This window comes from Pelosinus sp. IPA-1 (assembly GCF_030269905.1).
Classification (GTDB): Bacteria; Bacillota; Negativicutes; order DSM-13327; family DSM-13327; genus Pelosinus.
This window is the reverse complement of sequence record NZ_BSVC01000002.1, coordinates 1-115,343: the sequence shown is the minus strand read 5'-3', so window position 1 is coordinate 115,343 and position 115,343 is coordinate 1. Positions and strand designations below refer to the sequence as shown.

At 38.6% G+C, this 115,343-nt stretch carries 103 protein-coding genes, 2 riboswitches and 2 other annotated features (1 of these 107 running past the window's edge); of the genes, 24 read left to right on the top strand and 79 right to left on the bottom strand.

What is annotated here, in order from left to right:
- On the bottom strand, window positions 1-214 hold the 5' portion of the coding sequence (locus QSJ81_RS04190) for a YhdH/YhfP family quinone oxidoreductase (RefSeq protein WP_285716163.1). The gene continues 788 nt to the left of window position 1, outside the view; 214 of the gene's 1,002 nt are visible here — the first part of the coding sequence; it begins with the start codon at window positions 212-214; its stop codon lies off the left edge, out of view.
- Window positions 215-389: 175 nt separating this feature from the next.
- Between QSJ81_RS04190 and QSJ81_RS04185 the strand changes: the two genes are divergently transcribed.
- On the top strand, window positions 390-818 hold the full coding sequence (locus tag QSJ81_RS04185; protein WP_285716162.1) for a MarR family winged helix-turn-helix transcriptional regulator: 429 nt from the start codon (window positions 390-392) through the stop codon (window positions 816-818).
- Window positions 819-993: 175 nt separating this feature from the next.
- Here QSJ81_RS04185 and QSJ81_RS04180 read toward each other — a convergent pair whose 3' ends face one another.
- Both QSJ81_RS04180 and QSJ81_RS04175 read right to left on the bottom strand, forming a co-directional pair.
- The gene (locus QSJ81_RS04180) at window positions 994-1,515 is read right to left on the bottom strand and encodes a hypothetical protein (protein WP_285716161.1); all 522 of its coding nucleotides are present in this window, start codon (window positions 1,513-1,515) and stop codon (window positions 994-996) included.
- 151 nt (window positions 1,516-1,666) lie between these two features.
- A complete protein-coding gene (locus tag QSJ81_RS04175) occupies window positions 1,667-2,161 on the bottom strand; it encodes a GNAT family N-acetyltransferase (protein ID WP_285716160.1) in 495 nt (164 codons plus the stop codon).
- A gap of 139 nt (window positions 2,162-2,300) precedes the next feature.
- Here QSJ81_RS04175 and QSJ81_RS04170 point away from each other — a divergent pair, with 139 nt between their 5' ends.
- The gene (locus QSJ81_RS04170; protein WP_285716159.1) at window positions 2,301-3,179 is read left to right on the top strand and encodes a damage-control phosphatase ARMT1 family protein; all 879 of its coding nucleotides are present in this window, start codon (window positions 2,301-2,303) and stop codon (window positions 3,177-3,179) included.
- Between the two features lie 68 nt (window positions 3,180-3,247).
- Here the strand turns inward: QSJ81_RS04170 and QSJ81_RS04165 are convergent, their stop codons facing one another.
- The 15 genes from QSJ81_RS04165 to QSJ81_RS04095 all read right to left on the bottom strand — a co-directional run bounded on the left by QSJ81_RS04165 (window position 3,248) and on the right by QSJ81_RS04095 (window position 24,463).
- Window positions 3,248-3,931 (bottom strand): response regulator transcription factor, encoded by a 684-nt coding sequence (locus QSJ81_RS04165; protein WP_285716158.1) that lies wholly within the window; start codon window positions 3,929-3,931, stop codon window positions 3,248-3,250.
- The gene (locus tag QSJ81_RS04160; RefSeq protein ID WP_285716157.1) at window positions 3,928-5,097 is read right to left on the bottom strand and encodes a HAMP domain-containing sensor histidine kinase; all 1,170 of its coding nucleotides are present in this window, start codon (window positions 5,095-5,097) and stop codon (window positions 3,928-3,930) included. The genes QSJ81_RS04165 and QSJ81_RS04160 overlap by 4 nt, the downstream gene beginning before the upstream one ends.
- A gap of 102 nt (window positions 5,098-5,199) precedes the next feature.
- On the bottom strand, window positions 5,200-5,865 hold the full coding sequence (locus tag QSJ81_RS04155; protein ID WP_285716156.1) for a hypothetical protein: 666 nt from the start codon (window positions 5,863-5,865) through the stop codon (window positions 5,200-5,202).
- A 207-nt stretch (window positions 5,866-6,072) separates the two neighbouring features.
- Window positions 6,073-7,398 (bottom strand): 6-phospho-alpha-glucosidase, encoded by a 1,326-nt coding sequence (locus tag QSJ81_RS04150; protein ID WP_285716155.1) that lies wholly within the window; start codon window positions 7,396-7,398, stop codon window positions 6,073-6,075.
- 25 nt (window positions 7,399-7,423) lie between these two features.
- On the bottom strand, window positions 7,424-10,570 hold the full coding sequence (locus QSJ81_RS04145; protein WP_285716154.1) for a pullulanase X25 domain-containing protein: 3,147 nt from the start codon (window positions 10,568-10,570) through the stop codon (window positions 7,424-7,426).
- Between the two features lie 41 nt (window positions 10,571-10,611).
- Window positions 10,612-12,003, bottom strand: coding sequence for an S-layer homology domain-containing protein (locus QSJ81_RS04140; RefSeq protein ID WP_285716153.1), 1,392 nt, complete (start codon window positions 12,001-12,003; stop codon window positions 10,612-10,614).
- Window positions 12,004-12,059: 56 nt separating this feature from the next.
- The gene (locus QSJ81_RS04135; RefSeq protein ID WP_285716152.1) at window positions 12,060-12,833 is read right to left on the bottom strand and encodes an HAD-IIB family hydrolase; all 774 of its coding nucleotides are present in this window, start codon (window positions 12,831-12,833) and stop codon (window positions 12,060-12,062) included.
- Window positions 12,814-14,508: a glycoside hydrolase family 13 protein gene (locus tag QSJ81_RS04130; protein ID WP_285716151.1), complete on the bottom strand. Its 1,695-nt coding sequence runs from the start codon at window positions 14,506-14,508 to the stop codon at window positions 12,814-12,816. The genes QSJ81_RS04135 and QSJ81_RS04130 overlap by 20 nt, the downstream gene beginning before the upstream one ends.
- Window positions 14,509-14,524: 16 nt before the next feature.
- A complete protein-coding gene (locus QSJ81_RS04125; RefSeq protein WP_285716655.1) occupies window positions 14,525-16,609 on the bottom strand; it encodes an alpha-glucoside-specific PTS transporter subunit IIBC in 2,085 nt (694 codons plus the stop codon).
- A gap of 322 nt (window positions 16,610-16,931) precedes the next feature.
- Complete coding sequence (locus QSJ81_RS04120) at window positions 16,932-17,702, bottom strand: MurR/RpiR family transcriptional regulator (RefSeq protein ID WP_285716150.1); 771 nt, start codon at window positions 17,700-17,702, stop codon at window positions 16,932-16,934.
- A 633-nt stretch (window positions 17,703-18,335) separates the two neighbouring features.
- A complete protein-coding gene (locus QSJ81_RS04115; protein WP_285716149.1) occupies window positions 18,336-20,303 on the bottom strand; it encodes a methyl-accepting chemotaxis protein in 1,968 nt (655 codons plus the stop codon).
- A 92-nt stretch (window positions 20,304-20,395) separates the two neighbouring features.
- The gene (locus QSJ81_RS04110; protein WP_285716148.1) at window positions 20,396-21,562 is read right to left on the bottom strand and encodes a MalY/PatB family protein; all 1,167 of its coding nucleotides are present in this window, start codon (window positions 21,560-21,562) and stop codon (window positions 20,396-20,398) included.
- Between the two features lie 26 nt (window positions 21,563-21,588).
- Entirely contained in the window at window positions 21,589-22,182 is a 594-nt protein-coding gene (locus QSJ81_RS04105) for a DUF1847 domain-containing protein (RefSeq protein WP_285716147.1), read from the bottom strand.
- Between the two features lie 18 nt (window positions 22,183-22,200).
- Entirely contained in the window at window positions 22,201-23,556 is a 1,356-nt protein-coding gene (dcuC, locus tag QSJ81_RS04100; RefSeq protein ID WP_285716146.1) for a C4-dicarboxylate transporter DcuC, read from the bottom strand.
- Between the two features lie 175 nt (window positions 23,557-23,731).
- Window positions 23,732-24,463, bottom strand: a complete 732-nt coding sequence (locus QSJ81_RS04095) for a FadR/GntR family transcriptional regulator (protein WP_285716145.1) — start codon at window positions 24,461-24,463, stop codon at window positions 23,732-23,734.
- Between the two features lie 494 nt (window positions 24,464-24,957).
- Between QSJ81_RS04095 and dcuC (QSJ81_RS04090) the strand changes: the two genes are divergently transcribed.
- Window positions 24,958-26,331, top strand: coding sequence for a C4-dicarboxylate transporter DcuC (gene dcuC, locus QSJ81_RS04090; RefSeq protein WP_285716144.1), 1,374 nt, complete (start codon window positions 24,958-24,960; stop codon window positions 26,329-26,331).
- Between the two features lie 63 nt (window positions 26,332-26,394).
- Window positions 26,395-27,642, top strand: a complete 1,248-nt coding sequence (gene pepT, locus QSJ81_RS04085) for a peptidase T (protein ID WP_285716143.1) — start codon at window positions 26,395-26,397, stop codon at window positions 27,640-27,642.
- A 108-nt stretch (window positions 27,643-27,750) separates the two neighbouring features.
- Here pepT and serS read toward each other — a convergent pair whose 3' ends face one another.
- From serS to QSJ81_RS04060, 5 genes are all read right to left on the bottom strand, one after another.
- Window positions 27,751-29,025, bottom strand: a complete 1,275-nt coding sequence (gene serS / locus QSJ81_RS04080; protein WP_285716142.1) for a serine--tRNA ligase — start codon at window positions 29,023-29,025, stop codon at window positions 27,751-27,753.
- 62 nt (window positions 29,026-29,087) lie between these two features.
- Window positions 29,088-29,291 (bottom strand) — a binding site (T-box leader).
- A gap of 96 nt (window positions 29,292-29,387) precedes the next feature.
- Window positions 29,388-30,212 (bottom strand): TIGR00266 family protein, encoded by an 825-nt coding sequence (locus tag QSJ81_RS04075; protein WP_285716141.1) that lies wholly within the window; start codon window positions 30,210-30,212, stop codon window positions 29,388-29,390.
- Between the two features lie 67 nt (window positions 30,213-30,279).
- The gene (locus QSJ81_RS04070; protein WP_285716140.1) at window positions 30,280-30,792 is read right to left on the bottom strand and encodes a DUF6622 family protein; all 513 of its coding nucleotides are present in this window, start codon (window positions 30,790-30,792) and stop codon (window positions 30,280-30,282) included.
- Window positions 30,793-30,970: 178 nt separating this feature from the next.
- A complete protein-coding gene (locus QSJ81_RS04065) occupies window positions 30,971-32,503 on the bottom strand; it encodes an AbgT family transporter (RefSeq protein WP_285716139.1) in 1,533 nt (510 codons plus the stop codon).
- Window positions 32,504-32,645: 142 nt separating this feature from the next.
- The gene (locus tag QSJ81_RS04060; protein ID WP_285716138.1) at window positions 32,646-33,875 is read right to left on the bottom strand and encodes a M20 metallopeptidase family protein; all 1,230 of its coding nucleotides are present in this window, start codon (window positions 33,873-33,875) and stop codon (window positions 32,646-32,648) included.
- A 346-nt stretch (window positions 33,876-34,221) separates the two neighbouring features.
- Window positions 34,222-34,477 (top strand) — a binding site (T-box leader).
- Between the two features lie 115 nt (window positions 34,478-34,592).
- Here QSJ81_RS04060 and QSJ81_RS04055 point away from each other — a divergent pair.
- The gene (locus QSJ81_RS04055; protein WP_285716137.1) at window positions 34,593-35,564 is read left to right on the top strand and encodes a bile acid:sodium symporter family protein; all 972 of its coding nucleotides are present in this window, start codon (window positions 34,593-34,595) and stop codon (window positions 35,562-35,564) included.
- Between the two features lie 39 nt (window positions 35,565-35,603).
- Window positions 35,604-36,893 (top strand): lactate racemase domain-containing protein, encoded by a 1,290-nt coding sequence (locus QSJ81_RS04050; RefSeq protein WP_285716136.1) that lies wholly within the window; start codon window positions 35,604-35,606, stop codon window positions 36,891-36,893.
- Window positions 36,894-36,990: 97 nt separating this feature from the next.
- Here QSJ81_RS04050 and QSJ81_RS04045 read toward each other — a convergent pair whose 3' ends face one another.
- The 3 genes from QSJ81_RS04045 to QSJ81_RS04035 all read right to left on the bottom strand — a co-directional run bounded on the left by QSJ81_RS04045 (window position 36,991) and on the right by QSJ81_RS04035 (window position 39,782).
- Entirely contained in the window at window positions 36,991-37,590 is a 600-nt protein-coding gene (locus QSJ81_RS04045) for a hypothetical protein (RefSeq protein ID WP_285716135.1), read from the bottom strand.
- A 243-nt stretch (window positions 37,591-37,833) separates the two neighbouring features.
- Window positions 37,834-39,105, bottom strand: coding sequence for a sensor histidine kinase (locus QSJ81_RS04040; protein WP_285716134.1), 1,272 nt, complete (start codon window positions 39,103-39,105; stop codon window positions 37,834-37,836).
- Window positions 39,106-39,107: 2 nt separating this feature from the next.
- On the bottom strand, window positions 39,108-39,782 hold the full coding sequence (locus QSJ81_RS04035) for a response regulator transcription factor (RefSeq protein ID WP_285716133.1): 675 nt from the start codon (window positions 39,780-39,782) through the stop codon (window positions 39,108-39,110).
- Window positions 39,783-40,008: 226 nt separating this feature from the next.
- Between QSJ81_RS04035 and QSJ81_RS04030 the strand changes: the two genes are divergently transcribed.
- The gene (locus tag QSJ81_RS04030; RefSeq protein WP_285716132.1) at window positions 40,009-41,046 is read left to right on the top strand and encodes a CAP domain-containing protein; all 1,038 of its coding nucleotides are present in this window, start codon (window positions 40,009-40,011) and stop codon (window positions 41,044-41,046) included.
- A gap of 239 nt (window positions 41,047-41,285) precedes the next feature.
- On the opposite strand, the gene QSJ81_RS04025 is transcribed toward QSJ81_RS04030, so the two are convergent.
- From QSJ81_RS04025 to QSJ81_RS03970, 12 genes are all read right to left on the bottom strand, one after another.
- Window positions 41,286-41,990, bottom strand: coding sequence for a histidine phosphatase family protein (locus QSJ81_RS04025; RefSeq protein WP_285716131.1), 705 nt, complete (start codon window positions 41,988-41,990; stop codon window positions 41,286-41,288).
- A 34-nt stretch (window positions 41,991-42,024) separates the two neighbouring features.
- Window positions 42,025-43,224 carry an MFS transporter gene (locus QSJ81_RS04020; protein WP_285716130.1) on the bottom strand — a complete coding sequence of 400 codons (1,200 nt, stop codon included), beginning with the start codon at window positions 43,222-43,224 and terminating at the stop codon, window positions 42,025-42,027.
- Window positions 43,225-43,489: 265 nt separating this feature from the next.
- Window positions 43,490-45,463 carry a glycosyltransferase family 39 protein gene (locus QSJ81_RS04015; protein ID WP_285716129.1) on the bottom strand — a complete coding sequence of 658 codons (1,974 nt, stop codon included), beginning with the start codon at window positions 45,461-45,463 and terminating at the stop codon, window positions 43,490-43,492.
- Window positions 45,464-45,688: 225 nt separating this feature from the next.
- On the bottom strand, window positions 45,689-46,585 hold the full coding sequence (locus tag QSJ81_RS04010; protein WP_285716128.1) for a C1 family peptidase: 897 nt from the start codon (window positions 46,583-46,585) through the stop codon (window positions 45,689-45,691).
- 213 nt (window positions 46,586-46,798) lie between these two features.
- The gene (locus QSJ81_RS04005) at window positions 46,799-47,188 is read right to left on the bottom strand and encodes a VOC family protein (protein ID WP_285716127.1); all 390 of its coding nucleotides are present in this window, start codon (window positions 47,186-47,188) and stop codon (window positions 46,799-46,801) included.
- Window positions 47,189-47,260: 72 nt separating this feature from the next.
- Window positions 47,261-48,445, bottom strand: coding sequence for an MFS transporter (locus QSJ81_RS04000; RefSeq protein ID WP_285716126.1), 1,185 nt, complete (start codon window positions 48,443-48,445; stop codon window positions 47,261-47,263).
- Between the two features lie 59 nt (window positions 48,446-48,504).
- Window positions 48,505-49,536 carry an ROK family protein gene (locus tag QSJ81_RS03995; RefSeq protein WP_285716125.1) on the bottom strand — a complete coding sequence of 344 codons (1,032 nt, stop codon included), beginning with the start codon at window positions 49,534-49,536 and terminating at the stop codon, window positions 48,505-48,507.
- Between the two features lie 378 nt (window positions 49,537-49,914).
- On the bottom strand, window positions 49,915-50,220 hold the full coding sequence (locus tag QSJ81_RS03990) for a hypothetical protein (protein WP_285716124.1): 306 nt from the start codon (window positions 50,218-50,220) through the stop codon (window positions 49,915-49,917).
- Window positions 50,221-50,473: 253 nt separating this feature from the next.
- Window positions 50,474-51,055, bottom strand: a complete 582-nt coding sequence (locus QSJ81_RS03985; RefSeq protein ID WP_285716123.1) for a hypothetical protein — start codon at window positions 51,053-51,055, stop codon at window positions 50,474-50,476.
- Window positions 51,056-51,187: 132 nt separating this feature from the next.
- On the bottom strand, window positions 51,188-51,991 hold the full coding sequence (locus tag QSJ81_RS03980; RefSeq protein WP_285716122.1) for a hypothetical protein: 804 nt from the start codon (window positions 51,989-51,991) through the stop codon (window positions 51,188-51,190).
- A gap of 195 nt (window positions 51,992-52,186) precedes the next feature.
- Window positions 52,187-52,825: a CBO0543 family protein gene (locus QSJ81_RS03975; RefSeq protein WP_285716121.1), complete on the bottom strand. Its 639-nt coding sequence runs from the start codon at window positions 52,823-52,825 to the stop codon at window positions 52,187-52,189.
- Window positions 52,826-52,988: 163 nt separating this feature from the next.
- Window positions 52,989-53,453, bottom strand: a complete 465-nt coding sequence (locus tag QSJ81_RS03970; RefSeq protein ID WP_285716120.1) for a GNAT family N-acetyltransferase — start codon at window positions 53,451-53,453, stop codon at window positions 52,989-52,991.
- A 190-nt stretch (window positions 53,454-53,643) separates the two neighbouring features.
- Window positions 53,644-53,744, top strand: a riboswitch (purine riboswitch).
- Window positions 53,745-53,947: 203 nt separating this feature from the next.
- On the opposite strand from QSJ81_RS03970, the gene QSJ81_RS03965 reads away from it, so the two are divergent.
- Both QSJ81_RS03965 and QSJ81_RS03960 read left to right on the top strand, forming a co-directional pair.
- Complete coding sequence (locus tag QSJ81_RS03965) at window positions 53,948-54,517, top strand: xanthine phosphoribosyltransferase (RefSeq protein ID WP_285716119.1); 570 nt, start codon at window positions 53,948-53,950, stop codon at window positions 54,515-54,517.
- A 24-nt stretch (window positions 54,518-54,541) separates the two neighbouring features.
- Window positions 54,542-55,825: a nucleobase:cation symporter-2 family protein gene (locus tag QSJ81_RS03960; RefSeq protein ID WP_285716118.1), complete on the top strand. Its 1,284-nt coding sequence runs from the start codon at window positions 54,542-54,544 to the stop codon at window positions 55,823-55,825.
- 541 nt (window positions 55,826-56,366) lie between these two features.
- Here the strand turns inward: QSJ81_RS03960 and QSJ81_RS03955 are convergent.
- Window positions 56,367-56,618 carry a hypothetical protein gene (locus QSJ81_RS03955; RefSeq protein WP_285716117.1) on the bottom strand — a complete coding sequence of 84 codons (252 nt, stop codon included), beginning with the start codon at window positions 56,616-56,618 and terminating at the stop codon, window positions 56,367-56,369.
- A gap of 47 nt (window positions 56,619-56,665) precedes the next feature.
- The gene (locus QSJ81_RS03950) at window positions 56,666-57,427 is read right to left on the bottom strand and encodes a YoaP domain-containing protein (RefSeq protein WP_285716116.1); all 762 of its coding nucleotides are present in this window, start codon (window positions 57,425-57,427) and stop codon (window positions 56,666-56,668) included.
- 211 nt (window positions 57,428-57,638) lie between these two features.
- Between QSJ81_RS03950 and QSJ81_RS03945 the strand changes: the two genes are divergently transcribed.
- The 6 genes from QSJ81_RS03945 to thiM all read left to right on the top strand — a co-directional run bounded on the left by QSJ81_RS03945 (window position 57,639) and on the right by thiM (window position 63,865).
- Entirely contained in the window at window positions 57,639-58,013 is a 375-nt protein-coding gene (locus tag QSJ81_RS03945; RefSeq protein ID WP_038673164.1) for a BlaI/MecI/CopY family transcriptional regulator, read from the top strand.
- A gap of 13 nt (window positions 58,014-58,026) precedes the next feature.
- Window positions 58,027-59,814: a BlaR1 family beta-lactam sensor/signal transducer gene (locus QSJ81_RS03940; RefSeq protein WP_285716115.1), complete on the top strand. Its 1,788-nt coding sequence runs from the start codon at window positions 58,027-58,029 to the stop codon at window positions 59,812-59,814.
- A 251-nt stretch (window positions 59,815-60,065) separates the two neighbouring features.
- The gene (locus QSJ81_RS03935; protein WP_285716114.1) at window positions 60,066-60,884 is read left to right on the top strand and encodes a penicillin-binding transpeptidase domain-containing protein; all 819 of its coding nucleotides are present in this window, start codon (window positions 60,066-60,068) and stop codon (window positions 60,882-60,884) included.
- A gap of 144 nt (window positions 60,885-61,028) precedes the next feature.
- Window positions 61,029-61,832 carry a MerR family transcriptional regulator gene (locus QSJ81_RS03930; protein ID WP_285716113.1) on the top strand — a complete coding sequence of 268 codons (804 nt, stop codon included), beginning with the start codon at window positions 61,029-61,031 and terminating at the stop codon, window positions 61,830-61,832.
- Between the two features lie 251 nt (window positions 61,833-62,083).
- Window positions 62,084-62,190: riboswitch (TPP riboswitch) on the top strand.
- Window positions 62,191-62,520: 330 nt separating this feature from the next.
- Window positions 62,521-63,054 carry an energy coupling factor transporter S component ThiW gene (gene thiW / locus QSJ81_RS03925; protein WP_285716112.1) on the top strand — a complete coding sequence of 178 codons (534 nt, stop codon included), beginning with the start codon at window positions 62,521-62,523 and terminating at the stop codon, window positions 63,052-63,054.
- Complete coding sequence (gene thiM, locus QSJ81_RS03920; protein WP_285716111.1) at window positions 63,035-63,865, top strand: hydroxyethylthiazole kinase; 831 nt, start codon at window positions 63,035-63,037, stop codon at window positions 63,863-63,865. The genes thiW and thiM overlap by 20 nt, the downstream gene beginning before the upstream one ends.
- 95 nt (window positions 63,866-63,960) lie before the next feature.
- Here the strand turns inward: thiM and QSJ81_RS03915 are convergent, their stop codons facing one another.
- The 13 genes from QSJ81_RS03915 to QSJ81_RS03855 all read right to left on the bottom strand — a co-directional run bounded on the left by QSJ81_RS03915 (window position 63,961) and on the right by QSJ81_RS03855 (window position 75,629).
- Window positions 63,961-64,398 carry a DUF350 domain-containing protein gene (locus QSJ81_RS03915; RefSeq protein ID WP_285716110.1) on the bottom strand — a complete coding sequence of 146 codons (438 nt, stop codon included), beginning with the start codon at window positions 64,396-64,398 and terminating at the stop codon, window positions 63,961-63,963.
- A 31-nt stretch (window positions 64,399-64,429) separates the two neighbouring features.
- A complete protein-coding gene (locus QSJ81_RS03910; RefSeq protein ID WP_285716109.1) occupies window positions 64,430-65,662 on the bottom strand; it encodes a glutathionylspermidine synthase family protein in 1,233 nt (410 codons plus the stop codon).
- Window positions 65,663-65,665: 3 nt separating this feature from the next.
- Window positions 65,666-65,974: a hypothetical protein gene (locus tag QSJ81_RS03905; protein WP_285716108.1), complete on the bottom strand. Its 309-nt coding sequence runs from the start codon at window positions 65,972-65,974 to the stop codon at window positions 65,666-65,668.
- Window positions 65,946-66,440, bottom strand: a complete 495-nt coding sequence (locus QSJ81_RS03900) for a hypothetical protein (RefSeq protein ID WP_285716107.1) — start codon at window positions 66,438-66,440, stop codon at window positions 65,946-65,948. The genes QSJ81_RS03905 and QSJ81_RS03900 overlap by 29 nt, the downstream gene beginning before the upstream one ends.
- A 373-nt stretch (window positions 66,441-66,813) precedes the next feature.
- Window positions 66,814-67,308: a peptide deformylase gene (locus QSJ81_RS03895; RefSeq protein ID WP_285716106.1), complete on the bottom strand. Its 495-nt coding sequence runs from the start codon at window positions 67,306-67,308 to the stop codon at window positions 66,814-66,816.
- 208 nt (window positions 67,309-67,516) lie between these two features.
- Window positions 67,517-68,329: a CoA-transferase subunit beta gene (locus QSJ81_RS03890; protein WP_285716105.1), complete on the bottom strand. Its 813-nt coding sequence runs from the start codon at window positions 68,327-68,329 to the stop codon at window positions 67,517-67,519.
- Window positions 68,330-69,307: a CoA transferase subunit A gene (locus tag QSJ81_RS03885; protein WP_285716104.1), complete on the bottom strand. Its 978-nt coding sequence runs from the start codon at window positions 69,305-69,307 to the stop codon at window positions 68,330-68,332.
- Window positions 69,308-69,337: 30 nt separating this feature from the next.
- A complete protein-coding gene (locus tag QSJ81_RS03880) occupies window positions 69,338-70,525 on the bottom strand; it encodes a M24 family metallopeptidase (RefSeq protein WP_285716103.1) in 1,188 nt (395 codons plus the stop codon).
- Window positions 70,526-70,576: 51 nt separating this feature from the next.
- On the bottom strand, window positions 70,577-71,551 hold the full coding sequence (meaB, locus tag QSJ81_RS03875; protein WP_285716102.1) for a methylmalonyl Co-A mutase-associated GTPase MeaB: 975 nt from the start codon (window positions 71,549-71,551) through the stop codon (window positions 70,577-70,579).
- Between the two features lie 5 nt (window positions 71,552-71,556).
- Entirely contained in the window at window positions 71,557-71,961 is a 405-nt protein-coding gene (locus QSJ81_RS03870; protein WP_285716101.1) for a cobalamin B12-binding domain-containing protein, read from the bottom strand.
- A gap of 27 nt (window positions 71,962-71,988) precedes the next feature.
- Entirely contained in the window at window positions 71,989-73,671 is a 1,683-nt protein-coding gene (locus tag QSJ81_RS03865; RefSeq protein WP_285716100.1) for a methylmalonyl-CoA mutase family protein, read from the bottom strand.
- A 76-nt stretch (window positions 73,672-73,747) separates the two neighbouring features.
- Window positions 73,748-74,242, bottom strand: coding sequence for a GbsR/MarR family transcriptional regulator (locus QSJ81_RS03860; RefSeq protein WP_285716099.1), 495 nt, complete (start codon window positions 74,240-74,242; stop codon window positions 73,748-73,750).
- Window positions 74,243-74,483: 241 nt separating this feature from the next.
- Window positions 74,484-75,629, bottom strand: coding sequence for an aldo/keto reductase (locus tag QSJ81_RS03855; RefSeq protein ID WP_352230869.1), 1,146 nt, complete (start codon window positions 75,627-75,629; stop codon window positions 74,484-74,486).
- A gap of 377 nt (window positions 75,630-76,006) precedes the next feature.
- Between QSJ81_RS03855 and QSJ81_RS03850 the strand changes: the two genes are divergently transcribed.
- Window positions 76,007-77,206, top strand: coding sequence for an ArsB/NhaD family transporter (locus QSJ81_RS03850; RefSeq protein ID WP_285716098.1), 1,200 nt, complete (start codon window positions 76,007-76,009; stop codon window positions 77,204-77,206).
- 45 nt (window positions 77,207-77,251) lie between these two features.
- Here QSJ81_RS03850 and QSJ81_RS03845 read toward each other — a convergent pair whose 3' ends face one another.
- Entirely contained in the window at window positions 77,252-77,710 is a 459-nt protein-coding gene (locus QSJ81_RS03845) for a hypothetical protein (RefSeq protein ID WP_285716097.1), read from the bottom strand.
- Between the two features lie 254 nt (window positions 77,711-77,964).
- Between QSJ81_RS03845 and fosX the strand changes: the two genes are divergently transcribed.
- A complete protein-coding gene (gene fosX / locus QSJ81_RS03840; RefSeq protein WP_285716096.1) occupies window positions 77,965-78,366 on the top strand; it encodes a FosX/FosE/FosI family fosfomycin resistance hydrolase in 402 nt (133 codons plus the stop codon).
- Window positions 78,367-78,459: 93 nt separating this feature from the next.
- On the opposite strand, the gene QSJ81_RS03835 is transcribed toward fosX, so the two are convergent.
- The 8 genes from QSJ81_RS03835 to QSJ81_RS03800 all read right to left on the bottom strand — a co-directional run bounded on the left by QSJ81_RS03835 (window position 78,460) and on the right by QSJ81_RS03800 (window position 85,510).
- Complete coding sequence (locus tag QSJ81_RS03835; RefSeq protein WP_285716095.1) at window positions 78,460-79,653, bottom strand: Ger(x)C family spore germination protein; 1,194 nt, start codon at window positions 79,651-79,653, stop codon at window positions 78,460-78,462.
- An 8-nt stretch (window positions 79,654-79,661) separates the two neighbouring features.
- Complete coding sequence (locus tag QSJ81_RS03830; protein WP_285716094.1) at window positions 79,662-81,194, bottom strand: spore germination protein; 1,533 nt, start codon at window positions 81,192-81,194, stop codon at window positions 79,662-79,664.
- Window positions 81,184-81,363, bottom strand: a complete 180-nt coding sequence (locus tag QSJ81_RS03825) for a hypothetical protein (RefSeq protein WP_285716093.1) — start codon at window positions 81,361-81,363, stop codon at window positions 81,184-81,186. The genes QSJ81_RS03830 and QSJ81_RS03825 overlap by 11 nt, the downstream gene beginning before the upstream one ends.
- A gap of 33 nt (window positions 81,364-81,396) precedes the next feature.
- Window positions 81,397-82,521 carry a GerAB/ArcD/ProY family transporter gene (locus QSJ81_RS03820; RefSeq protein WP_285716092.1) on the bottom strand — a complete coding sequence of 375 codons (1,125 nt, stop codon included), beginning with the start codon at window positions 82,519-82,521 and terminating at the stop codon, window positions 81,397-81,399.
- A gap of 315 nt (window positions 82,522-82,836) precedes the next feature.
- Window positions 82,837-83,076, bottom strand: a complete 240-nt coding sequence (locus QSJ81_RS03815) for a zinc ribbon domain-containing protein (RefSeq protein ID WP_285716091.1) — start codon at window positions 83,074-83,076, stop codon at window positions 82,837-82,839.
- Between the two features lie 20 nt (window positions 83,077-83,096).
- On the bottom strand, window positions 83,097-83,693 hold the full coding sequence (locus tag QSJ81_RS03810; RefSeq protein WP_285716090.1) for a TetR/AcrR family transcriptional regulator: 597 nt from the start codon (window positions 83,691-83,693) through the stop codon (window positions 83,097-83,099).
- A 152-nt stretch (window positions 83,694-83,845) separates the two neighbouring features.
- A complete protein-coding gene (locus tag QSJ81_RS03805; RefSeq protein WP_285716089.1) occupies window positions 83,846-84,550 on the bottom strand; it encodes a 4Fe-4S double cluster binding domain-containing protein in 705 nt (234 codons plus the stop codon).
- A 90-nt stretch (window positions 84,551-84,640) separates the two neighbouring features.
- On the bottom strand, window positions 84,641-85,510 hold the full coding sequence (locus QSJ81_RS03800; protein ID WP_285716088.1) for a LysR family transcriptional regulator: 870 nt from the start codon (window positions 85,508-85,510) through the stop codon (window positions 84,641-84,643).
- Between the two features lie 261 nt (window positions 85,511-85,771).
- Between QSJ81_RS03800 and QSJ81_RS03795 the strand changes: the two genes are divergently transcribed.
- Window positions 85,772-87,439: an ATP-binding protein gene (locus tag QSJ81_RS03795; RefSeq protein WP_285716087.1), complete on the top strand. Its 1,668-nt coding sequence runs from the start codon at window positions 85,772-85,774 to the stop codon at window positions 87,437-87,439.
- A 231-nt stretch (window positions 87,440-87,670) separates the two neighbouring features.
- Window positions 87,671-88,831, top strand: a complete 1,161-nt coding sequence (locus QSJ81_RS03790) for a GNAT family N-acyltransferase (RefSeq protein ID WP_285716086.1) — start codon at window positions 87,671-87,673, stop codon at window positions 88,829-88,831.
- Between the two features lie 194 nt (window positions 88,832-89,025).
- Here the strand turns inward: QSJ81_RS03790 and QSJ81_RS03785 are convergent, their stop codons facing one another.
- The 5 genes from QSJ81_RS03785 to udp all read right to left on the bottom strand — a co-directional run bounded on the left by QSJ81_RS03785 (window position 89,026) and on the right by udp (window position 94,831).
- Window positions 89,026-89,970: an ABC transporter permease gene (locus QSJ81_RS03785; RefSeq protein WP_285716085.1), complete on the bottom strand. Its 945-nt coding sequence runs from the start codon at window positions 89,968-89,970 to the stop codon at window positions 89,026-89,028.
- 2 nt (window positions 89,971-89,972) lie between these two features.
- Complete coding sequence (locus tag QSJ81_RS03780; RefSeq protein ID WP_285716084.1) at window positions 89,973-91,043, bottom strand: ABC transporter permease; 1,071 nt, start codon at window positions 91,041-91,043, stop codon at window positions 89,973-89,975.
- A complete protein-coding gene (locus QSJ81_RS03775; protein WP_285716083.1) occupies window positions 91,030-92,565 on the bottom strand; it encodes an ABC transporter ATP-binding protein in 1,536 nt (511 codons plus the stop codon). Before QSJ81_RS03775 ends, QSJ81_RS03780 begins: the two co-directional genes overlap by 14 nt.
- Window positions 92,566-92,682: 117 nt before the next feature.
- The gene (locus QSJ81_RS03770) at window positions 92,683-93,783 is read right to left on the bottom strand and encodes a BMP family lipoprotein (RefSeq protein WP_285716082.1); all 1,101 of its coding nucleotides are present in this window, start codon (window positions 93,781-93,783) and stop codon (window positions 92,683-92,685) included.
- A 277-nt stretch (window positions 93,784-94,060) separates the two neighbouring features.
- Complete coding sequence (gene udp, locus QSJ81_RS03765) at window positions 94,061-94,831, bottom strand: uridine phosphorylase (protein WP_285716081.1); 771 nt, start codon at window positions 94,829-94,831, stop codon at window positions 94,061-94,063.
- A gap of 213 nt (window positions 94,832-95,044) precedes the next feature.
- Between udp and QSJ81_RS03760 the strand changes: the two genes are divergently transcribed.
- Window positions 95,045-95,752: a Crp/Fnr family transcriptional regulator gene (locus QSJ81_RS03760; protein ID WP_285716080.1), complete on the top strand. Its 708-nt coding sequence runs from the start codon at window positions 95,045-95,047 to the stop codon at window positions 95,750-95,752.
- A 170-nt stretch (window positions 95,753-95,922) separates the two neighbouring features.
- On the opposite strand, the gene QSJ81_RS03755 is transcribed toward QSJ81_RS03760, so the two are convergent.
- From QSJ81_RS03755 to QSJ81_RS03720, 8 genes are all read right to left on the bottom strand, one after another.
- A complete protein-coding gene (locus QSJ81_RS03755) occupies window positions 95,923-96,750 on the bottom strand; it encodes a DUF2935 domain-containing protein (RefSeq protein ID WP_285716079.1) in 828 nt (275 codons plus the stop codon).
- 128 nt (window positions 96,751-96,878) lie between these two features.
- Window positions 96,879-97,523, bottom strand: coding sequence for a lactate utilization protein (locus QSJ81_RS03750; RefSeq protein WP_285716078.1), 645 nt, complete (start codon window positions 97,521-97,523; stop codon window positions 96,879-96,881).
- 243 nt (window positions 97,524-97,766) lie between these two features.
- Window positions 97,767-98,489, bottom strand: coding sequence for a CTP synthase C-terminal region-related (seleno)protein (locus tag QSJ81_RS03745; protein WP_285716077.1), 723 nt, complete (start codon window positions 98,487-98,489; stop codon window positions 97,767-97,769).
- A 59-nt stretch (window positions 98,490-98,548) separates the two neighbouring features.
- Entirely contained in the window at window positions 98,549-99,385 is an 837-nt protein-coding gene (locus tag QSJ81_RS03740; RefSeq protein WP_285716076.1) for an MBL fold metallo-hydrolase, read from the bottom strand.
- A 166-nt stretch (window positions 99,386-99,551) separates the two neighbouring features.
- Complete coding sequence (locus QSJ81_RS03735; protein ID WP_285716075.1) at window positions 99,552-100,421, bottom strand: class I SAM-dependent methyltransferase; 870 nt, start codon at window positions 100,419-100,421, stop codon at window positions 99,552-99,554.
- A gap of 200 nt (window positions 100,422-100,621) precedes the next feature.
- Window positions 100,622-101,239 (bottom strand): TetR/AcrR family transcriptional regulator, encoded by a 618-nt coding sequence (locus QSJ81_RS03730; protein WP_285716074.1) that lies wholly within the window; start codon window positions 101,237-101,239, stop codon window positions 100,622-100,624.
- A 75-nt stretch (window positions 101,240-101,314) separates the two neighbouring features.
- Window positions 101,315-101,920: a DNA-3-methyladenine glycosylase family protein gene (locus tag QSJ81_RS03725; RefSeq protein ID WP_285716073.1), complete on the bottom strand. Its 606-nt coding sequence runs from the start codon at window positions 101,918-101,920 to the stop codon at window positions 101,315-101,317.
- Window positions 101,921-101,930: 10 nt separating this feature from the next.
- On the bottom strand, window positions 101,931-102,764 hold the full coding sequence (locus QSJ81_RS03720; protein WP_285716072.1) for a deoxyribonuclease IV: 834 nt from the start codon (window positions 102,762-102,764) through the stop codon (window positions 101,931-101,933).
- Window positions 102,765-103,073: 309 nt separating this feature from the next.
- Between QSJ81_RS03720 and QSJ81_RS03715 the strand changes: the two genes are divergently transcribed.
- The 4 genes from QSJ81_RS03715 to QSJ81_RS03700 all read left to right on the top strand — a co-directional run bounded on the left by QSJ81_RS03715 (window position 103,074) and on the right by QSJ81_RS03700 (window position 106,713).
- Window positions 103,074-103,583, top strand: a complete 510-nt coding sequence (locus tag QSJ81_RS03715; protein ID WP_285716071.1) for a flavin reductase family protein — start codon at window positions 103,074-103,076, stop codon at window positions 103,581-103,583.
- 486 nt (window positions 103,584-104,069) lie between these two features.
- The gene (locus QSJ81_RS03710; RefSeq protein WP_285716070.1) at window positions 104,070-104,222 is read left to right on the top strand and encodes a hypothetical protein; all 153 of its coding nucleotides are present in this window, start codon (window positions 104,070-104,072) and stop codon (window positions 104,220-104,222) included.
- A 24-nt stretch (window positions 104,223-104,246) separates the two neighbouring features.
- The gene (locus QSJ81_RS03705) at window positions 104,247-106,124 is read left to right on the top strand and encodes a glycoside hydrolase family 9 protein (protein WP_285716069.1); all 1,878 of its coding nucleotides are present in this window, start codon (window positions 104,247-104,249) and stop codon (window positions 106,122-106,124) included.
- Window positions 106,125-106,155: 31 nt separating this feature from the next.
- The gene (locus tag QSJ81_RS03700; protein WP_285716068.1) at window positions 106,156-106,713 is read left to right on the top strand and encodes a carbohydrate binding domain-containing protein; all 558 of its coding nucleotides are present in this window, start codon (window positions 106,156-106,158) and stop codon (window positions 106,711-106,713) included.
- Between the two features lie 63 nt (window positions 106,714-106,776).
- Here the strand turns inward: QSJ81_RS03700 and QSJ81_RS03695 are convergent, their stop codons facing one another.
- The 4 genes from QSJ81_RS03695 to QSJ81_RS03680 all read right to left on the bottom strand — a co-directional run bounded on the left by QSJ81_RS03695 (window position 106,777) and on the right by QSJ81_RS03680 (window position 115,103).
- Complete coding sequence (locus QSJ81_RS03695) at window positions 106,777-107,718, bottom strand: methyltransferase (protein ID WP_285716067.1); 942 nt, start codon at window positions 107,716-107,718, stop codon at window positions 106,777-106,779.
- Between the two features lie 215 nt (window positions 107,719-107,933).
- Window positions 107,934-109,418, bottom strand: coding sequence for a glutamate synthase subunit beta (locus QSJ81_RS03690; protein WP_285716066.1), 1,485 nt, complete (start codon window positions 109,416-109,418; stop codon window positions 107,934-107,936).
- A gap of 15 nt (window positions 109,419-109,433) precedes the next feature.
- On the bottom strand, window positions 109,434-114,029 hold the full coding sequence (gene gltB, locus QSJ81_RS03685; RefSeq protein WP_285716065.1) for a glutamate synthase large subunit: 4,596 nt from the start codon (window positions 114,027-114,029) through the stop codon (window positions 109,434-109,436).
- 426 nt (window positions 114,030-114,455) lie between these two features.
- The gene (locus QSJ81_RS03680; RefSeq protein WP_285716064.1) at window positions 114,456-115,103 is read right to left on the bottom strand and encodes a DUF3298 and DUF4163 domain-containing protein; all 648 of its coding nucleotides are present in this window, start codon (window positions 115,101-115,103) and stop codon (window positions 114,456-114,458) included.
- Window positions 115,104-115,343 lie beyond the last annotated feature (240 nt).

The following is a 115,343-nucleotide window of genomic DNA, read 5'->3' as shown; positions in this document are numbered from 1 at the left end:
CAGCATCTATACCTGGAGTATGAGGATATTTCCGCGTTACTCCTTTATTGCCGGAAGAAGAAAGAGCATCCTTATAATTTAAAGAAGAATACTTTACATTGATTAGAACATCACCCTCAGGAAGAGTGCTGACGTCTCTATTGACAATCTTCCTTGAGAATTGATTGTCATCCCCCTCTGTGACTACTAGCGCTTTAAATTGAGTTATAGACATACATCCACATTCCTTTCGACATATAGTTTGACACAAAACTATTATACCATAGGATAGTTTTGCGTCAAACTATATTGGTTTTTTAAAATTTATTGTATTGACATGAAGTTTTACGTAAAATTATAATTAACTAGTTATTAAATATAGGCTTACGAGTCATGATGAGGTTGCTAAGATGAAGGATAAATACATAATCTACTTCATGAGTAGAACGAAGAACAAAATGTTACATTTTATTGAGGAACAATTACAGGAAAATCAATTGGATGATTTAATTCCTTCTCATGGAAATATTCTTACAGCACTTTATGAGAATCATGGCAAACTAACCATGAAACAAATTGCCCAAATAATCGGCAAGGATAAATCAACAATAACACCGCTAGTCAATAAACTATTAGATTTGGGTTATATCATAAAAGAGAAAAATGAAATAGATAAAAGAGTCACTTATATTATACTTACTGAAAGAGGAAAGCAAATAGAAGCAAAATTTAATGCTATTTCAAGAGAGGTATCTGTGACGGCTTATAAAGGTTTTTCGGCAGAGGAAAAGGAAGTTTTTCTGCGATTATTAAAGAAATTAAATAACAATTTTGATTAGAATTAGAGGGTGTTAAATCATGGTAATTGTAATAGAAAAAATAATGGTGAACAATATCCTATAGGTTCTATTCCGTTTATTAAAGTACAAAACTCCTGCAAGGCTAGGTGCTTTGCAGGAGTTTGTTGTATATATTGTTTTTTGATCATCCTTTTTTATTCGATGGATAGTTCGATTAAGGAATACTAGCCAATATTCTTTGCATGATGGGGCGCCAATACTGCGTGTCACTATCCGCGCACATATAACCGAACATTTTAAGTCCATCGGCTCCCGGGATTATTGTCATATCCATATTCGCTACAATGCCAGCACTAGGTATGCCTAACTTCACTGTAGTTGTGGCACCCTCTCTTCCTCCGATCATCACTCGTCTGGCTTTTTCAGTGGACAAAACATCATTGTTTTTGCTGATCTTTTCCTCAATAACTCGATTCAGAAGCACATCCGTTTTTATCATATCTCCAAACTCATTAGAGGACATATTACTAATCGGCATTAGTATAGCACCCCGCCATACTGCACCGTCCTTAGCCCTAAAGCTATAATTTATTTGCCCCTTCTTATCATGACTTTCTGTCATCACAACATCTTGTCCAAGTTCCACCTGACCGACACCTAAGATTACTACCGGATTGGCTGCAACAGGCCCACAAGTCAGTAACATCAGACAAATTACTAGTATTATCTTTCGCATCGTATCACCTCCCGCATAGTTATGGAGTATCACATTAAAATTCATTAGATGGCTAATTTTACCACCTCAGGACACCAATAAGCAACAAGAAAATCACCTATATACTTTATCGACAAAAGGCGCGCCTCTAAAGCGAACTAGTAATAATTTTTCAGCTAATTATTTTTTGATAAGCAACAACATCAAGTAGTTGCCCGAATTTTTGTCCTACTTCTTTGTAGTGGGCGCATTTTATATAGCCATTTTTTTCAAAAAGTCTGATGCTTTTTTCATTTTCCCCGCATATTGTGGCTACCAGCACATGCACTTTATATTTTCTAGCGTAGTCTTCAACATGTTTTATTGCCATACTGCCAATACCTTTCCCTATAAAATCTGGTTTTAAATAAATTGTAACTTCGGCAGTATCGTCATAAGCTTCTCTTTTTTTGTGCTGGGTGATAAGAACATAACCACAAATTTCATTTTCTTCAAATATTACAAATGTCTTATATTTCTCGTTATTAAAGAAAACTATTTCCCGCATTTCTTCCCGCGTCAACAGACGCGAATGAAACGTCGCCGTAGTATTGAGGATATAGTGAGTATAAATTTGTAATACCTCATCAAGATATTCTTCTTTCATTTCATAAAGATATTTTCCCATCTCAAACCTCCTCCTTTGATTCTTACATAGTTATTGTGGTGACTTTGATCTGTTCCCTACTTGATAACATGCAGGATATATCGTATTATTTTCGAAAGTTATAAGTAAGTATATGGCTAAAATAAGGAGAATAGTAATTATGAATTTAAATCTTAATTGTATACTCTGCAATCTAAAACAAGTTTTAACAGTAACAGATTTGGTTAATTTAGACTCAGATTGCAAAGAAGTAATTATGCGTGACGTTCTTGGGTATTTACAAAATACTAATTATAAAAGATCTAACCCTGAGATTATCAAGGGTACTTGGGATATTATTACTAAACACATTGCTAATACAAATCCTTATAGAGAAATCAAAAATCACTACAATAGTGAAGTTATGAAAATTGCCGATAAGATACGAAACTTAATCAATCAATCGGAAGATAAGTTTAATACTGCGTTAAAAATTGCTATCACTGCGAACCTGATCGACTTTGCGGCTAACCATACTTTTGATGAAAAAATGCTGCTCGAAAAAATAAATATTATTAATGAGCAATTTATGCCCATTGATGATAGTAAAAAGCTATACGAAAAATTACAAGCAGCAAAAACACTTCTCTACTTAGGTGATAACTGTGGCGAAATAGTAATTGATAAGATTTTTATTGAATATTTAAATGCAATCTTTCCAAACATAAAAGTTTATTACGCTGTTAGAGGAGAGGCAATTGTCAATGACGTTACAGTAGAGGATGCAGATATGGTAAAAATGCAAGAGGTGGCCGAAGTGATTAGTAATGGTGATGGATCCCTCGGTACCGTGATTGCAAAAACTAGTGCAGTTTTTAGACATGTTTTTTATAAAGCGGATGTGATCATTGCTAAAGGTCAAGGGAATTATGAAAGCTTGAGTGAAATCGATCGCAATCATATCTTCTTTCTTTTTATGGCCAAATGTGATGCTGTAGCAAGTTCCTTACACGTAGCCAATCTATCCATTCTTTGTTCTGAATATCAGTATAAAGGATAAGTCAATATATGTACTATTAAAATACAAAAACTCCTGCAAAGCTACTCCTTGCAGGAGTTTTACGTACATTAGGGATTAAAACGATAGCCCGTTCCCCAGAGTGTTTCAATAAATTCTGGGTTGGATGGGTCTTTCTCAATTTTCTTGCGGATTTTTTGAATATGAACAGCAACAGTTGCGTTATCGCCAAAGCACTCATCTCCCCATATTGTATCAAAAATATGTGCTTTGGTAAAAACGATATTCGGATTGGAAGCCAAGAATAATAACAGATCATATTCCTTAGTTGTTAATTGGATTGGCATGCCATTCACTGCAACTTTATGGGATGCTATGTTGATTTCCAAACCCTTATGTTGAATTATTTCAGAAGGAGTATGCCCTTTTAAACGTTCATAGCGTTTGATATGAGATTTAATTCTAGCAATTAGCTCTGCAGGGCTAAAGGGTTTTGTCAAATAATCATCTGCTCCAAAGTCGAGTCCTCTAATTTTATCAATGTCATCATTGCGAGCTGAGACGACAATAATAGGTATCTCTAGTTTTTTTCGGATCTCTTTTATAATCTCAAATCCATCTTTTTGGGGCAACATCAAATCAACGACAATAACATCATATATACCCGTCATTGCCTTTTTTAGGCCTAACACTCCATCTTGAACAATCTCAGCTTTATAGCCATTAAATTGCAGATAGTCCCGTTCCAGCTCAGCAATGTCCATGTCGTCTTCAATAATTAATACACGTTTCATGTTGTGCTCTCATCCTTATACTTTTGAAAAATTGGAAGCTTAATCGTAAAACAAGTGCCTTCCTTCTCTTTACTCGAAACAGTAATTTTCCCACAGTGAGCCTCGATTAGTTCCCTCGCGATTGCTAGACCAAGTCCAGTACACATATATTCTTTTTTGCGTTCTATATCAATACGATAAAAACGTTCAAAAATATGTGGCAACTTATCTGCAGCAATTCCATATCCATTGTCTTCAATCGCAAGACAAATATAATTTTTTTCTAGATACATCCTAATTCTGATAGATAAATCATTTTCCGGACCATGCTGGACAGCGTTACTTATAATATTGTTGAAAGCTTGGTGAAATCTTTTGCCATCAAGGTTTACGCGATATTCTTGTTTAAGATCTGCAGTATATTGGAACCGGATATTTTTTTCTTCCAGATCAAATTTATATTCTTCCATAAAATCATCCATAAAAGTACCGATTTCTACACTCTCAAAAGCGAAATCTAATTTTTGCATATCCAATTTTGAAAAAAGGAATAGATCATCAATCAATTTATTGATATAAACCGTATTATGATGGATGGTTTCTAGATACTTGTCCTTGTCACCCTGAAATGTAATATTCTTATCCAGCAAGGCTTCAATATAGCCCTGAATAGCCGTTATTGGTGTTTTTAAATCATGAGAAATATTAGCGACCAGGTTTTTTCGATTTTCTTCATACTCGTTTTGTATTCTTTCACTCTCATATAATTTTTGTGCCATTTCGTTAAACGAATAAATCAATAAACCCAGATCATTGGGGACATCACACTCAACTTTTACATTATAGTTTCCCTTAGAAATTTCATCTACACCTAGCTTAAGCTTTTCAATTGGTGTAAATATTCGTTTTTCTAAACGCAGCATAAAAATAAAATGGACTATTTCTTTTATAATAATGACGACTGCGAAAAAAATGCCAATTCCTTTAAAGCCTACCCAATTAAATAATAGGTACAAAATAAGGATATTAATCAATACAAAAGCTGGTCTAAAGTAGCGGAAATATTGATGATATTTATGAAATTCCCGATGATGATGTAAATGAATTCTTTGGAAGTTTGAGAAACATTTATCGTCACATTGATTGTGCCTTTTAGAATTAAAATGACGTCTACTGGGCCTAAACATCAAAATCACCTGCTCTTTACGTATTGCCTTATTATATTATAAATAATGAAAAGGGCGCAAACCATTCTTTCAGCTTGCACCCAGTAATATAGTAACCTAGAATTATTGATTAAGTTGCAATTCAGCGACTATGTCCAGCAAATGCTGCTCATTTTCTTCATTGCGTTGTGCGCCGTCAAAAGCGATCACGATTTTCTCAATGTCATAATTTTTATTGACGGTCATAGCGAATGAAAATTTACCTTTCTCTATGCAGCAAAACTCTCTCATAAAGCAGCAATGTCCCCGACCGTGGTCACTCTCAGCATGACTCATTCGTTCCTGGAGTAGTGTTTTGATATCTTCAGGTAGTTCCGCTACCTCCAATGTAACCAGAATTGTTTTATCTTCCTGTTCTTCTACTTTGATGCTGTTTAAGAGGCCTAAAACAAAGGAGAGTTTTGTAAGTTTGTCCTTTATGCTCCCACATCTGCCACCAGCATGATTCATATGTCTAAATAGTCCGTGACGCATACCATGCATTCCATTTCCTGGGCAATGCTTCGTAAACTCGGTAGTGCTCTGATGTTTGACTTGCTTTCCTTCATAATTTACTTCGGAAGTTATGCTTGCCTTAGTCTGCATTGTCACAAGATTTTTTTGAAATTCATTCTTTACATAAAAAACCTTTGTTTGGTCTTTTTTCACTTCCGCTGTTGCCACACCATTGATAACCTCTTTATCCCGTAACGTTTGAACCACATCATACAAAAATTTAAGCTTGTTCATCTTATTAATAAGCCTCCTTAATTTGTTATGAGCTTATTATAAGAAAAGATTTTAAACTGCCTATAAAGCAATTATAAAATTTTTATAAAGTTTTATAAATTAATCGTAAAAATAAATCTTGTCTAACATTATGCATTTACCCAAAATCGTTTTCTACAAAAAAAAGCCACTAACATTTAGGTGTTAGCGGCCTTCTTTCAGTGATCGTTATTTGAGTTCCGGCCAGTATTCTTTGTTGGCTTTAATGAGATCATCAAGAATAAGCTTTGCAACCTTGGCACTTGGTACTGTCTTGGACATTGTCAGTGCCTGCCAGAGTTTTAGGTATGAGCCTTCTACCCACGCTTCAACAACAAGCTTTTCTACTGATACCTGCTGCTGCATAAGCCCCTTCTGAAACTGTGGAATCTTGCCCACAGTCAAAGGTTCTGGTCCTTTGCAGCCTACGATGCAAGGAATTTCCACCATAGCTGTCGGATCAAAGTTAGAAATAGCACCGTTGTTTTCAACAATCAGAAGCATTCTTTCCTTTGTGTTATAGGCAATAGCTCTTGCAAGATCTACGATGTAAGAAGCATGTTCATCCACTTCAAAGTCACATTCCTTGGCCGTGCCTGCTGATGCAATGCGGCGACATTCGCCGAATACGGTCTTTTCACGGCCATCCATGACTTCGTTGGCTCTTGTATATTCGCGGTTGGAATGTTCCACAACTTCGTCCTGGCAGAGATAATATTTGAGGTATGTGTTCGGCAGTGTACTTGGATCAAGTTGATAAAACTCTTTGACTGTGTCGTAAGTAACCGTCCAGCTAGTATCTGCCTTGAATTCCGGTATTTCAAGATTGTAGCCTTTTTTGCCAACATATTCACGAATTTTCGGCATAAGGTCGTTGCCATGATGATCCATGATACTGGTCCACCAGCCGAAATGATTCAGACCATAATATCTGATTTCCATTTCCTTACGGGATTTGAGTCCAGCAATGGCTGCCATGCGGCGTTCAATGCCAATCGGCATATCGCAGATATTCAGAATCTTAGCATTTGGCCTGAGTTTACGGGTTGCTTCGGCGACAATCGCTGCTGGATTGGAGTAGTTAAGCATCCATGCATTTGGCGAATATTTTTCCATATAATCAATAATTTCAATGATCCCGCCGATAGAACGCATACCATAGGAAATTCCTCCAGGACCGCAGGTTTCCTGACCAAGTACATTGTATTTAAGCGGAATCTTTTCATCAAGTTCACGCATTGCATATTTCCCGACACGGATATGTGCCATGATGAAATCGATATCTGTGAAGGCTTCCTTCGGATCTGTGGTAGCTTCAAATTCAATATCCGGTGCCTTTTCACGCAAAATTATTTCACAAGCCTTCGCTACAACCTCCTGACGCTTTGCATCATTATCATAGAATTTCAATTTGCGAATTGGAAACCTATCCAAATTAGCCAAAAGCATCATTACAATTCCCGGCGTAAATGTACTGCCGCCACCTGCTACTACTACTGAAAAATTTTTACTCATAATAGATTCCTCCCCCAAATCTCTTTCAATCTATATTCTCATTTATCATCATTCTTGCTTTGCACTTTTCTAACTTTATCGTTATCTTACTATTTTCCACGGAAGCCTTATAGCTGTCGTCTAAAGCATCGGTAAATACCGTGCCATCGGCGTATTGCGGTACATCAAGTGTTATTTCTGTCACATTTCCCCTATTAATGGCAACTATAGCATTTTCACCATCGCACGAACGACTGTATACATACAGATCCCCCTCAGCTTTCAGCGTAGATACATCACCATAAGCAAAAAGCTTTTTGTTATCATTTCTTACCTTGATCACCTTCTTATAATACTTGAGCAAATCTTGGTCTTCATGTCCCCACGGATACGCTCTGCGGCAGTCAGGGTCCGCACTACCATACAGGCCGACTTCGTCGCCATAATAGATTGTTGGCATTCCAGGATACCCCATCAAAAAGGTCACTGCCAGCTTGAGTTTTGCCTTACCTTCATCATAATTGAAATCTTTCAAAGAAGCCTGAGCCACACTATCCTTTCCACCGCCAAATTTGAAAATAGCCCGGACTACATCATGTGAATCCACAATATTCATCAAATCATACAGCGCTTCTTTCGGATAGTTCTGTTGCAAAGTCTTGAGTTCAACATCAGCTGCCGCAGCATCACCTTTATTCAAGAAAAGATCACCTAAAGCAAAGCTGAGCTTATAATTCATGACCGAATCAAACTGGTCGCCGGTAAGGAACTGCGAGCCATCCTGCCAGATTTCACCAAGCAATAATGGTTCATCACCTTGCCTGGTCTTTAGTGTCTTCACCTTATCCCGCACAGCTGCCCAAAATTCTGCCGGAACTTCTTTTGCCACATCAATCCGCCAGCCGGATAAACCTTTTTTGAACCAGCTTGTGATTACGGCATTATCATCATAGATAAGATAGTTATCAAGATCGATATTATTTAGCTGACTTGGCGCATCTTTAACCGGTGAAGTAGCCGTTGGCGGGAAATCCTTAAACGGTACGAGGTTCGAATAGCCTTGCCAAGAATGGTAGTTATATTTGCTTCCCATTTCATCAACCGCTTTTTCATTATGGATATCAAACCAATTTTGCCAATTATATGGACTAAAAACTTGGCCTTCTGCGATGAGCGTTTTTTTTGCAGCCGCTTCAGCTTTCTCTTGCTTCATATGTTTGGTATTCATCAAATCGTAAACACGCGACCAGTATTCATAAGCACCAACTGTTTTATATTTGCTATAACGGTCAAAATAGATTGAATCATCACCGACATGATTGAATACTCCATCCATAATCAGATGCATACCGCGTTTATCCATTTCCTTCACTAACGTATCAAAATCTTTTTGTGTGCCGAGAAATGGATCAATATTTTCATAGTTTACAGCATCATAACGATGGTTGGATGCTGCTTCCATAATCGGATTCACATAGATAGCTGTAATCCCAAGATCCTGTAAATAATCAAGTTTTTTTGTAATCCCGTCGAGATCTCCACCAAAGAAGTCATTACTTTCATATTGATCGCTGTCAAGCTGTGGTGTCCTCGCATGATTGGTCGGCAGCTGATTCCAGCTCTTATGCTGAATTGGCTGCAAGCCACGCGCTGTTGATTTCGCGTTGTCATTGCTTGTATCACCGTTTAAAAAACGATCTGGAAAAATCTGATAGGTAACGGCCTCTTTCGCCCAATTTGGCGTCTTATAATCGGCTCGATAAACGGTCAACTGAAATGGTTTAGCATCCCGCAAGGTTACCATGCCCGTTTGCCCTGGTTTTGCATCATCGCCGTATTCTTTTATTCCATTGATAATAAATTTATAGCCATAAATACCATTTTCATTGATCTGAATTTTTTTTGACCAAACATCTTTGTCATCCTTATTGCCAGCAAATTCAAGATCATAAACCGTTGTTGTACCAGCACTGTAGTCGATATTGTATTCATCGCCACCTTTTGCTACAATTTTTGACTTGAGCAAAACGAGCTGTGTGTTTTTGATATCGCCTTTTTGACCGCTGATCGAAAGATTCACGCTGTCGCCGGCTTTGATGGCTTCAAACGGCTGGCGACTCGAAAGCTCCCATGTATTATGATAAAGCTTATCTTCATGGATACTGCCATCATCAACGATCAACTTATCAGCCTTACTGTCAAAATAGAGCGCTACCTTACCATCTTTGTTTAAAGTAATTGACTGAGCCGCAATCTGCTTACCTTTTTGCATGATTGCTATATTATAAGTACCGGCTTTAGCATCAATACTTGTTGCATAAAATCCATCAAGTATTGTATCACGCATGATGAGGCCACCTTTTGCAGTTTTCGCAAAATCACCACTAACCGTTGGCAGTTCCTTATCTGACAGCAATTTATAACTACTGCTGTCTTTGATTTTATGGGTTGTATCATTATAATAGAATGTCACCTCTTGCGGTTTCACCAATGTTAACTGCAAATTAGCCCCGTCGGCATTGCCACCTAAACCATAGTTTTCATTCCAACTTCCATTGACAGCAATTTTGTAACTATAAGACCCCGCTGGCAGATTGGCCGTATAGCTATAGAATCCATGGCCTAGATCTGTCATTTGCGTTTTCATATCCGATGGATCCCAATCTTTCATTGCGCCGAGTTGACGCTGCAGATTACCAGCAATCATTATTTTGCGTTGTTGCACAGCTTCTTTTATCGCTGCTTCCTGCTCTACTGCCATCCCCTCATAAGTATACGTAGTAAGATGGGTAGCCGCATCATAATCAAACGTTACTTCATGCGCAGCTTTGAGATGCATGGTGATATTTGCTCCATTCGGCTGACCTTTATCGCCGTAATTTTCATTCCAACTGCCGCCAACTGCAATTTTAAACTCATAATTTCCTGCAGGGAGCTTACCTTTGAGCTGATATTTCCCGTTGCCAAGATCTTTCATCATCGTTTTGTGGTCACTGGGATCCCACTCCTTACTACCACCTAACTCGTCTTGCAAACTGCCAGCAAGGATAACCACTTGCCCCACTGCCTGCGCTGCTTCCGCTCTTGCTATAAAGGTCGTTGCCGTTGGAGACGGTGCCAGCAGCGGAGCCGCAAACATACCAAATGAACCTGCTAATACAACAGCACGCACTAGATTTTTTTTATGTAACATGGATGGTTTCCTCCTCTACATGTTGATAAAAATCTACGTAATTAGAAATGATAATCAAGCTGCGTACGAATGATTTTTCTGTCTGATTCGCCATCGGCTGCTGCTACACTTGTACCTTCTTTTACTTTAGCATACATCGTTGACCATTCTACATTCTGCCAAGGAACATAATTGATGCCTACATACCAGCCTTTATTACCATTCGAGTATGAAGGTCCACGTGTTGTCCATTCATCATCATGACCAAAGTCACCAGTTGCACCCATATCGACATATTTTGCATACATACCGAAGGAACCCACATTACTAGTATTCGTTCCCTTATAATCCAAGCGATAAGCAAAGTCACGGTCAAGATCGCTTTTATCTTTCCAGTAGCCGCCGCCTTGATCTGCATTGGTTTTTACATAGGAAGCTGTTGCTGTCAAAGTTGGCGTCAAATGTGCACGGAGGTCTATCGAATACGCCATATCCGCCCCTGTCCAGTAATCTTCTTTATTATTTACGATTTTAGCATAAGCCACATTAGTATCCACAGTCTTCGTCAATTTACCGAATATGTTTCCAGCAGCCATGGTGTACTTGGCGCCATCCCAAGTTGGTGACCAAACGAGTCCACTAATCATCCAATCTTTGCTTACTGGATGATAGAACGCTGCACCATCGGCTGGATTCCCCCATAACAGATTCTGATAACCAATTCCATTCCACTTTCTACCAGCATTGACATACCAATTGCCTGCAATCGTACCTTCTACCCACACATTGGAAACGGATCCGTTGTGATCCTGGTCATTAGCTGAGTTATCCTTCCCAGCATGTGTATGCGGAACTTTTGACCATTTTCCACCAGTTGCAGTTCCATCTGACACCCATTTATTTTCATAAATAGGTTCACTTGATTTATACTGCGCATTTTTTTCAATAGTAAATCTGGCCCGCCACATATCAGATACTTTCATTTCACCTTCCAAATCCATGTAAAAACGGTTATTATAGTTCATGTTTTTTCCGTCATCACTGCCTGCTTGCACCCTTGTTAAACCAGATATTTTAAACTTATCGACAAGCGCATTTGTCGCATTGATCTTTTTATCTAAAGCATCAACTTTCTTATTGAGTGCTTCAAGTTCACTGCCATATTCTTTTTCTAGCTTTTCCACTAGTGCTTGATCGCCGAGTGAGCCCGATTTTACTTTATCCATTGCTTTAGCAACAATGGCCGCCATTTCATAACGACTCATCATACGGTTTCCCTCGAACTTACTATTTCCATAACCTTCAATAATACCGTCTTTAGCTAATTCATCAAGTGCTGCATAACTCCAGTGATTCTTCGGTACATCGGAAAAGCTGTCTGCAGATGCCGCAAACGCTGTTGTCGATGCTCCTAATGCCAAAGTAATTGCCAATGTAGTTAAACTCTTTTTCATTTTATGTCAACTTCCTTTACTTTTTTTAGATATCATTTTTCAATATTACAAATATTCTATAAATTATTTTGTAGCATACTGCCAACCGAAGGAAAACTCTGTTTCGCATCTTTTCTTATAGCTTCTCTTGCTGATTCTACCGCATAGCCATCAAACCTATGTATCATTGGTAAATCATTGATTTCGTCACCAATAACGTACACCTCTGCATCCTGCCATGCTTTTAGTTCTAATAACTTCTCAATTCCTTTACTTTTGTCGATGCCAATTGGAGTAATATCTACGCTACCACGGTTCTGACAAGCATACACTGTATCACCAAATAGTTGGTTGATTTGCCGGGCAGCTTCCGCTGCCCCATCCAGACTAGCAAACCCCAATGCAATCTGATGTACCCGACTAAGTTCATTGATTTCAGCAGCTTCTATTATCTTTAATAAAAATTGCCATTGTTTTGCCTCACGGACCATCCAAGATCCTTTTCTTTCGCGATAAATATAACTACTCTCGGCCTGAGAAAATGCAACATGCAGGCTATCTGCCACGCAGGGATGTGTTGCTACTACATAGAGAGCTTGCTCTGGAATCTCAGCTTGATAAAGCACTTTACCATTTTCACCGAAAATGATCGCACCATTATTGCATATTGCAAAATCATAACCTATGCCAAAATATTCTAGCTGTGGAACTAACATACCGTAATCGCGTCCTGTGACTACGCCAAACTTATTACCAGCTGCCCGCCATAGACGAACCCCCTCTACATTTTCTGGACAAATTCTATTATCGATAAACAACGTTCCATCATAATCACTGGCTGCAACCTTCAAAGGGATTCCTCCCTTCGCAGAGATATATCCTAGCTTCATAGGCACGCAGAACCAGATTTGGCGCATCTTTATAATTGCTGATCAACAGTTTTCCATTGTCTTCAATTTCAGTCAAGTTGCACGCCTTTTCTTGTTCAGAAAAATTACAAAGAATGATCATTTTGTTTTTATCCAACACACGCCTATAAGCAAAAATTTGTTCGTCTGTTTCCAACAGTTCTTCATAACTGCCAATGAGCAAGATATCATATTCTTGACGTAGCTTTGCCAGGCGGTGATAATACCGCAATACAGAACCTTCATCCTGTAACTCTTGCTTGGCATTTAAATCACCATAATTTTCATTAACCGGTAGCCATGGCTCACCGCTCGTAAAACCAGCATGTTTATCACTAGTCCACTGCATAGGCGTTCGCGCATTATCTCTGCTGTAATACCAGACAAATTCAAGTGCTTGTCGCTTGGAAAATCCCTCCTGTAAAGCAATTTCATATTGTCCTTTAGACGCGATATCGTCATAACATTCAATGGAAGACAACTTAATATTTGTCATGCCGAGTTCTTCGCCTTCATAGATAAACGGTGTTCCTTTCAAGGTAAATAACACAGTGGCCAATACTTTTGCCACTAGCTTTTGATCTGCATGATTTGGGAAAAATTTATTCACTGAGCGCGGCTGGTCATGATTCTCAAAAAATGCTGGATACCAACCGTTTTCTGATGTTGCCTGCTGGCTATTACTGAGTGCCTTTTTGAGCTTTGTTAACTTCCAGCCAACTGGATGACACCAAAGACTGGATGCTTCCATATCTAGGTCCATGTGACTAAACTCAAGCAGCATATCAAAGGCACCATTTCTGCCTACCCATTTGGGTAGCTCTTCAGTTGTTACGCCATTTGCTTCTGCTACCGTAAATATATCTTTTCCTGCAGAAACCTCCCGCTTAAACTCATGTAAAAATTCCAATATACCGGGCTGATTCGCTGTTGCAACATGCACATTGCTCATACCATCCGGACCATCGGCTGGTAGATCCTTGAATTCTTCCGGCTTCTTGATATAGGTAATCGCATCAATACGGAAACCACCTACACCTTTATCCAGCCAGAAATTTGCTATCTCATACAACACTTTGCGTACTTCAGGATTTTCCCAGTTTAAATCTGGCTGTTCCTTCGCAAAGGTATGTAAATAATACTGTTTAGTAGCTTCATCAAAAGTCCAAGCCGAGCCACCGAAGATACCTCGCCAGTTTGTCGGTGGCGCTCCATTTGGTTTGGCATCACGCCATATATACCAGTCACGTTTACAGTTTCTGTGATCTACTCGTGATTCCTTGAACCAGCTGTGCTGATCTGATGTATGATTGAACACCAAGTCCATGACAATGCGAATACCACGCTTCTTTGCTTCGCCAATGAGCTTCTCCATATCTGCCATTGTGCCATACTCTGGTGCAATGTTCCGATAGTCGGCAATATCATAGCCATTATCTACCATTGGCGATACATACACTGGTGTTAACCAGATTGCGCCTACTCCTAAATCACGAATATAATCCAGTTTTTCCGTTATACCATTTAAATCCCCGCTGCCATCGCCGTTACTATCACAAAAACTCTTAGGATAAATCTGATATACCAGTGTCTTTTGCCACCATTTTAAATTGTCCATTTTGACTGTCCCCTTCTTAGAATGTTGCAATTACTGTTTCATCTGCTTTTGCTGTCATGCCAGAATGTAGCTTCATCAGCGGGTATTCTGATGAATTTGTAACAGCTAATATAACAATTGGAGAATAACCTTCCCTCTCAATCAATTTCTTATCAAACTTCACAAGCGTTTCGCCTGCTTTTACTTTCTGTCCTTGTTTTACAAATACATTGAAACCGCGACCTTCCATTTTTACCGTATCAATACCGATATGGATAAGGATTTCGACGCCGCTTGACAAACGCATACCGACCGCGTGACCAGATCCGTCCATTACCATAGTGATTTCACAATCTGCTGGTGCTGTCACTATTTCATTTTCCGGATAGACAGCGATACCGTCACCCATCATTTTTTGTGAAAACATTTCATCTTTAACCTTCGTAATCGGAATGACTTCACCACTGATAAACGCCTTCAATGCTGTAGATTTATCTGTGCCAGATGCAGTTTCTGCATCTGATGTATCTTGCAGTAATGCTTCAAAACGCTCTCTTACCTGTGGTACGGATAATCCAACAATCACCTGTACCGCATGCCCATTTTTTACAAGTCCATGCGCGCCAGCTTTTACAAATGTGCTTACTCCTTTTATCAGCGAATCATCTACGACTGTTACGCGAAGACGCGTAGCACAATTTGTTACATCCTTTATATTTTCCTTGCCACCAAGAGCTCCAAGAAATACCGCTGCCTTAATATCGCGTTCATCGACATTAATCATTCCTTCCATCGCTATCTTGGCTTTATACTCAGCTTTGGAATAAAGTTTATCTTCTGCATCATTTTCGGTACGGCCTGGAGTTTTATAATCATTCTTCACAATCAGGTAACGGAACACGAAGAAGTAAATCGCTGTAAAACAAAGACCAACTACGATTTGCATAATATAAGTTGCGGAATGAAATTTAAATAATGGAATCCAGTTCTGTACGATGGCATCAATAAGTCCTGCACCAAAAGAACCAACTACACCGAATAAAAAAAGTGTTGCAGCAAGTGTTGCAGCAAGTACTGCATGCACTACAAACAGTACAGGAGCGACGAATAGGAATGTAAATTCAAGCGGTTCTGTAATCCCACAGATCACTGCCGTAATCGTTGCTGGAATCAACAACCCGGCAACAGCTTTCTTTTTCGCTGGTTTCGCCGTGGCATAAATAGCAAGTGCAATTCCTGGAACACCAAATATTTTGGAAGAACCATGTAAAGAGAAACCAGCCCCTGGGAACATTTCTTTCAACGATTGGGCTGAAGTCGCAAAATCTTGCAAATGTTTCAACCAATACTGTTGAATTCCACCATCAACAATTGCTGGTCCAAAAATAAATGGCGTGTAAATGAAATGATGGAGCCCCGTAGGAATTAAAATTCTTTCGCAGAAAGTATACATCCATACGCCAAGCGCATCACTCGCTTTCAAAAATTCCTGAAAAGTTCCAATTGTGTGCTGCACGGATGGCCATACCAAACAGAAAAAATACGCAACTGGCAACATAAAGAAGAATCCGGCTGCTACTACGAGAGACGAGCCTTTGAATATGCCAAGATAATCGGGAAGATCTACATCAAAGAGACGATTATGTAGCCATACCGTAATTGCTGAAATTAAGATAGCTCCAAGCATACCAATGTCAAGCGTTTTGATATTCGCAATCATTGCAAGGCCTGTGCCGCCACCTGCTTTGAGACTATAATCTACACCGAATGAAGGACCTGCTAGTGTAAGAATCCCTGAAACAAAATAATTGAATACGACATAGATTATAAATGATTCCATACAGGCCCTTGCTTGATTTTTCTTCGCCAGACCAATTGGCAGAGAAATTGCAAATAAAAGCGGCATTTGCGCAAAGACTGTCCAAGATCCCTGTTCAATAACATACCAAATGTTGTACCAGAATGTACCCTTTGTCGCTATACTACCGACAATATCCTGGTTCTTGAAAATAATGGATAATGATACCATAATACCAAAGAAGGAGAACAGTATAACTGGCGTAAACATTGCTCCGCCGAACCGCTGTACACTTTGCATGACAATGTCCTTGTTGATCGACATAACCCCACCTCCATCAAATAGTGTTCCTTCACTCGTAAACAGTTCCTTAATTTTGAATTTTGCAAATTTTCTTTGCAGATACATAAAATTATTTCTCCCCGTGTAAGAATCGTGCATAGTTTTTTTGTCATGACAACTCTTTATTGCTTTATAAGATATCTTGTGTTTTATCATAGCCCCTTATCACCATACATTCAATAGATTCAGGGCATTACGGCCCTATGACACAAATGCGTACCAAAGTACATTTTGTGTACTTTGGTACATGTATATAAAAATACAAAAACTGTCCTAAACATTCGTCGAAGACAGTCTCATTTTTCTACCTTATTTTATTCTTGCGGTACAATTTATACTTTACATACCATATCTCAATTAGCAGAAAATACGGCAGCATTGACTGATAAGGCATCTTATCCTCATCTGCCTCATAGAGCTGAAACGTTGCCGGTGTAACATATAGATTCTCTGTACTCAGGCCCGCCAGTGTATTATCATGTAACCGCGTAATCGATATAAGCGGTACATCCTTAAGCTGCAGTTTCTGCGCAAACTCCACCGCCATCGGCGTCTCACCGCTCAACGAAACAATAATAACCAGATCATCCGGCGTCATCATCTTGGCCAAAGAATGAAACTCCTCCTGCCCTCGCACCTCGTAGATCAATACATCATCGAAAAAGAAAAGTCTCTTTATCTCCTGTACAACATTGCTCTGTACGTACCCTGAGGCATAAGCAAATACTCGCTTGGCACCGTACATGAGCCTGCTGGCACCGTCGAAATTGCGCTTAACGATTTCCTTCCAGCTATGCTGATAAAAGCTTGTTATAGCCTCCAGCACATCCTGCTCGTCACCAATGTTTCGTTCCTCTTCCATCTTAAGTACAGCCTTCAGGTCGCCGAATCCGTCAAACGAAAGTTTCTTGGCAAACCGCACCACGGTCGTACTCGATACGCAGCATTCCTTGGCTAAATCATGGATCGACATATGCCGGCATTTCTGCTTATGATTAAAAATATACTTCCATATCCCCATATCAGTCTGGTTCAAAGACGCTTTACGCTTATTAATCATTTCTTCTAATTTCATCTTCAAGCTCCTATTTTGCAATGAATTGCATTAGTCTGGCAGGAATGACTTTTCATATACACTGCATATTTTTCCGTAAGAATCGAGACTGTATTGTAATCTATAACCACATAACTCCGCTTAATAATTGAAAACAAATCTTTATGCGATATTTGCGAATAAAGTAAACTTTCCTTGAATAGATTTGTACAATTGTTCAAGGCTCGAAATTGTTTAATTATGTTTATATTCCCGTATTACTAGATTATTCCTCCTAAAAGATTTATAAACACTTTTCTTGACAAAAGTAGCAGATAACTAGCCTCATAAATAATGGGATTACATGAGCCTTGTCTATTCCTAAATAAACTCGAAGAATATTGCTAGAAGAGAATCCATAAATTTAATAATGCTACCTCAAGAAAAGAGGTAGCATTATCTTGTACTTATTAAAATCTGACAAGGCATCAACTAGATTGCGAAAAAGCAGAAATAATCATCCCTAATCTTCTATACCAGATACTCTATAAAGATTCGGTAAGGACAGCTTGATAGTGCATTCAGTGTGAAGTAATCAATCTGTCCGTGAGAGCGTGGATGGGCTTGAAAGATCTAGAAGAAAAATGTTTTGTTTCGCAATGACTTATATTTATTTTACAGTTTAAATTTTGCAACAGTATTTTGTAATGTTTCAGCCATCTTAACCAAAGATTGGCTAGATTCTGCAATTTCTTGCACAGATGCTGCATGCTCTTCAGTCGTAGCTGATACCGTCTGAGTATGCCCGGCTGCCTCTCTGCTTATTTTATCAATATCATATACTGCTCCTACAATCTGCTGACTTTCATCAGACATCTGCTGCATGGCTGATAAAATAGATTTGAATTGTCCTGAAACTCCTTCAACTAGTTCTACAATTTCTTGAAAGGCTTGTCCTGCAGTGTTAACCACTTCGCCACCTATTTTAACTTCCCGCGTGCCATCATTCATAGCTACTACGGCTTTATTCGTCTCTGTCTGAACTTCGATAATCAATTCGCCAATTTGTTTAGTTGCTTCCTGGGATTGTTCCGCCAACTTCCGTACTTCCTCCGCTACCACGGCAAATCCCCGCCCCTGTTCGCCAGCTCTAGCTGCTTCAATCGCTGCATTTAGTGCTAACAGATTCGTCTGCCCAGCAATGCTGGAAATTGTTTCGACAATCTGGCCAATTTTTAGTGACCGTTCTCCCAGCTTCGTTACCACCTCTGCCGAATTGACAACGGTTCGCTCTATTATATCCATCTGCTGCATAACAGCTTTAACTGATTTTCCGCCACGCTGCGCCGCAGTTGCTGCTTGCTCGGATATGATATTCACAGAACTAGCATTTGTTGATACTTCCTGAATACCCGCTGACATTTTTTGCACCACCGAAGAGGTAGTATTAATGGTGCCAACTTGTTGATCAGCCCCTTGTGCTAATTGACAGATAGTATTTGCTACTAATTGAGTAGCCTGTGCTGACTGATCAGCACTCGCTGTAAGCTGCTCGGAAGCGGCTGAAACTTGTTCAGCAGAAGACATAATATCAAGGATAATGTTGTGTAAATCTTCCCGCATTTTATCTAAAGATACCGCCAATCTGTTAACTTCTGCCACGCCCCGCACTTGCACCTTTTTACTTAAATTACCACTGGCAATTTCATCTGCTACCTGTACCAGTTCATTAAGAGGCTTAGCCATTCCTTTGGCGACATAAATTGCAGTTCCTGCTGCGATGAGCACAGCCAGTAAAATCAAAACTGACATCACTAGAAGACTATGCTCAATTTGATCAAGAATTTCTTTCTTAGGCAAGTAGGTAATTATACCCCAGTTGTAACTTTTGACAGGCGCAAATACAATCAAGGACTCTACTCCGGCTGACGATACAGCTTCCATATTACCAGCCTGGCCAGCGATAACATTTTGAACATATTTTGCTTGCCCAATATTTTCTTGTTTTGTTACTTTTTCTGGGTTTATGCTGGCCAGCAATGTACCCTTATTATCTACTACATCCACATAACCCGAATTACCAACTGAAGTACGAGACGCAATTTCTCCAATTGTTTTTAAACTTACATCTCCAGCCAGTACTCCAACAATAGTACCCCTCGAATCTTTTATCGGTGTTGAAATAGTAATGGTTGGCGCATTGGTCAACTGTGAGATATAGGACTCTGTAAGAAAAGTATTTCCTTGTATGGCATTTTTAAAGTAGTCTTTATCCGCTTTATTGTTTAGTGCTGAATTGGTAGTTTTTGCAATCTGCATACCAACTGCATTCATAACATAGATTGTTTCAAATTCTGGGTTCTTTTTTTGGGCAGTAATAATCATTTCCCGAAACTTGGCCGCATCCATGGAATATGCAGTAGGCGATAAAGCCAATACCTCTAATAAATTTGTATCATCATTCATAAATTGTTCAATTTCATGGGCAGTTTGATTTGCTATTGTTTGGTTATTCCTCGTTATTTCCCCCCTGGCGCTATTAACATTCATGTAAGAACTGACACCACCAATTACCGCTGCCGATAAGAAAGAAAATAGTACCAATAATAGAATCAACCGCATCTGCAATGTATTTTTTTTCATCTTCAGTTCCCCCCTCTATTTAATACGCTTCGATCATCCCAAAAGCTATGCTGTATAAACTTAATTGTTGAAACCTTCAGGTATTTATAACCTTATATTTTATTTATTGCTGCTTCTATTCTTTTCAGCGCCTCTACCAATCGGGAACGAGGACAAGCAATATTCATCCGCATAAAACCTGCACCGCCAGGTCCAAAGGTAGACCCTTCGTTCATCGCAACTTTTACTTCTTCTAAGAAAAATTTATGTAACTCCTTGGGTGCCATATTCAGTTCCTTGCAGTTTAGCCAAATAAGGTAAGTCGCTTGCGTTTTGGTAACTTTGATTTTAGGAATTCTTGTTGAGACGAAATTTTCAAGGTATGCAAGGTTCCCCTCTAAATACTCTAGCAATTGGTCTGCATAGTAATCACACTCGTTATAGGAAACTTCAATCGGCAATGTACCAAATACAGTTCTGCCATATGCTTTATTATTTTCAAGTGGAGCATAGAAAAGATCATGATTATGCCGGTTCGGAATAATTACAGCCCCAGTCCTCACTCCAGCAATATTAAAGGTTTTGCTAGGGTTAACACAAACCACACAGTTATCTGCGGCTTCTTCTGAAAGACTGCCAAATGGAATGTGTTTGCTCCCTCTGTAAACAATATCAGAGTGAATTTCATCGGAAACAACAAACACATTATGTTTTAAACAGAGTTCAGAAATTCTTGTTAATTCTTCTCTCGTAAAACACTTGCCGACAGGGTTATGGGGACTGCATAGCAAAAACATGGTTGTCCTCTTTTTACTAAGCAATTCCTCCAAATTTTCATAATCAACTTCATAGCTGCCATCTTCTTTTAAAATTAGATTGTTTCCAAGAATGTGTCTACCGTTATTTGGAATGATATCATGGAAAGGGTGGTACGCTGGCATCTGAATTACAACATTATCACCTGGATTCGTGAAGGCCCGCATTGCATATACGATAGCAGGCACTACTGCTGGTGTATACTCTACCCAGTCAACGTCAACATCCCAGCCGAATCTTTTTTTCTGCCAGTTAATTATTGATTGCTCAAAAGTTTTACAATTTACAGGATAACCGTAGATACCGTGTTCTGCTCTTTTAACCATAGCATCAATTACAGGCTGTGGACATTTGAAATCGGTATCAGCGATCCACATAGGTATAACATCTTCTGCATAAGTATCCCATTTTTTACATTCGGTTCCCTTACGGTTAACAAGCTCGTCAAAATCATGTTTCAACACTGCAATCCCACCTTCACAATTTATACTTACACTTGATCACTAGGATTAATCCCTAACTTTCTGCGCCAGTAGCGAGAATACACAGCTCCTAATGGATTATGGGCGAGTACTCTGTCTTTGGCAACCAGACAAGATGTGGGCACAGTACTAGCACCTGTAAACAATGCATCATGTCCTACGCATAAGCCGATGGTAACACAAAAATCAACTTCTTTATCCTTAAGTACTTTAGCTTGCATAATAGGATTGCACATGGTTTCACGCACACCCTCTTTAATTTGTTCCAAATCAAGATTCTCCTTGGCAATGCCGCAGACCTTACAGCAAACCGAATAGACTTCAAAAAATTTAGAGAAATATTCTTCAATTAATTTTGCTTCTTGGTTTAGGCCGATACAAAACGCCATGCCAATTTTTTTATATCCCATCAGTTTACAAAATTCAACAGTTTCTTCTAAACGAGTAAGGTTGTTATAAAAACGTCCTTCTGTACAAGCAGCAGCCTTCATAATATCCAGTTGCTCGCCCACATAGGCTTCTTTAACATCCGCAAGACCAATTTTAGTGCAATTTTGACCTTCTAAATAACATTTTCTATGAGTGCATTTTGCACATTTCAAAATAGAACAGCTCCTTTATTATTTCATTACTATAAATACCACATTTACAAGTACAGCCACTGCCATAGGTATGGCAGTTCTTTTTACCACTTGAACAGGTGATACACCTGCTACACCGGCTATAGCAACAATTGCTGCAGTAATTGGTGACACAACACGCCCAAAACTTGTCATAATTTGCATTGGCAGCAAAAGAGTAACAACATCAATTTTTAATGATGCCGCAATCTTAGGAGCCAGGGCAGCGAAGGAAAAGAACGCCGCGTTGCCTGACCCCATTAAGAATGCGCAGCAAGCAATGACCAGACAGAAAAGAATGATTAAGGCATGAACGCCCAAACCAAGATTTTGAGCACTGGAAGTCATCACATCTACAGCACCAATCTTCATTAATCCGGCAGCAAATACCTCGCCTGCGACTATTAAACTTACTACAGTTGCAAAACTATTTCCCATTCCTTCATATAAATATTTTAGACTCTGCAAAGTACCTCGAAAATCTTTAGTTCTTGCATACTCAAACATCATACTGATGAAAGTGCTCAAAAACATTGCAGTAACAACATCCATCTGAATTTTACTTTTGAAAATAGGACTGAAACCCAAAATGAATAGCATCGGAATAATTGGAAGAATCGCATAGATCAAAGGAGGACGTCCTTCGTCTTCTTTAATCAGATCAGACGAATCATTGTAACCAACAAAACCCTCTTTTTTGTCCCACCATTTTTGCGAATAGTAATGTACAACACCAAGAATCAAAGTTGTTGTAATAAATATTGATAATTGATAATCAACAAAATAAACTGCCGGGTCTACCTTACAGATAGTAGCTGCAAGAATCGCATTGCCGGAACCAGGACCAACATCCATGTATTGCGCGCACCCAATTACGCCGAGGGCAGATAATTTGCTAACGCCCGTTCTTATGAGAATTGGATACAGCATGACCATGAGTAACAAAGCCAACCCAGCATGACTTGGAATAAACAACACTAAAAATTGGCTCATATAAAAACTAAGAACTAGAAGAATATAAGGAGATTTAATATGTTTAAGAGGAGAAGCAACCACAGCAAATAAAGATTTACTTGCCCCAATATACTCCATATATTTTGCGAAGCCTGCGATTGACATGATCGTAAGACCAAGACCGGCAACACGGGAACTAAGCAATGTCTTAATTGTATGGAAAATATCTAGCAAAGCGGAGCCGGAAGATTCTTTTGCAGCAAGTATCGGATTGCTGCCGATAAAATAGGTAGCAAGAAGCAATATAATGCCTGCAATCAAAAGAACAGCTTGTGGATAGTATTTTTTTATAATCATATAAATCACCCAAGCAACCACTAAGATCGTAATGATAATCCCCATGTACATCCCTCCATTTTTAAAAATTAATATGACGTTTGGCTTCTCCTTTCATCTTATTCATACCGCTTAACTCATCTATTTTAATTAGCGATGTCAAAATTCGCCAAATATTTTATTCGGTATCCTGGTATACCAGTAAAAATAAAAGATCATCTAGCCTGTACATAAAAAAATTTTACTCAGACTGAATCATTTTTTGCACCGCAACCTTCGCATCGTCTAAATGTTCTTGCATAACACAAACTGCCGCTTGTACATTTCTTTCAATAATATGCTGTAAAATTAGTTGATGATACTGTAGAGAAACTGTATGTCTGCTAGCATCACTTAAAGACTTTCGCCGTGAATAAGTCAACAGATCAGATAAAAATTCATTGATCTCGCTAATAATTTCATTATGAGCAGCCGCAATAACAGCCGTATGAAATTTCGTTGACACATCGTGGACTGGTTTCCCAGCGAAGATTAGAAATTCCATTTCCAGCAAAATCCTTCGCATCGCTTCAATGTCAGCCTCTGTCCTTCGCTCTGCAGCTAATCGAACGGCTTGAATTTCAAAAGCTTCGCGCGCTTCAAACAAGTTTATCAACTGATCCGCTGGATCAGTCATAAAAAAATCAAGAGCATGCAAAATACGTTTCATTTTAATTTTTTTTACAAACACACCTTCTCCGCGCCTGTGCTGAATAGCTCCCAAAAACTCCAGTACTTTTAAAGCTTCTCTTACTGGCACACGACTGACATTAAACATTTCAGCCAATTCCCTCTCAGAAGGTAATTTATCACCTTGTTTCAAATGGCCTTCGCGCATAAGCTGTTGAATGCGACTTACAATTTGCATATATAGAGCATCAGACGAATCCTCAGCGAATTTTTTTAATGGTGTTTCTACAAAGAATTTTTTCATTCCATATCCCCTAATATTTTTCCTTTTATTCTAAAATCGCACCTTGTGCGATACTACTTCAAAGCATCTATTAACAATATGGAATACTGGTATACCTTTAAAATTCTACAAAGACACAATTTTTGTCATATAAAGGCATTTTTTGAATTCTATATTGTCTAAATAGATTATATTTTTTTTAGAAAAACTTGTCAAATAATATTTAGAATATTTATGCATTTTTATTTAAGTTAAATGATACAATTTATTTTACCATTTTAAATTTATTTGTAAGTAAGCGTAAAATTAAGTTCCTCTTGGAGTGTACATAATCTAGTATTTTACGAAAACTCTTATTTGAGCAGATTTTTTACTTCCCCATAAAACACATCATTTATATTACATTCACCAATGAACGAATATTCTAAAGATATAAAATTGTCTATCCTAGAAAAACATGGAAATGTCTGTTAGAATAGTCTTGTAGTCTACAAAAAATAAAGGAGGACGGCAGTATGTTAGGATTAATTATTGCATCTGTTATTGTAGTTATTGTGGCCCGGTATGTGCTGAAAAAATACCCGCCTCAGCCGGTTCTGTTCGTTGGAGGACTTGCCATGATGTTTATTGCTGTTGCCCTTAACATGGGAAATATTTTACCGGCAAAGCAAAGCACTGGATTAATATGGCTAGATACTTTTGAATTTATAAAACAAACCTTTAGCACTCGGGCAGCCAACCTTGGATTGGTTATTATGGTAGTAGGAGGTTTCTCCAAGTACATGGACACAATTGGTGCCAGTACAGCCCTAGTGAAAGTAGCTGTTAAGCCCCTACATAAGATTGGACTCCCCTATTTAGTATTGGCTTTAACCTCTGTTTTAGAAAATTTTCTAGCTATGTTCATTGGCAGTGCCTCCGGTTTTGGACTTTTACTTATGGTCACTATGTTTCCCGTCTTGGTAAACCTTGGCGTCAGTCGTTTGGCAGCAGCTGCAGTAATCGCTACCGCATCGGCTCCAGGTTGGGGACCCGCGGCATCGGATAATATCTTTGCGGCAGAGTTAGCAGGTATGGATATTATCCCTTATTTTTTTGATTACCAAGTACCAGTAGGTTTGTGTACGGTAGCGGCAATCGCTATTGGTCATTTCTTTGTACAGCAATGGTTTGATAAACGGGATAATCATAATGTAGAGAATGCCAAAGTAAATATTGATCAAACTAAGCTAAAAGAGGAAATACCTGTGCCTGGCTTTTACGCATTGCTGCCAACAATTCCTTTATGTTTAATTCTGTTTTTTGGATTAGTTGTGAAATCCGTAAATATGGATATTACATTAGCAACTTTTCTTGGGGTGGCATTTACAATGCTTGTTGAATACATTCGTAACAGAGATGGATTAAAAATATTTAATGATTTAAAAAGCTTCTGGGATGGAATGGGACTTCAAATGGCAGCGGTAGTCACATTGGTGGTGGCTGGTGAGACTTTTGCTAAAGGCTTAATGTCTCTAGGAGCTATTGATACTATGATTACTGCCGCACAAGGTGCTGGTTTTGGCGGTATCGGCATGATGTTCGTGGTTGTGGGAATTATTATTGCTTCTACTTTAGTTATGGGATCAGGAAATGCTCCCTTCTTTGCTTTTGCCCCTTTAGCCCCCAAAATAGCAGCACTTTCTAATATTCATCCTGTATTGTTGCTATTACCTATGAACTTTGTATCTAATTTAGCTCGCTCCTTGTCGCCGATTGCAGCGGTTATGATGGTAGTCAGCGGTGCCGCTTGTGTATCGCCAGTAGAATTAGCAAAGCGTACTTGCATACCCGTAGCCATAGGCATTGTAGTTAATATTGCTGTTACACTGATACTTTTTTATAAGTAAACACAATAATTATATATTAGTGTCTATTATAAAAAGAATATTAAAGTGAAGGAGAACAATTACATGGAAATAAAGAGAGAAAAACTAGTAGAACGATTTATGCGGTATACTACCTTTGATACGCAATCAGATGGTGGAAATAGTCAGTGTCCTAGTACTCCAGGGCAGATGGTTTTAGCTAAGCATGTTGCAGAGGAACTGAGGCAGATCGGTTTGGATGAGGTCCATGTAGATAAACATGGCTATATAACTGCTACTTTACCATCTAATAGCTGTCAGCAAGTTCCTGTTATCGGATTCATTTCTCATTTAGATACAAGCCCGGATATGGCTGGCACTCCAGTTAAGCCTCGCTTAGTAAAGGATTATGATGGCCAGGATATCATATTGAATGCTGAATCCGGCATTGTACTTTCCCCTAGTGATTTTCCAGAACTAAAAACATATATTGGACAAGAGTTATTGGTTACTGATGGTCTAACTTTGTTAGGAGCTGATGATAAGGCAGGCGTATGCGCTATTGTCAGTGCTATGGAATATTTAGTAGCACATTCTGAAATTCCTCATGGTAAGGTGCGCATTGGTTTTACTCCTGATGAAGAAATTGGGCGTAGTGCTGAACTTTTTGATGTAGCAGCTTTTGGCGCTGAGTTCGCTTATACTGTAGACGGGGGAGAGCTTGGGGCTATTGAGTATGAAAACTTTAATGCCGCTAATGTTAATGTGAAAATTCAAGGGCGAATTGTTCATCCTGGAACCGCTAAAGGTAAAATGGTGAATGCACTTAACATTGCTGCTGAGTGGCAAAATATGTTGCCTGCTGGTCAGCGCCCTGAATATACAGAAGGCTATGAAGGTTTTTTCCATGTAAATAAATTGAGTGGTAATGTAGACTCTGCAGTAATGAGCCTCTTGATTCGGGATCATGATCGTCAATCTTTTGAAAAGCGTAAAGCTTTACTGGAATCAATGGCACAAACTTTTAATATGAAATATGGTTCAGGAACTATTGAACTTGAAATTAAAGATTTGTATTACAATATGCAAGAAAAAATCCAGCCAGTAATGCATATTATTGACTTAGCCTGTGACGCGATGGGAGCTGTTGGGATAACGCCTAAGACGAAACCCATTCGCGGCGGTACAGATGGTGCTCGGCTATCGTTTATGGGTTTACCTTGTCCAAATTTGTTTACTGGTGGACATAACTTTCATGGAAAGTACGAATTTTTGCCAGTGCCTTCTTTAATAAAGTCGGCTCAAACTGTAGTTGAAATTATTCGTCGTGTCAAAGCGAATAGCGGTAAATGACTTACAACTGTGATATCGAATAGTTTACCCTCCATAAAAGTACCAGGATGTTTCTACTGACAAACACCTGCAAGGCTAGGCTGCTTTGCAGGTGTTTGTCGTATTGATTTATTTCTTTGGAACAATCTTTTCAAGATTATTCATATAGGGTCTAAGTACTTTTGGTATGTTTACACTGCCGTCCTCATTCTGGTTCACCTCTAATAGAGGTATCAGAATCCTTGGCGAAGCAATACCAGTATTATTTAGTGTGTAAACAAATCGAAGTGTACCGTCTTTATCCCGATACTTTATATTTGAACGTCTTGCCTGAAAATCATTCAGTGTCGAACAAGAGTGAGTTTCACAATAGTTATTTCTACTGGGCATCCACGTTTCGACTTCATGCTTTCTCACTTGGCCGATTCCGATTTCACCCGTACAAGCCAAAGCCACCCGATAAGGAAGATCAAGTGCTTGGAGTATCTCTTCCGTATTGTTTAATATTTCGTAATGAAGACTTTCCGCTTGCTCATCATCAGCCCTACAGAAGATAACCTGCTCGACTTTTTGAAACTGATGCACCCTGTATAAACCTCTCGTATCTTTGCCATAAGCTCCCGCCTCACGTCTAAAACAGGTTGAATATCCAGCATACTTTTTTGGCAGCTCATCATAGTTTAAGATTTCATTTTGGTGATAAGAAACAAGAGCTACCTCAGATGTACCAATAAGAAACAATTCATCTTCCTGGATCTTATACGCCTGTTCGTAACCAATGGGAAAATATCCCGTTCCGCGCATTGCACTTTCTTTAACCATCAAAGGTACTGTCATGGGGGTGAACCCTTTTGCCACAAGCCGATCTATCACAAACCGGCATATAGCCATTTCCAACAATACACCTTCATTCTTTAGGAAATACGCCCTGCTGCCAGCAAACTTAACCGCTCTGGGTACATCCACCAGGTTTAGAATTTCTGTCAATTGGATATGATCTCTTGGGGAAAAATCAAACTTAGGTATTTCCCCCCACGTTCTAATTTCAACATTATCTACCTCATCTTTACCAATAGGTACATCCATTGCTGGAACGCTAGGAACATTAAGCATAATTTCGTCAAACTCTTTTTTCATTACAGAAAGATTGCCTTCTAGAACCAATAATCTTTCCTTGACCTCCCTGACCTTTTCAACTATAGCTTGCCCTTCTTTCTCCGTTACGTCGCGAATTTGTTTTGACAAAAAGTTTCGTTCCGCCCGTAAAGAATCCACCAAAGTGGCTGACTCTCTAATTTGAATGTCCAACTCCAAAATCCGGTCAATGTTCGTGTTCATTAATTTATGGATTACAGCCTTTTTAACAATATCTGAATGATTCCTAATATAGTTAATATCCAACATAATTAACACTCCCCTTATTTAATGTCTTTTTCAAATAAAAAAACCTTTCATCCTTGAAAACAATCAAGGACGAAAGGTAATCTTCCGTGGTACCACCTAGTTTAGTTAGAGTACTCTAACTCACTTTATGCATGATAACCGGTGCTACGGTTTAGTTCTTCACTAACGTCTCAAGGGTGGATTTCATAATATACTCTAGTTGATTTGCACCAAACACCAACTCTCTTATGCAGAGTACCTATTACTCTCCCTATCATTGACTTATTATGTTAAATTTCCCAAATTCTCTTTGATCTATCTTATACTATTCTGTAGAATAATTCAAGAATATATTCACTAAAATTTTAATTTTGTGTATACAATTACTCATCGTCGTCGCCAAGGAAACTACCCAGGCCACCAAGTAGAGTGCCGCCTAGAACCCCCTTGCCAAGTACACTGCCTTCTTCTCTACTTCCGCCCCTCTGTGGCGCTGCTGCCAACATCCGTCCTGCCAATCGAGAAAAGGGGAGTGATTGCAGCCAAATTTTCCCTGGTCCTTGTAAAACTGCAAAAAACCATCCTTCCCCTCCAAATAAAGCACTCTTGATGTTTCCTGCTTGTTGAATATCGAACTGGACACTAGGCTCAAAAGCTACAACACATCCAGTATCAACGTGTAATACTTCACCTGGCTTAAGTTGACGCTCGACGATGGTACCACCAGCATGCATAAATGCAAGACCATCACCTTCAAGTTTCTGCATGATAAATCCTTCACCGCCGAACAATCCTGTCATGATTTTACGTTGAAAATAAATTCCTACTGAAACACCTTTTGCTGCACATAAGAAACTGTCTTTCTGGCAGATTATAGTACCACCATATTGGGCTAGATGCATTGGTATGATGTTACCAGGATAGGGTGCACCAAAAGCGACTTTTGCTTTGCCAGAACCACGGTGACTAAAAACAGTCATAAATAGACTCTCACCTGTCAACAATCGTTTTCCGGCACCCACTAGCTTATCAAACAAACCTCCTTGGCTGCTTTTAGCCGACCCATCACCAAAAATAGTATTCATTTCCACTGTACTATCTTTGTACATCATGGCCCCAGCTTCCGCTACTACACTTTCACCAGGATCAAGTTCTACTTCAACAAACTGCATCTCGGCACCAAATATCTTGTAATCCACTTCATCCATTTTTTATTCCTCCTACTCACCCTATTATTATTTAACACAAATTAGCTATATAATCTCTATAAATATATCAAATAAGGTCGACCTCTTTACCATCCTTATAATTTCCCAAATAACAAAATAATCTTCCTAAAAACAAACCAGTACACACTCCAGATGATACTAACATGCTGACTTTGAATTTCAATTGTGCCACTAACGCTGGATTTGTAGCTTGTTCATATCCAACGTAATATTTTGCAGTAAAAACAATAAGCATAACCAGCAATGCATCCCATGAACCAGGTATCTGAATAAGTGAACGCTTTTTATCTATTTTTATATCTAAACGTTTTACTTGCCACCAACCTACTATACTTCCAACTAGCATACCAACTATCCAACTAACTATACTTGAGTATTCTATTTCAACGGTCATTAAAGTTTGTATGGAGATGAATAAGAAAATGGTCGGAAGAACGAAAACTTTCCAGAATGGAATAATACGCACTTTTGATGATTTTATACCTACGGCAATAAGGTAACTCAACAATAAATAAACCCACCAAGGAGTATGTATTAATGTTTGCCAAATCGCTTCCATATCTTATCCTCCCCTTTACTACCAATTGCAATTGATTATCCTACACAATCCGTATCTTATATTTATATTTATATTTACTATTAAAATATAAATCTCCTGCAAGGCTAGGCTATCTTGCAGGAGATTTGTCTATTTAAAAATTCAATCGACTGAGCAATTACTGCTCAATTGAGCATCCTCACCATAAACGCTGAGGTGCCCCTGGTCCAACTGGCCATCCAGTCAGATACCAGAAGATAAACAATAGATACCACATGATTAAAAAAGAAATTGCGTATGGCACCATTAGCGATAAGTATGTCCCTATCCCGGTATCCGATTTATACTTACCCAGTCCTTCCAAAAATAGAGGCAGGAAGGGATTTACGATCCCAATTGTATTCAGTGAGCCATCACCTGCTCGGAATGCCATCTGAATAAAAGCTGGGTGATACCCCAATAGCATGAACATTGGGACAAACACTGGAGATAAAAGTGCCCACACAGCAGAGCCACTGGCAGTGAACAAACCTAAAAACTGACCAAATAGCATAAAGCATAACAATGCAGGTAGACCCGTCATATTGATGCTTTGCAAAAATTCTGCTCCACTCGTCGCCACTAAGGTAGCAATATTAGTCCAGCCAAAAGCAGCAATAAACTGCGCGATGGCGAATGCCATGACAAGAAATCCAGACAATCCTTTAAAGGATTCACTCATCATGCTAATTACGTTATCAGCATTACGAATTGAACCAGATTTTATTCCATAGGTAAGACCCAGGGTGAGTAAAAACAGAAAGAGTAAAGGTACAATCCCTTTCATAAATGGCGAACCGGCAATGGCTCCCGTTTCAGGATTTCTTAGTATAGCTCCTTCAGGAACCAGCATCACCAGTAGTATTACGATAAAGATCAAGGCTGCAATGCCAGTGGTGCGCAGCGCATTGATTTGCTGAAGGCTAGGCTTTTCAAGCGTCACTTCTTTAATTCCTTTATAGACACCAAGACGTGGTTCAACAAATTTCTCAGTAATAATAGTTGTCAGTACGGAAAGGTAAAAAACCGAGAAGCTCATAAAATACCAATTATCAATGGGTGTCACTACTGCATTAGGGTCCACAATTTTGGCAGCCTGGGTCGTAATTCCAGAAAGCAGTACATCTGTTGTAACAATTAAAAGATTTGCTGTGAATCCAGAATAAATAGCAGCAAGGGAGGCAGCAAATCCAGCAAATGGATGTCTACCCAAAGAATAGAATAACATAGCCGCAATCGGTGGAACAACGACAATCGCAGCATCTGATGCTAAATGACTCATAAAACTGATAAACACAATGGCAAAAGTGACATATTTTTTCGGTATGGAATGAATAGAAGCTTTAATTGCAACATCCATCATGCCAACTTTTTCTGCAAGGCCGATTCCCAAAGTCAAAACCATAATCATACCCAGCGGAGGAAAGTTAATATAATTCCTAATCATTTCTGTTAGTATCCAATGCAAACCTTCTTGGCTCAATAGGCTTTTTATTAATATCGGCTTATGGGTCATCGGATGAACAGCTGTTACATTAAGTGATGACAAAATGGCTGAAATAACTGCAAGAATTGCGATGAGTATAAGAAACAGTATTGCTGGATTGGGTAGCTTATTTCCCATGATTTCAAGCTTTTTCAAAAAACCACCATTCGATATTTTCTCTTCTGGGCTAGTTACCATTCCGCTCATAGATACAGTCCTCCCTTAATATTGGTATTTTCTTTTAAACTAAATTACCAACCTTTACATACTCCCTCCAAAGAATTTGACACACTGAATAAAATAGGTCCATTAAGAGACATTTCCCTAATTTGATTAAGCTTAGCTCTCTTTAGTAAGCTGCTATTTGAGTTACAACTTCACGCTCTTCCAACTCTTCTTTTTTATTATATTTCGTCAACGCAGCACGGCCTATTTGATACATAATTTGCGCCCCAACCAGTAAGGCATCTTCGTTAATATCAAAATTAGGACTATGTAAACTATGATGTACCTCGCCATCCTTCGCACAACCTAACCAAAAATATGCACCTGGTATGTTAGTAAGGTATCTCCCGAAATCCTCCGAAGCCAGTACAGGTTTCACATTGTCGTGTATAACTCCTGTCCCTGCAATTTTCTTTGCAGCATCAATGACCATTTCAGTTGGTTCTGCCCAATTATTTAAAACAGGATACCCATATTGGTAGTCTAACGTATATTCCCCTCCCTGGGAGGCACACATTCCATCCAATAATCTTTTCATCTTGGATGGGATTTCTTTTCGCACATTTTCACCGAGAGTACGAACGGTCCCATCAATTACAACTTTCCTGGCGATAACATTGTACCGTTCTCCTCCTTGAATGGTTCCGATTGACATGGTAGCTGTTTCTAAAGGATCAATCTGACGACTCATGATATGCCCAAGCCCTTGAATTACGTCGGACGCAATTGTAATTGAATCTACCCCATTTTGTGGCTGTCCGGCATGTGCCCCCTGCCCCAATATCTTGATCGTAAACCGATCGGATGCAGCCATTAAAGGACCTGGCCGAACTCCGATGTGCCCACAGGGTAAATCGGGCCATAGATGCAGTCCAAAGATGACGTCGGCATCATCAAGCACTCCTTCTTTTATCATTGCTGCAGCACCACCAGAAGGAGCAGCCTCTTCGGCCGGTTGAAATACAATCTTTATTGTTCCTACGAGTTTTTTACGACAGGAAGAAAATAACTTTGCTATCCCTAGTGCAATTGCCATATGTCCATCATGACCGCAAGCATGCATCACGCCTTCATTACGTGAACGATAAGATACATCATTCGCCTCGGTGATAGGTAATGCATCCATATCTGTTCTGAATACAACAACTGGTCCGGGATTTTTCCCACGAATAATACCACAAATTCCAAAATGATTAGGGAATGTCTGCACTTCCACTCCCATATCGCGCAGAGCATCGACAATAACCTCTGATGTTCGTTTTTCTTCCCAACTCACTTCTGGATTGCTATGAAAGTTTCGTCGCCAGGATACCAACTGTTGTGCAAGATCTGAGTTATTCCTTTGATCCCACATTCTAAAACCACCTTCTACAATTTAGTAACTTCCTATTTCTATCATATCACATCCTTTAGGTTCTTTTATAGACATTTCCTTAAATAATTTTAATCTTTCTTTTTAAGATAAAAAGAAATGTCACCTTTGCAAAAAGACAAAAAGCTCCCGCACTTATTGCGGGAGCTTCGTTGCTCATATCTGCTATGATTTTTAATGATAACAAATAGTCTTAAACCTGTCAAGACAATCATTTCGTATTTTTCCCGATGTTTACTCAGATTCCACTTGACAGACACAAAAGGAAGAGTATAATGGTATTTAATTAACAAACATCAGTAAAAAATGTTTTTATTTTAATATTTTTGTAAATGTAATGAGGGAGAACGTTGCAATCCTAAGATCGTTTCAGAGAACCGGTGGTTGGTGCGAACCGGTAACGAAGGGAATGCAAAAATCACTCCTGAACAGCAAAGCTGAAATGTAAAAGTAAGCTGCGCCGGCTTCAGCTCCTAAATGGAGTGCAACCGTTATCTTGCTAGGGTTGTTAGACCTGATGAGATGTAGACCGATTGGTCTATGAAAAAGGGTGGTATCGCGAGAAATTTTCTCTTGCCCCTTTGAGTCAATTATGACTCGAAGGGCAAGAGTTTTTTTATTGTAAGGGTTACTACCACATGTTTCATAGTATTGCTTTATTTAACTTGTTATTTCAAAAAAATTTTAGGAGGTTATTACATGGTTACGTATTTAGAGAAGTTAGCAGCATTGATTTGCAGGTATATGACAATCTGGGTGATAGTTGCCTCAACCATCGCTTTTGTTAATCCTGCGCCCTTTAAACTCGTTGGTCCTTATATATCCTATCTGCTAGGTGTTATTATGCTGGGGATGGGACTCACCATGTCCTTGAAAGATTTTCGCCTAGTTTTGACTAGGCCCAAGGATGTTTTTTATGGGGTGACTTTTCGTTATTTGATTATGCCGTTAGCAGGTTTTTGGGTAGCAAAATTATTGGGATTACCGCCAGCCTTAGCAGCAGGAATGGTGTTACTAGGGGCTGCTCCCAGCGGTACTGGTTCAAATGTTATGACCTATATTGCCAAGGGTGACACAGCCCTTTCTATCACCGTTTCCAGTGTGAATACAATTTTGGCACCAGTTTTGACTCCTTATATTTTTCTACTTTTGGCTGGATCGATGATTCCCATTGATGTTACTGTACTCCTAGTTGACATTGTCAAGATTGTATTAATCCCTGTCACGGTTGGTGTTGCCCTTCATATGGCTGCTCCTAAGCTGGTGGAAAAGATAATCAAGATTGTTCCCGCTGTGTCAGTCGTGTTTATTATTACGATTTTATCTTCCGTCGTGGCGCTCAATGCGGCAAAAATGGCAACAGTAGCTGTAGTTTTATGCCTTGCCGTTATACTGCAAAACATCTTAGGTTTAACCCTTGGTTATTACTCTTCGAAGACGGTAGGAATGTCTCCCAAAAAATCACGAGCAATTACATTTGAAATCGGGATGGAAAATTCAGGTCTTGCCGTTGCTCTTGCCTTAGCTCATCTTGATCCAATGGCAGCTTTACCTGCCGCTGTTGGTGCTGTTTGGCAATATATCAGTGGCAGTATACTAGCCAGTTACTGGTCAAATCGATCACCAGAGGAAGAAGAAGGCAAAACCGAAGAAGTTTTACTGGCAGAATAAAATAAAACGTACTGACTCTAAGGAAAGAAGGTATACACTGTGGAAAAAAAGATCGCATTAAAGTATGGTAACGAAGAAATGATATTGAATATTACTGAGAAAAATATTTTGCAAATGATTGAGAGCAATCCAGTTATTTTTGATAAAACAGAAACCGAAATCATCCGAGAAGCGCTAGAATCTCCGATTGGTAGTGCGCGACTTGCTGATCTAGTACAACAAGGAGAACGGGTTTGTGTAGTCATCCCAGATATTACCCGCGCTTGGCAGAGAACAGACTTATACCTACCCTTCGTGGTTGAAGAACTCAATCGAGGTGGAATCAGGGATGAAGATATTCTTTTTATTTGCGCGCTGGGGACTCACCGCCCACAGACTGTGGAGGAACATAAGTTATTACTCGGGCCAAAATTGGCTGATCGGTTTCAGGTCATCGATCATGACTGCCAAGATCAGGAGAATCTAACCTATTGTGGTACGACTTCTTTCGGTACCCCCATATGGCTTAATAAGAAAGCCATGGAATGTGACCACCTGGTGTTAACTGGTGGCATTGTTTATCATTTTCTAGCTGGGTGGTCAGGTGGAAAGAAATATGTATTGCCTGGTATTTCCTCCTATGAAACAGTTATGAAAAATCATGCTTTATCACTCAATCCGACTAGAGGGCTAGGTCCCCACCCCGATGTACGTTCTGGTAATGATAATACCAACCTGATTCATCTGGATATGTTGGAAGCGGCCAGCTTTGCGAAGCCGACATTTCTCTTTAATGTAGTAACTGCTGAGGGGAGAATTGCAGGTGCTGTAGCAGGACATTATCAAGCCGCTCACGACAAAGGACGGGAATTGGTCGATGAGATTGATGGTGTAACCATCCAGGAAAAAGCAGACCTAGTGATTGCTTCAGCAGGCGGTAGCCCAAAAGACGTTAATCTCTATCAATCCATTAAAACACTGATTAATGCTCGTGAGGCAACAAAACCTGGTGGTACGATGATTATTTTGACCGAAAGTCCTGAGGGACTTGGTGGAAATGCAGAAGTACAGGACATGATTTTGGGCTATCAAACCGTTTTGGAGCGAGAAGATGCGCTGAGAGCTGATTATAGCATCTCAAAATATGTTGGCTACTATTTCTGCGAGTCGGCAGAAAAGTTTGACCTACTGTTGGTTTCATCTTTAGATCCTGATCTCTTAAAGAAAGCAAACATTAAGATTGTCAAAACATTGGATGAAGCCCTAGAACTGGTTTATACAAAACGTGGAACAGACTTGAAAACTCATATCATGCCACATGGGGCAAACACTTTGCCTAGACTTATATAAACAAAATTATACCTTATGGTCTACTTATCTAAATGTTGTATTGAAAAGATACATTGCTGAATAAAAAAAACTGGTCACAAGACCAGTTTTTTTCGTATTACTTGTTATTCCCCTTGCCTTTGCCATTATTAGGCTTATCGTCATGCTTGCTTTCTTTCTTATGGTTGCTCTTATCTTCTCGGTCATTATCTCGGCCCCGATGATCATCGCCATGACGGTCGTAATCTCTATCATCGTCACCAATGTCTATGTAAGTAACATCAACACCGCGTAATCGGGCGGCATTAACAACATCCTCATTACTTTTTTTGAGATCTTTTACTTTGACACCGTACATTTTGGCAATCTCGCCCCAGCCCATATTTTCATGACGATAGCGACTAATCTCATCTACAGGTCTACCGGAATAAACGGCTGCTGCATAGATAAGCGATATCTCACCAAGACCGAAATCAAAATCAGTTCTTAACCTAATTACTTCCACCGGGGAAACGGTGCGGTTATAGTTGGATGATAAAACTTGCGCGAATCTGATATTACCACCAGACGCTTCCGTTTTTGAGGACGATATACTAACGTCGCCAATTGAAGCAGTAACAGTTGAAGTAGTAACTGAGGCAGCGTCCACGCCCACCGGAGTAGTAAATGCTAGCGTTGCTGATAGAACTACGCCCGCAGTATAATGTTTTAATTTCATAGCAAAATCCCCTCTTACGTTTAATCATTTTCATTATAACACCACGACTAATTGGTCAACTAGAGACAAAAGTCCTGTATTGGGACTAAACGCTCATGCCACATTTTACCACTAAGGTATAAAATTCCTGCAAAGAATTTTTCGCTATATATTCATTTTGCTTAGTTCTTCTATTAGGAGTCTAAAGTGGCTCATTAAGTATGCTTTTGAGCCTATACAAGTGCTCCTTTATAGTGAAGATCTTTAGCTTTCTTTGCTCTTGGTAACAGGGATAGAAACTATAAATTTTGTCCCCTTTCCTAATTTGCTTTCAACTCTTATTTGTCCCCTGTGCTTTTCTATAATCCACTTAGCAATTGCCAAACCTAGTCCTATGCCTCCGCTTTCACGAGAGCGTGCTTTATCCTCACGGAAAAATCGATCAAAGATATGTGACAAATTCTCAGGTGATATACCACAGCCTGTATCTTGTACTGTAATTACCACGTTCTTCTCAGACTGAGAGCTGCAGACATGAACTTGTCCACCTGCATGGGTATATTTAAAAGCATTATCAATTAAGATAACCATCAATTGATGCAGACGTTCTTTATCAGCTATCAGTTCTAAGTTAGGTTGAATATTCCATGTCAGGTTAACCCTGTATACTTCTTCCATTACCTCAAACCCTTGAACTACAGTATGAATAACCTCACTTATGTTTACTGGCGCCAGTTGAAGCTCTGCTTTGTTAGCATCAGATCTGGCTAACGTAAGAAGACTGGATATCAGTTTGGTCATTCGCTTTGACTCTTTCATTATAGTATTAATCCTGTGACCTTCTTCCTCAATGGTATGCTTGGGATGTCTTAACATCAATTCCGCATTATTATATATTCCCGTGATGGGTGAACGAAGTTCATGGGATGCCTCGGAAACAAACTGTTGCTGCTTTTCCCACGCTGCCCGAATCGGAACCATAGCGCGTCCTGCGAGAAAATATCCAGCTAGAATTATACTGATAACACTTATTATTCCGCCTCCAACAGTAATCCACAGCAGGTTATTAAGTAATTCAATTTCAGAATCCACAATACTTACAGCAATTACTTCCTGAACAAGAAACCCACCATCTCCATTATACAAATTGTTTTCATATTGATACGGCACACTGATCATCCGATAAACATGGTTTTGATATTCTTTAGTCTGAATTTCTCCAGTCGTTGCCAAGGCGGCGATTTTTGCGATGTCTTCAGTCTCATCAATTCTAAAAGGGGTTGGATTGATGATCCGTCCATCAGAGCTCCGTAACAACATAAATATTCGCGGATCAAAAGGGGGAGGGGGAGCGGCTAACGCGAAGCGCCCTTGGGGCAAGTTAAATAAATTGGCCTGTGACTGCATAGCATTGTCAACTTTGTCAAATAAACGGAGAGCTAAATATCCATAAAGTATTGAGGTAAATGCTACAAAAATTAAAAGGAACACAAGGGAGTTCAAAATTGTCAATCTGCGAGATGTACTTTTAAACATTACTATTTCTCCCTTAGTATAAAACCAGCCCCGCGCACTGTTTGTATTAACATATCGAAGCCGTAGGGAGCAAGCTTTTTCCTTAAATAATGGATATATAAATCAACGACGCTAATAGCAGCTTCGGAATCGTATCCCCAAATTCGATCAAAGATTTGGTCTCTAGTAAGGATTTGTTCTTTATTTAAAATGAGAAATTCCAAAATATCATATTCTTTGCTACCTAGTCCAAAAGGTTGATTTCCGGCGAAGCCATCACGAACTTTGCTACTTAACGAAATGCCCCCATAACTTAAATCGCCTTCTGTTACTAGGTTCCCCTTACGCCGCATAAGCGCCTTTATTCTTGCCAATAGTTCCCTTATCGCAAAAGGCTTCACCAGATAATCATCTGCTCCCGCATCTAAGCCAATGACACGATCATCTACACTATCTCGTGCCGTGAGAAGCAATATTGGCACAGGACAGCCTTTTGCCCTTAATGTTCTAACTATTTCAAGCCCATTTACTTCCGGCAACATGATATCTAGCACTAATAGGTCATGTATACACTGTTCAGCTACATACAAACCATGGTCACCCGTAGATGCCTCATCAACAACATAGTTTTCTTCTAATAATAGCGCGACAACGGCTTCCCTTAGAACATTGTCGTCTTCAATGACAAGAATCTTCATTCCAATTCTCCTTATCTAGCAAGAAAATGACTCCATTCTTATATTGCTTATTTTTTTACATAATATCCTGCATAATTTCATCCTCAATCTTATCCATTCAGGCGATTCCAACAATTGCATAACAAGGACAAAAAAAACTCAAAAATTTGTAGTGTATTATAAATAATATACCAATTATGTAAACACTATTTAATTCGCTTTTTAAAAAATAAGGAGGAAATGCAAAATGAAGAAATCGATTCATAGCGCTCTACTAGGAGTACTAGGTACATCCATAGGAATGTACATGATGGTTGTGCCACTTACAACCGTTTATGCAAGTGAACAGCAAGTACCTTTTACGTTTAACAGTACTGAAAAAAATGACCTTCAAAGCTTGTTAAAGCAAATCAATCCTAATTTTACGTATAACAGTACAGGAAAAAATGATCTTCAAAGCCTGTTAAACAAAATCAACCCTAATACAAAAATTAAAAATGAAATTCAAGATCCAGTAGCAGTAGTTAAGGCATCAGCTGATAAACTAGGATTCAATGCAAAGGTCGATAGTTTTAACTTAGCAAGTAAAACGGAAACATCAGCTATTGTTAAAGTTATCCATAATAGCACTAATTACAATGTTACCCTTAAAAACTCACTTCAAGATCATAGTCAATGGATTATTACTTCAGTTAATAAACTGAATGATACAAGCAAAACTACTCCAACCAAAGATTCCGGCACTGTAAATAATGGAAGTTCCTCTGCAGGATCTACTCCTACTCCTGCTCCTGCTCCTGCTCCTGTTCCTGTTCCTGTTCCTACTCCCACTCCTGTTCCTACTCCTACTACGCCTACCGCCCCTACTACCACTCCTACTACTAGCGCCGGTTCAAGTAATACGGCAAATGCCGAACAACAAGCTGTTGATTTACTAAATGCGGACCGTCGTGCTAATGGTCTATCTAATTTACAGGTAGATGCTCGTTTAACCGCTATTGCCTTAAATCACGCACAGGATATGATTAATCGTAATTTTTTCTCTCATAACAATCCGGATGGAGAGTCTCCTTTTGACCGGATGAAGAAGGCTGGAATTTCTTATAGTACCGCCGGTGAGAACATTGCAAAAAACCAAAGTGTTCAAGCTGCTGAAGTAGCTTTTATGAACAGTTCCGGGCATCGCGCTAATATTTTAAATTCAAGTTATAATACTGTAGGAATTGGTGTCGCTTATGACAAAACTGGTAATGTTTACGTAGTGCAAGATTTTATTAAATCGTAATCCTCTGTACTGGCCTTAGCGCTAACGTACACGCATCTCATAAATATTTTTTAGCAGAGTCGAGATAATTTCCTCGACTCTGCTTGTTTTTTGATAAATTAAGCACTTCGCAATCACGAGGATGGTTTCAACAATTCAGAAGCTTTACTATAAAAATCCGCTTCGATAATTCTTACTTACTAAAATACGAACTCCTGCAAGGCTAACCGCTTTGCAGGAGTTTGTGTTCTGATCTCTTATTAGTAATAATTAGCCTTAATTCCCCGTGGTTTTATTTCCAGCCCGGCTTCATACAAATGGGAAGTATCAGCTAGCCCAATGCATCGCGGTAGTGCCCATTGATCTGACCGCTGGTCAAACAAAATAGTGGTAACCGAACTAGGCGGTAGCCAAAAGCCAGCCCACATTACGCTTAGTGGGATACGTAACAGATGGGCCAGCCAGGTGAGGGCAAATCCATTATGGCAGAAGACAGCAACTTTCTCTTCACTGGACTTAAGGCAGCGGTATTTAAAGCCCTGCCGCTCGTAACCCTGTTCTTTCAAAAAGGCATCGGATTCATTAACCAATTGCGCAAATGGTTCCTCCAACTTCAGTTTCTGGTAATCAGGCAAGGTGTGCCAGTTGGAATACGTTGGCCCGGGCTCTTTGTCAAATATTACTTCGCCAGGCACATCCCAAGCTACCATCCCTTCCCATGGTGCCTCGGTACAACGCCATTTTTCCAACTCCTGCGTCCAAGGCAAAACAGTTGCTTCCTTTTTTAATAAATCAGCAGTATATTGCATTGTATGTAGCGCACGTCCCATCGGTGAACTGTATAACTTATCTAGTTTGTAAGATGCTAGTCGCTTGCCTAGTGCCTTGGCTTCCAAATGCCCATCTGCTGTAATTGTACCGTTTGGATAGTCTGGATCAGCGTGTCGAATAATATATAATCTCATTATTTTCCCCCCACATATAAAAGATACTATAATTTCACTGTGAATTACTAGTATCCACCCCAGTTTTCGTAACTTCTAAGTGATGCTGAGGTTCCCTTATAAACATCGTAAGAATAAAACCGATTATCGGCAGTAAAACCAGTATATCGAAAACTAAAGTAATACCCCAATGATCTGCAGCCCATCCCAGCCCCAAAACCCCCATAGTGCCTAGTCCAACGCTAAATCCAAGGGTAAAACCGGATGCCAACCCAACATTTTGGGGCATCATTCTTTGCGTCAGCACTAAACTACTGGTCGCAGTTGCCGACAACAAAATCCCTATAAGAGCTAAAATAACAAAAACCAATATGCCGCTAGCCGATAAAAACCAGTACATTAATAACGCAATGGGCAGAATGGAATACAGCATAACCAACTTACTGCCATATCTGTCACTCAATATACCTCCGAACATAGTCCCTACCGCACCTGCTGCTAAATACACAGTAAGAAGAGAACTTGCATAGATCTCACTTCCTCCCAAATGGGAAACATAGTATAAAGGTACAAATGTACTAATCCCTGATGTAACAGTAGCACGGGTGAGAATCATCCCCAGTAAAGCGAATAGGGGCCAGTTAACACAATCTTTAAGTGTTCCCAAACTTCCCTTCCCTTTGGCTTCTGGACATGGAATTTTATTAATTTCATAAAATAAGGCAACACCAATTAAAATGCTCGGCAGCGTATAAATAAGAATTAAAGGACTTTGCCCTCCTATAAGTAACACCGCCAGAAGCATAGATCCCAATGCCACACCTGCATAACCGCCTAAGGAAAAAATGCTAACTGCTTTGCCTTTTTCGCGCCCACCAATAAAATTTACTGTTTTCGCAGCTTCGGGATGAAAAGCTGAATTTCCTAAACCACTGATCGCTGTACACACCATAACTAAAGGGTAATTAGGAACTAATAAAGACGCAGCCATAAATATCCCCGTAATCATACAGCCTATAGGCATCAGCCAAAGACGGTGCTTTTGATCGCTTATATACCCAAACAAGGGTTGACTGACCGAAGATGCTAAATTTTGCGTCAATACAATAGCACTTACTTCGGCATAAGACAAACCAAATTTGGCTTTCAAAAAGGGTAGTGCTACATAAAGTGCTCCGGGCGATAAGTCTGCAACTAAATGACCAAATGCGATAAGCCAAATTGTTTTGGGAACATTCTTAAATAAGTTAAACAATTGTATCACTCCACTAATACCTAAAAATAATTTGACAATCCATTTTCTTATCATTTTACCAATCTATAACATTAAACTACTTGAAATAAGGTATTCTTATTCCTTTTATTTACCATTAAAATACAAAACTCCTGCAAAGGACACTGTGCTTTGCAGGAGCTGTTAGAAGATTTATTCACCCACCTAGAATATGAACTGTTACTCAGTAATATAGTCCTGATATGCGGCTACCCAAAAATCAAAATCCATTACACGTTTATCAGTTTTAAATATGACACTCGTATAGCCGCATGGGCATCCTTTGCATTGAATTTTGCCCCCCATACTGTGCAATATTTTCATGTTCCTCCGGCTTTGTCTGCCATTCTACATCCGGTACAAGCATACCATGGGCACTTACCCACGCTTCAATGTCTGGTTGCTGACCATTTGTTGAACCTATTAAAATATAACGAACCTGTCCACTAGCAACCAGCTCTTCTAATTTTTCCGCATTCAATATCTTTTCTGAACCCATAAATCCACCGTAAGTGATTATGGGTTGCCCCATATCAAGTATGATTGGTGATGCAATATGCGCATTCGGCACAGCCACAACATATTTTTCTCCTCTTCTATGTGAAGCAAGGAAATTCTCTAACTTACCCGTGTCAACGGTAAATCTGCCTGATAAATTGAGCATGTTTCCCGGTACATTCGATTGACTCAACTGAGTATTTAGATCGGGGCCTGCATAGGGAAAAGCAGCATTTCCTGAACCATATAAAACTGGTGTGAGAGACCAGGCAAATGGCGCAATTAACAAGCTAACAACTCCAGCAATAACAAACGTGTGATGATACTTGTTTTGGTGTTCCCCACCTCTTCTGTCCTGCCAGCCCCATAGTAAAATCGTCAAAAATCCTGCTCCTATAACCAATGGCAGCATCCAGGAACGCCATTCATTATATCCCGCAATAATCGCTACTTGAACTCCGATAGTCATAATCAATGTAACTGGTAAAAGATAACGTCTTTTTCCTTCACTTGCTGACCAATCCACCAGCGTTATATAACTAATACCGACTAAAGCAGCAATCGCAGGTGCCATCATAACCAAATAATATCGATGTGCTCCTTGGGCAATACTGAAGAAGATCATTTCGGGTATAAGCCAACAGCCCCAAAAGAGCAGTTTTATTCTACTTTTTTCTGATAATGCTTGTCGTCGAAATTGGTAGAGTGCAATGACTATCCCCATTAGCGCGAATGGTAATAACCAGCTGATCTGGCCACCCAATTGATGATTAAAAAGTCTGAACGGACCGGGTAAGCCGGTTTCACCACCTAGCTGCCTCGCATTACCTGCGGAAAATCCGGAACCAGAAGCAGGCGTTATGTTGGGCACATTAACTCCTGAAGGCGAACTATCTTGTGACCGTGGGCTGACTGGATTGCGTGTCTGCCCTTGTCTTCCTGGTATCTTAATTCCATATCCTAGAAAATGTCCAAGACCATTATACCCAGTTGCAAGTTCAAGCTCCGAGTTGGTTTCGCTACTACCAACATAAGGGCGATCCTCCGGAGGAATACGATCCACTGCCACAAACCATAGCAAGGAACTAGCTATCAAAATTAATGTAGCAGTCAGAAGGTGGAACACTTTCGTTTTAAATCTCCTATTTGGGGCAAGTAAATATGTAATATAGAAAGTTGGCAAAATCATAAATGCTTCAAGACTTTTTATATTAAAACCAACCCCAATCAGAAAAAAAGCGAGTAATAATTTTTTAAAACTCAATTCTTCAGCCGCTTTTAAAAAAACGAGCACTGCGAATAATAGTGTCATAACCAACAGTACATCAATCGTATTATTGCGACTTGCAGCAACAAAAATTGGCGTAAGAGCTAATACAATTGCCGCTATTAGGCCCGCTCCTTCTCCATGGTATCGCTTGACAAGAACATAGATTAAATATACAGATATTACGCCGCCCAATGCTTGCGGAAGGATTATACTCCATCCATGAAACCCAAAAATTTTCGCACTCAGCGTCTGTAGCCAAAATCCAAGAGGTGGTTTATCGATAGTAATAAATCCACCTGGGTCAAAAGAAACAAAGAAAAAATTATGCCAACTCATCATCATGCTTTTGACCCCTGCAGCATAATAAAGATTGGCCATCCCTTCTTGTCCCAAATTAACAAAATGCAAAAGAAGCGATAATACTAATACGAGTACTATTCCTATTCGTTGCAAGACTCTAACCTCCATAAATTAAATACTAAGATTATATCTTTCTCGGCGTTGCTCCTGCTCTTTGATTTTTATTATACATTTACTTGCAAAGAAAATCCCTAGTGAATTAAAAGCTCAGTAATTATATTGACCCAAAATAAATTTAATTATTAAAAATATAGGAAAAACTCCTGCTGTTTGTTTGCAGGAGTTTTTTGTTATATATGACTTATGGTCAAGTCTTCTTTAAATACCAAATTGATCGGTGTCAATCCACTCCATGCTTAGAAGAGACCAAAAATCACTTGCAAGTTTATTCAAAACATAATCATATGGAAGCCAACCGTAACCTTGATCACCCCAATTCATTCCCCAAGAATTACGTATAAGTAAAGCTCCAGTCGTTTCTTGATTATATTTTGTATTTTTGATTTTTTTAGTATCATCATAACCTACTGCAACAATTGCGTGTCCCCACTGTGCCTGTTCACCCAAACCTGGATAAGGAATTCCACCGGGAATATCCGACTGTGTAAATGAGGAAAATCCATAAAAACCAAACATCGCTGGAATACCAGCTACAAGGTATTTTTTTACGCTATTTAATACTTCAGCAGATGGTTGATTCATGCCTAACGAATCATGGCAAAAATATTGCAATGCCTCATAATTATCTGCTACTGCATATATAAACGAGGACGGTTCCCTATCAAAATCCGGATCTTTATCAGTATATTCCCAGTAACTTTCCGCTGGTACACCACAGGTTACTAGTGCAGCCATAGTATCCCGTAAATAGGCACCTTGATCACCTGTTACTTTTCTTAAATTACGTGCATTTTTATAAATAAAAAGGCGAGAAGCGCCGATTTCTTTGGAAAAAGATCTACGCTCAAAATATTCAATGATTCCCGCAGCTGCATGGGCAGTACATGAACCTAATTTTCCTTGGTCTTGTATTTTAGAACACCATTGTCTTAAGTCCATCTTAGTTGGCAGCACAGAACTATCCGATTGTTTTAACTTTTGTATTACTGTCTCAATCTTAGGATGAATCTCTGTATAATCCCGCAAATCAGGTAATGGCGGTAGCCATCCCGTACCCACCAACCGATTGTCAGAAAGTATTACTTGACGGTTCATATTGAAACCTCCTAATTATAATTATTAAATAACCTATAATTAGGTTTCTCTTTACATTCTGATAACTCCTTCTATTTTTTACCATTTTGTTATAATATTATATAATAAACATTTCCTCCTTCCCCTTGGTTAACGGTTGATAACATTTATAACGTCAACGCACTATAAAAGGCCATGTTATCTTTGATAACATGGCCTTTCTTATACTCAATATTACTCGGTAATTTCTACCCGATTCCCATCCGGGTCTAATATACAGCTTTCATAACAACCATCACCTGTTGTCCGTGGTTCACTAACAACTTGGAAGCCTTTATTCCGCAACTGTTCTGTCACTCTATCCACTTTCTCTTTGCTTCCCACTGAAAAAGCAATATGTGCATAGCCAGGATTTTGTCCATCACTATCACTATTCCCCATTAAAAGTGATGGTTTTTTCATTATTTCAAGTTTTGCGCCAGATTCAAAGGCGATAAAATAAGACTCAAAATGTGTCTTAGGATTTACATATTTACTGCCTACTTTTCCATCAAAAAGCTCTTCATAAAATTTTTTCATATTTTCTAAATTACTTGTCCACAAAGCTACATGTTCTATTTTCACAGTACAGTACCTCCATTTATTATGATCCGACCTCAATCTATCCACGAGGAATTCTTCAAACTACTTCTATGATTACTCAATTGCGACACGCGAACTGGCTGCCACTATTAAGAGCATTGCGGCAACACCCAAAAAGGCGAAGGAGAGGCTCGTTGTATGAGCTACCAAACCTATGAGTGCTGGCCCCGCCAGAATGCCTGAATATCCAAGGGTAGTGACAGCTGAAACTGCCAAGTTTGCTGGCATGACTTTTTGTCGTCCTAGTACGGAATACAGTACCGGCACAATATTGGAAGCACCCAACCCGACTAGTCCAAAGCCAACGAGAGAGGCAATCCAATTTGGAATAAATATAGCAACGATAACCCCTGAAGCCGCGCATATCCCCCCGAAGATAAGTATGTTTTTTCCGCCAAATGCCTGAACAACACGATCACCACTTAACCTACCTACCGTCATCGCAACTGAAAATAAGGAGTAACCAAGTCCTGCATGAGAAAAATCAACCCCTCTTTGCGAAGTCAAAAATACGGCGCTCCAGTCTAGCATCGATCCTTCCGCAAGAAAAACAATGAAGCATAAAAATCCAATGAAAAGAACAACTCCTTTAGGAAGCACAAACAAGGTTGCGCTCTTTTCTTCACTCCCATAGGGAAGCAAGTGCTTTCCGAAAGCTAATAAAAGCCCTACAATCACGATTATTACATTTAGCACTGCGACCAGTGGTGATACGCCCGCCTCGAGAAAACCGCTAACGACACCTGCCCCAACGAAGCCTCCAACACTCCATAACCCGTGGAACCCAGACATCATTGTTCTACCACTGGCCTTCTCAACAATGACGGCCTGAATATTGACTACCACATCCACCGTACCTATAGCTGCACCGAAAATCAGCAGTGCAAAGATGAGTGCTGGAACGCTTGTAGATGTGGCAAGCAATGGTAAAGAAACGCATATAAGTAAACTAGCAGCCCAAATAACTAGACGGCAACCAAAACGTGCTGCAAGTGCACCAGCTAGGGGCATGGTAATAATAGACCCTGTACCCAGACACAGCAAAAGAAGTCCCAATACACCTTCATCAATACTAAGACGCTCCTTCGCATAAGGTACAAGAGGTGCCCACGCTGAGATCCCAAACCCAGCAATAAAAAATGCTACCCGTGTAGAAATTTGTTCTAAAGATGACTGTAATTTGGACTTGTTTTTATTCAACATATGTTGACCTGAAATGATTTCATTCCTTTTATCCATCTAACTACCTACCTATTATCTGAATTAAAATACCTAAGTCTCATACCGTTACAATTCCTTTACATTCTTCTTTCTATCAGTTGAATATCACAATTCAGGCTCTCTAATGTAATAGAAACCAAGCCATTTATATAATCTTCCTGCATATCCTCTTGTATAATTATCTGTGGCATATGCTCAGGGGGTATTGTTTTTCCGCATGCAACAGAGAAATCCTCCTGCATATTCGATCGGATTAGGCCTCCTGTTATTACGATTGTTTCAGGATTAATAACTGCTATGATTGATCCAATTGTTTTTGCCATTAAAGGAAAACAAACAACTGCACTATTTGTCTGTTTTATTTGTTCCTCTCGTGACTTATCAAACGGCAAATAGGACACTTCGCCTGCAAAGTTAGTATTGCCTCTAATAATATGCCCCTCTACAATTATACCTGCGCCAGAGCCATTATCCTTAGGAAAATTTACAACTGCAATCGTTTTATCGTCATCATAATTCTGCTTTTTATAGAAGCCGTATGCAATGAGGTTCACATCATTCTCAACTATAACTTTCAGGTTATATTTATCTTTTAACCGAGTAGCCAATGGCAAATCTGCTAGTTCTTCAATATCAACGGCACCGATTATGCCTCTATGGATAATCCCTGGTATACCAATGCCGATAGCCTTGATATTCTCATAATTATAAATCAGCTTTTCAATTAGATTATCTATGACTTCAAAATTGATGATTTCTACTCCAGCCGCATTTTTCTCAATAATCTCACCTGTTAAATTTGTAACTACATGAGTAGTTTTATAGACTCCGCCATCATTACTCACATAGATACAAGCAATATAAGAATAATTTGCATTATACATAAAACGCCGTGCCGGACGTCCACCATTAGATTGCTCTAAATCAGCTTCTATAGCCTCTCCACGTTCTGATAGTTCATTTAAAATGTTACCACAAGTTGCTACACTTAACCCTGTAGCATTCGCTATAGTTAATTTTGTTCCAATTGTTAAAGCCTTCAAAGCAGTTTTGACAAGCTCTACATTAACCTGCTTAACTCTAATCGCATTGTTCACGATTGGAAGCATACAATCCCCCCCTAGCACTTTCCTTAATGCTTATTAAAAGTATTTTCTTTACTATAAAGATAACACTTCTTTTTCTTTTTCTCAAGAGTTATTTTAAAAATTATCCATTTTTTGTTAATTCATAGGCTGGACAAAATGACTCGAAATCAGCTCTACCTTTTTCAGTAAGTTACTGAATGCAGCAACAAAGAAAATTTATAACGTAAAAAAGCGATCTGGTTTATGATCAGATCGTTTTCTATCCTATTTGCCATTAAAATACAAAACTCCTGCAAGGCTGAGTGCCTTACAAGAGTTTGTCATTGTCCAAACCATTCACTACTTGGAATACGACTTGTTACTAATAATATAGCTTCTCTAAAAAAAATGTCTCTTATCTCATTCGTTGGTCACTTTCTTTTTGCTGTCTTCTATCAAGCATGTGGGATCGCCTAGTATAGCATCCTTAATTTGCTTCTTTTTATCCATGTGGTGGCCACTCGATATATCAATCGAGGTGCTTCCATTTTCCCTAAAATGAAAATCTACATAAAAGTGGGAACCATCAGCTTCTATTTCTACTCTATTTCGGTATCCCCCTTTATGAATCAGATCTGATACAGTAAATTCTTTATAATTTACCGAACAGAATTCTTTAATAGTAGAAACAATTTTTTCTCGATTTAGCATTTTTTCTCTACTCATAGTATTACTCCTATCATTCATATGTACATGATTTTAAATTATTTGTTCACACGGCATTCATAATATACTGATCAATTAGCAACGTCAATACCTAGATTCTCATTTTATTCATCATCTCAATTTTAAAAATAAGATCCTACTAGGGCCTATTTTATTACCATAAGAATGCAAAATTCCTGCAAGGCTAAGCTGCTTTGCAGGAATTTGAGATTATATGTTTTTTCGTCAGCTCTTCTTATTCTTACTATCTTTCTTAAATTAATGAACCAATAGTACTTTGAATTTCTTTCACGCATTTTTCAAAGGCTCCGCGTTTGGCTCGTAATTCACTTGTATCTGAGTCATCTTCCTTAGTTACATCCGCCGCTTTTATTATTGATGAATCATTGGCTAAAAACGTTTTCACGCTAATAGAGGCTCTTGTCCGCTCTGCCTGAACCCATCCACCCCAACCACCGCGTCCTTGCTTTGTCTTTTCCACAACGGGACTATTTACAATCAAAAACAAAACTTTGTTATAGCCACTATATTTGACGAAATCATTTAAATCTTGTTTAGTTAGTTTCTGCTCCTCTAAATAGCCTTTGTCAAGCCAATACGTTTGATACATACTCTGTATTTCTGTACCGGAAATCACTTTTTTATTTTTCCCTTCGGTATTGAATGTCTCGTCTACATATTTAAAAAAGTCCGGAGTCTTAACGGCTGCATCTCCTACAATGACAACACAAACATCTTTTGGTGTTGGATTCGAAAGATTTATTTCGGCGAACGCAGGTGTCATGGGTAACAGTAAAAAAGCAATTGCCATTAAAGAACAAATAATTTTCCTCATAGTTTCATCTCCTCATTTACCTTTTTAAGTTACATATTGCATATTCGAGTATTACTAATTAATCCCTGCTACTAATTTTGGTAATTATGGAGAATATCACGAATTACAGGTGCGCTTCTACTCAATCCCCATTTAATTCATTTCAATGAATTTGCAGTCGTAACCGCCATCAGTGTTAATTATGTAACTATGAAAAACCAACCGCAAATTATCTTCTACCATCGTCCCCTTGTAATCAATATTACCTTTAGGAAAAGTTAACGAGAATGTGACTTCTCCATTTTGTACTGAATATTTTCCTTTGCCTGACGGTGCTAATGCCAGCGATTTATACACATCTGGCAAACGATCATCTAGCGAACTAAAGTAACTACTTACTGTCCCATCAGGAAAAAACCTATAATAATAGTAATAATAATGACCCTGACCATGATAGGAAACAGCTTGGTATAGTCCATTAAATTTTATTTTCCCTGCATCTACAGCTGGCAGTGCAGGCTGGGAGCCACGCGCCGCAACTGTAGTGTTCTTTTGAGCACCAAGTTTCTTGATAAATGTATCTAACAGTTCGGTATCTACAAGCGCCTTAATTTTAACTTTTATCTCCATACCATTGCCTATCTGTGTCCGTTTGGTATCTAAAATGTTTACTTTAATAGCTCCGGCAGATAAGGCAACTAATTTGTCATCTGTTACTTGAAAATTTTCAACACTGGTAAAGCTTGCAATATACGTTCCAGCCTGTTCGATGGCATTTCTTTTGGCCTTTAGCAAAGCTCTGTCCTCAGCTATTGATGGTGTGTCATTATCTCCCATTTGATAAACACCTTCTGCAAAGACTTCTACTGATTGAGCAAACGCAGTTGGTGTTAATGCCAAAAACACTAATACTACCAAGGTCATTATCCATATCTGACTACAATGAATATTTCTCATAAAACACCGCCTTAATAAATTTAATGATGTCATTTCTATATAATTCTCGCGAACAGTTCTCTCGAATCATTCCCAGTTTTCGTGTACCGCTATTGACAATTACAAGTTCTTCCTAAAAAACACAATGTTCCTATTCTATTTACCTTTAAAATACAAAACTCCTGCAAGGCTAGGCTTCTTTGCAGGAGTGATATTTTAGTTTTCCCTATCATCTTTATTACCTTCTTCAGGCAGCCGTTTAGCTGCTGGTTGGGGAATAGGGGTAAAATTTTTAGAGGATGAAAAATTAGTCGAGTTTTCTTGGACAGTTTTTTCTACTAATTGAATAGTTAATCTAGATGTAACAGACACAATCATCATAAGAAAGAAAAAATAACTAAAGCTCCAGTTATAGTAAGCTTTTATATCAAAAAACTGAAATGCTGGTGATATACCAAAACTAAATAAGATGGATCCTAATGCCGACCATATAAGATATTTTGACCAGGAAGAGCCATATTGCTGGGCAAACATGAGAAGAATAGGAACGACTGTAAAGTCTATGGGAAAAACTCCTGGAACAATTGGCAATAACCGTATGTTGTGTTGCCAAAGTCCCATAGAATAACCTGCGATATCTATAAAAACTGCCTGCACAGCTACGAAGGAACCAAAAAGAACAATTTCAAAGGTTCTAGCTTTATCCAATAATTTTAGCCAGATAACATATAAGATAAATAAAAAGATAAGCGTTCCCCACCACCGAGATGAAAAAAGCTCCTGCGTAATATAGCGATTCCATGTTATATTCCAAATTTGAAGTTGAAGTTGATGAAACAGTTCATTAGGATTCATAATACACCTCCAGAAAATAGTTTGTGTAAATAATGCATTAAGCATACGCTGAGCGTATAAATATAAAAGCCTCTAGCATCGCTTAAAAAGCAAAGCCGTAAACCCTCGTCTTAGATGAGTTTACGGCTTTAGAAAACAAGTCTTATATTTCTACTATATTTACTTACTTTATCCTTATCAACCTCGAGCCACATATGTGAACATAGCGCAAATATCCCCTTCGGTTTGTAACCAAACTCATTGTTATATAACTCTTACCATCACGATCAAAGATTCTCCCTTCTTCATTCATGCCAAATTTCTTATAGAACGATATCTTTTCTGTTCTGGCATGACACCATATACGCTCGATACCTAGATTTACAGCCTCCGTTATCACATATTGCAATAACTTCGTTCCATATCCCCCTTTCTGCCTTTTGGTATCCGTAGCAAACTTTCGAATTTGAGCCTCTTTATCGTTAAAAAATAGTGAAATAACAGAAACAAGTTCATTTTCTATATACAATCCATAGTGAATTCCCTTATGATCATCTTTTAATTTTATATAGTCAATATCCTTATCCGGCCACATGACTTTTTGCCTTAATTTCCATGTTCGCTGCGCATCTATCCTTTTAATCTCCATCAATTCACCCATCCCAATAATACGTTACTAAAATCCATTTTCTATTCTATTTACTATTTAAATACAAATTCCTGCAAGATTAGTTATTTAGAAGCTGTTCCTCGTTATATATTTGATTTCCGTTCAGTATTCTTTGTTCGACAAAATAAGCTTCTATCCTTATTGACAATGCTATTTGAGACTGCTAAAATAAACCTCATGTTAATAGTCTCGTATAATTTTGGGGATATGGCCCAGAAGTTTCTACCGGCAGCCGTAAATTGCCTGTCTACGAGTGAAAGTGTATCTAGGGTTCTACACCATTAGAATTTACTTTAAACTTGTTTATTGGTAATTTTAGTGGAGTCATGACCAAGGTGGTACAAGTAGTAATACACTACACCCGCAGGGATAAAAGCCTTGACGGGGAATTTTCGCTCATTTTCTAGAAAGCGAGGTTCCCTGTCAGGGCTTTTTTTATTTTTTCCTATAAACGAAAAAACGAAGGAGGCTTTATGGATTTATTAAAAAAAAGAATTCAGTCAGACGGCCAAGTTTTAAATGACTCATTACTCAAAGTTGACTCCTTTTTAAACCAGCAGATGGACCCCCAACTTATGCTAAAAATGGGAGAGGAATTCGCTAACCGTTTTCAAGGGGAATCGATTACGAAAATATTGACTATTGAATCCTCCGGCATCGCAGTATCCATAATGACAGGCTTGTTCCTTAATGTACCAGTCGTATTTGCCAGAAAGAAAAAGTCGGTGGTTTCTAATGAGGCCTTATACTGTACCAAAGTCTATTCTTTTACTAAACGCGAAAGCAATGACATTATTGTCTCCAAGAACTTTCTTCAAGAGGACGATAAAGTGCTTATTATCGATGATTTTTTAGCCAACGGGGAAGCTGCCACTGGCTTAGCGACGATTGTTGAGCAGGCAAATGCAAAGGTAATCGGCATCGGCATTGTGATAGAAAAAGCTTTCCAGCCCGGTGCTCAAAAATTAATGCAAGCTGGATATCGTGTAGAATCTTTAGCTCGAATCGGTTCGTTCTCAAATGGACAAGTTAATTTTTTATAATCATTATTAATAGGAGGTCTATTTATGAAAAACTCCATGGGCAAAACATGTCTGCTTGGCACTCAGCATGTGCTTGCAATGTACGCTGGTGCGATTATCGTCCCCCTTATTGTTGGTGGCGCGCTTAAATTAAACTTTGAACAAATGGGTTATATTATTGCCGCTGATTTATTAACTTCTGGATTGGCTACTTTACTTCAAGCATGGAAAAATCCATTCTGTGGGATTGGCTTGCCGGTTGTACTTGGATGTACTTTCACAGCAGTTTTTCCAATGATTAGTATTGGAAGCCAGTATGGCATGACAGCAATGTATGGATCTATTATATGCTCCGGTCTTTTCGTAGTACTCATCGCAAATTATTTTTCAAAACTGATTCGTTTCTTCCCACCTGTTGTGACAGGTTCAGTCGTTACGATTATTGGTATCACATTGGTCCCAGTAGCTATTAATAATATGGCTGGCGGTATGGGCAGTCCAGACTTTGGTTCCTTAGCTAATTTTGCTCTAGCCTTTGGCGTGCTATTATTTATTATATTATTAAATCGTTTTACTACAGGATTTATCCGCTCCATCTCCGTTTTGCTAGGCTTAGTGGCTGGAACGATTGCTTCCGCCTTAATGGGTAACGTTTCTTTCAGCAGTGTTTCCCAGGCATCCTGGTTTAATATGGTGACTCCTTTTTATTTTGGAATGCCCACTTTTGAGGCAAGTGCAGTTCTTACTATGATTGTTGTTGCTATTGTCAGTATGATTGAATCAACGGGAGTTTTCATGGCACTAGGTGAAATTTGTGGAGAAAATATAAGGGAAACCGATTTAACTCGTGGGTATCGAGCCGAAGGCATTGCCGTAATCCTAGGTGGTATTTTTAACTCTTTCCCTTATACAACCTTTTCCCAGAATGTCGGTCTTGTACAACTTTCTCATTCAAAGACTAGCAATATAACGATTGTTGCTGGTTTCATGTTAATCTTCTTAGGACTCATTCCTAAATTTGCGGCGTTAGCTATGATTATTCCAACTTCTGTATTAGGTGGAGCAATGATTGCTATGTTTGGAATCGTTGTCGCCTCGGGAATTAAAATGCTCAGCAAGGTTGATTTCTCCAGCAATGAAAATTTACTGATTATCGCTTGCTCTGTTGCTCTAGGTTTAGGAGTAACTGTCGTTCCTAATCTCTTTGTTAAATTTCCACCATTACTAAAAATGTTTTTTGAGAATGGAATTGTAACAGGTGCACTAACGGCCGTAATTTTAAATATTATCCTGAACATGGGACAAAAAAAAGATCAGCCTACTTCTTAAATTAGTTTTTTAAAATAAATCATCCTTGAAGATGCCCGGAAGTTTTCTTTCTGAGAAAACTCCCGGGCTATTTTACTATATATACGCACATCTTTTCTATAGGATCCATAATGAATCCCTTCAACAATTCTGTGAATAACTTGCTAACGTTCTAAAAATCATCTTTTACTAATTATTATAAGAATTTAGTTATCAACAAATGGTTATAACTTGTTGATAACTATGTGGATAACAATCATAAGCTACAAAACATGCTATTTTTGCAATCCCCTTCTCCTAGGAGAGTCTGCATTGTCTGTATAAGAAAAGACTTGGCTTGTGCCAAGTCCTCGGACACAGGCAGAAGCCTTAGTCGTTCTTACTTGGAATCAAGAAAGTGTTATACTTTCTGATTCCACAAAAAAAACCGCTAAATTAGCGGTTCATAAATGAAACTTCTCTTTTAAAACAGTTTTTATCATGCTCTGTGAGTTTAGCCTAAAGGCTCAAAAGCATCCCCCCCTTTCTGCCTGTGACATCTACCATTTTATTCATTAATTTATCATCCTTTATTCGTACTAGTCTCAGAGAATGATTGATTTCTAATTCCTGCAATAATCTCTAAGATTACTTCTTTATAATTTTCCGGCGCATAGACGGATCCCCATCCTTTCGTTTTTTGGAATAAACCATCATAAGCAATATCATAGTACGACTTTAAGTAATACACTATACCTTGTTCATCCAAAATAGACTGAAGTAACTGTGCCTCAAACTCATTTTCTACAACAGCAATTTTAAAATACCCACTCATAAACCTCACACCTCTTAATTCGTAATACTGTTTATCTAATGATAAAATTAGACATTTTTTATTTTTTCCCACAACTTACTAAACTTTACTTTGGAAAGTATTTCGTGAGTCAAAAATTTACCATTATAAAAAGCACTATAGGTTGTAAACACAGCCGAGGATTTCTGAGCCTGTTCCCTACTTTCCAGCTTAATGCGGTGTATAGGAATATCAAATTCCTCACCGATCATATCCAGTTCTCTTTGAACATAGTAATCAACGAAAGGACATTGGTCGGTGTACTGCACGGTTAACCCTAGATTATGATTAAAGGCTGAACTATTTACGGTATCTTTAAACTTAGGCATTATAGGGTCATTTTGTAGCCGCTTGACTAATAACTCGAAGTAGGGAGCAGATGTATCGGCGACTTCAAACCCCTTTTTCAATAGATAAGCCTTGTCTGAAAGATATGGCCTCTTTTTTGCACTTGAAATAATAACAATCCCTTTTTTTCCTGCCGAATCAAGTAAACACGAATTCAATAGTTCAGCGCCATATCCTTGGTGCTGATAACGTCCTGCTACCCAAAAACAATTGATGAACATATACCCATCCGCATCAATGGGGCACCAGGCATTTTCAGCAGGTAAATATTCAATAAATACCTTGCCCCGAACATCAGCTTTCCGGAAAACCAATCCATCCTGAAATCGATTGGTAAGCCACTCTTTTTTTCTTGCTATACCTACTGCGTTTTTTTTATCTGCAATGGCACAGCAAATATGTTCTTGTGCTAAATTTTCCTTAGTTAAAGTTAACAAATTCATTGAGCAACCTCCAATTCTTAATAAAGATAAAGGTTCATCTTTTCAAGGGAATAGATCAAGATGTAGCATTTGACATATTCCCTATACTAAGACAGGCATCCTGCCAAATTATAAAATTTGCAGGTTGTTGATAAATATTATTTTGACAGCGCAATAAGAAAAAGTTAATATAATTATAAAACTACACTTGTAATCCTGAGAGGTGAAATCAATGAAAAATTTGCCACAGATCTCCGACATGGAATGGCAAGTCATGAAGATCTTATGGACCTCTGCACCACTTACTGCTAATGAAGTCATTAACAAATTTGATGGTATTAAGTCCTGGAAGCCTAAGACAATTAAAACACTACTTGGGAGATTGGTAAAGAAAAAAGCAATTGCTTTTAATAAGGATGGCCGCGCATACCTTTATTACCCTCTGGTCGCAGAGGATGAATGTGTAAAAGCAGAAAGCAAGTCTTTTTTAGAAAAGGTATTCTCTGGCGCCTTTAACGTTATGTTTGCCAATTTTTTAGAAGAACAAGAATTATCAAAAGAAGATATAGCCGAACTAAAACGTATCTTAGATCAAAAGACAAAATAAAGGAGGACTCTTTGTGGGACTGAATTCCTTTATTACTTGGCTACTAGATTCTTCACTTATGGGAAGCATTTTGATAGGATTCATCATGATGCTTCGATTCGTCTTTAAGAATAAATTAGGCGCTAGTTGGCAGTACCTTGTATGGTTTTTTCTGATCTTGAAGTTATTAATTCCTTATGCACCTGAAAGCTCCTTAAGCGTTTTCAACGTCTTTAATCAGGCCTTAGTAGGCAATTACTTTGAGATCCAAGATAATAAGCAGACAAACCGTAATGCCAATAACAATTCGCCGCTAATAGGAACCATCAGTGAAGATTATTCCCTATCGGTAAACAGGACTTTCCTCAATTCTAGGGATACAATTTTATTTCTGGTCTGGTTGATTGGAGTACTAAGCCTAACCGCTTATACCATTAGCATTACCACTAAGCTGAAACGTATGATAAAACACAGCCTCAAAGTAAATGATAGCTGTGTTTTAAAATTGCTTGAGGAATGTAAGCAGACAATAAATATCAAGGTCAATCCAGTGTTAGTTGAATCACCAGTAATCCGAAGCCCGATGGTCGTGGGAGCAACTAGGCCGTATATTATACTACCGACTGGCACCATAGATAATGTAAGCAAAACTGAGTTACGATTCATTCTGTTACATGAATTAGCCCACCTACAACGCAGAGATCTTTACATAAATTGGATTACATCCTTTCTGCAAATTATCCATTGGTTTAACCCACTAATCTGGTATGCCTTTTATCAAATGCGGCAGGATCGAGAATTAGCTTGCGATGCTTATGTACTTTCCACTCTAAAGCCTGATGAATACAAAAGTTATGGCGCCGCAATTATATCTTTTCTCGAAAGATACTCCTATTCAGCTTACGATTACACGATAGCCGGGTTGGCAAGTGGTAAAAACCATATTAGAAAAAGAGTGGCCATGATCGCTTCGTATAAAAAAGGAACTGTAAGCGGGGTTATCTGGAAAATGCTTCTGTTTTTACTGATTGGATGTTTTATCTTAACTAATGCAAAGGAAACATCTAGTGCAGATTCTACAGGAAGTTTGCAGCTAAATCAAAGCATTTCTTCTGAAGATTTGAGCAATTATTTTCAAGGTTATGACGGATCCTTTGTATTACTTGACATGGAAAAGAACCACTATCAAATTTTTAATTACGACGATAGCAAGAAGCGTATATCTCCAGATTCAACGTATAAGATTGTCAGTTCTTTAGTCGGACTTGAGACTGGAGTTCTAATGAATGAAAATACTCCATTGGAGTGGGATGGGACCATGTATTCCTTCGAACGTTGGAACAAAGATCAGACACTGGCATCAGCAATTGCATTTTCTGTGAACTGGTACTTCCAGAAGGTTGACTCAATGGTGGGTAAAACTCAAATTGAGGACTATTTAAAACAAATTAGATACGGGAACTATGATCTTTCTGGTGACATTAGTGATTTCTGGGTTGAATCTTCATTAAAAATCTCCCCTCTAGAACAGGTGGAGATGCTTAAAAAGCTATGTACCTATGACATGCCTTTTTCTCGAAAAAACATCGATGTCGTCAAGAAAATCATCAAAATTTCGGAGCAGGACAAAGTAATTTTATATGGGAAAACTGGTACCGGAACCGTAAATGGTAATAGTATCAACGGGTGGTTTGTAGGGTATGTAGAAAATAACGGTAAGACTTATATCTTTGCAACAAATATTCAAGGAAAAGAGAAAACTGAAGGAATTAATGCCAAAAATATAACGTTATCGATTCTTAAAGATAAAAATATTTTATAAAGATTAAAAAGCGTGGGGGTAATTTATAATATAACCCCACGCTTTTTTCCTATAATGTAGTCTACTCCCCTCCTCTTCTTATAGTTTTAAAGGCTTGACTATTCGAACCACTTTTTATAGAAATATCTAGCTTGACACTCTATGATTACAAGTGTAATATTTAGATATCGACTACAATTGTAATCCATTAAATTTTAAAAGAGCTGCTGCAAACTAAGGTACCTATTCAATAAAAATAACAAAACGAAAGGATGTTTAAAGTGAAAAAATGGTTTTTAGTATTACTTACTGTTATTCTTGTTAATTCAGGCTTAATGACTAACGCAAATGCGGCGACTGTAACGACAAGAGAAGACTTTGGAAAGTACTTTGAAGGATTTACCACTGGAACGTTTGTTATGTATGATGAGGCTAATGATCAGTACATAGTCTTCAACGAACCGCAAAGTGTAAAACAATTGTCACCCTGTTCCACCTTTAAAATTTATAATTCACTCGCTGGATTGGAAACCGGCGTCTTAGATCAAGAAGACGTATACACTTTATTTAAATGGAATGGAACCCAATATACATTTCCGAGCTGGAACCATGATCAAACCTTGGCGTCTGCTACGAGGGATTCCGTAGTCTGGTACTTTCAAGAACTTGCCACACGAATTGGAACTGAAAGAATGCAGACATTTATTGATAAGATAGAATACGGGAACCGCAACACTTCTGGCGGTTTGACCACATTTTGGTTAAGATCTTCATTGCAGATTTCAGCCCGGGAACAAGTGGATTTATTACACAGACTATATGCGAATCAATTACCGGTTTCCCCCCAAAATGTAGCTATTGTGAAAAAGAACATAACTTTGCTAGAAAATGACGATGTGCGGTTAATGGGTAAAACCGGTTCGGGATTACAAGATGATAAATGGATATTAGGTTGGTTTGTCGGCTGTGTCGAAAAACAAGGAAATCGATATTTCTTCGCTACTAATATTCAAGCCTCAGATGGCGCTATCGGCGGAAAGGCCAGAGAGATTACGAAATCAATTTTAAGAGACCTTCAAGTTTTACAGTAGAGACTTTTCGAGTTACTGTATTCTTTAGAAAGTTGTTTAACCTTTCAATAAACTGCTAAATAACTATTGACTTTAACGTAACGTAAAGTACTATACTAAAAAACAAGAGATAGCTATCAATAATAAAAAAAATTGAGGTGTAAAGTGCTTTCTATCGGAGAATTCTCTAAAATCTGTGGTGTCACAACAAGAACATTGCGACACTATGACACAATTGGTTTGATCAAACCAACCCATATAAATCCAGACACTGGTTATCGTTTTTATGAGGTATCCCAAATTCGCCAACTGTTACTAATTAACCGACTAAAAGGATATCATTTTTCCCTTGAAGAAATAGCTGCAATGGTTTCCATGTACGATAATCATTATATTCTCAATCAGATAACAAGCAAGAAAAATGAAATCCAATTAAAAATTGAACACTACAAACTACTGGAAAATCAATTAAAGTTTGATATTTTAAATTTAGAAAGAGGTGTTGATATTATGTCATTTATTGATGATATTGAAGTAACGTTAGTTGAAACCAAACCTCAGCATATTCTGTACAGTAGGCAACTTATGAGCGTTGATGATTATTGTAAATACATTGGTAAACTATTTGAACTAGCCCATTCAAGCGGAATGCAGTTTGCCGGGGCACCAATGTCAATTTATCATGATAAAGAGTTTGATCCAGCTAATAATGATACTGAAGTCGCTCTTCCTGTTGAGGTACAGAATCAACATACTAGACTACTGGCAGGAGGACTTTGTGCAACGGCTACATGTAAAGGTGCTTACTCCAACCTTCCAAATAGTTATGCTAAACTCACTGAGTGGATAAATGAAAATGGTTATGATGTTACCTCAGCTCCTTATGAACAATATCTAAAAGGACCAATGGAATCACAATCTGCAGATGATTATATTACTCAAATTTTTTTTCCTGTAAAGAAACGCTAAATCCCTTTCATAGAAAAAGAACAGGCCGGTAATGTCTGTTCTTTTTCTATGAAGACATATAGGAATAGCCAAAAAATTGCATTATAAGACCCAATTATCCAGAGTACCAACCAAACCATACCAAACTAAAGCTCCCCAACTGGCTATCTCCAACACGCTAAGCGCAACATTAGGATATTATACGAAGATATGAGAAACTAAAAAAGAGCCTTATTTGAAAAATTGTATCACTTATGATACAATAACCACAATTAAATACTCTGGGGAGCTTGTATGACAGGCTGAGAAAAAGTAACTAAACTTTGACCCAATTACCTGATTTGGATAATGCCAACGTAGGAAATTAATCTATAGTGATTTAAGGCTATAGTACAAATGGGGTATGCCGTTATTGGTATGCCCTGTTTTTGTTTATGTTCGGGATTTCGTTCCCGAAAAGGCGGAGGAGGAGCGTCCTGCGCCTAAAAAAACAATTAAATAGCGAGGGAGCTCGTGTTTCGAGATGAGAGGAAGCTTTTAAGCTTCGACCGACCTGATATGATGCATGGTTATACAGGGGATGCTATTTAGTTTATACGAGAAATATACCTCAATAACAATATTGCTCCACCTGTATGACGTACTCTGTCAATCAACAGGATTTAAGCAAATCTGCTTAAAAATAAATATTGTTAGCGAGGTATTTTTTATGAACAGAAAATCCAATCTTTTAAAACTAGTCATTCTATCAATGATGGTCGCACTTGGTGTAGTCATTTCACCGATTCTTCGCATTGAAGGAATGTGTCCCATGGCTCATTTTATTAACATTGTATGTGCCGTTTTGCTTGGCCCCTGGTATGCCCTGCTCTGTGCAACACTGATTGGTGTAATCCGTATGATGGTGATGGGAATTCCGCCTTTGGCACTGACTGGTGCAGTTTTTGGGGCTATGCTGTCAGGAATTTTTTATAGAATCTCTAAGGGAAAATTGATTTATGCGGTTTTAGGAGAGGTTATTGGAACTGGCATAATTGGAGCTATTGTTTCTTACCCGGTTATGACTTTTATCTATGGTAAAACAGGGCTTACATGGCTCTTTTATGTGCCGCTATTTGTTTGCGGAACGCTGATCGGCGGAACGATTGCATACTTTTTTCTTACGTCGCTAAAAAAATCAGGTATGCTTGCAAATTTTCAGAAAAGCTTGGGAGGGAAATTTTATGACCAACCCAATGCTTAATATTACAGATCTATTAGAAATAAGGCATCAAGTAAAGGCAGAAAAACCGCTGATCCACTGTATAACGAATCACATTTCAATCAATGACTGTGCAAATGCTGTACTTGCTATTGGTGCAAAACCGATTATGGCAGAACATCCTCGTGAGGTTAGCCAAATCACAGCTACTTCCAAAGCACTAGCCGTAAATCTCGGAAATATAAACGATACTCGCATGGAATCAATCATGATTTCCGGTAAAATCGCCTTTGAAAAAAGTATTCCTTCTATTATTGATATTGTTGGCGTCGCCTGCAGTGACCTTCGCCTTGATTTTACAAAGAAATTTATATCGGAATGTCACCCAAATGTCATTAAAGGAAATATGTCAGAATTAAAAGCTCTATGTGATGCAAAAAGCGATGCCAAAGGGATTGATGTGGGCGAAAAAGATGCTATTACAGATGATACGATTGCTAATAGCATTGCCATGCTAAAAACTCTTTCTTCAAAGACTGGTTCTATTGTAGTCGCAACAGGAGCTGTTGATATTATAACAGACGCTACTGAAACCTATCTTATTAGAAACGGCTGTGAAATGCTTTCAATGATAACAGGAACGGGTTGCATGCTAAATGTGTTGGCTGCAACCTTTATCTCAAATAAAAATATCCTTAGAGGAACGGTTTTGGCGACAGCTTTACTGGGAATATGCGGCGAATTATCCCATAACGTACAAGGGACTGGGATGTTTAAAACAAAACTTTTAGACTCTATATTCAGCATATCAGATTATGTATTGGAAGAAAAAATAAGATACACACCAATTTAGCTTTAAACGCAAAAATGGCTATTTACCCATTAGTAGGCAAATAGCCATTTCCTTTACCTTTTCATTAAAGGTATATGGCCCATTCTCAGTTACATTCAGTAACTAATTAAAGCAGCCATCATTAATCCACTCGCTACACTAATACTAGCAGAAAGGATACCTACTGAAACATTCCCCTTGGGAATTTCTTCTGTAACTTTAATCGGCATAAGCAACCTAAATAAACAAAATACGATCACTTCAAAAACAATACTTACCATACCCCAAAGCGTTAAATCGAAAAGATTTACAGAATGAAAAATTGCGGAAGATAGAACAATTGCTAAACCTAGCATTTTTCCGCCTAAATCATATGCCGTAGCCATGGCAGCATCCACATGACCTGAATCGCTTACGTCGCCACCCTTACGAAGTATCGCAAAGTCATTATAAGGTGTCGTAAGACTAAAGGCATACATACCAATCCAAAGGAGTGGGATTGAAACACCTAAATATAGTAAAAAGTTCGATATATTTGCCCACTGTGCATTCATCTATTATCATCATCCTTTATCACTTATTACATTACTCTACACAAATAGGAAGGAAGTAGGACATATCATCCGTAATACGCCCGCCAACGCGAGCATTAATTGCCGAAGCTTTACCGTTTAGCAAAAATGACCCCCATAGAAGATATCCCTCATACATTCCATCTAATGTCTCAATTTCAATATTCTCTAAATCAACCATTTGTTGATAAATCACCAATTGCTCTTTGAAGGAGCCCTGAGAATCATAGGTCAATACAGTTCCATCAGAAGCATACAATGCAATTCCGCCCCCTTCTCTTCCTAAGACAGGCTTAACTACATAGGATGATTCTTTTGAAAAACGATTTTCGAAATATGTTGGAATCATATAATACTCTATCACTTCATGTTCCTCTTGGGTAAAAAACTCACCTATTTCATGTAAATTCCATATCAATGCCTGTAATGCTTTTGTTTGTGCTATAATTGCCGCTGGCGGATTGATCAAAGCTAATTTTCCTTCTGCTACGAGTTTAAGAACAGAAGCACCTGTCGGAAAACCATCGATATCCTTTTCTATACTAAGAACTCCCAAGGGGTGTAACCTATATAAAATATCAATTGGGGCTAATTCTCTTTCTATTAAGGCACAAAGCTTATTCTTATACAATCGAAGATCTTTTAAAGGAACAAAAGTAGCGTTCAATTTTGAGCAATTCATTAGATAGTGAGTGGTTCCAATATCCTCAGAATGCCAATCCAAAGAACTAAAAACCATCTTATTGGCATCATAACCTAACGCTACATATTCTTCTGCAATTCGTTGAAAAGCTTGACAAATTTCATCTTCCAACCCAAAATTGGGATCTTGTAGCCCATAATAAGAGCACACTTTACCATTTACATAATATGCTTCGACAATACCTCCAGGTGTATCACTATTAAATTCGAGCATTTTCCACCCTTTGCTTGTTTTAGCAAAATCAAATCTTCCAATAACCGTTGTCATTTCTGGAGGTAAAGAAATTCGAGCTGCAGCAATGATTGATTCAGGAATTCCTAATTCTATAAAAAGCTGATTATCCATCTTTTGAACAGCTGATACAAGCTTAGAAAAGATTTTCCCCAATTGTTCTGAGGCATAGCCTAACTCTTCTCTTGACCTCTGCGAAATGGAGTAAATTGAAGCCAGAGCATATTCTTTTTCATACATCCAATCCCAGGTAAAGATGCCCTCCTCCCTCAGTGGTTTATAAATGCTTTCACGTCTCTTTAAATAACTCATTTTTTATTCAGCACCACCAACAGCACTGCTTCCTATACCAGCTTTACCAGACGTAATCCCTTCCGAAATCTGCCCATTTTTAGATGATGAAGAACTACGATATCCACTTCCGCTAGATCCCGAATAGGAATTCTGATCATCCTTATCTTCTTGATCTGCTTGACGAGGAGTAGTCAAATAACAACCTGCCGACACAGCTACTATCGCAGCCATAAATAGTCCCACTACTTTTTTTGTTTTACTACCCGCATTCCCCTTATTCGTGTAGTAACCCTTATAATTTTTAAATTCTTTTGCATAATTTACTTTCATAAACATCCTCCGTACCAGTTGGCTTCGCATATAAAACAAATAATTTTCGATCTTCGTCAATTTCACTCGAAGTCTTTTGCCATTCTTGTCCAGACCAAATAAAATAGTCGCTTTGTAAATAAAGTAACACTTCTTTTCTTTCTCTTAATTCATAGGTAAATACTAACGGGTATATTTCAGCCTCTTCTATGAACTGTCGTATTTCTAATCTAATATATTTATTAGTCTGCCGTATATTATCATCATAGCTTATTACATCCTCTTCTATCTTCTTTACATAAATTACACAAGATAAAACTCCCATTGCACAAGAAGATCTTTCATACAAAACGCCTTCTTTAACAAAGTAATCACATGCAAAACGAGCTGCTACTTCTATCTCATCAATATCTGAAAAGTAATATAAAAGCGGATACTGTTGACTTTCATCTAACAGACGATATTCTAGCTTTGTCAGTAAAATCACTCCCTTGACTGCTATCAACTATTATTTTAATTACCCTTAGGTAAATATTTTTTTCCATTCAACCTTGCTATAAAGAGGACTAAGACTGGCAATCAATATACAATTAAAGCATAGTTGATGTTAAATCATATTAGCACTCACTCCACGTAATCTCATGCTTCTTATTGTAAGTGATTTTACATAAAATTACATCAGCCTTAAGATATATTTCTGTAAATGTTTAGAATTTCAATAATACTATTCTTTTTTATAACATAAAAATACCCTATAGGTAGACTTGTTAAAGCTACTCTATAGGATATTTTTTACTCATAATTGCGCTATCCCCTGCGTCATTTAATTACGTATCTAGCACCTCTGCCATCTACTTGTGTTAAAAACATCCTACTTTTTTAGGGTTAATTCTAAATGATTTATTGTCTATTGCTTTTTGTACTGCTAAGATCCCATCTAAATGATCATATTCATGCTGAATTAATTCTGACAAATCGCCCTCAAATTCTAAAAAACAATCCTTCCATTGCAGATCCTTATAGAATATTTTACATTTTTTATATCTGTTTAACTTTACTTCTAATCCGGGAAAACTCATACAGTCATCCCACACCTCAAACTCTTCTTCCCCCAATTCCAATCTTGGGTTAATTAGAGCATATGACTTATTATCAAAATTCATATAGATAATTCTTAAAAATTCTCCAATTTGAGGAGCAGCAATAGCCCTGCCAAAGCCATGTCTTTCTCTGAAATTTATCATTGTATCTTGTAAATCGTTAACTACCTGCCTTATATCCATATCCTGAGTAACTTCTCGTGAAACTTGATAAAGAGATTCATTTCCTAATAGTAATATTTCTCGCACAGCCATTTTTAGCTGCCTCCTTTTTTATTTTAGGTCATTTAAGGATAGAGACAAGTACTCACCATTTTGGGCCAGAACAGTTAGATAAACTTTGGCGGAATCATCTGATTTACGGGTTGTTTAGGGAAAGCGATCCGAATGCTTTAATATTAATGTACAGATTTCCACTTATATCAGTAGGATTGCACTAGAATACAGAACGTTCACTGTTACATTAGGGTAAGAATATTCCCTCCGGGTCTATTACATTATAAAGCAATGCAAGTTGCTTTTTGGTAGGTGGTAACGTTTGTCCTGACACTCTAGATACATTGAGCTTAAAATCTACATGCTCAATAACATCCTGCACCGTAAAACCAGGATGTACTGTATCCAAATACATTTCACCAGTTTCATCAAAACGAAATACAGCCATATCTGTAATGACCGTGGATACCCCGCCCTTGAAATAGGATTGATACAGTTCTTGTTTGGGAACCCACTCCCCCGATGGCCATTTACGAACTCTCCAACCAGGTGAGGTTACGTAATCAACCTGTTCTTTAAATCTACGTTTTTCTTGTACCATGATAAATACAGTTCTTTTCGCAAAAGAACTAATATCAGAGTTACCGCCACTACCAGTAAATCTCTTTTTCGGATGATTATAATCACCAATTACAGTACAGTTGACATTACCGTATTTGTCGATTTCTGCTCCTCCTAAAAATCCAAGATCCACATAGCCAGAATGTAATTGACCATAAAATGCCTCAAATAATCCAGAAGCTTTAGATGCTTGATGAGCACAGCGAGCATCACCAACAGAGGTTGGAATATCTAACGGTCTACCATCAATACTACCGGCTTCGTAGATACACACAGCATTAGGTGCTTGTTCATGCTGAGCTAACGTAATTGCCAACATAGGAAGACCTGTTCCAGCAAAAACAACGTCACCGTCACAAACTTCTCTGGCGGCAGCAGCAGCTAATAAATCAATGGGTTTAAACTCACCAGGTTTGCAATATTCATCAGAATTATTCATTTATCTCGTCCCCCTTTTGACTCGAGTTGAATAACCCATGATGGGACTAGCACGCAACTCCCCTAATCGTTTTGTTCCTACCTTTTCTAAATACTCTTCGTGACTATCAACACCAAAAATCCATTTTTCAGCAAATTCGTCAAATGCCTTTTGGTCTCGTACTGTTCGATTATAATTTTTCAGAAAATCTCCATCAGAATCATAGTAAAACTGTGAGCCAGTTGGATGTGCAGCCCAGGGACATTCCACGACATAGTCAATTTCATAACCAGAAGCTAAATTCGCTGCCGGATCTCTTCTTAGATGGCTATCGGGTACTATTTCTTCGCAAATTACAATAACTTTTTTGGAAGCTTTAATTACTTCTGCGTCATTATAACTTTGGGAAAGTACGCGAACAGTACCTTCATCACCAACGATAGGTGCATATACTAATGCTACATCAGGATTTACTGCCGGCAATAATGCACATTCTCCTCTGCCGAAGAAAGGATCCTCAGCCATGACATACTTTTGCGCTGGAATGTTGCGATGATTTCCATCTCGTAAGCCTGCTTTTGCTAATTGATCATATTCAGGGTTGAAGATATCGGTTCCCATCGCCAAAGCGCAAGGAAAAAAGGGCAACCCTAAGGCTCCTGCCATTAACCGCCCTGCCGTATGTCCATGACTATAATCATCTACCAAAATTTCACCATTAATCTGTTTACGAGCTAAATTCTCTCCTATTTTACCTAACATTTCTTGTCCCATCCAGGCACCTTCCCAGATTTTTACGCATCCCGCACCTACAAGTAAATCACTGTGATACCCACCTTGCACTTCAAACAAATGTAAATCCTTTTTTCCTTGCCGAATCAGTTCGTAGCAAATTGCTACTGGGCGTCTCCAGATGGTAAAACCACTAAAGGTGATCAGATCACCATCATGCACTAGAGCGCCAGCTTCTTTTAGTGATATTTTTTCAGGTCTACTCAATGTACGATCTCCTTTTTTGTCTTTTTCCAGTTACTTTATGTAAGTAATCTTATCAGGAGTTATACTTAAATATTTTGGTCCTTCTTCCGTCATCACAAAGCTATTTTCTGTACCAATAGCTCCTTCCGGAAATACAAACTTTGGTTCGAGAGCAAAGGTCATTCCTGGTAAAATCGGCGTATTAATTCCTTTGGCAAAGATCGGCCACTCATCTAATTCTAAGCCAATTCCATGACCAAGAAATTTAACCTGATCTTCTTTATACCCCATAAAGTGATCTTTATAACCCATTTCTTCTGCCATCTTTAGTGCTAGTAAATAGGGCTCCTCAGCCGTTATTCCTGGTTTTATGATTTTGAGCACTTCTGATTGAATTAACAAAGTATCCTCAAACGCCTTCACCATCCCTGAGGTAAGATCCCCCATACAAAAGATGCGAGCCTGATCGCCGGTATAACCTTGAATGACACAAGTATAATCGATATAGATAACTTCATCCCTGCCTATCTTTTTCCATCCAGCACCTTGAGGATAGGATAGGCTAACACCTGTCCCTCCTACAGGTCCATCAAAATAGCTGGGACTAAAACCACTGTTGCCACTACATACATTTCCATAAAAGAAATCCTGATTGAAGGCTCTCATTTTGCAGGAGCCCGAATAACCCCGCTTGCGCAATTCTCCTTCAAATAAGGCAGCCAACTCAATCTCTACCATTCCTTCCCGCAAGAAGGTAGGTACCGTTAAAAAGGCTTGATCGATTACCCCTAAGGCATTATGAAGAAGTTCTATTTCATAAGGGGATTTAATCGCACGGATTTCTTTAATAGCAGGAGTAATATTACTAAATTCCACATTAGGAAACATTTTCTTGTAAATTTGCACCATAGTAAAAGGTAATACATCTAAAGTTAATCCTATTTTTTTAAGATTGGTATAATGAAAATTTTCAAGAATCGTAGGAATCTCCATAGGATGCTTTATAGGGACAATATTTTTAAGCGAAGACTCTTCTTGACCACGTCGCAAACTTTTTTTAACCATCAATATGGGGTCACCATTAGCAGGTATATACAAATAGGAATTCTGCACCGTACCCGTAAAATAAAACAAATCGCTGTTTAATACAATAATGGCTCCATCTAGTTCTTGTTCGCATAATTTCTTTTGAAAAATGGTCGTTCTTATTTCAATTTCTGTTCTTGGGGTAAAATCCATACTTTATCTCCCCTCCTTCCGTTTCAAATTATAAGTTTCATATGATATAGCTCATTTTTTCATATATCTCTGCGCCACTTCTTCAGCCAGTGTATATGGGTCTACTTCTCTGTTAAGCAATTGATCTACCATCTTTTCCATTTGCCCATTTGCATTCAATTCATGCAGTACAGGTTGAAAAATTGTAGCCCACAAGGCTTCATTCAGTTCAGCTTTCCTTTTTCGCCGTTTGCGCTCCGCTAGACGATTACTCTTAACTAAGTACTGATAATGTTCTTCTATTTTATTGCTCAAAGCTTCTACACTCTTAGCAAATTCCTGGGGTGGCAGTACACCTTCTATCTTTAAAATTGGTATTGTCCAGCAATCATCGGTAGAATCGCTATTTTTTTTTGACATCGCTACTACATTTAAGACTTCTTGATATAGCTTTGCTGCGCCATCCCGATCCGCCTTATTAATTACAAAAATATCGGCAATTTCCATTAAGCCCGCTTTTATCGCCTGAATATCATCACCCATACCAGGTACAAGAACAACGATTACCGTGTGAGCATGGTTGATAATATCTACTTCTTGTTGCCCCACTCCGCAGGTTTCAACAATAACTTTTTCTTTTCCTAAGGCTTCCATTACCAGAATTCCTTCACCAACCGCCTTGGATAGACCACCCATAGAACCTCTGGTCGCCAGGCTTCTGACAAAAACTTCTTTATCCTCAGAATGTCTTAGCATACGGATTCTGTCGCCTAGAATGGCCCCACCGGAAAAAGGACTGGTAGGATCAACTGCTAGGACTCCAATGGATTTATCTTTTTTACGTAAGGCAGCGATTAGTTCATCCGTAAGTGTACTTTTACCTGCACCTGGTGCACCAGTAATTCCAATCACATGTGACTCACCTGTTGTGGTAAAAAGTTCTCTCATGGCAGCATTTGTATCTGGTATCTGATCTTCTAAATTTCTTATGAGACGGGAAGCTGCACGTATATTTCCCGCTAATACTTTTTCACTTAATTCCACCACAACGTTCACGCCCTCGGAGTTACATTCGCATGAACCCATGCGACGATTGAGTCTAGAGTAGTTCCTGGTGTGAAAATTCCTTTTAATCCCGCCTCATATAACGCAGGCATGTCCTGTTCGGGGATAATCCCCCCACCAATTACTATTATGTCTTCCGCTTCCCGCTCTTTCAAAAGCTTGGCTACTTCCGGGAATAAATAGCGATGTGCCCCTGACAAACAGCTCAAGCCAACTACATCAACATCTTCCTGAATAGCGATAGATGCGATTTGTTCAGGACTTTGATGACACCCTGTATAAATTACTTCAAAACCAGCATCACGAAAAGAGCGAGCTAATACTTTGGCACCTCGATCATGTCCATCAAGCCCTGGTTTAGCGAGTAGTATCCGAATTTTCATAGTTGACATTATACGTACCTCCCCTAAATCATTTCACTAGAATATACCAGGATCACGGTATTCTCCGTAAACCTCTCTGTAGACATCGCAGATTTCTTGAACCGTGGCGTAATGTTTCACTGCTTCAATACAATAAGGCATCACATTGTCACCTTTTTTACATGCACTGGTAAGATCTCTGAGACATTCATTAACCTTACGACTGTCACGCTTTCTCTTTACTTCAGCTAGACGTTTTAGTTGCTGTGCTTCCACAGACTCATCAATAGTTAGTATGGGAATATCTACTTTTTCATTTTGTTCCACATATTTATTAACACCGATCATAACTTTTTCCTTTGCATCGATTTGCTGCTGGAATTTATAAGCTGCATCGGATATTTCCATCTGCGGATAGCCTTTTTCTATTGCCGCAATCATTCCGCCCATTGCATCAATTTTATGAATGTATTCCCAAGCCTTTTCCTCCATTTCATTGGTAAGAGATTCTACAAAGTAGGATCCAGCTAATGGATCTATGGTATTGGCAACACCTGTTTCTTCTGCGATGATTTGCTGGGTTCTTAGAGCGATTTGTACTGCATGTTCTGACGGCAGACTCAAAACCTCATCTAACGAATTGGTATGTAATGACTGAGTTCCACCCAATACAGCTGCTAATGCTTCTGTAACCGTTCTGACTACATTATTGTAAGGTTGCTGTGCGGTTAGTGAACATCCTGCAGTCTGTGTATGAAAGCGCATCCAGCAAGACCGTGGATCTTTTGCCCCAAAACGATCTCGCATAATTTTGGCCCACATTCTACGGGCAGCTCTCATTTTGGCGATTTCCTCAAAAAAATCAATATGTGAATTAAAAAAGAAAGACAATCTGGAAGCGAATTGATCTACATGTAAGCCCTTACGTTTGATAACATCTTCAACATATTCAATACCGTCTCTTAATGTAAACGCCAATTCTTGAACAGCCGTCGATCCTGCTTCTCGTATGTGATAGCCGCTAATGCTAACTGTATTCCATTTTGGTACATACTTGGTGCCAAACTCAATGGTATCGCTAATCAGCTTTACCGAGGCTTCCGGCGGACACATCAGTGTTTTTTGAGCAATGAATTCCTTCAAAATATCATTTTGGATGGTACCACTTATTTTAGTAAGAGGTATACCTTGCATTTCTGCTGATGCACAATACATAGCCCACAATATGGTTGCCGGAGGATTAATGGTCATAGAAGTGCTTATTTTATCTAGAGGAATCCCTTGGATCAAATCTCTGAAATCTTCTATCGTATCAATCGCAACACCACATTTTCCGCATTCCCCCCGCGCTTTAGGAGAATCTGTATCATAGCCCATAAGGGTTGGAAAATCAAACGCAGTACTCAAACCTGTCTGTCCCGTGGACAAGAGATAATGCCAGCGTTGATTAGTTTCTACAGCCGTCCCCATACCAGAGAACATTCGAAAGGTCCAATATTTCCCGCGATAGCCCGTGGATTGATTGCCTCGCAAAAAAGGAAACTGTCCCGGATACCCCATATCCTTTTCAAAATCCATGCTTTTAATATCTTCGGGCCCATAGATTCTCTTGATCCCTAAATCAGAAACTGTAGTCCATTTTTCTTTTTGATCCGCATGTTTTGTAACGCTTTTCCTTACTTCATCTTCCCATTTGTTTTTCAATTCACTTGATTGGTTGAATAATTCTTTGGTAAACAACAGCTACTCCCCCCCATTTTTGGTCTATTTCTTCAAGATTTTATACTATCTCTACTAAGCCTTCTCGATAATTTTGTCAACCTCGGTTATTACCTTTTTCTACTTTCTGGCTTGTCCACTCGTCTAAAGCTTTCCCATAGCAATGAGATAACCAAGTATGAAAATCTTTAAAATCCTCTAGGCGCTTTTTCTTTTCCAGAGGAACGTCCTTAAACAGTTCTAAACCAATGTTAGAGAAATCAACAACCGATGTGTATAGGGCGTGACGCCTTCGGCAAATATTATGCCAAGCCTCTTCTTTAATTTTATAATAATCGATCCGATCACCTGGAAAAGCAATTTTTTCAACAAATCCAGCTTCCCGTAATAACTGTAGCATCGTACTAACGGAGGCTTTACTAGCCTTTAAATAAGTAACAATATCTTTATGGGATTGATAAGATGGATCGCATACCGTGAGGTAAACCATGATTCTGCCTGCCATTCTGGGCCAGCCAAATTTCTCCAAAACAATAGCGCCATCCTCAATATAGTTTTTCACGTTATTCTCATCAGGTGCTTTATCATTCAAATATTATCTACCGTCCTTATCTTTATTCTTAGTCATATTATAGATGCATTGTATTGTTTTGTAAATACTGAACAAACAAAACTCACAAAACACCTTGCAATCGTAAAAATAGAATACTTACACTCATAAAAATTTAAAAGATACAGAGAAAAGATCGAGAGGATAGAAAAACAGGATTGGGAAGAATACTCTTCCCAACCCCGTTATAAAAACCACGGAATTCCCCTACCTTTCCGAAAATTTACTCAAATAGCTGTTTAACATTCTTTAATTCTTTATGGATTTCAATACCTTGGGGGCAGTGACTTTCACATTTGCGGCATTCTACACACTTGGATGCGGGAGCTGCGAGTTTCGAATAAATCTGATATCTTTGTTTTGCCGCAGGAGTACCATCAAAAACCGAATGATCATTATATGTTGAGAAACATCCTGGAATATTTATGCCTGCTGGGCATGGCATGCAATACCCACAAGCTGTACAGTTTACTTTTATTCTTTGCTCAAAAACCTTCTTCACTGCATCAATGATAGTCTCTTCTTTTGCTGTTAATGAATTTGCCTGTGCTTCCTCAGCTACTTTTATATTTTCGACAACTTGATCCATGGTACTCATACCACTTAATACAACAGATACTTCTGGGTGATTCCATACCCATCGTAGGCCCCATTCTGCTGGCGTTCTTTTTATATCCGCTTGAGCAATAATCTCTTTCGCTTCTTTAGGAAGATGAACAATGTTACCGCCTCTAAGAGGTTCCATAATGGCAATGCCCAACCCTTTTTTCGCAGCATACTCCAAACCTTTTTTACCAGCCTGATACTCTTCATCTAAGTAATTATACTGAATTTGGCAGAATGACCAATCGTAATAATCTACGATTTCCTTAAATAGTCCTGCTTGATCATGAAATGAAAATCCAGCATATTTTATTCTTCCGTCTTTGATTGCTTGATCCAAGAATTCGCTAATACCAGCTTCTTTTAAGACAGGCCAAACATCAGCATTCAACGAATGCACTAAATAGAAATCAATAAAATCTGTCTCTAAACGTTCCAATTGCTCATTTAAGTATTTATCCATATCTGCCCTTGTTTTGATCAACCAACTAGGAAGCTTCGTCGCGAGTTTGACTTTCCCCCTATATCCATCCTTTAAGGCTTTAGCGACGAAAGGTTCACTTGCTCCGCCTGTGGTAAAACCAGTACCGTGATAAGGATATGCAGTATCTACATAGTTCACGCCTGAATCAATGGCATACCGAATCATGTTTATAGCTTTTTCCTGGTCAATATTCGTGGGATCGCTACCAATAAGAGGCAACCTCATACAGCCAAATCCTAATACTGAAACCATTTCATTTGTTTTCCCAAATTTTCTGTACAGCAAAACAATCACACCTTTTTTTATTTTATAACTAACGATTTTATTGTAAAAACTCACTTCTTGCCTAATTTCTCAACAATCTCAAAATATAATCGTTTGGTAAGAAAGAACTTTAATATTTTTGGCCGTATCTATAATATTTATCCTCCTTGACCATTATACTTTAACATATTTCGATAACTTTCGAATTAATGATAACCCATCCTACTTTTCCTTGTCAAGGTACCCTTGCTGTATTATTTCCCGAATATCAAAATCGACAATCCGTGCCCCTACAGTCATACAAATTGATCATTCGCTAATAATATTGAGGGTCAATTAAATACCGCAAAAAGATTTTATTTGTTATAATGAAAAAAACGAAAGGGGCTTTTTACATGTTTGAGTCTGGTCTTATCCTTATTGCTACTTTAATAGTCTTTACCGTTGGTAAAAGCCCTGTTTTTCGTGTAGATCGAGCAGGTGCCGCTATTATCGGGGCAGTTTTAACCATTAGTCTGGGAATACTCTCCTTTGATGAGGCCACTCAGGCGGTGGATCACCGAACCATCGTTGTTCTTTTTTCCATGATGGTTATCCTGGCAAATCTAAAGTTGGCGGGCTTCTTTGAAGTGGTTGGGAGATATTTGATGCGCGCGGTATCCACCCAGCAGCAACTATTACTAGCCGTTGTTTTGACAAGCGGCATATTTTCAGCTCTCTGCATCAATGATATTGTATGCTTGCTGTTTACGCCCATCGTGCTGTTGGTTTGCCGCCACGTCCAATGTAATCCTGTTCCACATTTACTTGCGGTAGCTATGGCATCTAACATAGGTAGTGCTGCAACACTGATTGGCAACCCCCAAAATATTTTAATCGGTAGTCTATCTGGATTGAATTTTGCCTCCTATCTTATGACTGCTATACCTGTGGCCTTGGCTGGATTATTGCTGACTTATCTCATTATTGGATATTATTATAGGAAAGATCTACAAGATAAGTTGTACACCTTAAGTCGGGAAGTTAACTATACTTCTCATCGCTACCTAATAAACAAAAGTCTAACGGTAATGACAGCAGTCGTAGTCGCATTCGCAGCTGGTCTAGATATTGCTATTGCCGCTAGTTTAGGTGCGGCATTTCTTTTGATTACTAGACGGGTAAACCCCAATAAAATCTATACCAGTGTCGACTTTAATCTGTTAGTCATGTTTGTTGGTTTGTTCGTCATCGTGGGTGGCGTTGAACATAGTGGCCTAATGAGCTGGATAATTGAAAAACTGCATTCTGTAGATTTCAGCAATTATGGAGTTTTTACCATTGTTACAATCATACTTTCCAATATAGTGAGCAACGTTCCGGCGGTCTTGCTCTTAAAATTTTTTATACCTACCCATGAACCCCATTTATGGTGGACCAGAATGGCGATATTCACCACTTTAGCCGGCAATTTAACCATAACAGGTAGCTTTGCCAATTTAATTGTAGTGGAAATAGCCAAACGCAGCGGGGTTGAAATTGGATTTTTTGATTATTTTAAAGTCGGATTCCCTCTGACTCTGGCTATTACTATTGTTGGATTTCTACTACTGTGAAACAAACGGAAAACAGCTATCCATCCATCCCAATAAACTGCTCTTCTAATATTTTTTCTCCCAAAGTACATTATATCCACCTGGATGATATGTCTTGTCAAGTTTAATTCGAATAAGTTCATCTTCACCAGGTATTTTTACATTTACACTTTTACCAGGTTGAAAGGTCACACCTGGTGTAATTGCTATTTCTTTTTTCTTATTTTTGATAGAGTAAGACTGCTCTCCCAGATTGTCTGATTCCCCATGAGTAACAGGTTGTAATGAAGGAGGGCGTTCCATCTTCTCTCCTTGAGAAGATGTCGGAGGAATTAATGGTTGTTTTTCTATCTTTATGGATTCCTCACCCTTTTCCATACTTGGCATTGCACTCTCGGCTGCAGGGGATGGTTCTATGGTATTACCTGGTGCTACTTTCTCAGGACCACGATTACCAATAAAATAAAGACCCATCAATAGCAATACTACTATCACAAGGTAAATTGCTTTTCTCTTTCTTATCAAAATGATCTCCTCCGCTACCTATTATCCCATAATAAGTAATTCATCATAATGTTTTCTTTGAAAAAACTGCTCCTAATTTTACTCTATTTACCATTAAAATATAAACTCCTTGTTTTATTTTTTAAAATAGATATGCTGTATTTGAGTCCCTAGCATATAGAAAACAGTTCTACTGATTCAATCACATTAATGAAATTTCCACCCTAGCTAAAATAAGCTTTGACTTTGCTATCGCGTGAAATTAAGGAGGATCTATGATTGAGGGTATCAGTCACTTAACCTTTATTGTTAAAGACCTTGAGCGTGCAACAGAATTCCTTACATCTATCTTTGATGCCAAAACGATCTATACAAGCGGAGATAAGATTTTCTCTTTAACCAGAGAAAAGTTTTTTCTGATTAATGATTTATGGATTTGCATAATGGAAGGCGACTCATTATCAGACCGTACATATAACCACGTTGCATTCAAGATAAGCGATGATGAATGCGATGTATATGAATCACGAATACGGGCATTAGGTGTTGATCTTAAACCGCCACGCCCAAGGATCAGCGGTGAAGGACGTTCAATATATTTTTATGATTTTGACAATCACCTCTTTGAACTGCATACCGGTTCACTTTCAGAGAGACTAACAAGATACTCTCGATAAGATCAGAATAAATTCATAAACAGCTTAAACCTTTAAAGGTTTAAGCTGTTTTACTAGAAAGGATTTTATATTTTTATATCCCAAAATAATCTCTTACTTCTCAATCTGAAAAACACCTTGTTTTAAATCGGTCCCTATAACTTTGACCTCTACCTCTACCGTATAATCTACGTCAGGAAACATCTCACTCCACCCATCTTTTATCCCATGCCATTGCTCAGGATATTCTCTATTTAAGGTATTTCCAAAACCAAAGACATCGGAATGAAGTTCTTTTTGTGCCTTATTTACCGCAACTCTAATTTCGTCTTCTATTTCTTTCTTAGCTTCTTTTCTTACTTCTTCTAAATAATCGAGCATTAATTTAGGATAGGAAATTTTTAATTTAGCCTGTTCTTCAACTAAAATTACTTCTGCTTTTACCTTGATAACAAAGGAAATTTTCCCGTCCTTAATCTCTGGCGTAATTTTGGCCTCTGAGCTTTTAATTTCAAGAGAAATGAGTCTTTCTTGATCCAGTAATGATGGGAGAGTAATGACTCCGCTTTGTACTTTCCCGATAATCCAATTCAAGCCTTGTGTTTCTTTTTCATTAAAATATCCAACTAGTGCATCTTTTTTAAATACAGCAGTGCCTGAAAATCTTATTTCCTTTGTAGTTTTTCCTTCTTTTTTTTCTACTGGTTGATTGGGAACTTCGACAATTTCCAGCACTCCCGTGATTGGATTATTCCCTTCTTGCAAGGCTTTTCTATAATAATCAATAACACTGGAAGCAGTTACTTTATATTGATATTTTTTGTTTTCGATAATATCTTTCAGATAGTTTGCTTGTATCCTATCAATTCCATCTTTAACGCCGATTATATCGCGAGCAGGGGCATTCTTTGCAATACATAACCAGGTATAACCCCTTAATTGCCTGCCTCTTACAAAAAAATCAAGAACAGGTGTAATATCTTCTTTAGCCAATTCCTCACCAATTACGATTACTTTTGTGTGTGCATAGAAATTTATTCGATCAAACTCCTGAGTTGTATCCCGAATTGCCTCAAAGATTGTTTTTCCTTTGGTAGAAACCAATTCCGTAGGAGCGTCTTTGCCGGGACTTTTCTTGTCTAGGGAAGCAGGTCTTATGACTTGAGATGTTAGAATAACTCCGCCATTCTCAGGGTCTTTGTCTATGGCAACGGCTACAACGATCCCAATATGATTAAGCTCAGGTTGACCCTTGCAGCCAGTTAGTAACACTAAGCAAAGAAAGACTGAACAAATTTTTAGCCTCAACGTTTTTTCTACCTCCGGTTGGATTTTGTTGGACCTGGTTTGGACTCTAATCCTTGTCTTTGTGATTTTTTCCAAGTAATTGATTGAGGTCTTGATTTCATTAACCATAAAAAAGATCTAACAACTGTATCTTTTAGTTCGCTCCAGATTGTTGGCGCAAAGGGAGCCAAGAAAGGAGAGCCAAAAGAACGCAATGAGCACATATGAGCAAGGATGAAGAAAAAGCCAATTAAAATCCCATATAACCCTAATCCCGTAGACAAAACTAAAAGAAAAGTCCGCAAATAAAAGGTGACACTTATCAACGAGGGATTAACAAAATCAGTAATTCCCGTAATCGCTACAATAATAATCATTGGGCTACTTACGATTCCAGCATTTACAGCCGCCTCACCAAGTACAAGGGCACCAACAATACTAGTTGCCTGTCCAACAGGTTTCGGCATTCTTACGCCCGCTTCTCTTAAAACCTCAAATACGATTCCCATTAGGAAAACTTCTAAAACAGCAGGAAATGGTATTCCTTCTCGTGAAGCAGCCGTAGTTATCAGTAAAACTGTGGGAATCATCTCATAGTGAAATACCGTTACAGCAACATATAAAGCCGGAGCAGCTATAGTAATAAAAAGGGATACAATTCTTATTAGCCTCAATAACGTTGCTATAAAAGGACGGGAATAGTAATCTTCAGAAGTTCGTAGACTTTCGATAAATAAATAAGGGACCGTCAGCACAAATGGCGTACCATCACAAAAAATTGCTACTCTTCCTTCTAATAGCTTTGCTGCAACAATATCAGGTTTTTCACTGTTTCCAATCGTCGGAAAAAGACTTGTAGGGTTGTCTTCAATAAGCTGTTCAATAGAGCCAGATTCTAATATGGAATCTATTTGAATTCGGTTTAGCCTTTCTTTAATTTCTTGAACTACTTTGGGATTTACGATCCTATCCAAATATGCTATGAAGAGAGTTGTATTCGTTTTTCTGCCCACAATCATTTTTTCGAAAACTAAATTTGGATGCCTAATTTTTCTACGAACCAAGGCAATATTAACAGCAATATTTTCCGTAAATCCTTCGCGAGGCCCTCTTACTACTGTTTCAGTATTAGGATCTTGAACATTCCTTGATTCAAAAGCTAGTGCATTAATGAGAAGTACTTTAACGTACGTATCAATAAATAAAGCAGTTTTACCTGCTAAAATTTCATTGATGACGTTCTTCATTGATTGGGTTTCATTTAAGTCTGTTATACTCAAAATATTGGTTTTAATACTATCAAAAGTATTTGCTGACAAACTTCTTATATCACAAACTTCGGCGCTTACATTCTGTGTTAGTGATTTAATAATATGCTGACTAATCATTTCAGTATTAGTTAAACCACTTACATAACAAAGTAAAGCTCGTGTTTGCTGTTGATTAGAAATTACAATATTTCTAAATACTATGTCATCACTTTTGCCTAAAATTTCTTTTAGCTTTGCTATATTCGCTTCGATATTCGGGCTAATCTTATATTGATTTCCTTTAACGGCCATTGTTTGTCTTCCGGTACAGTAAAAGCCTTATTGCATATAAACCAAGATTATATAGACAGATGAGGGCAAGAACACATGCACATAACCATCCTCCAACAATAAGAATGCTCGGTACAAAGCCAATTTCTTTCAAGGTATCAAAGGTAATCGTAGCATCTATATTCTCCATTTCAACCTCCATCAAGCTAGGATAAAATTAGTATCAAATACATTGCTGCTGTATACTTTGCTTGTGCAGCTTGTTTTTCAGAATGATTATTATAAGTAGCAAAGCCGGACAAACAATTTCCAAAACAGTAAAACCACTATAAAAATAAGAAATGGATATTTTTAGCCCAACCCAGCGGTGAAAGAGAAGGTTTGGATAATAAACAATGGAAAACCAAGTCCAAAAGACACCAAATAAAGCAATCAACCACTTCTCATTACTAATTTTAAAAAGTGATTTAACAGCTAATACTCCTGCGTAAAAATGAATCGTCATCTTAAAAAAGCCGCCAATAAACTGGACTACAGTCGCAATAGAATCTAAGTTCGTTAGAATATCTCCTATATTAATTAGTTTAATTACTTCATAGATAGGAATCGTGGAATTAGCAACAAAGGGCACATCTAAAACGGCAACCATCAGGGCCAATACACTTGATAACAATGGCCCAATGGTAATCGTAACCAAAAAGGATGTTTTCCGAATACATTGTTTCTCATTTACATAATGCCAATACATTAAAAATACAACCATTTCCCCAAATGGGAAGTTAACAAGTGCAGGAATGGCTGCTTTTAAAACTGGCGTAATTCCATTACCTAAAACGGGCTGTAATCTAGTTAAATCCACTTGCTCTGAAAAACCAATTAGGACAAATATACTAAGAATAAAGAATATAATCAGTGGAAACATTAATTCTCCTAGACGAGCCAATACCTCATACCCGAGAAAAAGAGTGTACATGGCTGTAATCATAAAAACAACAAGAATTACGGATAGTGGGACAGATGGTAGTAATATCATTGAAATTAGTTCGCCAAATTCTCGAAAATTCAAAGTTGAGATCCAAAAAAATTCTAATGCATAAAGTAAAATTATAGGTATAGCAAGCCATTTTCCTAATACAGCTGTCAGAATCTCTGCTAGATTTTTCTCTGGATAATATTTTTGAATTTCAGTATAAAGCCAAATTAATACAAAACCAAAAAACATCGCTAGTAAAACAGCAATCCAGGCATCTTGCTTAGCATCAATACCTAATCCAAAAACAGTTGTGCTTCCAATTTCAAATAACATCATAAGACAATAAAGCTGCCAATTATTAATTCGTATCTTCATATATCAGCCCTCTACGCAAATCATAAAATCTATTAATTATTAGTACTATTTTACATTTTTAGCTTATCTAGTTATTATTTCCCTAATGAGGTGAAATATGTATAATCGCCTTAGGATAAACAATTATTTAACCTAGAGTGTGAGTTTTGGTGATCAGGTAATAATCTCCAAGGTATTAAGATGCTTAAGAACCAAAGAAGAATAATAAGAAAATAAACTGAATCATTACTCATAGTAAAAATAAGAAGGGTGTATGTCCCAAAATGTTTTGAGACATACACCCTTATGTGCATACAATACAACCAACTGCAAAGTTTATTTTACTTTCCAAGCAGGCAGCTTATCCATCATTGACTTTGCTGCAATATTTGCTGCTTTTATTTCTAATCCCTGGGTTTTGACGATAAAGTTAGTTAAAGAATCTAATTTTTCCTCATAAGATTGCATTGTTCCGTCTGGACGAGAGCAGTACCGGCAATATTCTTTTTCTGAATCTCCCATAGCAAAATCTTCTGGATTTTTCATAGGCATCCCACATGCAATACATCGTTTCATTTTATTTAGCCTCCTTATATTTATTTAGATGATATTTTCATTAAGCTAATATAATGCTGAAATAATTCCTGCCCGTGTTGCTTTAAGACAGAGCCACTGGAGCAGAATAAGTCACCATTTGTTATGTAATAATGAATTAATCCTATCCAAGTATTATAAATTAGGTGTAAGGGAATTTGACGAATAATACCTTCTTCCATCTCTTTCTCAGCAGCTATACCGATATGAAATGAAATAGTGGATTGGATCATAATATACGTATTGCGAACACTCTCAGGGAGTAGACGTCTTTCGATAACTAGTCTTGTATAAAACGGTTCAAATTCAATTAAACCTGTTATGTGAGCCTCTAAAACTTCAATTAAACTACGATTCGTGTCGATCAATTCATGAAGTCTTTTTGCAATTCTAATTCCAAATTCCTCAACTACGGCTATTAATAAGTCTTCCTGTTTTGGAAAGTGTACGAATATAGTTCCGTGTGAGACATTAGCAACTCTAGCAATATCTGCAGTACGAGTCGCTGTTATTCCATTTTCACCAAACTGTTGAATTGCTATTTCTATTAAATGTCTTCTAGTTAATTCCTTTTGTTTCTGTCTTTTATTTTCTACCATTGCATCAACTCCATTTCAATAAGTTAAAACTCATTGAGTACAAACTCATTATATTAAAGATGGTGTTTTCTGTCAATCATTAATATATACCTGTGTAAAAAAGAAAGTTCAACAGATTCTATGTCCGTTGAACTTTCTTTTTTATTTAACTATCATACCAAAATTTCTTTAGCCTTTTTATTTCCATGGGGACAAACAGCAACGCAAATTCCGCAGACATGTCCATGGAATTGAGAATAATTTTTTATTTTCCATAAGTCGCACTTTTTAACATCAATTAATTTTTCCCTTGATAACTCTTCGGTCCAAACAGTCCCTACAATTGCCCCTGCAGGGCATGCATCAACACATTTCTTACATTTACCACAATAGTTTTTCGCAGGTAAACGATCTGTCTGAAATGGTATGTCAGTGAGCACGGTTGAAATTCTAACTCGGGGACCATATTGCCTTGTTATTAAAAGTGAACTCTTCCCTATCCATCCTAATCCGCCTCTGACAGCAGCTGCTTTATGAGGAAAGTCACCTTTAATATTAACAAAATCAGTTCTTTTTGAAGAGGCTATGGCATAAGCGAGATATCCCTTTTTCACTATTTGATTTTTTAGTTGCTCAGTTATCAAGTCAAGTCTATCATTTACGCTAAGATATTCGTCATAATAAGCTTGGTTAGGTCCAGATACGATATTATCAACAATAGTTGGTGATATCGGTAGCCCAATTGTTATTGCATATGGACTATTTTTATATTTACAGGCTGCAATATCACCTACATAGGCAAATCCATATAATATGTTATCAAATTTTTCTAATAGGTTGATTATATCTTTTTGTATTTCCAAATCCGTTGTTTGCAAATTATCCCCTCCCAGCTTCCTTACCCCTATTATACTGGAGAGTGACTTTTCTATGAAATTAAAAAGGACTATGAGTCATATAAAAATCTCCTATATGATACCTTTATTTTCTTGCAGCATTTCAAGTATGCTTTTTGCCGTAGCTGGCAAATACTTATCCTTACGAGTAATAGCAAACAACGGAATTTCTAAATTGCTTAATTCATTAAATATATAAAGTTTGTCATTTTCTTTAGCAAGATTCTCTACAACGCTTCTAGGAAGCAATGCAATACCTAACCCCCCAGTCATAGCATTTTTTACCCCATCAAAGTCACTATATTCAAAAGTAGAATTTAGCCCACGTTTCTGCAATAATGTATCACACAACATTCGGAAAGTACATCCCTGCCGGAAATTAATGATTGGATAATCATCGATTCGTGGGCAAATCTTGTCCTTAATAATATTTTTATGTCCAACCCAAACAAGCTCTTCCGTATTAATAATATCTGTATTCAGATATTTTCCAGAAAGAAAGTCATGTACAATGCCAATATCATATTTATTACTGTTAATTCCATCAAGCACACAGCTTGAATTCAAGCAAATTTCTATGTTAATTTTCCCTGCAGATCCCTTTGCTTGCAATTGTAATAATGCGGAGGAAAGAAAATGATTAATATAGCTACTTGATATACCAATTCTTGTGTACTGTTTTTCCGAAAAACAATTAATTCCAGTAACGGCTTCATCGTATATTTTGAGAATTTTTTCAAAAGGGTCAATTAAATATTTGCCAGCATCAGTTATGTAAAGCTTTTTGCCGATACGTTCAAATAACTGCACGCCAAACTGTTCTTCTAAAGTACGAATTTGAGCGGAAACCGTCGGTTGTGTAAAATTAAGTAGTTCTGCTGCTTGTGTAATGTTTTCCAGTTTTGCCACTACACAAAATGTTTTCAATAAGCGAATATCCACCCTACACCTCGAGTAATAATTTTTGGATTATATTTGTCTTACTTCTTCCACATCTTCGACACGAATAGGCTCCATTCCCCCCTATTAATAATTAGCGAAACCAAAACCTTATCTTATAAAGTCATTGAGCCGCCAGCTAATTATTCTTACAATTTTAGTTTGTAACATAATTTCATACGTATCCCCAAAAGGATTTTTAGATTTTTAGCAGAATAATCAACTTAGTGTAATAATTTGTAAATTAACTTTTAAGGAGCAATTATGGACTATGTTCATTTATCAATAATATACTCAACGATTGGAACGGTTTCCATAGTTTTCATATATATATATTTGTATGCACTTTATCGCCAGCGCTACATGGGCATATGGGCCCTTGGCTGGCTCATCCTACTCTCACGATATATCATATTCGATTTAGGGTTACTTCCTTGGAAACAATCTACCTTCGGCATGATAACATACCAAATGTTAATTATAATCAGTGTTCTACTATTTCTATGGGCTACTCACATTTTTATAAACAAGCCCCTTAATAAATGGTGGTTATATGGAACTACTATCATCACTATCATAAGTGTAACGATGAACTTCCTAGGTTCACCGCAAGTTTATAAGTTGTTATTCCCCATTTATTTCGGCTGCTTTGTATGCATATGGATCGGTATAACATTTATACGAAACTTACAAATTTTAGGGGTTGGCCGTTTAATTACTGGCTATGCTTACATCTTATGGAGTCTTCTCAATCTAGCTGCACCTATTATACTTAATGGCTCCTGGTTTCTTCCCTGGGCTCACTCCCTTGGCGGAGTAATGCGACTGTTCATAGCTGTTGGCACTCTAATGGTATACTTTGAAAATACTAGAACAGATTTGGCAAATAAGGAAACCCAATATCATTTGCTAGCAGAGAATGCGGCTGACATAATCTATTCCTATCAAATTTTTCCTAAAGCAAAAATCGAGTATATCAGTCCATCCGTTTTATTACTCACTGGTTACTCCCCTGATGAATATTACTCTAACAATAATTTAGTTTTCGATTTGATACATCCTGATGATCATTGCTTACTTGAGGACTTTATTCACAATCTTCCCATTTCTATTGAATCGCCACTGACTTTACGTCTTGTTCGAAAAGATAAAACTACCTTATGGATCGAACAAAAGTGTGCTCCTACTTATGATACAAATGGTGGTTTCACTGCGTTACAAGGTATTATTCGTGATGTGACAACACGAAAAAACTTAGAGAAAACGACCTCAATGTTAGACCGAATGAATATGGTAGGTAGCATGGCAGCAACTGTTGCTCATGAAATTAGAAATCCTCTTACCACTGTACGTGGCTACTTACAGGTTATGGGAAGCAGGGAAAAATACCAAACTGATAAAGAAAAATTCAAATTAATGATTGAGGAAATAGATAGAGCCAATTCGATCATCCGCGAATACCTTTCCTTATCTAGGAAAAAACTAGCTAATCTAGAAATTTGCTCGTTAAATACTATTATTAAAGCACTATTCCCATTAATCCAGGCAGATGCGAATTCTTCACAAGTATATGTGTCTCTTGATCTTACTAATATCCCCGAATTACTGCTGGATGAAAATGAAATTCGACAATTACTGTTAAATCTAGTACGTAATAGTATTGAAGCAATGCCAGATGGAGGAAACCTAGCTATTCACACCTTCCAAGAAGATAGCAAAATTGTATTATCTATTAGTGATCAAGGCTCGGGAATACCCCCTCATATACTCGATAACTTAGGTACCCCCTTTATGACTACAAAAGATACAGGTACAGGTTTAGGTCTTCCCATATGTTATCAAATAGCCCACAGGCACAATGCTAAAATTAAAATTAATACCAACCATGAAGGAACTACATTTTTTGTTAATTTTAGTCTTCCAATATTATAAATTTCAAATCAACTTAGCCCTTTTCAGCGAGTAAAGCACTACTCCTGAAAAAGGGCTTTTTCATTTGCTCAAATTATATATATTTTTACCTTTTTCGGCACATTTTTACATTTTTGTAGGAATTATGTCCATTTTATCCGTATTCTCTCAGTAAGAGGTGATTATTTATGACGAAATAATACTTTACTGCGAAAATCTATCTAAAAAAACATTTTACGAGGAGAGATAATTATGACAAATACCTATCAAAAATCAATATCCCATGCAACAGAAGAAATTACCGAAGGATCAATAAACATTGGTATAGCCAGTACTTCACTAGAAAAACGGGAAATATATCAATTTCGTTACCAGATTTATATAGAAGAAATGTCTAAACGTATTGAGAAGGTAGACAATGTAAACAAGCTATTATATGACGAATTTGATGAATGGGGCACTCTACTATTTGTTAAAATAGGCTCAGAGCTAATTGCTACAGCGCGGATCAATATTGGCACTATTGACGACTTTCCACGGGAAGAGATCGATTTTTTATCTCTACACGCATTTCAAGATTGTTATACGGAAGGTGGAAATCAAAAATTTGCCTTAACTACTAAAATAATGATAGCTCCCGCTCACCGAAGTTCGCAAGCATTTTACCTACTTATGGCAAAATGTTATGAGCTTTGTTGCAGCAACCAGGTACAATTCATGTTTGGGATCTGCAATTTGCATTTGATACGTCTTTATGAGAAAATGGGCACTCATCGCTATTGCAAAAATATATTTTCCCCAGACTATGGATTACTGACTCCTATAGTCTTACTTATTAATGATATTCAATATCTACGTATGGTACGATCTCCCCTTTTTCGCATAGCGCGAAAAAGAGGAGCAGTTAATACGGAAGCAGTAGAATGGTTCCATAATAAATTCATCCAGCATTCCCCTATAATGAATAGCCAAAGCGTTACGGAAGAAAAGTTATGGACTGTTTTAAGTGAGCGTTTGGCTTGTCCGCCAACGGAATCCATAGCTATATTGAGTAATTTATCAATAGCAGAGGCAAAAAAATTCCTCCATTGCTGCGCCAGTTATGTACTATGTGATCCAGGCAATCTAATTACTACCCAAGGTGATGTCAGCTACACCTACAATATATTACTTTCTGGCAAGCTAAAATCACTAACCTTCCTTCATCCAGTTAAGGAATATTCTTTGCCTGGGCAAAACTTTGGTGCAAACGGATTAACCGAGCACAATAAGAACACGGAAGACATTGTTGCCACTGACTCAGTAGAAATATTGGCACTCTCAGGTACTTCATTTCAAAAGTTCTCCCATTCTAATCCTGAAATTGCCCACAGGGTCGTACAAAACATTATCAAACTACGTTATAGCAAATAAATCAATATTTTAATGCAATGTAAGCCTTTTAACTGCCGATACATTATCATAAGCTAAAGAATTAAACAAACAACTCCTTAGGAACTAAACCTAAGGAGTTGCTCTTATTTTATATACGATAACTATTAAAGGTTATATAGTATATTAATGTTATATATATTGCCAAAAGAAAGACTTCTTGATTCTGTAGGCACTTAACGTTTGCCATGTTCAAAGGGCTCACCGGAAGCCCGTGGAGGCTGAGAAGATTTAGAAAAGAGTACCAGGACTAACAGTGTAATCACATATGGGAAAATTTTCAAAGCAACTCCTGGGATCTGAGCAAGCACCGGGCTCACTTGGGCAACATTAGCTATTGTGCTGGCAAAACCAAAAAAGAGTGTAGCACCAAGAATCCCTAAAGGTTTCCATTGTCCAAAAATTAGTGCCGCCAAAGCTAAGAATCCAAGGCCAAAGACTGTTCCATTAAACTCACCAGAGTAAGTCGTCAGAATGATTGCACCACCAAGCCCAGATAAAGCACCAGAAATGGCAACTGCTATATAACGCATCCGATATACGTTAATACCAGCTGCATCAGCAGCGTGAGGATGCTCGCCGCAAGCACGCAAACGCAAACCAAATACTGTCTTATAGAGTACATAATAGGAAATCACCAGGATGCCAAGCACCAGCCATGTCGTGGCATAGGTATTGGTAAATAAGCTCTTCCCAATAATGGGCAGTTCACTAAGTCCTGGTACATTGAAACGAGTAAAGCTTGCAACCTGTATATTGCCGCTGCCGGTCAGATTACGAGCTATAAATACAGTCAATGATCCTGCGATCATATTAATCGCCGTGCCACTAATAACTTGATTGGCATTCAAACTAACGCTGGCAAACGCATGGAGCAGGGAAAAAATTGCACCAGCCGCTGCGGCAACCAGAAGCCCTAACCAAAGGGCATCACTATGCATGGTGGCTTGCAGTGAAAAAATAGTCAGTGCACCTGCGAAGGAACCAACAACCATCAAACCCTCCAAACCGATATTTACAACACCACTACGCTCGGAATATAAACCTCCTAAGGCAGTAATCAGCAGAGGAATCATATAGGCTACAGCATAAGGTGATATCTGTTCAAAAATGATCCACATACCTAATTGCCTCCTTTGTTTCTATCTTTACTTTTTATCTTATCAAGAAGCTTGCAAATCAGTACATTGGTTGCGGCAAAATAAATGATCGTTGCAATTATTGTATCGGCAATTTCAGGCGGAATACTGGTCATTGCATTCATAAATCCCTTACCTGAATACAATACTCCAAAAAACAAGGCGGCTGCTAAGACTCCCCAGGGTGAATTAGCACCGAGCAAGGAAACTGCAATGCCATCAATTCCTTGAGAAGGCAGCACGCCAATCTGAATATTCGTTGCGTAACCTGAGTAGAGGGTCATACCGCCTAATCCTGCCAATGCTCCAGCAATCATCATAGAAAGTACAATGCTACGGCTAGCATTGATGCCTGCGTATTCTGCCGCATAGCGATTAAAGCCGACTGCCTTGAGCTCAAAACCAAGTGTTGTACGCTGCAAGATGAATGCACTTACTAGTACAGCCACCACCGCTAAGAATAAGCCAATATTAATATATGAGCCATTGAATAATTGAGATAACCCTTCACTACGTAAAGATGCCTCAATTGGAATATTCCGTGACTCAGTTTCAAAGGCCCCCTTAAAATACGAAGGTACAAAATAATAGACAATCCAGTAGGCTATCCAATTAAACATAATCGTCGAAACCACTTCATGGACATTAAACCTTGCTTTAAACCAGCCTGGCAGTGCTGCCCATAATGCACCAGACACCATAGCAGTTATAGCCATAACAGTTAACAGCATAGGCTTTGGAAGCTCCAGTGTTAGACCAATAGCCGTAGCACAAAAACCACCAAATAACATCTGTCCCGCTGCACCAATATTAAAAAGACCTGTTTTAAACGCAAAAGCAACTGACAAACCAGTGAAAATTAGCGGTGTTGCGGTAGCCAGCGTATTGCCAATTCGCTCTAAGCTCATTAGACCGCCCCGAAACAAAAATTCATAGCCAAGCAAAGGATCATGACCAGCCGCTAACATAAATAAAGCACCAGCTAATAAACCTAAAAGAATTGTTAAAAGCAGGATCAGTGCATCTTTATTAATTTTTATATTAAATTTTGTCATCCTCCTGCTCCTCCCTTCGGATTCCAGCCATCATCAATCCTATCTTACACTCATTTGTCTCAGCAGCACTGACGAAACCAATTTGCTCACCGTTACTGACAACCACGATGCGATCTGAAAGATTCAATATTTCATCTAGTTCGAGTGATACCAAAAGGACTGCATAGCCTGCATCCCGCTGGGCAACCAGACGTTTATGAATATATTCAATTGACCCTACATCCAGTCCCCGGGTAGGCTGTACTGCAATCAGCACCTTCGGATTCAAACTTATTTCACGGCCGATGATCGCCTTCTGCTGATTCCCACCCGATAAGGATCGAGCACTAGTTATCGCTCCCTGCGCTGAACGTACATCAAAATGCCCCATAATCTCCTCTGCATACTGACGAATTGCTCTACGGTTGAGGAGGCTATTTTTTGAGAAGGGTTCTCGTCCATAAATTTCTAACACCATGTTATCTTCCAGGCTATAATCTAAAACTAGACCATGCTTGTGCCGATCCTCGGGCACATGAGCAAGGCCCGCATCAATACGCTGTTTGATTGTCATTTTGGTTATATCATTACCATTTAGCAAAATCGATCCGGAGGCAGCTTTTCTAAGACCTGTAATTGCTTCTACCAACTCCGTTTGTCCATTGCCATCGACCCCTGCGACACCCACAATTTCGCCAGCGTGCACCCCAAGGGTAAAATTTTTCAAAGCTGCTGCTTTCGCATTATTCATGACCGTAAGATTCTCTATCTGTAACAAGACATCTCCAGGCTCTCGCTTTTCTTTTGCCACAGTAAAGGATATTTGGCGGCCTACCATCATTTCAGCCATTTCTTTTTCACTAGTAGAAGCTACGTCAACGGTTCCAACATATCGGCCACGCCTTATTACTGTGCAGCGATCAGCTACTGCCTTAATTTCTTTCAGCTTATGTGTTATGAGAATAATTGATTTTCCTTCCACTACTAGATTTCTCATAATTTTCATCAGATCAAGTATTTCCTGAGGTGTAAGTACTGCCGTTGGCTCATCAAAAATGAGTACCTCAGCATTGCGATATAACATCTTTAAAATTTCAACGCGTTGTTGCATACCTACCGAAACATCCTCAATCTTAGCATCCGGGTCCACATTTAAGCCATAACGAATCGACAGATCTTTTATGCGCTTAGCAGCTGAAACGGTATTCAGTACGCCAAATCTGTTAGGTTCTTGCCCCAAAATAATATTTTCGGTAATTGTAAAATTATGAACTAACTTAAAATGCTGATGGACCATCCCAATACCAAGTTCATAAGCCACATTAGGATTATTGATATGTACTTCCTGGCCGCGTACAAAAATATTACCGCGGTCAGGCTGATATAGGCCAAACAAGATACTCATCAGTGTAGATTTTCCTGCACCATTTTCTCCCAATAGAGCATGTATTTCACCTTGTTTAACAGCTAACGTAACTTCATCATTGGCTATAATTCCTTCGAATTCTTTGCGTATGCCTCGCATTTCTACGACATACTCCATCTCTTTGCCTCCCCTACTAAGATTCTTACAAAAACAGGTCCGGACAGAAGAACCGCCCATAGACAAGCTGAGCTCTCTCCACTTCCGGACCTTTTTTAAGGGCCTCTCACATTCTAATTAACGGAATAGGCCATCGCCTTTTGCTGCTACCGTAATCTTACCCGCTTTCAGATTTCCAAATACTTCCTTAACCTTACTCACAACATCCTCTCTCAAATTCGGATTGTTGCCAGGAATACCTACTCCATCATTTTTTGCATTAAAAGTAAGGGTTTGACCACCAGGGAATGTACCATCTTTTAAGCCTTTGATCATATCATAGGCAGCTTGATTAATACATTTCACAGCAGAGGTCAAAATAACGGATTTAGTTTTTCCCTCATCGTAGAAGCCCTGTGAATACTGATCTACGTCAACCCCAACCACCCAGACTGGATGATTTGCTTTGGTACGGGCCACGGCTTCATTAATGACACCTACACCGACTCCGCCAGCTGCAGCGAAGATAACATTGACGCCTTTGTCATACATCTGTGCAGCCAACTGCTGTCCAGCTGCTACATCATTGAAAGTCCCTTGATAGATAACATTTTCGGCTTTAAGACCAATTTTCGTCCCTAGGTTGGCATTCGCATAAGTAACACCTTGCTGGAATCCCCAGTTAAAACGCTGTACCGCTGGAATTTCCATGCCGCCAATAAAACCAAACTCACCGTTTTTAATTTGTAATGCTGCCGCAACTCCCGCCATAAAACCGGCCTCATGTTCAGCAAAGTTGATGGAAACAGTATTGTTGCCTACCTTTGTTTTAGAATAGTCGCTGCCTGGGTGAGGAACGCCATCGAGCAATACGAATTTCGTATCTGCATATTTGTCTTGGGCGGTAAAAATTGAATTTTCAAATTTAAATCCAGGTGTTATGATAAGTTTGTAGCCTGCGTCATGTAAATTAGCAATTTCTTTATCATAGTCCGCTTCTGTTGTACCGTTGGGCCGAAGATACTTAGGCTTAAAAGAAAAATCAGTACCAGCTTTCATAATTCCTTCCCATGTCCCTTGATTAAAGGATTTGTCATCAATTGTGCCAGCATCAGTAACCATGCCAACCATTAGGTTACCAGAAGCAGGAGCTTTCGTCTCTTGCTTGCTAGAACACCCTAGAAAAAAGACGGACATAACGATCAAAAGTAATAATAGAGGTAAGCATTTTTTATTCATTTCTTTCTCCTCCTAATTATTCCAAATTTCAGAATTTACTTAAATTTTATTATGAAGCATGCTGTAAAAAAAGGACACATGTCTACTTTATGAAAAGATTTATCCGATGACTAAACCTCTCTAAGACTCCCATCTTCATCTCGTTAACAGCCTGTAATATCCTATAACAGTCTGTAAAACTCGAAGTAAGTTCGCTCTAAGGATTTTCGAATCCAAGGCTCACTTATATAAGTGGGAGTTAAGAGCGGCTAAATCCCTGGATAAGTGCGCCCTTGATTTAGCGCCCTTCCTTCATTCTCTGATCCTGGATAATCAACAAACTTACAGCTTCTACTGCAACGGCGATCGCTGCTGTTGTATCATGAACAGCTTGATTAGATAATCCTGCTTTCTCACGCTCCTGATTCCAAACTACCGATAATACGCAGCCCGCCCGCGCTCGCAGCACACTTGCTACTGTATACAGCGCCGCAGACTCCATTTCAGAAGCTAGACAGCCAGTTTTAATCCAAGCCTCCCACTTGTAAAGTAATTCATCACCTATCGGCATTCGACTAGGGCTATGTTGTCCATAAAATGAGTCTTTGCACTGGACTACGCCAGTATGAAAGCGATTGCCTAGCTGTTTTGCTGCATTAACTAACGCACAAGCAGTATCAAAATCAGCAACTGCCGGGTATTCAATTGGTGCATATTCTTTTGAAGTCCCCTCCATACGAATCGCGGCAGTTGCAATTATTATATCCCCACTCATAATATCTTGCTGCATACCGCCACATGTACCAATTCGGATAAAAGTCCTCACGCCTGCCATATATAATTCTTCTATGGCTATGGCAGTTGAAGGACCGCCGATACCAGTAGAGGTCACCAGCACTCGCTCCCCCTGCAATGTTCCAGCATAGGTTTTATATTCTCGGTTGGATTTTACAAATACGGGATTCTCCAGTAACTGGGCAATTTTTTCTACACGGCCCGGATCACCGGGAAGTATGGCATATAGGGCCCCTTGTTCTGGAGTTAAACCAATATGATATAGCTCACTCATATTACAAAGCCTCCTCAATTATTTCATGACGTTCCTATCCAACTTATTGGCCTATGCAAAAATTCTCTTTTGCGTACACCCATCTCCTTATTTTATTTCCAATTAACTATAGTTTACTAAAATTTTATTATTAAATTAATGGTAAAGATAGGACACCTGTCTATTTTGTTGAAAAGAAATAAGTATCTTGCTTATCCTAAAGGAGGTCTAAAAATGCTTGGAATATACGATGTTACTTCATTCAATGAATTAACCCTCTCCGCCCCAGTCAGACAGATGCTACAACATATGCCTGAGGCAATACGCAATGCCTCGTCTCGGGTGACACTACGAAAAGATTCTATCCTTGTGAAAGCGAATGATCCTAGTGACTATGTCTATCTAGTACTGAGCGGACGTATGGAAGCTCTAGCTGAATATTCTTCTGGCATCAACTATTCCTTTACAGAGTTTACGGCTTTCGATATTATCGGTGAGATGGAGGCCATCACGGGTGATTCTCACTACGCCGTTACGATAAAAGCCCAAACTACTTGCAAGACCATTTGTATGTCTAAGGAAACATTTCTAGACTGGATGCGTCAAAGTCCCGATGCCTCATTTACGCTGTGTCAATTAGTGACAAAAAAACTTTTCTCTCAAATTAAAACTGACCGCAACTTTTTATTTTTGGATGCGATTGACCGCTTTGTTTTGCATTTGATTGCTTGTTACCAAAAGCGCAGCGTTGATTCCACACTTTTTTTGAAATCAACCCGTCAGCAAATTGCTGATGAAATCGGCTTTTGCACAAAAACCGTCAATCGCTGCGTAAAGCGCTTATCACAAAAAGGCTACCTCACTTTGGAACGCAACAAAATTGTAGTAAGCAAAGAACAATATGAGAAACTTACTGCTCTGAATATAAGACAAAGTAACTAAGAGAATTAATATAAATTTGTCTGAAAGATCCATATTTCTACTATAGCTTTTTATAAATAATAAACTCCTGCGAAGTCACTTTGCAGGAGTTTGTCAATATATTAATTTTTATCATGGTTGCAGTTGTTCCGTATTGGATTTGTCCCGTCGAGCTACCTTCGCATAAGAGTTTAATAATCACAAGTAACAATTGGCTGCTCACACAGATTTTGAAGATCTTCTCTGATTAGGTCAAGAATTTCTAAAAAGTATTCCGCTTCCCGTAGAACATGATCTGCTAGTAACGGCGGAATCAAGGAGACTACTTTACAACATGAAATTAAATCACGCGCTGCCTTTTTAAAATCACGAATTTGTATCGTCGCATTCGTTGCATCCATTTCAAACCGGACAAGATCATTATTAGGGCGGAAGTGCCATAACATACTATCAAGGTCACGGGCTTGTAGCTGTAACTGCTCAAACTTGACCGCAAAATCATTCGCTTGTTCAACAAAACCTCGCTCAGATGGATCAAGTAGCCCAACAATAAATCTAGCATGATCCGCCATATGTCTGAGCCAAAAAACATTATCACTAACGATTGAGTCAACAGGGCATTTCATATCCCCGTCCTTAATCTTTTCAAGAAGTTTCAGAAAATACATAGCCTCACGGGAAATATGATCGATTAAGAGGGGATAATTATAACCGCCTATTTCACATTCGATAATTAGATGTAAGACATGACGTTTAAAAGCGAAAATATTTTTAACTGCAACCATAATTCGACAGACGAAATCCATGAATTCCTCGTCACACTTTATCATGCATGACTTTTTTTCCAGGTCTTCAAAAACATTATAAAATTCTTCTGCTTGGCGAATAAGTTCAGTATCGGAACATGCAAATCCAAGCTTCATGAATAATGCATGCTCTTTCATAATTCTGAGCCAAAACTGGACGCGTCTTAAATTTAGACACTCATAGGGTTTTACTTCTCGACAAAATATGTCCATGCTATATGCTCCTTTTATTACATATTCATTGTACAATATGCAATAAAGGGCTATATTGAACCAAAATTATGAGTTACTTTATTTAAATTCTGATACAGATTTTTATTGTACCTAAGCCACTGACAAAACTAATATCCTACATTTTCTCCAATAACTACTACAGTTATATCTGTCACCATTGGTTTTTTTCTTAATACGGAATATACCCTGCATATTCTGCTTTTAGATTGACAATTCATACAGGTACCTGTTTTCGTGCATGGATTTTGGATGCCCAATCTTTTATTATTCATCGGTGCGGCGATGCCTTCTAATCTTTCAAATGCAGCTTTTTCATCTTTACATATTTTATTAATACCAGCTACTACAATTACCTTTTTAGGACCAAAGCTCATTGCTGCTACTCTATTTCCCATGCCATCTATATTGACAAGCATACCATCTAAAGTAATTGCATTGCTGCTACATAAATATAAGTCACTTAGCATTTCTTCTCTTGCAATTGCTATTCTTTCCTCTAAGGTAAGCCCCGGTGCTCCATGATCCAAAACCTTACCACCCGCAGCCTCTACCTTATCTTGAATCCCCATATTATTTATTGTCATGGACCCACCAAAACCCACTTTGGTTTCAGGTTTTACGTGATCCATAATAAAAGTAGCTGCCTCCTCAGCAGTTGGGAAGTATACTGCGTTGAAATCATTTTTTTTGAAAGCCCCTACTACCTTTTCGCCAAGTGCTTCCTTATGCCAATTGTGTATTTCCATATTCATATTTACGCCTCCTTAGATTTATAAATCTGCAATTATTATACACTTACCAAGAAAGACATGGAAGTACGTACAATTTATATACATAATACCTAAAATGTGTCTTAGTATACTTTATAATACCCATCTGAAATTTTGCGGCTTGGCTTTTCTTCTTTGATTATAACCGCAATAAAAAAACAATAAAAACTACTTACGTTTCAACATTGTAAGTAGTTTTTTATCTTATTTTTACTTGCAATTGCACTATAGACTTTTAAAGATATGAAATTCTTTTGCACAATTCAAATATTCTACTATAAGTTTATGGGGATTGGTAGGCAATGAGCTTAGTTGTGGTTGAAAAAGTGTAGCAATAAAAAATTTTTTTTGAAGTAACTCAAGTATTCTTGCTTCACCCTGCTCATCTGTGCCAACCACTTTAAAACCGCTTTCATCTATTAATTTTTGATAACTAGGGTTAAGTCCGAAATTGCAATTATAGCGTTCTTCAATTTCTGTTTTAATATAGATATTGTAAACCATCGAATTCTTATTTATAAAAATTTTACGTGTTTCTCCAACTAGAGAGCATGATAAAGCAGTAATGAAAAAATTTGAAGCACTGGGATCATATTCTGCATGTTGTGCATCATTTAATCCTAATTCATTTTGAGCATATTCAATAACAGCGTGTTGAAATCCTCCGCATGTTCCAATAAAGGGATAATCCTTTACTCTTGCAAATCGAATTGCTTTTAAAGCTCCCTTCATACTCTTATAAGGACTTCCTGGTGCACACCAAAGCCCATCAAACTCACTAAGGCTTTTATCTGCATCTTCTTCTAATGATTCGGTAGGTAGCCATTGCAGTTCTAAATTTATTCCTAAAAAATCTGCACAATGATTTAATGCTTCATTTGTTGCCTGGTGTGATGGACGTTTCAAATCAAGATCGCCAATTATTCCTATTTTAATTGAGCTACTCATTTTTAATCCCCCTTTCTTTTTAAGCTTATCCCACCAGAAGTTACCCTGCGCTTTCCCTCTCACCTATACTCCAATTCTAGCCCTACACCAACATCTTCAATATTCATCGCCTGGGCTAAACTTATTTTTGAACGTAAATCGGTGCAATGACAGGCATGGATAGTGGCAGTTTGACATTTTTTAAGATATTCAACAGTATTCTCTAATTTATGTTGGGAGGGATTCAGCAGGTGAAATCCGCCAATAACATCATATACTCTTTCCTCATTACACACCTTTTTAGCATATTCAATAATATTACAAACTCCAGCATGGGAGCATCCCGTTATGATTACCAAACCCTTTTCCGATGTATATACGAGAGCAGAATCATCAAGCACATAATCATCTTCCAATGTATTATTCCTTAGGGTTTTGCCAATGGGAACTTTCGCTTCAAAAGAATTATTTCTTTCGATTTCCCCTAAAAATATAAGTTTATTGGTGAGCCACACAGGCTCTTTACTTAGTTTTAATAAAAATGATTTTTTAAGTTGGTTTACAGACATCATTGACCCTATATCAAGCCCATCAATATTTTTATCTAAAAAAGCATCTGGATGAGCGATTATCATAGTTTTTTTGCACTCATGCCCTTCACATGCAGCCTCCGTGTATAGTTTAACTAACTCACCAAGTCCCCAAGTATGGTCATTGTGACCGTGTGAAATAACTACAGCATCTAACCCTAATAAGTTAATACCCATTTTAATGGCATTCCTCAAAAATATGTCGGAATATCCAGTATCAAACAAGTATTTTCTGCCATCGCACTCGATGAAATAAGATACTCCTGGTTCACCATGAAAATATCTATCAATTATAGTATTATTATCGACTAAAACTGTTAGTTTCATCTTTCCTCCTATTGTTATCCCTTACTGCCAGCAATTATAATTATATATTTCAATATATACTATTTTACCTGATTATTCCATATTTATCTCTATTGTATAGAGTACTAGTTATGCCAATAAACGACCTTTTGCATATTAATATTGTCTAAGCACCTTCTTAGAAATTCTATTTGACTGCCCTGACAAGTTTGAATTGTTGCGCAGCTGGTTGAAAATCATCAGTATTAAAATATTTTTTTGCTAATTTAACCGAATCTAATTCTTCCATTACTTCAAAACTATATTTTTCTAAAAAATCCTTTATCTCTCCCTCAAGTACAAACCCAGGCTTTTCACCTGCTTTGACAAGAGTTTGGTAATGTTTTTTCGTATTGGCGGAATTGCTTTCTTGGTTAAGCGTTGAAGCAAATGCATAATCAAAAATTAGTTGGCTTCCTTTTGCAGCATAGTTGCTTATGAAATTAAACATACTAACAATCGTATCTTGAGGAAGATAGTATGTCAGCCCTTCTAATAAAAAAAGACATTTCCGATTTTTTTCAAATCCCGCTTCCTCTAATTTGTCCAATAACGTTTCCTGGATAAGATCTAATGAAACAAACTTCAGATTTTTGGGAAAGTCGATGTTTCTTTCCGCAAATGTAATTCTTTTTGCCTGCTGGGTGGGCGCCGCATCAATTTCAAATACTTTACTATTTTTTAATTCTTTTTCAAATCGTATCGCCCGCGAATCAAATCCGGCTCCTAATATCAACACTTGTTCTATGCCGCTTAACTCATCTTTAAATATCCCATCAATAAAGTGGGTCCTTGAAATGACATACTCATAAATACCAGGAACTTTAAAAAAGGCTTTTTTTAAGATAGCTCGTGAAAAATTGTATTTAGCTGTTGTAGTAAGAAATGATGGTAGAATGGCTGAAGCAATGAAATCTTCACTCTTGTAACATGGATCTTTCTCATAGTAAGAGATGGCCCGCATAAGGCAAGTTCCTTGTGCAGTGATGGATACTTTTGTTTTAATTGGTTTACTCATGATTTTCTCCTTTGCATTTCAATAGATATTTATCTTAACGACCGTTCGTTAGCTAAATACTACTAGATACAAAATTAAAAGTCAAGTCCACTGAGATTTTTACCAAATCCATAGTTTTTCGTATGTAATGCTCCCTAAGCACAATAAAAGGACTCCGGTAATTACCGAAATCCTTTTACAACTTGCCTTAAAATTCCCTACTATCTTACTTTTATTCCATGCCAATAATTATCCCAAACCGTTTCAATCTGCTCAAGTTTTTGCGCTTGCGGCATATCCGTCATATACACACTCATAAGAGCATAGAGTCCTTGCCTTAGACTATAGTAAGAGAGCAAGATTTCTTCCACCGGGGCTTTCCGAAATACTCCTTGACGAATACCCTCTCTGATTATTTCTTGATACTTCTCACCAAGTTCCCTCTCATGTTGTAACGCTGTACTTAGCAGCCGATCTTTTATGACTGCTGGGGGAAAAAACATAATACGAATCCAAAAAGTCCTCTCCGCTATATCCTGTTCTCTAGAAACATTCTGATTACCAAGTAAATAATGTTTGAAGAGATAATACAGCCTTTTATCGGGTGCCATACTTGCTGAATCTGTTAGCAGCTGCGCCATATAGTTATGATATGATGCCTCAACGTTTTCATAAATTTCCCAAAAGAGTGCTTCTTTACTAGCTATGAATGTGTATAGGGATGATTTCTTAATCCCTACTCCAGTCGCAATTTTCTCCATACTGGTTGCATCATATCCATCATTAGCAAATAAAGTAAGTGCAACTTTTATTATTTTATCTCTAGTTTTAGTGCTCACATCTATCCTCCATAACGACCAGTTGTTAGGTAAATTGTATTTCACAGCATGGAGAAAGTCAATCTTAGTAAGATATTACTTCCCAACTGAGATTTCCCAAAGGTAGAGTGCTGCAACGGTTCCATAAGGTGAATAACGCCTTCTATATTTCTCAAACTTTGCCTTATCAAGCTTCCTGTGGTGGTAAAGTATCGTCATGCCGCGCCGAATTGCAAGGTCATCCCAACTTACAATATTCGGACGTTGCAAACAAAACGTCATCAGCATTTGTGCTGTCCACACTCCGATACCGTTGAGAGCGGACAGCCGTTTGCATACTTCATCATCCGGTAATTCGTAAAGTTCCGTGATTTTAAACTCACCGCTGAGTACGGCATCGGCAATATTTTTGATATAAATCGCCTTTTTCATGGTCATACCACATTGCTGTACTTCTTCCGTTGTTTTTAAGGCAATTCTTTCCGGTGTAATTTCAAAGAAACGTTCCTGCATACGCGCCCACACAGTATCGGCAGCTTTCATAGATATCTGCTGGCCAACAATACTGTTGACAAGTGCAGCAAATAAATCCGGAATCACTTCGCGTGTAATAAATCCAATACGATCAATTGCTTCTGCTAGTTTTTTATCTTTCTTTTTTAAGTACTCAATTTCTCTTTGCCCATACTGAAAAATCTCCATTGTCTTCTCCTTATTCTTGATAAGCTTCTCTTAGTAGCTTTATTTCCTCGGCATAACCAGGAAGCTCATTAGGCGTTTCTAAGAAGAAGGGCAAATTGCGGAGTTGAGGATGATTAATGATACGAACAATTGGTTCTAAGCCAATGTTACCTGTGCCAATACAGGCATGGCGGTCTTTGTGGCTTTCCAGTTGGTTTAGACTGTCATTGAGATGAATGGCATAAAGCTTATCAAGACCGATCACTTGGTCAAACTGTTCAAGCACACCATCAAGGTTGTTCACGATGTCATATCCTGCGTCAAACACATGGCAGGTATCAAGGCATACACCCATTTTGTCACTCAACTCTACCTTGTCAAGAATGGCACGGAGCTCTTCAAAACTGCGGCCAACTTCGCTGCCCTTACCTGCCATTGTTTCAAGCAACACTCTTGTATTTTGCTCTGGGCGCAGAATTTCATTGAGCATATCGGCTATGAAATTGATGCCAACTTCCACCCCTTGTCCCACATGACTTCCCGGATGAAAATTGTAAAAATTCCCCGGTAAATATTCCAAATTAGCGAGATCCTCTGCAAAAACTTTTCCGGCGAATTCCCGCAGCCCCGGATCAGCAGAGCAGGCGTTCAGTGTATACGGCGCATGTGCCAAAAGCGTTGCAAACTTATTTTCTTTTAACAACTGTAGCAGTGCAGCCACGTCTTGTTCATCTATTTTCTTTGCTTTACTACCCCGCGGATTGCGAGTAAAAAACTGGAACGTATTCGCCCCAATCGAAAGAGCCTCTTTTCCCATATGCCGATATCCTTTCGATACGGATAAATGGCAGCCGATATTTAACATACACTTCCTCCTAACCTCTATAACCTAAACTATAATTTGTTTCGTAGTACGTATGGCTCGTATCCGCAAGCCACATAAAAGCAGCAATCGTAACTATCTTTTACGTTGTAGGACAAATCTATTACAATCTATTTTACATTAAGCAGCATCTGGTTGTCTTTTGGAATATCACTTTTCAATTCTGTAAACATGATACCCTTATGGATAGTACCGCACTAAAAAGTGCATACTATATTTCCCTATATATTTATATTATCATATATACATATAAATATTCTGTAAGTAAACTTAAAAGTAAAGGAGATTTCTATGACTACATTTAGTGAAATTAAACCCGAAGAATTTGATCATAGCCCATTTAAGCTGATTGGTAAGGATTGGATGCTCATTACTGCTGAAAAAGAAGGTAAACTGAACACCATGACTGCATCTTGGGGGGGATTTGGTGTAATGTGGGCAAAAAATGTCGCCTACATTGTCATCCGTCCCCAACGCTACACGAAAGAATTCATAGATACATCAGACACATTTTCACTCACTTTTTTTGATGAAAGCTTTAGAAAAACATTAAGTTATCTAGGAACAAAGTCTGGTAGAGATGAAGACAAAATTAAAAACTCCAATCTAACTGTTCTTCATACCGATACTGTTCCATATTTTGAAGAAGCAAATATAGCCATTCTTTGCAAAAAGCTGTATGCGCAAGAGTATAAACCTGAGTGCTTCGTGGCTCAAGAACTTAACGAACAATGGTATCCTGATGTTGATCATCATACCTTATATATTGCAGAAGTTACCAAAATTCTTGTTAAAAGGTAACCACGGAGGAAAACAACAAAATTACCTAATGATAATTTTAAGACTCAATTTGCAGTGTTTCGCTGCGTCTTGAGTCTTTTTTCTTTTATCTCGATGAGGCATTGCAATTTATTCCTTTAGACTTAAAATACCCAGCATCGTCTACACACGACTGCTATGAAAACGTATCTTATGTATCTTAATCGCAAATGTGTATCCTACACTCATTGACACTGTATCCTTACTATCTTATTACGCCAAGTATATCTAGGAGCTTACTATCATTACCATCATCATTAAAACATCCTTTTTCTCTTCAATCTTGCAAAATTCTATCAGCTCTGGCAAAAATTGCAGGTTCTTCCACTAGTTTCGGCGATGTAGATTTCTCTCTTTCGGCTCGTGTATCGATTTTCAATGAAATGTGTATTGGTGCAGTTTTTTATGCAAATAGCGAAATTATCAGCGCAAACTAGCTTTTGGGGTAGGTAACTGGATTGTAAGTTAATGGCATGGCAATTGCATTCTAGAGAAGAAAACAATTTTGGCGAAAAATTTGCGGAGCAGAAACATCTGCTACCGGAGGTGGTGAACAATAATGTTGATGTTGCTACGGAGCGGTTAGGAATACTACAGTTTGCAAAAGGTTTTTGCGAATGAAATGCAGCATGGGGGAAAAGATGGATGAAAAAATTTTTTTATAAAATGTTAGGCTTTGCTACCTTTACTCTTTTTGTGTTACTCACAGCATGTCCTGTATTTGCTGATACTGGTAACGCTACAGATGGTAAAATTCATGTAGACCAAGTAGGCTATTTGCCAGATTACCCTAAAGTTGCTATTGTTGTAGCAACTAAAAGCAGCAATGAGTTTCAAATCATGAATGCAGATACGAATGAGATTGTTTATAAAGGTGTTTTATCCGCCCCACGAAAGGACATCTCCTCTGGGGATGTGGTAAGGAAAGCCGATTTTTCAGCAGTAACCACGCCTGGCACCTATGTAGTGAAAGTGACTGGAATAGGCAGTTCTTATAAGTTTGAAATTAATGATAATATCTATTACATACCACTGGTTCATACACTGCGTACTTATACGTTAGCACGGAGTAATATTGCAATGAATGATCCTATCACCGGTCTAAAGCATGCCATGGATCACGAGAAAGCAAAGGTTGCTAAAGTATTCTTCTCTGATGGTATTAGCACCAAAGGTGACGTTGTGGATGTTACTGGAGGTTGGTATGATGCCGGTGATTATGGAAAATATGTACCAACAGGCGGAATTACTGTTGCCAATATTTTATTGGCTTATGAAGCCCAACCAGAAAAATTTAAAAGAGGACAGATGTTCTTCCCCGAGGGGATTGCCGTAGATGAAGCAGCTCCTGATATGCCTGACGTATTGGTAGAAATGAAGTGTGAACTGGATTGGCTGCTCAAAATGCAGCGTCATGATGGCGCTGTTTACCTTAAAACCTCTGGATCTTATTGGTCGGATTTAAACACTAGACCAGAAGATGAAAAATATCCTCAGTATGTCTATGGGCTTGCAACATATAATACAGCTCTGTTTGGCGCGACTAATGCTATGGCATCCCGAATCTATCAAAAATATGATCCTCAATATGCCGCCAAGCTCTTAGATGCTTCCAAAAAAGCATTTGCTTTTTTAAGCAATCATCCTGAGCCTATGTTCCGTTCTGATCCTGGTCAGAATAGTGGTTCGGGACCATACGAAAAAACAGCTGAAAATGAACATCATTTATGGCTTGCAGCCGTAAATGCAGGGTATCCTAACCTTACTCTAACAGGCGATATAGAAGAGCGTATTTGGCTCGCCGCTGAATTATTTAAGACTACGGGCGATAAGCAATACGAAGAATATTTAAAGAATAACTTTTCCAAGGTAATTGTTATTAAACCGAAAGCCTTTAGCTGGACAAATTCATTAGCCTTAGGACAATGGGCATATGTGACCAATCCTGCTGCAGACGAAAGTCTAAAAATACAAGTTAAACAAGCGTTTCTTAGCTATGCCGATAGTACATTAAAACAAATTGAAGCCGATGGTTACAGTTGTTCACTCGGCAAAAATGAATATACTTGGGCATCTAATAAAGTAGCCATGAGCAAGGCTAGTATGCTGGTCTTAGCTTATCAACTTGATCCAAAAAAATCCTATTTAAATGCTGCCCTAGACCAAGTACATTATGCCTTAGGCAGAAATACTAACGGAGTTTGTTATTTGACTGGTTCTGGCACCAATCCTACACAAAACGTACACAATCGAATACGGGTAAGTACTGGAATTTACATTCCAGGTTGGCTAACTGGCGGACCCAATAGCTGGCCAGGTGGTGATCCAGTGCAAGCTCAATTGCTTGCAAAGGGCAACGTCCCTCCCGCAAAAACTTATATTGATGTGAGTGAATCCTATTCTACGAATGAAAATGCCATTGATTTTACAGCAGCTATCGTGTATCTGCTAGCCTATTTTTCTGCGCCAAATAACAATTTGACGCCAGAAGATATTAAAGTTCCAGCTGCGCGCGCGCGCTAAAATTAAAAACATAAATTTTAGGGGGATTAAAATGAAAAAATCTTTGGTAATAACGTTAGTGTTCTTATTTGTGGTTGGTCTTTTCACTACTGCCCTTGCTGCGGAAAAATTTGAGGTAAAAGGCCAAGGTAGTGCGGACAAAAACTATATCAATTATTTCGCTAAGCAAAAACCATTTAATGACGGCGCATCTACAATAACACAAACAGTCGGTGCCGATGGAGTATTAACAATAAAATATCTCTTACAACCAAAAGGCTGGCTTGGTGCGACCTGTGATCAGTTCCAAGAAGATTGGTCTGCTTTCACTGGGCTGCAGTTTAAGGTAGCAGGCGGAACGAAAGCTAAAATTAGATTGGAGCTATATGATGCTAATGGGGTCTCTTATGAAGCCATATTTATCGATGACTCTACGAAAGGAAAGCTCGTTGCCATCCCGTTTAGCAGCTTCAAAACTAGAACAGACTATCAACCCGCGGGTGTAGATCCCGACCAACCGTTTTCCTTGGTTCCTGTAAAAACTTTAAATATCTCACCCCTTGAAGGAAAAGGAACCATCATCTTTTCAGAAATGAGACTTTATAAATAAGGCACTCGAATGAATTAACTGAAAGATGGTATTACCGTTACAAGGTAATACCATCTTTCCCTTTTAGGCTCCTCTTGTGGCGGTTAGAATTTGCCTGCCGTCAATATCATGCATTTTCACCTGAGAAAAACCTGCTGCTTTTAGCCAGTCGGTGTATTGGTCCAGGGTCCAAGTACCACCAGTCTTGGTGTTTGCCAGCATATTTACGCCAAAGAGTTCTGCTCTTGGACTGACTCCCCTAACAAAATCTAGAATGGTTATACGTCCTCCCTCCTGTAAAGAATCATGCACCCTCTTAAACAAGAGAAGGTTTTCTTCTTCTCCATAGATATGACAAATGTTACCTAGAAAAATCAGATTAAACTGTCCTGAAAAAACTTCTTCGGTAAAATCACCTGGCACAAATTTAATGTTTTCCTCAGGGAGTAGAGTTGGTTCCATAATGGCGCAAACTTCCGGTATATCTTGCACCGTAACTTCAGCTCCAGCGGCGGCGAATGGTCTAGCGTAGTTTAATGGCCCCCCACCTAAGTCAAGAACCCTCGCTTTTTCTGGCAAGCCATCGAGAGAAATAGTTACTAATTGCTGAGCGATTTCCTTAGCTGTTTTCTTCATTGCACTCATGAAACCCTTAATATCTTGCTGGTCACGTTCATATTTGTATGGTTGACCCGACTTTAAGATCTCAGGTAAATGGGTCCAGGCCTTAATAACATTAAAAGTGTGAATCAAAGAGTTACCCAGATAGTTTTCACTGTCTTCATTAAAAAATAAATCATTCGCTTCCATAGTCACTTTTAAAGTTTCACCATTGCGATTTACATAGCCTAGTGAAATAAGTGCTTCCATCACCGTCCAAAGAGCTCGATGATCCATAGACAGGTTACTTGCCAATTCCTCCAGGCTAGTAGCCTTATCCCGTAAGGCATCGAAAATCCCCATTTTTAAGGCTGCCCCCGCTACCAGTAATTCTTGAGGTGCCATAGGATTTTTTAGATTTGGCATATAACTTCCTCCTTACATTTATAGTGTATTTTTTACGCTTTTTTCTTATCTTATATTTCCTATTCTGCAATTTTTGTCACTTTAAGACTAGTTTTTTATAAGGTAAATATATTATTGGTGAAATTATCTTCTAAGGTGAGAGCAGAAAGGGACTGCGTTGAAACATTAGTTTCAACGCAGTCCCTTCTTCTTATTCATTCACAAATTATCATTGTTTAGGGTAAGTTGCTATAACCCATGAGGTATTTATCGCATTCCTTAGCTGCCCTACGCCCTTCATCAATCGCCCATACGACGAGACTTTGCCCTCGTCTGGCATCACCAGCACAGAACACGCCTTTAATATTTGTGGCAAAGCTATCTTCTGGGGTTTTGACATTGCTATGCATACCTTGTTCGACACCAAGTTTTCTTAGAATGTCCTCTTCCGGTCCTAAAAATCCCATAGCAATCAGCACCAACTGAACAGGCCAATCTTTTTCCGAACCTTGCACCTCTAGCGGCACAAACTTTCCTAAATCATTTTTTCTCCATTCAACCTGCACGGTCTGTAAGGATCTTATGTGTCCAGTTTCATCGCCGATAATTTTCTTTGTCATAATAGAAAATTCCCGCGGATCGGATCCAAATAACGTCTGTGCTTCTTCTTGCCCATAATCTGTCTTAAAGACTTTTGGCCACTCTGGCCAAGGGTTGTTAGAATCTCTTATCAGTGGGGGCTTCGGCAGTATTTCAAACTGTACCACACTTGTGCAGCCTTGGCGTATAGCTGTAGCAACACAGTCAGTACCTGTGTCTCCGCCTCCGATAACAATAACGTCCTTCCCCTTGGCTGACGGGATCCCAACCACCTTCATACTTGAATCCAGCAGGCTTTTGGTATTTGCGTGAAGAAAATCCACTGCAAAGTAAACTCCGCTATTTTCACGCCCACTTGCAATAAGGTCTCGTGGCTTAGTTGCTCCTATGCACAAGACAACAGCATCAAAATCAGTCAATAACTCTTCGGCAGGAAGTGTTTTTCCTACTTCTATTTTTGTTCTAAAAAGGATTCCTTCCTCTTCCATGAGATCAATACGGCGTTGAACAATTTTTTTGTCCAGTTTCATATTGGGTATCCCGTACATCAATAGCCCGCCAATTCGGTCAGAACGCTCTAGTACAGTTACCCAGTGTCCCACCTGATTGAGCTGCTCCGCACAAGCAAGTCCTGAAGGACCAGAACCAACCACTGCCACCTTTTTCCCTGTTCTAATAGTAGGTGTATTAGGTTTCATCCATCCTTTTCTATATGCATAGTCAATAATAGAACATTCATTGGCTTTGATGGTAATCATAGGCTCGTTAATACCTAGCGTGCAGGAACCTTCGCAAGGCGCTGGGCAAACTCTCCCTGTAAACTCTGGAAAGTTATTGGTCTTTAACAGACGCTGCAAGGCTTTTTCCCATAAACCCTTATAGATTAATTCGTTCCACTCAGGGATTAGATTATTGATCGGACATCCTGATGCCGCACCGCTAATCATTACACCAGAATGACAAAAGGGCGTTCCGCAGTCCATACAGCGAGCGGCTTGTATACGCTGCTTCTCTTCATTTAACCCAATATGAAACTCTTTCCAATCTTGAATCCTTTCTCGGGGGGACCGCTCCTTGGCAACTTCTCTGGTATATTCCATAAAACCTGTCGGCTTTGCCATTATCCCATCCTCCCGTCAATTTCCGCCAATGCGGGCAAAGTCGCGGTGGTTTTTTTGAAAGGCAGCCATTAATGCTTCATCGCCTGTTAATCCTTCGATATGGGCCTCTTCAATGGCTTCTAACATACGTTTGTAGTCTTTCGGGATTACCTTGACAAATTTATGCCATACAAATTCCCACTCTTCCAATATTTCTTTAGCCCGGTTACTATCAGTATAGATAAAATGGTTTTGAATCATTGCCTTGACTTCTGCTCTTTCCCCACTATTTTCTACTAACGCAAGCTCCACCATTTCTTTATTACACATATGACTAAATCGACCATTCTCGTCGAATACATATGCAATACCCCCAGACATACCTGCTGCAAAATTCCGACCTGTTGGGCCAAGAACCACAACGCGACCGCCAGTCATGTACTCGCAGCCATGATCCCCTACTGCTTCTACGACGGCCTGTATCCCGCTATTACGTACACAGAAACGTTCTCCAGCCACACCATTTATATAAGCTTCTCCACTAGTAGCACCGTAAAAAGCCACATTACCGATGATGATATTTTCTTCCGGGATAAATTTTATGTTTTTAGGCGGATATACGATAATTTTGCCTCCAGAAAGGCCTTTACCTATATAGTCGTTGGCATCACCCTCCAGTATCATTGTCATGCCTTGGGGTATAAAAGCGCCAAAACTTTGTCCAGCAGAGCCGATAAAATGCAATTTGATCGTATGATCAGGTAACCCAACCGGACCATATCTCCTTGTTATTTCACTACCCAAGATAGTTCCTACAACACGGTCAGTATTACGTATAGGTATAGTTGCTTGGATTTTATCGCCAGCCTTAATAGCAGGTCCACAGAGCTTTAGTAAAAGCCTATTATCAAGAGATAGAGTAAGACTATGATCTTGTGGTATCTGATAATAGCGACCTACTGTCTTGGGTACTGAAGGTTGGTAAAAAATTGCTGAATAATCTAAGCACTTGGCTTTCCAGTGTTCTATAGCCGATGACATTTCTAGCTGATCAGAGCGCCCAACCATTTCATTCAACGTTCTAAAACCAAGTTTTGCCATGATTTCACGTAACTCCTGGGCAACGAAAAGCATGAAATTCACTACATGCTGCGGGTCACCAGTAAACTTTTCTCTTAGCTTTGGATTTTGCGTAGCAACACCTACAGGGCAGGTATCCAAGTGACAGACTCGCATCATAACACACCCAAGGGCAACTAAGGGAGCTGTTGCAAAACCAAATTCTTCAGCCCCGAGTAGTGCAGCAATCGCTACATCCCGCCCCGTCATTAACTTACCATCTGTTTCCAAAGTAACACGGCTGCGCAGATTATTGATCAGCAAGGTCTGATGTGTTTCTGCTAGGCCAAGCTCCCAAGGGAGTCCAGCATGGCGGATACTTGTCCGGGGTGATGCCCCTGTCCCTCCGTCGTAACCACTGATCAGAATGACATCAGCCAATCCTTTGGCAACACCGGCGGCAATCGTACCAACACCTGCCTCAGAAACTAGCTTTACGCTAATACGTGCCCTAGAATTAACATTTTTCAAATCATGGATCAATTCCTTAAGGTCTTCAATGGAGTAGATATCATGGTGTGGTGGCGGAGATATTAAGCCAACACCCGGAGTTGAATATCGTACCTTGGCGATCCATGGGTACACTTTCCCGCCAGGTAGCTGCCCGCCCTCACCTGGCTTTGCTCCTTGTGCCATCTTGATCTGAATTTCCTCGGCGTTAACTAAATACTCACTGGTTACGCCAAACCTGCCTGAGGCAACCTGCTTGATCGCGCTGCATTTCAAATCTCCGCTAGGCTCTCGGTGAAATCGGACTGGGTCTTCGCCTCCTTCACCAGTATTACTTTTGCCACCAATGCGGTTCATAGCGATAGCAACCGCCTCATGAGCTTCCTTGCTAATGGAACCAAAGGACATAGCACCAGTCTTAAATCTCTTGCAGATCGAGTCAATCCCTTCCACTTCATTAAGAGGCACAGATGATGCTCCTGGCTTAAATACAATCAAACCTCTTAACGTACATTTTTTTTGATTATTATCGTTAATTAACTTAGAATACTCTTTAAAACTCTCATAGTTTCCCGTTCGGCAAGCGTACTGAAGTTTGTGTATCGTTTCAGGATTATACAGATGATATTCTTCATGACTCCGGTATTGATACTTGCCACCACTAACAAGGCCTTCTTCCTGGAGCGGACTGCTGGCAAAGGCAGCTTCATGACGCATTTTGATTCCTTGGGCAATTTCTTTGATGCCAACACCACCAATTCTTGAGATTGTCCGTGTAAAATACTTATCGATAAAAACTTGCCCAAGACCGACGGCTTCAAAAATCTGAGCCCCTTGATAACTTTGTACTGTTGATATCCCCATTTTTGATAAAATCTTAATGACTCCTTTTGTGCTTGCTTTACTATATTGGGATATCGCTTTTTCTACCTCTAAGTCCTCGATAAAACCTTCTTTTATCAATTGGGTGATAGATTCAAAGGCTATATAAGGATTAATTGCCGACACACCATAACCAAGCAGGCAGGCAAAATGATGGACCTCGCGAGGCTCGCCAGATTCCAATATAATACTTGCCTGCGTTCTCAGTCCTTCACGAATCAGATGATGATGAAGACCTGCTACTGCAAGCAATGATGGCATAGCTGCGTATTCTTTATTGATTCCACGATCAGATAAAATAAGAAGGTTAGCACCTCCCGCCACTGCGTTTTCTGCTGCTGCGAACAGCGTTTTTAACGCTAATTCGAGGCCCGTATCCTCTTGAGATACTTGATATAAAGTGGATAAAGTAATTGCTTTGAAGCCTTGAATATTGATGTTTTTCAGTTTTTCTAATTCATGGTTGTCAAGTATCGGTGAAGAGAGTTTTATACGACGGCAGCTTAACGGCTTTTGTGCTAAAAGATTCTGTTCAGAACCGAGCAGCACTTCAGTAGACGTCACAATGGCCTCCCGTAATGCATCGATGGGGGGATTCGTAACTTGAGCAAACAACTGCTTAAAATATTCATATAGGAGTTGTGGTCTTTCCGACAGCACAGAGAGAGGAATATCGTTGCCCATAGCACCAATTGGATCCACCCCGTCCTTGGCCATCGGCACTAGAATCATACGTAAGTCTTCATAGGAATAGCCAAATGCTTTTTGCTTTTGCACAAGCCTTATCTTGTCTTCCATCTTTTCCGATCTGATATCAGGCAAATCATTCAAATGAACTATGTATCGATTAAGCCATTCACGATAAGGATGTGCAGATGCTATAGTGTGTTTTAGCTCCTCGTCATTAACAATTCGGCCTTCCTTTGTATCGATAAGCAACATTTTCCCTGGATACAACCTATCTTTTTTTATAATTTTTTCATCAGGAATATCAAAAACGCCAACTTCTGAAGCTAGTACCACCATACCATCACTAGTAACATAATACCGTGATGGACGTAGTCCATTTCTATCGAGAACCGCACCTATTCTCACACCATCAGTAAATCCCATAGCAGCTGGACCGTCCCACGCCTCCATTAAACAACTGTGAAATTCATAAAATGCTTTTTTTTCATCCCCCATGCTTTCATGGTTAGACCAAGGTTCTGGAATCATCATCATCATGACATGAGGCAAGGACATTCCTGACAGCATCAAGAACTCCACACAGTTGTCAAACATGGCCGAATCACTGCCATCAGGATTGATGACTGGCAGCACTTTACTAAGATCTTCACCGAAAACTTCCGTTTGAAATAAGGCTTCACGGGCATGCATCTGATTAATATTGCCACGTAATGTATTAATTTCACCATTATGGATGATATAGCGGTTAGGATGGGCTCTTTCCCAACTGGGGAAGGTATTGGTGCTGTAACGTGAATGAATGAGTGCCAGTGCCGTCTCGCAAGATGGATCATTTAAATCTGGGTAAAAAAGAGCAAGCTGCTCGGCCTTCAGCATCCCTTTATATACAATCGTTCTGCTAGAGAGGCTGGAAATATAGAAACTTTCAGCCATAACCGAACTTGACTCCTGGGCAAGCTTTTCTCCCATCTTACGAATAACGAACAATTTCCTTTCAAAATCAAGTTGACTCTTCAATTCATTGCCTCGGCCAATAAAAACTTGCCGAATACATGGCATACAATCCTTTGCCGTTTTTCCAAGCCTAGAAGGATCTGTGGGAACATCCCGCCAGCCTAAAAGCTCTTGTCCTTCACTTTTAACGATATCTTCCAGACAAGCTTCATAGTAAATTCGCCGCTCAGTATCTACGGGAAGAAACACCGTGCCAATTCCATATTCGCCCCATTCAGGTAAATCAATTTGATCTTTACAAACCTTCTTCATAAAGGCATGGGGAATTTGTATGAGGATCCCCGCTCCATCTCCTGTGTCTGGTTCACTGCCAACCCCGCCTCTGTGGCTTAAATTAGTAAGGCCGATTAAAGAACGACGGAGTATTTCATTTGATTTTTCACCTTTTATACTGACTACAAATCCCATACCGCAGGAATCATGTTCAAATTGCGGATCATAAAGCCCTTGTTTGGGTGGCACTTTATAATTTTTCATAGCTCTTACATCCTTCCACGTAATTCTTATATGAAAAGCTTTGCCCATAAAGGTTTAAAAATGTCATAAGCATTACAATATGGATTTTTAATGCTAGAAAGTAATGTATTATTAGCCACCACATAGTCAAATTAGATAGTATTCTTACTAGGCATGTTTAGTTTTTATCGCCCAAAACTTTAATTCGTTAGATTCTATGAAAATTCTGCTAAATTATTACTATTCGTATAAGAAAAGACTTGGCTTAGGCCAAGTCCTCAGACGCAGGCAGAAGCCTTAGTCGTTCTTACTTGGAATCAAGAAAGTGTTATACTTTCTGATTCCGTAAAAAATGCGTTATCGCTTATCGATAACGCATTTTAAGTCAGATTAGAAGAACACTTGTCTTATCATATCCTAGTGCTGCAAGGAATTGTTCTTACTATACTATTTTATTGCCATCATATCACTAATTTGTCCGTAAGGAATGGTAAACCTGGGAAAGCCGTAGACATAAGGGGTATATTCATAAAGCTGATAATAAACAACGAGTCCATCTTGCGAAAGATAAAAATCCTGGTTATCACTTATACCTTTAAAAGGCTTAAGCAGTGGTATCTTTTGTTCGGCAATTTGCTGCTCAATCACTAAGTTTATCTTTTCCTTATACCCTGTACCTTGTTTAAAAATATCTTTTAACTGATAAAATTCGCCTGTCTTGGTGTTTATCGTGAAAGCTTTCAAATAGGTCATAGGATGTGCTGCATGTTTAACGTAAAGCATTTCGCTGAGCGTTACACTAAGCAAGTGGTGGTCGTTATATTCTATCTTATAGCTAATCTTGCCACTGTGATCAGGTGTATTCAGCTTAGCAGCAAACCCCTCAACTTCTTCCTGAATCCCTTGGTTAAACTTAATCTGTACTTCGCCCTTAGATAAACCTTCTATTTGCGGATAGGCAATCTCTAATTTATCACGGATTTCTTCCTTGGTGACAACCTTTACAGTGTTAGGATAAGCTACTGCCATGAATAAATAAAGACCTATGGCGATAACCACAGTACTCAAAGCAACTAAGCCAAACCGTTTTGTCATCTATAAGCCCTTCTCTCATTTTATTACATAAATCATAACAACCAAGGACCTACGTGTCAATTAAGAATAGTCCCGGCCTGTCAGTGACAGAAGGAACGATAATTCTGGAAACACAATCTTTTTTCCAGTAATACCCACGTATTTGCTTCTCTTTTTAAGCCATACTATATAGTGTAAAGGGTTCGTAATGGTTGAGCCAAGACTGGTGCCGGATCTTAATAGGGTTCGGTATTGGTCGGC

Excerpts from the sequence above, each read along its gene's own strand:
- QSJ81_RS04185 (WP_285716162.1), top strand. The coding sequence starts at position 390 with ATGAAGGATAAATACATAATCTACTTCATGAGTAGAACGAAGAACAAA.
- QSJ81_RS04180 (WP_285716161.1), bottom strand. The coding sequence starts at position 1,515 with ATGCGAAAGATAATACTAGTAATTTGTCTGATGTTACTGACTTGTGGG.
- QSJ81_RS04175 (WP_285716160.1), bottom strand. The coding sequence starts at position 2,161 with ATGGGAAAATATCTTTATGAAATGAAAGAAGAATATCTTGATGAGGTA.
- QSJ81_RS04170 (WP_285716159.1), top strand. The coding sequence starts at position 2,301 with ATGAATTTAAATCTTAATTGTATACTCTGCAATCTAAAACAAGTTTTA.
- QSJ81_RS04165 (WP_285716158.1), bottom strand. The coding sequence starts at position 3,931 with ATGAAACGTGTATTAATTATTGAAGACGACATGGACATTGCTGAGCTG.
- QSJ81_RS04160 (WP_285716157.1), bottom strand. The coding sequence starts at position 5,097 with ATGTTTAGGCCCAGTAGACGTCATTTTAATTCTAAAAGGCACAATCAA.
- QSJ81_RS04155 (WP_285716156.1), bottom strand. The coding sequence starts at position 5,865 with ATGAACAAGCTTAAATTTTTGTATGATGTGGTTCAAACGTTACGGGAT.
- QSJ81_RS04150 (WP_285716155.1), bottom strand. The coding sequence starts at position 7,398 with ATGAGTAAAAATTTTTCAGTAGTAGTAGCAGGTGGCGGCAGTACATTT.
- QSJ81_RS04145 (WP_285716154.1), bottom strand. The coding sequence starts at position 10,570 with ATGTTACATAAAAAAAATCTAGTGCGTGCTGTTGTATTAGCAGGTTCA.
- QSJ81_RS04140 (WP_285716153.1), bottom strand. The coding sequence starts at position 12,003 with ATGAAAAAGAGTTTAACTACATTGGCAATTACTTTGGCATTAGGAGCA.
- QSJ81_RS04130 (WP_285716151.1), bottom strand. The coding sequence starts at position 14,508 with ATGGACAATTTAAAATGGTGGCAAAAGACACTGGTATATCAGATTTAT.
- QSJ81_RS04125 (WP_285716655.1), bottom strand. The coding sequence starts at position 16,609 with ATGTCGATCAACAAGGACATTGTCATGCAAAGTGTACAGCGGTTCGGC.
- QSJ81_RS04120 (WP_285716150.1), bottom strand. The coding sequence starts at position 17,702 with ATGAAATTAGAAGAAATGATTAATAAGCGTAAAGCGTCTTTGAACCAG.
- QSJ81_RS04115 (WP_285716149.1), bottom strand. The coding sequence starts at position 20,303 with ATGAAAAAAAATACATTGCAGATGCGGTTGATTCTATTATTGGTACTA.
- dcuC (WP_285716146.1), bottom strand. The coding sequence starts at position 23,556 with ATGGGGATTATCATTACGATCTTAGTGGTTGCTTGGGTGATTTATATG.
- QSJ81_RS04095 (WP_285716145.1), bottom strand. The coding sequence starts at position 24,463 with ATGAAAAAATTCTTTGTAGAAACACCATTAAAAAAATTCGCTGAGGAT.
- dcuC (WP_285716144.1), top strand. The coding sequence starts at position 24,958 with ATGTTAGGATTAATTATTGCATCTGTTATTGTAGTTATTGTGGCCCGG.
- pepT (WP_285716143.1), top strand. The coding sequence starts at position 26,395 with ATGGAAATAAAGAGAGAAAAACTAGTAGAACGATTTATGCGGTATACT.
- serS (WP_285716142.1), bottom strand. The coding sequence starts at position 29,025 with ATGTTGGATATTAACTATATTAGGAATCATTCAGATATTGTTAAAAAG.
- QSJ81_RS04075 (WP_285716141.1), bottom strand. The coding sequence starts at position 30,212 with ATGGATGAAGTGGATTACAAGATATTTGGTGCCGAGATGCAGTTTGTT.
- QSJ81_RS04070 (WP_285716140.1), bottom strand. The coding sequence starts at position 30,792 with ATGGAAGCGATTTGGCAAACATTAATACATACTCCTTGGTGGGTTTAT.
- QSJ81_RS04065 (WP_285716139.1), bottom strand. The coding sequence starts at position 32,503 with ATGAGCGGAATGGTAACTAGCCCAGAAGAGAAAATATCGAATGGTGGT.
- QSJ81_RS04060 (WP_285716138.1), bottom strand. The coding sequence starts at position 33,875 with ATGTGGGATCAAAGGAATAACTCAGATCTTGCACAACAGTTGGTATCC.
- QSJ81_RS04055 (WP_285716137.1), top strand. The coding sequence starts at position 34,593 with ATGGTTACGTATTTAGAGAAGTTAGCAGCATTGATTTGCAGGTATATG.
- QSJ81_RS04045 (WP_285716135.1), bottom strand. The coding sequence starts at position 37,590 with ATGAAATTAAAACATTATACTGCGGGCGTAGTTCTATCAGCAACGCTA.
- QSJ81_RS04040 (WP_285716134.1), bottom strand. The coding sequence starts at position 39,105 with ATGTTTAAAAGTACATCTCGCAGATTGACAATTTTGAACTCCCTTGTG.
- QSJ81_RS04035 (WP_285716133.1), bottom strand. The coding sequence starts at position 39,782 with ATGAAGATTCTTGTCATTGAAGACGACAATGTTCTAAGGGAAGCCGTT.
- QSJ81_RS04030 (WP_285716132.1), top strand. The coding sequence starts at position 40,009 with ATGAAGAAATCGATTCATAGCGCTCTACTAGGAGTACTAGGTACATCC.
- QSJ81_RS04025 (WP_285716131.1), bottom strand. The coding sequence starts at position 41,990 with ATGAGATTATATATTATTCGACACGCTGATCCAGACTATCCAAACGGT.
- QSJ81_RS04010 (WP_285716128.1), bottom strand. The coding sequence starts at position 46,585 with ATGAACCGTCAAGTAATACTTTCTGACAATCGGTTGGTGGGTACGGGA.
- QSJ81_RS04000 (WP_285716126.1), bottom strand. The coding sequence starts at position 48,445 with ATGGATAAAAGGAATGAAATCATTTCAGGTCAACATATGTTGAATAAA.
- QSJ81_RS03995 (WP_285716125.1), bottom strand. The coding sequence starts at position 49,536 with ATGCTTCCAATCGTGAACAATGCGATTAGAGTTAAGCAGGTTAATGTA.
- QSJ81_RS03990 (WP_285716124.1), bottom strand. The coding sequence starts at position 50,220 with ATGAGTAGAGAAAAAATGCTAAATCGAGAAAAAATTGTTTCTACTATT.
- QSJ81_RS03985 (WP_285716123.1), bottom strand. The coding sequence starts at position 51,055 with ATGAGGAAAATTATTTGTTCTTTAATGGCAATTGCTTTTTTACTGTTA.
- QSJ81_RS03980 (WP_285716122.1), bottom strand. The coding sequence starts at position 51,991 with ATGAGAAATATTCATTGTAGTCAGATATGGATAATGACCTTGGTAGTA.
- QSJ81_RS03975 (WP_285716121.1), bottom strand. The coding sequence starts at position 52,825 with ATGAATCCTAATGAACTGTTTCATCAACTTCAACTTCAAATTTGGAAT.
- QSJ81_RS03970 (WP_285716120.1), bottom strand. The coding sequence starts at position 53,453 with ATGGAGATTAAAAGGATAGATGCGCAGCGAACATGGAAATTAAGGCAA.
- QSJ81_RS03965 (WP_285716119.1), top strand. The coding sequence starts at position 53,948 with ATGGATTTATTAAAAAAAAGAATTCAGTCAGACGGCCAAGTTTTAAAT.
- QSJ81_RS03960 (WP_285716118.1), top strand. The coding sequence starts at position 54,542 with ATGAAAAACTCCATGGGCAAAACATGTCTGCTTGGCACTCAGCATGTG.
- QSJ81_RS03955 (WP_285716117.1), bottom strand. The coding sequence starts at position 56,618 with ATGAGTGGGTATTTTAAAATTGCTGTTGTAGAAAATGAGTTTGAGGCA.
- QSJ81_RS03950 (WP_285716116.1), bottom strand. The coding sequence starts at position 57,427 with ATGAATTTGTTAACTTTAACTAAGGAAAATTTAGCACAAGAACATATT.
- QSJ81_RS03945 (WP_038673164.1), top strand. The coding sequence starts at position 57,639 with ATGAAAAATTTGCCACAGATCTCCGACATGGAATGGCAAGTCATGAAG.
- QSJ81_RS03935 (WP_285716114.1), top strand. The coding sequence starts at position 60,066 with ATGTTTAAAGTGAAAAAATGGTTTTTAGTATTACTTACTGTTATTCTT.
- thiW (WP_285716112.1), top strand. The coding sequence starts at position 62,521 with ATGAACAGAAAATCCAATCTTTTAAAACTAGTCATTCTATCAATGATG.
- thiM (WP_285716111.1), top strand. The coding sequence starts at position 63,035 with ATGACCAACCCAATGCTTAATATTACAGATCTATTAGAAATAAGGCAT.
- QSJ81_RS03915 (WP_285716110.1), bottom strand. The coding sequence starts at position 64,398 with ATGAATGCACAGTGGGCAAATATATCGAACTTTTTACTATATTTAGGT.
- QSJ81_RS03910 (WP_285716109.1), bottom strand. The coding sequence starts at position 65,662 with ATGAGTTATTTAAAGAGACGTGAAAGCATTTATAAACCACTGAGGGAG.
- QSJ81_RS03905 (WP_285716108.1), bottom strand. The coding sequence starts at position 65,974 with ATGAAAGTAAATTATGCAAAAGAATTTAAAAATTATAAGGGTTACTAC.
- QSJ81_RS03895 (WP_285716106.1), bottom strand. The coding sequence starts at position 67,308 with ATGGCTGTGCGAGAAATATTACTATTAGGAAATGAATCTCTTTATCAA.
- QSJ81_RS03890 (WP_285716105.1), bottom strand. The coding sequence starts at position 68,329 with ATGAATAATTCTGATGAATATTGCAAACCTGGTGAGTTTAAACCCATT.
- QSJ81_RS03880 (WP_285716103.1), bottom strand. The coding sequence starts at position 70,525 with ATGGATTTTACCCCAAGAACAGAAATTGAAATAAGAACGACCATTTTT.
- QSJ81_RS03870 (WP_285716101.1), bottom strand. The coding sequence starts at position 71,961 with ATGTCAACTATGAAAATTCGGATACTACTCGCTAAACCAGGGCTTGAT.
- QSJ81_RS03850 (WP_285716098.1), top strand. The coding sequence starts at position 76,007 with ATGTTTGAGTCTGGTCTTATCCTTATTGCTACTTTAATAGTCTTTACC.
- fosX (WP_285716096.1), top strand. The coding sequence starts at position 77,965 with ATGATTGAGGGTATCAGTCACTTAACCTTTATTGTTAAAGACCTTGAG.
- QSJ81_RS03830 (WP_285716094.1), bottom strand. The coding sequence starts at position 81,194 with ATGGCCGTTAAAGGAAATCAATATAAGATTAGCCCGAATATCGAAGCG.
- QSJ81_RS03825 (WP_285716093.1), bottom strand. The coding sequence starts at position 81,363 with ATGGAGAATATAGATGCTACGATTACCTTTGATACCTTGAAAGAAATT.
- QSJ81_RS03820 (WP_285716092.1), bottom strand. The coding sequence starts at position 82,521 with ATGAAGATACGAATTAATAATTGGCAGCTTTATTGTCTTATGATGTTA.
- QSJ81_RS03815 (WP_285716091.1), bottom strand. The coding sequence starts at position 83,076 with ATGAAACGATGTATTGCATGTGGGATGCCTATGAAAAATCCAGAAGAT.
- QSJ81_RS03810 (WP_285716090.1), bottom strand. The coding sequence starts at position 83,693 with ATGGTAGAAAATAAAAGACAGAAACAAAAGGAATTAACTAGAAGACAT.
- QSJ81_RS03795 (WP_285716087.1), top strand. The coding sequence starts at position 85,772 with ATGGACTATGTTCATTTATCAATAATATACTCAACGATTGGAACGGTT.
- QSJ81_RS03790 (WP_285716086.1), top strand. The coding sequence starts at position 87,671 with ATGACAAATACCTATCAAAAATCAATATCCCATGCAACAGAAGAAATT.
- QSJ81_RS03785 (WP_285716085.1), bottom strand. The coding sequence starts at position 89,970 with ATGTGGATCATTTTTGAACAGATATCACCTTATGCTGTAGCCTATATG.
- QSJ81_RS03780 (WP_285716084.1), bottom strand. The coding sequence starts at position 91,043 with ATGACAAAATTTAATATAAAAATTAATAAAGATGCACTGATCCTGCTT.
- QSJ81_RS03775 (WP_285716083.1), bottom strand. The coding sequence starts at position 92,565 with ATGGAGTATGTCGTAGAAATGCGAGGCATACGCAAAGAATTCGAAGGA.
- QSJ81_RS03770 (WP_285716082.1), bottom strand. The coding sequence starts at position 93,783 with ATGAATAAAAAATGCTTACCTCTATTATTACTTTTGATCGTTATGTCC.
- udp (WP_285716081.1), bottom strand. The coding sequence starts at position 94,831 with ATGAGTGAGCTATATCATATTGGTTTAACTCCAGAACAAGGGGCCCTA.
- QSJ81_RS03760 (WP_285716080.1), top strand. The coding sequence starts at position 95,045 with ATGCTTGGAATATACGATGTTACTTCATTCAATGAATTAACCCTCTCC.
- QSJ81_RS03755 (WP_285716079.1), bottom strand. The coding sequence starts at position 96,750 with ATGGACATATTTTGTCGAGAAGTAAAACCCTATGAGTGTCTAAATTTA.
- QSJ81_RS03750 (WP_285716078.1), bottom strand. The coding sequence starts at position 97,523 with ATGAATATGGAAATACACAATTGGCATAAGGAAGCACTTGGCGAAAAG.
- QSJ81_RS03745 (WP_285716077.1), bottom strand. The coding sequence starts at position 98,489 with ATGAGTAGCTCAATTAAAATAGGAATAATTGGCGATCTTGATTTGAAA.
- QSJ81_RS03740 (WP_285716076.1), bottom strand. The coding sequence starts at position 99,385 with ATGAAACTAACAGTTTTAGTCGATAATAATACTATAATTGATAGATAT.
- QSJ81_RS03735 (WP_285716075.1), bottom strand. The coding sequence starts at position 100,421 with ATGAGTAAACCAATTAAAACAAAAGTATCCATCACTGCACAAGGAACT.
- QSJ81_RS03725 (WP_285716073.1), bottom strand. The coding sequence starts at position 101,920 with ATGGAGATTTTTCAGTATGGGCAAAGAGAAATTGAGTACTTAAAAAAG.
- QSJ81_RS03720 (WP_285716072.1), bottom strand. The coding sequence starts at position 102,764 with ATGTTAAATATCGGCTGCCATTTATCCGTATCGAAAGGATATCGGCAT.
- QSJ81_RS03715 (WP_285716071.1), top strand. The coding sequence starts at position 103,074 with ATGACTACATTTAGTGAAATTAAACCCGAAGAATTTGATCATAGCCCA.
- QSJ81_RS03710 (WP_285716070.1), top strand. The coding sequence starts at position 104,070 with ATGGCATGGCAATTGCATTCTAGAGAAGAAAACAATTTTGGCGAAAAA.
- QSJ81_RS03705 (WP_285716069.1), top strand. The coding sequence starts at position 104,247 with ATGAAAAAATTTTTTTATAAAATGTTAGGCTTTGCTACCTTTACTCTT.
- QSJ81_RS03700 (WP_285716068.1), top strand. The coding sequence starts at position 106,156 with ATGAAAAAATCTTTGGTAATAACGTTAGTGTTCTTATTTGTGGTTGGT.
- QSJ81_RS03695 (WP_285716067.1), bottom strand. The coding sequence starts at position 107,718 with ATGCCAAATCTAAAAAATCCTATGGCACCTCAAGAATTACTGGTAGCG.
- QSJ81_RS03690 (WP_285716066.1), bottom strand. The coding sequence starts at position 109,418 with ATGGCAAAGCCGACAGGTTTTATGGAATATACCAGAGAAGTTGCCAAG.
- gltB (WP_285716065.1), bottom strand. The coding sequence starts at position 114,029 with ATGAAAAATTATAAAGTGCCACCCAAACAAGGGCTTTATGATCCGCAA.
- QSJ81_RS03680 (WP_285716064.1), bottom strand. The coding sequence starts at position 115,103 with ATGACAAAACGGTTTGGCTTAGTTGCTTTGAGTACTGTGGTTATCGCC.